98 protein-coding genes, 1 pseudogene and 1 riboswitch (2 of these 100 running past the window's edge) are annotated in these 113,854 nt (G+C 61.9%); of the genes and pseudogenes, 52 read left to right on the forward strand and 47 right to left on the reverse strand.

Annotated elements, in window-relative coordinates:
* Positions 1-632, reverse strand: partial view of an ABC transporter permease gene (locus ACUXAC_RS06770; protein WP_387441196.1) — the beginning only. The gene continues 1,108 nt to the left of window position 1, outside the view; the window shows 632 of its 1,740 coding nt (coding positions 1-632); its start codon is at positions 630-632; its stop codon lies off the left edge, out of view.
* 240 nt (positions 633-872) lie between these two features.
* On the opposite strand from ACUXAC_RS06770, the gene ACUXAC_RS06775 reads away from it, so the two are divergent.
* Positions 873-2,753, forward strand: a complete 1,881-nt coding sequence (locus ACUXAC_RS06775) for a potassium transporter Kup (RefSeq protein ID WP_169318449.1) — start codon at positions 873-875, stop codon at positions 2,751-2,753.
* Positions 2,754-2,847: 94 nt separating this feature from the next.
* The gene (locus ACUXAC_RS06780; protein WP_047730662.1) at positions 2,848-3,150 is read left to right on the forward strand and encodes a cupin domain-containing protein; all 303 of its coding nucleotides are present in this window, start codon (positions 2,848-2,850) and stop codon (positions 3,148-3,150) included.
* On the opposite strand, the gene ACUXAC_RS06785 is transcribed toward ACUXAC_RS06780, so the two are convergent.
* Positions 3,147-3,737, reverse strand: a complete 591-nt coding sequence (locus ACUXAC_RS06785; RefSeq protein ID WP_060439882.1) for a TetR/AcrR family transcriptional regulator — start codon at positions 3,735-3,737, stop codon at positions 3,147-3,149. The two genes, ACUXAC_RS06780 and ACUXAC_RS06785, sit on opposite strands and share 4 nt — an antisense overlap.
* A gap of 140 nt (positions 3,738-3,877) precedes the next feature.
* Here ACUXAC_RS06785 and ACUXAC_RS06790 point away from each other — a divergent pair, with 140 nt between their 5' ends.
* Genes ACUXAC_RS06790 through ACUXAC_RS06800 form a run of 3 tightly spaced genes read left to right on the forward strand, consistent with a single transcriptional unit; the run spans position 3,878 to position 6,744 of the window.
* Positions 3,878-4,933, forward strand: a complete 1,056-nt coding sequence (locus ACUXAC_RS06790) for a sugar phosphate isomerase/epimerase family protein (RefSeq protein WP_387441193.1) — start codon at positions 3,878-3,880, stop codon at positions 4,931-4,933.
* Between the two features lie 25 nt (positions 4,934-4,958).
* A complete protein-coding gene (locus tag ACUXAC_RS06795) occupies positions 4,959-5,855 on the forward strand; it encodes an alpha/beta fold hydrolase (protein ID WP_387441191.1) in 897 nt (298 codons plus the stop codon).
* Entirely contained in the window at positions 5,842-6,744 is a 903-nt protein-coding gene (locus ACUXAC_RS06800; RefSeq protein WP_159318058.1) for an alpha/beta hydrolase, read from the forward strand. Before ACUXAC_RS06795 ends, ACUXAC_RS06800 begins: the two co-directional genes overlap by 14 nt.
* 49 nt (positions 6,745-6,793) lie before the next feature.
* On the opposite strand, the gene ACUXAC_RS06805 is transcribed toward ACUXAC_RS06800, so the two are convergent.
* Positions 6,794-8,227 carry an NAD-dependent succinate-semialdehyde dehydrogenase gene (locus ACUXAC_RS06805; protein WP_060439886.1) on the reverse strand — a complete coding sequence of 478 codons (1,434 nt, stop codon included), beginning with the start codon at positions 8,225-8,227 and terminating at the stop codon, positions 6,794-6,796.
* Positions 8,228-8,423: 196 nt separating this feature from the next.
* Here ACUXAC_RS06805 and ACUXAC_RS06810 point away from each other — a divergent pair, with 196 nt between their 5' ends.
* Together ACUXAC_RS06810 and ACUXAC_RS06815 are read left to right on the forward strand one after the other, a co-directional pair.
* Positions 8,424-9,251 carry an AraC family transcriptional regulator gene (locus ACUXAC_RS06810; RefSeq protein WP_060387784.1) on the forward strand — a complete coding sequence of 276 codons (828 nt, stop codon included), beginning with the start codon at positions 8,424-8,426 and terminating at the stop codon, positions 9,249-9,251.
* A 98-nt stretch (positions 9,252-9,349) separates the two neighbouring features.
* Entirely contained in the window at positions 9,350-10,321 is a 972-nt protein-coding gene (locus tag ACUXAC_RS06815; RefSeq protein WP_187322439.1) for a DMT family transporter, read from the forward strand.
* A 27-nt stretch (positions 10,322-10,348) separates the two neighbouring features.
* Here ACUXAC_RS06815 and fusA read toward each other — a convergent pair.
* A pseudogene (gene fusA / locus ACUXAC_RS06820) lies at positions 10,349-12,453 on the reverse strand (elongation factor G).
* Positions 12,454-12,692: 239 nt separating this feature from the next.
* On the reverse strand, positions 12,693-12,941 hold the full coding sequence (locus ACUXAC_RS06825) for a glycine zipper domain-containing protein (protein WP_004938127.1): 249 nt from the start codon (positions 12,939-12,941) through the stop codon (positions 12,693-12,695).
* Positions 12,942-13,162: 221 nt separating this feature from the next.
* On the opposite strand from ACUXAC_RS06825, the gene ACUXAC_RS06830 reads away from it, so the two are divergent.
* The gene (locus ACUXAC_RS06830; protein WP_421115017.1) at positions 13,163-14,659 is read left to right on the forward strand and encodes an alpha/beta hydrolase; all 1,497 of its coding nucleotides are present in this window, start codon (positions 13,163-13,165) and stop codon (positions 14,657-14,659) included.
* A gap of 45 nt (positions 14,660-14,704) precedes the next feature.
* Here the strand turns inward: ACUXAC_RS06830 and ACUXAC_RS06835 are convergent, their stop codons facing one another.
* From ACUXAC_RS06835 to ACUXAC_RS06850, 4 genes are all read right to left on the reverse strand, one after another.
* Positions 14,705-15,250, reverse strand: coding sequence for a cysteine hydrolase family protein (locus ACUXAC_RS06835; protein ID WP_454266569.1), 546 nt, complete (start codon positions 15,248-15,250; stop codon positions 14,705-14,707).
* A 213-nt stretch (positions 15,251-15,463) separates the two neighbouring features.
* The gene (locus ACUXAC_RS06840) at positions 15,464-16,501 is read right to left on the reverse strand and encodes an ABC transporter ATP-binding protein (protein WP_060418771.1); all 1,038 of its coding nucleotides are present in this window, start codon (positions 16,499-16,501) and stop codon (positions 15,464-15,466) included.
* Positions 16,498-18,081 (reverse strand): ABC transporter permease, encoded by a 1,584-nt coding sequence (locus tag ACUXAC_RS06845; RefSeq protein ID WP_421115018.1) that lies wholly within the window; start codon positions 18,079-18,081, stop codon positions 16,498-16,500. Before ACUXAC_RS06845 ends, ACUXAC_RS06840 begins: the two co-directional genes overlap by 4 nt.
* Before the next feature lie 33 nt (positions 18,082-18,114).
* Positions 18,115-19,131: an iron ABC transporter substrate-binding protein gene (locus ACUXAC_RS06850; protein WP_159318054.1), complete on the reverse strand. Its 1,017-nt coding sequence runs from the start codon at positions 19,129-19,131 to the stop codon at positions 18,115-18,117.
* 409 nt (positions 19,132-19,540) lie between these two features.
* Here ACUXAC_RS06850 and ACUXAC_RS06855 point away from each other — a divergent pair, with 409 nt between their 5' ends.
* From ACUXAC_RS06855 to ACUXAC_RS06875, 5 genes are all read left to right on the forward strand, one after another.
* A complete protein-coding gene (locus ACUXAC_RS06855; RefSeq protein WP_421115019.1) occupies positions 19,541-21,160 on the forward strand; it encodes an ABC transporter substrate-binding protein in 1,620 nt (539 codons plus the stop codon).
* A 141-nt stretch (positions 21,161-21,301) separates the two neighbouring features.
* A riboswitch (M-box (ykoK) riboswitch) is annotated at positions 21,302-21,475 on the forward strand.
* Between the two features lie 73 nt (positions 21,476-21,548).
* Positions 21,549-22,571 carry a magnesium transporter gene (locus ACUXAC_RS06860; RefSeq protein ID WP_049199101.1) on the forward strand — a complete coding sequence of 341 codons (1,023 nt, stop codon included), beginning with the start codon at positions 21,549-21,551 and terminating at the stop codon, positions 22,569-22,571.
* 144 nt (positions 22,572-22,715) lie between these two features.
* Positions 22,716-22,799 (forward strand): protein MgtS, encoded by an 84-nt coding sequence (mgtS, locus tag ACUXAC_RS06865; protein WP_369803928.1) that lies wholly within the window; start codon positions 22,716-22,718, stop codon positions 22,797-22,799.
* Positions 22,800-22,908: 109 nt separating this feature from the next.
* Positions 22,909-23,088, forward strand: a complete 180-nt coding sequence (locus ACUXAC_RS06870) for a hypothetical protein (RefSeq protein WP_004938106.1) — start codon at positions 22,909-22,911, stop codon at positions 23,086-23,088.
* A 26-nt stretch (positions 23,089-23,114) separates the two neighbouring features.
* A complete protein-coding gene (locus tag ACUXAC_RS06875) occupies positions 23,115-24,491 on the forward strand; it encodes a cation diffusion facilitator family transporter (RefSeq protein WP_197783150.1) in 1,377 nt (458 codons plus the stop codon).
* On the opposite strand, the gene ACUXAC_RS06880 is transcribed toward ACUXAC_RS06875, so the two are convergent.
* The 3 genes from ACUXAC_RS06880 to ACUXAC_RS06890 form a co-directional block, all read right to left on the reverse strand.
* The gene (locus ACUXAC_RS06880) at positions 24,434-25,279 is read right to left on the reverse strand and encodes an inositol monophosphatase family protein (RefSeq protein ID WP_060418778.1); all 846 of its coding nucleotides are present in this window, start codon (positions 25,277-25,279) and stop codon (positions 24,434-24,436) included. The genes ACUXAC_RS06875 and ACUXAC_RS06880 overlap by 58 nt on opposite strands.
* A 66-nt stretch (positions 25,280-25,345) precedes the next feature.
* Positions 25,346-25,786, reverse strand: coding sequence for a GNAT family N-acetyltransferase (locus ACUXAC_RS06885; RefSeq protein WP_421115020.1), 441 nt, complete (start codon positions 25,784-25,786; stop codon positions 25,346-25,348).
* A gap of 47 nt (positions 25,787-25,833) precedes the next feature.
* Complete coding sequence (locus tag ACUXAC_RS06890; protein ID WP_421115021.1) at positions 25,834-27,564, reverse strand: ABC-F family ATP-binding cassette domain-containing protein; 1,731 nt, start codon at positions 27,562-27,564, stop codon at positions 25,834-25,836.
* Between the two features lie 450 nt (positions 27,565-28,014).
* Between ACUXAC_RS06890 and ACUXAC_RS06895 the strand changes: the two genes are divergently transcribed.
* Positions 28,015-30,444 (forward strand): DUF3772 domain-containing protein, encoded by a 2,430-nt coding sequence (locus ACUXAC_RS06895; RefSeq protein ID WP_060440688.1) that lies wholly within the window; start codon positions 28,015-28,017, stop codon positions 30,442-30,444.
* A gap of 46 nt (positions 30,445-30,490) precedes the next feature.
* Here ACUXAC_RS06895 and ACUXAC_RS06900 read toward each other — a convergent pair whose 3' ends face one another.
* Complete coding sequence (locus ACUXAC_RS06900; protein WP_164550866.1) at positions 30,491-30,658, reverse strand: hypothetical protein; 168 nt, start codon at positions 30,656-30,658, stop codon at positions 30,491-30,493.
* Positions 30,659-30,787: 129 nt separating this feature from the next.
* Here ACUXAC_RS06900 and ACUXAC_RS06905 point away from each other — a divergent pair, with 129 nt between their 5' ends.
* The 7 genes from ACUXAC_RS06905 to ACUXAC_RS06935 all read left to right on the forward strand — a co-directional run bounded on the left by ACUXAC_RS06905 (position 30,788) and on the right by ACUXAC_RS06935 (position 36,986).
* Positions 30,788-31,603, forward strand: coding sequence for an alpha/beta fold hydrolase (locus ACUXAC_RS06905; protein ID WP_454266570.1), 816 nt, complete (start codon positions 30,788-30,790; stop codon positions 31,601-31,603).
* A gap of 55 nt (positions 31,604-31,658) precedes the next feature.
* On the forward strand, positions 31,659-32,120 hold the full coding sequence (locus ACUXAC_RS06910; RefSeq protein ID WP_060419689.1) for a GNAT family N-acetyltransferase: 462 nt from the start codon (positions 31,659-31,661) through the stop codon (positions 32,118-32,120).
* A 321-nt stretch (positions 32,121-32,441) separates the two neighbouring features.
* Positions 32,442-33,884 (forward strand): GGDEF domain-containing protein, encoded by a 1,443-nt coding sequence (locus ACUXAC_RS06915; RefSeq protein WP_342121353.1) that lies wholly within the window; start codon positions 32,442-32,444, stop codon positions 33,882-33,884.
* Between the two features lie 104 nt (positions 33,885-33,988).
* Positions 33,989-34,339, forward strand: a complete 351-nt coding sequence (locus tag ACUXAC_RS06920; RefSeq protein WP_038871540.1) for a DUF1428 domain-containing protein — start codon at positions 33,989-33,991, stop codon at positions 34,337-34,339.
* Positions 34,340-34,350: 11 nt separating this feature from the next.
* Positions 34,351-34,824 carry a VOC family protein gene (locus ACUXAC_RS06925; protein ID WP_454266571.1) on the forward strand — a complete coding sequence of 158 codons (474 nt, stop codon included), beginning with the start codon at positions 34,351-34,353 and terminating at the stop codon, positions 34,822-34,824.
* Positions 34,825-34,850: 26 nt separating this feature from the next.
* Positions 34,851-35,540: a VIT1/CCC1 transporter family protein gene (locus tag ACUXAC_RS06930; RefSeq protein ID WP_387441173.1), complete on the forward strand. Its 690-nt coding sequence runs from the start codon at positions 34,851-34,853 to the stop codon at positions 35,538-35,540.
* Positions 35,541-35,648: 108 nt separating this feature from the next.
* Positions 35,649-36,986, forward strand: coding sequence for a D-serine ammonia-lyase (locus ACUXAC_RS06935; RefSeq protein ID WP_387441172.1), 1,338 nt, complete (start codon positions 35,649-35,651; stop codon positions 36,984-36,986).
* 48 nt (positions 36,987-37,034) lie between these two features.
* On the opposite strand, the gene ACUXAC_RS06940 is transcribed toward ACUXAC_RS06935, so the two are convergent.
* The 3 genes from ACUXAC_RS06940 to tet(41) form a co-directional block, all read right to left on the reverse strand.
* The gene (locus ACUXAC_RS06940) at positions 37,035-38,471 is read right to left on the reverse strand and encodes a 6-phospho-beta-glucosidase (protein WP_342121350.1); all 1,437 of its coding nucleotides are present in this window, start codon (positions 38,469-38,471) and stop codon (positions 37,035-37,037) included.
* Positions 38,472-38,601: 130 nt separating this feature from the next.
* Positions 38,602-39,336 (reverse strand): MurR/RpiR family transcriptional regulator, encoded by a 735-nt coding sequence (locus ACUXAC_RS06945; protein WP_047730675.1) that lies wholly within the window; start codon positions 39,334-39,336, stop codon positions 38,602-38,604.
* Positions 39,337-39,592: 256 nt separating this feature from the next.
* On the reverse strand, positions 39,593-40,774 hold the full coding sequence (gene tet(41), locus ACUXAC_RS06950; RefSeq protein ID WP_387441170.1) for a tetracycline efflux MFS transporter Tet(41): 1,182 nt from the start codon (positions 40,772-40,774) through the stop codon (positions 39,593-39,595).
* 64 nt (positions 40,775-40,838) lie between these two features.
* Between tet(41) and tetR the strand changes: the two genes are divergently transcribed.
* From tetR to ACUXAC_RS06975, 5 genes are all read left to right on the forward strand, one after another.
* Positions 40,839-41,480, forward strand: a complete 642-nt coding sequence (tetR, locus tag ACUXAC_RS06955) for a tetracycline resistance transcriptional repressor TetR (RefSeq protein WP_308342598.1) — start codon at positions 40,839-40,841, stop codon at positions 41,478-41,480.
* A gap of 175 nt (positions 41,481-41,655) precedes the next feature.
* The gene (locus ACUXAC_RS06960) at positions 41,656-42,129 is read left to right on the forward strand and encodes a (2Fe-2S)-binding protein (protein WP_060418803.1); all 474 of its coding nucleotides are present in this window, start codon (positions 41,656-41,658) and stop codon (positions 42,127-42,129) included.
* Positions 42,126-44,384: a xanthine dehydrogenase family protein molybdopterin-binding subunit gene (locus ACUXAC_RS06965; protein WP_387441167.1), complete on the forward strand. Its 2,259-nt coding sequence runs from the start codon at positions 42,126-42,128 to the stop codon at positions 44,382-44,384. The genes ACUXAC_RS06960 and ACUXAC_RS06965 overlap by 4 nt, the downstream gene beginning before the upstream one ends.
* A 28-nt stretch (positions 44,385-44,412) precedes the next feature.
* Positions 44,413-45,711, forward strand: coding sequence for a c-type cytochrome (locus ACUXAC_RS06970; protein ID WP_087762791.1), 1,299 nt, complete (start codon positions 44,413-44,415; stop codon positions 45,709-45,711).
* A gap of 69 nt (positions 45,712-45,780) precedes the next feature.
* Positions 45,781-46,386, forward strand: a complete 606-nt coding sequence (locus ACUXAC_RS06975; RefSeq protein ID WP_038871554.1) for a nitroreductase family protein — start codon at positions 45,781-45,783, stop codon at positions 46,384-46,386.
* A gap of 209 nt (positions 46,387-46,595) precedes the next feature.
* Here the strand turns inward: ACUXAC_RS06975 and ACUXAC_RS06980 are convergent, their stop codons facing one another.
* Entirely contained in the window at positions 46,596-47,168 is a 573-nt protein-coding gene (locus ACUXAC_RS06980) for a hypothetical protein (protein ID WP_330112780.1), read from the reverse strand.
* 133 nt (positions 47,169-47,301) lie between these two features.
* Positions 47,302-48,213, reverse strand: coding sequence for a DMT family transporter (locus tag ACUXAC_RS06985; RefSeq protein ID WP_060418811.1), 912 nt, complete (start codon positions 48,211-48,213; stop codon positions 47,302-47,304).
* Positions 48,214-48,336: 123 nt separating this feature from the next.
* Between ACUXAC_RS06985 and ACUXAC_RS06990 the strand changes: the two genes are divergently transcribed.
* Together ACUXAC_RS06990 and ACUXAC_RS06995 are read left to right on the forward strand one after the other, a co-directional pair.
* Entirely contained in the window at positions 48,337-48,906 is a 570-nt protein-coding gene (locus ACUXAC_RS06990) for a helix-turn-helix domain-containing protein (RefSeq protein ID WP_047730677.1), read from the forward strand.
* A gap of 123 nt (positions 48,907-49,029) precedes the next feature.
* Complete coding sequence (locus ACUXAC_RS06995; protein ID WP_421115023.1) at positions 49,030-50,955, forward strand: DUF3857 domain-containing protein; 1,926 nt, start codon at positions 49,030-49,032, stop codon at positions 50,953-50,955.
* A 38-nt stretch (positions 50,956-50,993) separates the two neighbouring features.
* On the opposite strand, the gene ACUXAC_RS07000 is transcribed toward ACUXAC_RS06995, so the two are convergent.
* The 3 genes from ACUXAC_RS07000 to ACUXAC_RS07010 form a co-directional block, all read right to left on the reverse strand.
* On the reverse strand, positions 50,994-51,350 hold the full coding sequence (locus ACUXAC_RS07000) for a DUF1937 family protein (protein WP_421115024.1): 357 nt from the start codon (positions 51,348-51,350) through the stop codon (positions 50,994-50,996).
* A gap of 99 nt (positions 51,351-51,449) precedes the next feature.
* Positions 51,450-52,682: an ethanolamine utilization protein EutH gene (gene eutH, locus ACUXAC_RS07005; RefSeq protein ID WP_421115025.1), complete on the reverse strand. Its 1,233-nt coding sequence runs from the start codon at positions 52,680-52,682 to the stop codon at positions 51,450-51,452.
* On the reverse strand, positions 52,675-54,135 hold the full coding sequence (locus ACUXAC_RS07010) for an FGGY-family carbohydrate kinase (protein ID WP_064291344.1): 1,461 nt from the start codon (positions 54,133-54,135) through the stop codon (positions 52,675-52,677). The genes eutH and ACUXAC_RS07010 overlap by 8 nt, the downstream gene beginning before the upstream one ends.
* A gap of 256 nt (positions 54,136-54,391) precedes the next feature.
* On the opposite strand from ACUXAC_RS07010, the gene ACUXAC_RS07015 reads away from it, so the two are divergent.
* From ACUXAC_RS07015 to ACUXAC_RS07025, 3 genes are all read left to right on the forward strand, one after another.
* Positions 54,392-55,795, forward strand: coding sequence for an NAD(P)/FAD-dependent oxidoreductase (locus ACUXAC_RS07015; RefSeq protein ID WP_421115026.1), 1,404 nt, complete (start codon positions 54,392-54,394; stop codon positions 55,793-55,795).
* Positions 55,785-57,008, forward strand: coding sequence for an FAD-dependent oxidoreductase (locus ACUXAC_RS07020; protein ID WP_087762794.1), 1,224 nt, complete (start codon positions 55,785-55,787; stop codon positions 57,006-57,008). The genes ACUXAC_RS07015 and ACUXAC_RS07020 overlap by 11 nt, the downstream gene beginning before the upstream one ends.
* A 113-nt stretch (positions 57,009-57,121) precedes the next feature.
* The gene (locus ACUXAC_RS07025; RefSeq protein ID WP_039566063.1) at positions 57,122-57,892 is read left to right on the forward strand and encodes a DeoR/GlpR family DNA-binding transcription regulator; all 771 of its coding nucleotides are present in this window, start codon (positions 57,122-57,124) and stop codon (positions 57,890-57,892) included.
* 38 nt (positions 57,893-57,930) lie between these two features.
* Here ACUXAC_RS07025 and ggt read toward each other — a convergent pair whose 3' ends face one another.
* Entirely contained in the window at positions 57,931-59,604 is a 1,674-nt protein-coding gene (ggt, locus tag ACUXAC_RS07030) for a gamma-glutamyltransferase (RefSeq protein WP_308342603.1), read from the reverse strand.
* 161 nt (positions 59,605-59,765) lie between these two features.
* On the reverse strand, positions 59,766-60,629 hold the full coding sequence (locus tag ACUXAC_RS07035; RefSeq protein WP_169318440.1) for a LysR substrate-binding domain-containing protein: 864 nt from the start codon (positions 60,627-60,629) through the stop codon (positions 59,766-59,768).
* A 143-nt stretch (positions 60,630-60,772) separates the two neighbouring features.
* On the opposite strand from ACUXAC_RS07035, the gene ACUXAC_RS07040 reads away from it, so the two are divergent.
* A complete protein-coding gene (locus tag ACUXAC_RS07040) occupies positions 60,773-61,909 on the forward strand; it encodes an agmatine deiminase family protein (RefSeq protein WP_308342604.1) in 1,137 nt (378 codons plus the stop codon).
* 23 nt (positions 61,910-61,932) lie between these two features.
* Here ACUXAC_RS07040 and ACUXAC_RS07045 read toward each other — a convergent pair whose 3' ends face one another.
* The gene (locus tag ACUXAC_RS07045; RefSeq protein WP_230201666.1) at positions 61,933-62,601 is read right to left on the reverse strand and encodes a TetR/AcrR family transcriptional regulator; all 669 of its coding nucleotides are present in this window, start codon (positions 62,599-62,601) and stop codon (positions 61,933-61,935) included.
* Between the two features lie 82 nt (positions 62,602-62,683).
* Between ACUXAC_RS07045 and ACUXAC_RS07050 the strand changes: the two genes are divergently transcribed.
* The 5 genes from ACUXAC_RS07050 to ACUXAC_RS07070 all read left to right on the forward strand — a co-directional run bounded on the left by ACUXAC_RS07050 (position 62,684) and on the right by ACUXAC_RS07070 (position 70,564).
* Entirely contained in the window at positions 62,684-64,198 is a 1,515-nt protein-coding gene (locus ACUXAC_RS07050) for an MDR family MFS transporter (protein ID WP_319856999.1), read from the forward strand.
* A gap of 129 nt (positions 64,199-64,327) precedes the next feature.
* The gene (locus tag ACUXAC_RS07055) at positions 64,328-65,470 is read left to right on the forward strand and encodes an efflux RND transporter periplasmic adaptor subunit (RefSeq protein ID WP_319856998.1); all 1,143 of its coding nucleotides are present in this window, start codon (positions 64,328-64,330) and stop codon (positions 65,468-65,470) included.
* Between the two features lies 1 nt (position 65,471).
* Positions 65,472-68,609 carry an efflux RND transporter permease subunit gene (locus ACUXAC_RS07060; RefSeq protein WP_421115027.1) on the forward strand — a complete coding sequence of 1,046 codons (3,138 nt, stop codon included), beginning with the start codon at positions 65,472-65,474 and terminating at the stop codon, positions 68,607-68,609.
* 1 nt (position 68,610) lies between these two features.
* A complete protein-coding gene (locus ACUXAC_RS07065) occupies positions 68,611-70,053 on the forward strand; it encodes an efflux transporter outer membrane subunit (RefSeq protein WP_421115028.1) in 1,443 nt (480 codons plus the stop codon).
* 157 nt (positions 70,054-70,210) lie between these two features.
* Positions 70,211-70,564 (forward strand): DUF1493 family protein, encoded by a 354-nt coding sequence (locus tag ACUXAC_RS07070; RefSeq protein ID WP_049200624.1) that lies wholly within the window; start codon positions 70,211-70,213, stop codon positions 70,562-70,564.
* Positions 70,565-70,571: 7 nt separating this feature from the next.
* Here the strand turns inward: ACUXAC_RS07070 and ACUXAC_RS07075 are convergent, their stop codons facing one another.
* Positions 70,572-71,141, reverse strand: a complete 570-nt coding sequence (locus tag ACUXAC_RS07075; RefSeq protein WP_087762802.1) for a DJ-1/PfpI family protein — start codon at positions 71,139-71,141, stop codon at positions 70,572-70,574.
* Positions 71,142-71,276: 135 nt separating this feature from the next.
* Here ACUXAC_RS07075 and ACUXAC_RS07080 point away from each other — a divergent pair, with 135 nt between their 5' ends.
* A complete protein-coding gene (locus ACUXAC_RS07080) occupies positions 71,277-72,815 on the forward strand; it encodes a long-chain-fatty-acid--CoA ligase (RefSeq protein WP_197847670.1) in 1,539 nt (512 codons plus the stop codon).
* A gap of 39 nt (positions 72,816-72,854) precedes the next feature.
* On the opposite strand, the gene ACUXAC_RS07085 is transcribed toward ACUXAC_RS07080, so the two are convergent.
* Both ACUXAC_RS07085 and ACUXAC_RS07090 read right to left on the reverse strand, forming a co-directional pair.
* A complete protein-coding gene (locus ACUXAC_RS07085; RefSeq protein ID WP_060418845.1) occupies positions 72,855-74,129 on the reverse strand; it encodes a Glu/Leu/Phe/Val family dehydrogenase in 1,275 nt (424 codons plus the stop codon).
* Positions 74,130-74,669: 540 nt separating this feature from the next.
* Positions 74,670-75,017, reverse strand: a complete 348-nt coding sequence (locus ACUXAC_RS07090) for an antibiotic biosynthesis monooxygenase family protein (RefSeq protein ID WP_060418847.1) — start codon at positions 75,015-75,017, stop codon at positions 74,670-74,672.
* A 514-nt stretch (positions 75,018-75,531) separates the two neighbouring features.
* Between ACUXAC_RS07090 and ACUXAC_RS07095 the strand changes: the two genes are divergently transcribed.
* Complete coding sequence (locus ACUXAC_RS07095; RefSeq protein ID WP_060418849.1) at positions 75,532-76,152, forward strand: helix-turn-helix transcriptional regulator; 621 nt, start codon at positions 75,532-75,534, stop codon at positions 76,150-76,152.
* A gap of 50 nt (positions 76,153-76,202) precedes the next feature.
* On the opposite strand, the gene ACUXAC_RS07100 is transcribed toward ACUXAC_RS07095, so the two are convergent.
* Entirely contained in the window at positions 76,203-78,392 is a 2,190-nt protein-coding gene (locus ACUXAC_RS07100; protein ID WP_421115029.1) for a TonB-dependent siderophore receptor, read from the reverse strand.
* 201 nt (positions 78,393-78,593) lie between these two features.
* Here ACUXAC_RS07100 and fes point away from each other — a divergent pair, with 201 nt between their 5' ends.
* Genes fes through entS form a run of 4 tightly spaced genes read left to right on the forward strand, consistent with a single transcriptional unit; the run spans position 78,594 to position 90,062 of the window.
* Positions 78,594-79,901: an enterochelin esterase gene (gene fes, locus ACUXAC_RS07105; protein WP_454266572.1), complete on the forward strand. Its 1,308-nt coding sequence runs from the start codon at positions 78,594-78,596 to the stop codon at positions 79,899-79,901.
* 30 nt (positions 79,902-79,931) lie between these two features.
* Positions 79,932-80,156: an MbtH family protein gene (locus ACUXAC_RS07110; RefSeq protein WP_060419694.1), complete on the forward strand. Its 225-nt coding sequence runs from the start codon at positions 79,932-79,934 to the stop codon at positions 80,154-80,156.
* Positions 80,157-80,207: 51 nt separating this feature from the next.
* Positions 80,208-88,718: an amino acid adenylation domain-containing protein gene (locus ACUXAC_RS07115; RefSeq protein ID WP_454266573.1), complete on the forward strand. Its 8,511-nt coding sequence runs from the start codon at positions 80,208-80,210 to the stop codon at positions 88,716-88,718.
* A gap of 60 nt (positions 88,719-88,778) precedes the next feature.
* Complete coding sequence (gene entS / locus ACUXAC_RS07120; protein ID WP_060418855.1) at positions 88,779-90,062, forward strand: enterobactin transporter EntS; 1,284 nt, start codon at positions 88,779-88,781, stop codon at positions 90,060-90,062.
* 4 nt (positions 90,063-90,066) lie between these two features.
* Here the strand turns inward: entS and ACUXAC_RS07125 are convergent, their stop codons facing one another.
* Positions 90,067-90,426 carry a winged helix-turn-helix transcriptional regulator gene (locus ACUXAC_RS07125; protein ID WP_342121336.1) on the reverse strand — a complete coding sequence of 120 codons (360 nt, stop codon included), beginning with the start codon at positions 90,424-90,426 and terminating at the stop codon, positions 90,067-90,069.
* Between the two features lie 104 nt (positions 90,427-90,530).
* Between ACUXAC_RS07125 and ACUXAC_RS07130 the strand changes: the two genes are divergently transcribed.
* Positions 90,531-91,085 (forward strand): NAD(P)H-dependent oxidoreductase, encoded by a 555-nt coding sequence (locus ACUXAC_RS07130; RefSeq protein WP_342121335.1) that lies wholly within the window; start codon positions 90,531-90,533, stop codon positions 91,083-91,085.
* Positions 91,086-91,122: 37 nt separating this feature from the next.
* Here the strand turns inward: ACUXAC_RS07130 and ACUXAC_RS07135 are convergent, their stop codons facing one another.
* Complete coding sequence (locus tag ACUXAC_RS07135) at positions 91,123-91,899, reverse strand: NAD(P)H-dependent oxidoreductase (RefSeq protein ID WP_342121334.1); 777 nt, start codon at positions 91,897-91,899, stop codon at positions 91,123-91,125.
* A gap of 84 nt (positions 91,900-91,983) precedes the next feature.
* Between ACUXAC_RS07135 and ACUXAC_RS07140 the strand changes: the two genes are divergently transcribed.
* Positions 91,984-92,877, forward strand: a complete 894-nt coding sequence (locus ACUXAC_RS07140) for a LysR family transcriptional regulator (RefSeq protein WP_141959241.1) — start codon at positions 91,984-91,986, stop codon at positions 92,875-92,877.
* A 13-nt stretch (positions 92,878-92,890) separates the two neighbouring features.
* On the opposite strand, the gene ACUXAC_RS07145 is transcribed toward ACUXAC_RS07140, so the two are convergent.
* The 5 genes from ACUXAC_RS07145 to ACUXAC_RS07165 form a co-directional block, all read right to left on the reverse strand.
* The gene (locus ACUXAC_RS07145) at positions 92,891-93,082 is read right to left on the reverse strand and encodes an N-acetyltransferase family protein (protein WP_454266574.1); all 192 of its coding nucleotides are present in this window, start codon (positions 93,080-93,082) and stop codon (positions 92,891-92,893) included.
* Positions 93,064-93,261: a GNAT family N-acetyltransferase gene (locus ACUXAC_RS07150; RefSeq protein WP_342121331.1), complete on the reverse strand. Its 198-nt coding sequence runs from the start codon at positions 93,259-93,261 to the stop codon at positions 93,064-93,066. Before ACUXAC_RS07150 ends, ACUXAC_RS07145 begins: the two co-directional genes overlap by 19 nt.
* Before the next feature lie 110 nt (positions 93,262-93,371).
* Positions 93,372-93,533 (reverse strand): hypothetical protein, encoded by a 162-nt coding sequence (locus ACUXAC_RS07155; RefSeq protein WP_162997437.1) that lies wholly within the window; start codon positions 93,531-93,533, stop codon positions 93,372-93,374.
* A gap of 141 nt (positions 93,534-93,674) precedes the next feature.
* Positions 93,675-95,687, reverse strand: coding sequence for a TonB-dependent copper receptor (locus tag ACUXAC_RS07160; protein ID WP_342121376.1), 2,013 nt, complete (start codon positions 95,685-95,687; stop codon positions 93,675-93,677).
* Between the two features lie 279 nt (positions 95,688-95,966).
* Positions 95,967-96,368, reverse strand: a complete 402-nt coding sequence (locus tag ACUXAC_RS07165) for a DUF2946 domain-containing protein (protein WP_174134854.1) — start codon at positions 96,366-96,368, stop codon at positions 95,967-95,969.
* Positions 96,369-96,598: 230 nt separating this feature from the next.
* Between ACUXAC_RS07165 and ACUXAC_RS07170 the strand changes: the two genes are divergently transcribed.
* The gene (locus ACUXAC_RS07170; protein WP_421115034.1) at positions 96,599-97,207 is read left to right on the forward strand and encodes a class I SAM-dependent DNA methyltransferase; all 609 of its coding nucleotides are present in this window, start codon (positions 96,599-96,601) and stop codon (positions 97,205-97,207) included.
* 40 nt (positions 97,208-97,247) lie between these two features.
* Here the strand turns inward: ACUXAC_RS07170 and ACUXAC_RS07175 are convergent, their stop codons facing one another.
* Positions 97,248-98,549 carry a PQQ-dependent sugar dehydrogenase gene (locus ACUXAC_RS07175; RefSeq protein ID WP_454266575.1) on the reverse strand — a complete coding sequence of 434 codons (1,302 nt, stop codon included), beginning with the start codon at positions 98,547-98,549 and terminating at the stop codon, positions 97,248-97,250.
* A gap of 10 nt (positions 98,550-98,559) precedes the next feature.
* The gene (locus tag ACUXAC_RS07180; RefSeq protein WP_421115036.1) at positions 98,560-98,985 is read right to left on the reverse strand and encodes a DUF2231 domain-containing protein; all 426 of its coding nucleotides are present in this window, start codon (positions 98,983-98,985) and stop codon (positions 98,560-98,562) included.
* 168 nt (positions 98,986-99,153) lie between these two features.
* Between ACUXAC_RS07180 and ACUXAC_RS07185 the strand changes: the two genes are divergently transcribed.
* Complete coding sequence (locus tag ACUXAC_RS07185) at positions 99,154-99,612, forward strand: YbaK/EbsC family protein (RefSeq protein ID WP_060433082.1); 459 nt, start codon at positions 99,154-99,156, stop codon at positions 99,610-99,612.
* Positions 99,613-99,694: 82 nt separating this feature from the next.
* On the opposite strand, the gene ACUXAC_RS07190 is transcribed toward ACUXAC_RS07185, so the two are convergent.
* Positions 99,695-100,075 (reverse strand): VOC family protein, encoded by a 381-nt coding sequence (locus ACUXAC_RS07190; protein WP_141968814.1) that lies wholly within the window; start codon positions 100,073-100,075, stop codon positions 99,695-99,697.
* A gap of 269 nt (positions 100,076-100,344) precedes the next feature.
* Between ACUXAC_RS07190 and ACUXAC_RS07195 the strand changes: the two genes are divergently transcribed.
* Positions 100,345-100,875 (forward strand): GrpB family protein, encoded by a 531-nt coding sequence (locus ACUXAC_RS07195; protein ID WP_060433080.1) that lies wholly within the window; start codon positions 100,345-100,347, stop codon positions 100,873-100,875.
* Between the two features lie 195 nt (positions 100,876-101,070).
* Here ACUXAC_RS07195 and ACUXAC_RS07200 read toward each other — a convergent pair whose 3' ends face one another.
* The 3 genes from ACUXAC_RS07200 to ACUXAC_RS07210 all read right to left on the reverse strand — a co-directional run bounded on the left by ACUXAC_RS07200 (position 101,071) and on the right by ACUXAC_RS07210 (position 103,100).
* A complete protein-coding gene (locus ACUXAC_RS07200; RefSeq protein ID WP_421115037.1) occupies positions 101,071-101,451 on the reverse strand; it encodes a nuclear transport factor 2 family protein in 381 nt (126 codons plus the stop codon).
* A gap of 86 nt (positions 101,452-101,537) precedes the next feature.
* The gene (locus ACUXAC_RS07205) at positions 101,538-102,050 is read right to left on the reverse strand and encodes a hypothetical protein (RefSeq protein ID WP_421115038.1); all 513 of its coding nucleotides are present in this window, start codon (positions 102,048-102,050) and stop codon (positions 101,538-101,540) included.
* A gap of 39 nt (positions 102,051-102,089) precedes the next feature.
* Positions 102,090-103,100, reverse strand: a complete 1,011-nt coding sequence (locus tag ACUXAC_RS07210) for a LacI family DNA-binding transcriptional regulator (RefSeq protein ID WP_421115039.1) — start codon at positions 103,098-103,100, stop codon at positions 102,090-102,092.
* Between the two features lie 317 nt (positions 103,101-103,417).
* Between ACUXAC_RS07210 and ACUXAC_RS07215 the strand changes: the two genes are divergently transcribed.
* The 3 genes from ACUXAC_RS07215 to ACUXAC_RS07225 all read left to right on the forward strand — a co-directional run bounded on the left by ACUXAC_RS07215 (position 103,418) and on the right by ACUXAC_RS07225 (position 106,536).
* Positions 103,418-104,341 carry a substrate-binding domain-containing protein gene (locus ACUXAC_RS07215; RefSeq protein WP_387441130.1) on the forward strand — a complete coding sequence of 308 codons (924 nt, stop codon included), beginning with the start codon at positions 103,418-103,420 and terminating at the stop codon, positions 104,339-104,341.
* A gap of 67 nt (positions 104,342-104,408) precedes the next feature.
* A complete protein-coding gene (locus ACUXAC_RS07220) occupies positions 104,409-105,584 on the forward strand; it encodes a Gfo/Idh/MocA family protein (protein ID WP_387441128.1) in 1,176 nt (391 codons plus the stop codon).
* 10 nt (positions 105,585-105,594) lie between these two features.
* A complete protein-coding gene (locus ACUXAC_RS07225; protein ID WP_387441127.1) occupies positions 105,595-106,536 on the forward strand; it encodes a sugar phosphate isomerase/epimerase family protein in 942 nt (313 codons plus the stop codon).
* A gap of 43 nt (positions 106,537-106,579) precedes the next feature.
* On the opposite strand, the gene ACUXAC_RS07230 is transcribed toward ACUXAC_RS07225, so the two are convergent.
* The gene (locus tag ACUXAC_RS07230; protein WP_454266576.1) at positions 106,580-107,665 is read right to left on the reverse strand and encodes an NAD(P)-dependent alcohol dehydrogenase; all 1,086 of its coding nucleotides are present in this window, start codon (positions 107,663-107,665) and stop codon (positions 106,580-106,582) included.
* Between the two features lie 293 nt (positions 107,666-107,958).
* On the opposite strand from ACUXAC_RS07230, the gene ACUXAC_RS07235 reads away from it, so the two are divergent.
* Positions 107,959-108,372 (forward strand): energy transducer TonB, encoded by a 414-nt coding sequence (locus ACUXAC_RS07235; RefSeq protein ID WP_342121324.1) that lies wholly within the window; start codon positions 107,959-107,961, stop codon positions 108,370-108,372.
* A gap of 60 nt (positions 108,373-108,432) precedes the next feature.
* On the opposite strand, the gene ACUXAC_RS07240 is transcribed toward ACUXAC_RS07235, so the two are convergent.
* The 5 genes from ACUXAC_RS07240 to ACUXAC_RS07260 form a co-directional block, all read right to left on the reverse strand.
* Positions 108,433-109,968 carry a phospholipase D family protein gene (locus tag ACUXAC_RS07240; protein ID WP_197769614.1) on the reverse strand — a complete coding sequence of 512 codons (1,536 nt, stop codon included), beginning with the start codon at positions 109,966-109,968 and terminating at the stop codon, positions 108,433-108,435.
* Between the two features lie 86 nt (positions 109,969-110,054).
* Positions 110,055-110,846 (reverse strand): AraC family transcriptional regulator, encoded by a 792-nt coding sequence (locus ACUXAC_RS07245; RefSeq protein WP_142109895.1) that lies wholly within the window; start codon positions 110,844-110,846, stop codon positions 110,055-110,057.
* A gap of 366 nt (positions 110,847-111,212) precedes the next feature.
* The gene (locus ACUXAC_RS07250; protein ID WP_038871643.1) at positions 111,213-111,530 is read right to left on the reverse strand and encodes a cupin domain-containing protein; all 318 of its coding nucleotides are present in this window, start codon (positions 111,528-111,530) and stop codon (positions 111,213-111,215) included.
* Positions 111,531-111,767: 237 nt separating this feature from the next.
* Positions 111,768-112,811, reverse strand: a complete 1,044-nt coding sequence (locus ACUXAC_RS07255) for an NAD(P)/FAD-dependent oxidoreductase (protein WP_100395793.1) — start codon at positions 112,809-112,811, stop codon at positions 111,768-111,770.
* Positions 112,812-112,828: 17 nt separating this feature from the next.
* On the reverse strand, positions 112,829-113,854 hold the 3' portion of the coding sequence (locus tag ACUXAC_RS07260; protein ID WP_236553317.1) for an MFS transporter. Its footprint extends 147 nt past the window's final position; only the last 1,026 of its 1,173 coding nucleotides appear in the window; its start codon lies off the right edge, out of view — the gene reads right to left on this strand; its stop codon occupies positions 112,829-112,831.

Here is a 113,854-nt window from a genome sequence, read left to right on the forward strand (position 1 = left end):
GCTTCCGACGCCACGATAAAGAACCAGCCGCCGGACATCGACATCATCATGTTCCAGATCAGCCCCGGCATGGCGAACGGCGCGTCCAGCTTCCAGAAACGTTGCCACGGACTCAGATGGAAGTCGCGCGCCACTTCTTGCAGATCGCGCGGCACGGTGCGCAGCGACTGGTAGAAGCTGAAGGTCATATTCCACGCCTGGCTGGTGAAGATGGCGAACATCGCCGCCAGCTCGACCCCCAGCACCCGGCCGGGGAACAGCGCGATGAAAAAGGTGACGGTGAAAGAGATGTAGCCGAGTACCGGCACCGACTGCAGGATATCGAGGATCGGCACCAGCACCTTTTCGGCGCGCCGGCTCTTGGCCGCCAGGGTGCCGTAGACCAGCGAGAACGCCAGCGCGGCCACCATCGCCACCAGCATGCGCAGCGTGGTGCGCAGGGCGTATTCCGGCAGATTGGCGGGATCGAGCGATATCGCCTGCGTTTTCAGCGTGACGATCGGTTGCAGGGTTTGATGCAGGCCGATGGCCATCATGGCGATCAGGCCGATGATCAGCGGAAAGGCGATGACGTCCCAGCCATTGGGCAGCAGGCGCCGGGCGGAAACATGGGTGTTGAGCCGGACGTTCATTTCACTTCTCCCACGGCGGGCGCAAACAAGAAAGTGACAATCGCATAAGGACTATAGACCATCCGGCGCGGGCGATTCTAAACCGTTGCTCACCGGCGGCGGTTTCTGTGCCGCAAACGGGCGATACTGTAACCCGTGAAGATGACGGTTAAGTTATGCTTATCGCTGCTGAGCGAGTGGCGCGGCGGCAATAAAGTGACAATAATTCCAACTCACTGTGCAAGGCTAAGGAGCGAGCAGATGTCTGTCGGCAATGATACGGAAACCTCGAACAAAACCGGCCTGGCGCCGTTGGCGTTGGGTGCATTGGGCGTGGTATTCGGCGATATCGGCACCAGCCCGTTGTACACCCTGAAAACCGTGCTGTTTCTCTCCGGCGATGCGCCGTCGGCGCCGGTGATCCTTGGCCTGCTGTCGCTGATTTTCTGGACGCTGGTGATCGTCACCTCGCTCAAATACGCCATGTTCGCCATGCGCATCGGCAACCGCGGCGAGGGCGGTATCATGGCGCTGATGTCGCTGCTGGTCAGCAGGCGGAAATCCCGGCCGCTGGTGCTGTTCGCCGGCCTGTTCGGCGCGGCGTTGATCTACGGCGACGGCGCCATCACGCCGGCCATCTCGGTGCTCTCCGCCCTCGAGGGGCTGAATATCGTGCTGCCGGCGTCGCAGCCCTACATTCTGCCGGCGGCGGTGGTGATTTTGCTCAGCCTGTTCGCCATTCAGCCGCTGGGCACCGCACGTATCGGCCGCGTGTTCGGGCCGATCATGGCGTTGTGGTTCCTGTCGATCGCCGCGCTGGGCGTGTGGGGCATCATCCAGCACCCGGCGGTGCTGCTGGCGCTGAACCCGATGTACGGCATTCATTTCCTGTTCTCGAATGGGCTGACCAGCTTCCTGGTGCTGGGCGGCGTGTTTCTGTGCGTCACCGGCGCCGAAGCGCTGTACGCCGACATGGGGCACTTCGGCAAACGGCCGATTTGGCTGGCCTGGTTCGGCATCGTTTTTCCCAGCCTGTTGCTCAACTACGCCGGCCAGGCCGCGCTGATTTTGGCCGGCGCCGACGTCACGCAGAACATCTTCTTCCGCCTGTGCCCGCCGGCGCTGCTGATCCCGCTGGTGATCCTGGCCACGCTGGCGACGATCATCGCCAGCCAGGCGATCATCAGCGGCGCGTTTTCGATGACCCGCCAGGCAATCCAGCTGGGTTGGCTGCCGCGGCTGCGGGTTAAACAAACCACCGAGGAAAGCTACGGGCAGATCTACATCGGCGCCATCAACTGGCTGCTGATGGTGGTGACGCTGTTCCTGACGGTGTTCTTCAAATCCTCGGACAATCTGGCCGCCGCCTACGGCATCGCCGTTTCGTTGACCATGATCATGACCACCGGCTTGCTGTTCGTGGCGATGCGCGAGGTGTGGCGCTGGGGGCTGGCCGCCAGCCTGTTGGTGGCGGGGTGTTTCTTCGTGGTCGATCTGAGCTTCCTGACGGCCAACCTGACCAAGGTGTTGCAAGGCGGTTACATCCCGCTGCTGCTGGCCGCCGCGGTCTATACCGTGATGCTGATCTGGCATCGCGGGGTGCTGGCGGCCGTGCGCACCCTCGGCGAGACGACGGTGCCGATCGCGGATTTCCTGGCGAAAATCCAGCGTGAATCCGTGCCGCGGGTGCCGGGCACCGCGGTCTTTCTCACCCGCAGCCTGCAGGGCACGCCGCCGGTAATGAAATGGCACGTCAAACGCAACGGCTCGCTGCACGCCAACGTGCTGGCGCTGACCATTGCCATCGTCAATGAACCGCGGGTATCGAATGCCGAACGCCTGGTGATGCGCGAACTGGTGCCGGGGTTTTGGTGCGGCGTGGCCAGCTACGGCTTTATGGAGCGGCCGAACATCCCGCAGTTGCTGCAGCACGTCGAAGCGCAAAAATGCGGCCTGAACTTCGACGAGGCGACTTACTATCTCGGCCATGAAACCGTGGTGCGCCGCGAGGCGAGCGACCGGATGCCGTCCTGGCAGCGCAACCTGTTCGCGCTGATGGTGCGCAACGGCATGCACGTCACGGATTATTATTACCTGCCCAGCGATCAGGTGGTGGAGATCAGCCGCCGGGTGCCGGTATAGGCCTGGCGGGCATAAGCTACAACCCGGGATTCTTTCCACGCCGGCCGCAGTCGGCGTAGAGTGCCGCTACGTTCGATAACCACAGGGGGTACCGATGCTGTTCGATTTAAACCTGCAGGCGGCCGAACTGCCTGAGGCCTGGCGTTCTACCGTGCTGGGCCGCGTCGGTGCGGCCAATATCAAAGTGCTGCGCATGGATGAGCGCAGCATAGCGGATGAAGTGCATGATTACAGCGAAGGGCTGCTGGTGATCCGCGGGCAGCTGCGGCTGCAGGTGGCGGGGGAAACGATTGTGGTGCAGGCCGGCCAGCTGTATCAGGCCGCGGCCGGCGTGCCGCACCGCGTGTTGCCGGGCAGCGAAGGCACGCTGGTGATTTTCGATCTGCCCGAAGATTAAGCGTCGCCCAGGGCGGTGAGCGCCACCTTGACCGCCGCCAACAGTCGCGCTTCAGTGACGCCGTCACGCGCCTGAATCGACAGGCCGTGCAGGAAGACGGCGAAAAAGTCCCCCAGGCTGTCGGCGTCGGTACCGGCCGGCAGTTCGCCGGCTTGCACCGCCTGCCGCAGCCGTTCGACGATCTGCTGGGTGCGCTGCAACCGATGCTCAGCCAGCCAGGTTTTGAGCCCGTCGTTCTCCGCACTGACGCTGGCGGCGGAGGAGACCACCATGCAACCCTGCGGCAGATCCGGCCGGCTGTAGAGCCGCACGGCATCTTCCAACATACGTTGGATCGCCGGGCGAATGCCGCTTTCCTGCGCGAAGGCGCGATCGGCGAAGCCGCCTTCCTCGGTTTCATAACTGGCGATCGCCTCTCGGAACAGCTGCTCTTTGGAGCCGAACGCCTTGTAGATGCGCGCGGAAGCAATGCCCAATTCCGCCACCAGATCCGACATCGAGGTGCCTTCGTAGCCCTGTCGCCAGAATAAGTTTCGCGCCTTCAAGAGCGCCTGTTCGCGGTCGAACTCGCGCGGTCTGCCAGCCATTCTCTGCTCCAATTTACCTGCCATTCAGCGACATAGGATCGCTTAAATCGGCGGGAATACCAATGTCTTTATAAATTTCGCTTGCGGTCATCGCGCTTTGCTCCTATTGTTTGTCAATCGACAACCAATGGGGGTTTACGATGAAAACCCTCAAAGGTCCAAGCCTGCATCTCGCGCAGTTCAGCGATGAGACAGCGCCGTTCAATAGCCTGCCCGCCATCGCCGAATGGGCGGCGCAGACCGGCTTTAGTGCGCTGCAGATCCCGGCCTGGGATCGGCGTTTATTCGACGTGGCCACCGCCGCGGAAAGCCAAACCTACTGCGATGATTTGACCGGCATGTTGGCGGAACAGGGGTTGGTGGTCAGCGAATTGACCAGCCATATCTTCGGCCAGCTGATGGCGGTACACCCGGCTTACGATGCGCTGTTTGACAGCTTCGTGCCGCCGGCGCTACAGGGCAATCCGCAGGCGCGTGGCGAGTGGGCGCGGCAGCAAATGCTGTTGGCGGTGAAGGCGTCGGCGCGGCTCGGGCTCAGCGAACTGGGCACCTTTTCCGGTTCGCTGGCTTGGCCCTATCTGTTTCCGTTCCCACAGCGTCCGGAAGGACTGATCGATACCGCGTTCGACGAACTCGCCAGGCGCTGGCTGCCGGTGCTTAACGCCTGCGACGAGCAGGGGATCAACCTGTGTTACGAAATTCACCCGAGCGAGGATCTGCACGACGGCGTGACGTTCGAAATGTTTCATGAGCGCGTCGGCCATCATCCGCGCTGCCGGGTGCTGTTCGATCCGAGCCATATGGTGCTGCAGCAGCTCAACTATCTGGAGTTTATCGATATCTATAAAGAGGTTATCGGCATGTTCCACGTCAAGGACGCCGAGTTCAATCCGACCGGTCGGCAGGGTATTTACGGCGGCTATCAATCCTGGATCGATCGCGCCGGCCGCTTCCGCTCGCTGGGCGACGGCCAGGTCGATTTCAACGGCATCTTTTCACGCCTGACGCAGTACGGTTATTCGGGCTGGGCGGCGCTGGAGTGGGAATGTTGCCTGAAAAACCCGCAGGACGGCGCACGCGAAGGCGCAGCCTTCATTCGCGATCGCATTATCCACGTCACCGACAAAGTGTTCGACGATTTCGCCGGCGCGCCGGTCAACCCACAGCAGATCAATGCCTTGCTCGGCATTCGCTGAGCCTAATCCTTCAGGGAGTTACCCCATGCAATACCGACAGAACGAGGTCACGTTGGCGGATCTCGCGGCGGAACACGTCTATCTCCAGGTCAACGGCCGGCGCCTTCACTGCGTGGTGGCCGGTGAAGGGCGGCCGGTGCTGCTGATCCCCGGCTGGCCGCAAACCTGGTTCACCTGGCGCCATGTGATGCAAGCGCTGGCGGCGGCCGGTTTTCAGGCGATCGCCGTCGATCCGCCGGGCATCGGCGATTCTGACAAGCCCGCTGGCGGCTACGACACCGGCAACGTCGGTGCGACGTTGCACGCGATGATGGCGCAGCTGGGCCATGAACGTTACCAACTGGTTGGCCACGACATCGGCATGTGGATCGGTTACGCCATGGCGAGCGATTTCCCGCAGGCGGTGGAACGCCTGGTGCTGACGGAGGCGGTGATCCCCGGGCTGGCGCCGCCGCCGCCGATTTTCGTCGCGCCGGAGGAGAACATCTTCCTGTGGCACTTCATGTTCAACCAACTGGCGGATTTGCCGGAGACCCTGACCCAGGGGCGTGAGCAGGAGTATCTTGGCTATATCTTCAATCGCTGGTCCTATCGGCGCGATCGGGTGGCGGCGCAGGTGTATATCACCGCCTATTCGGCGCCGGGCGGCCTGCGCACCGGATTCGACTATTACCGGGCGATCCCGGAGACTGTGCGGCAGAACCGGCTGCGCGCCGCCACGCCCCTGATGATGCCGGTGTTGACGGTAGGGGCGGAGCACGCCACCGGTGATGCGCCGCTGACGACGCTGCGGGGCAATGCGCACGATCTGCGGGGCGAAACGGTCGCCGGCTGCGGGCATTTCATTACCGAGGAGTGCCATGAGGAATTTATTGCCCTGATTACGCCGTTCCTGGCAGGAGAACCCCATGCCGCTCGATGAACGCATCGCCGCCTTTTTGACGGCGTCGGCCGATGCGCCGCCCCCCGCGTCGCTGGCGGAAATGCGCGCGGCCACGGAAACCGGTTTACGCCGGCTGCAGGGCGAGGCGGAACCGAGCGGCGGCGTCAGGGACTATACGGTGGTCGCCGCCGATGGACACAGGATTGCGCTGCGTACTTATTTACCGGCAGGGGAAAACCGCGCAAACGCGCAGCCGGCGATGCTGTTCGCCCACGGCGGCGGCTGGTGCCTCGGTTCGCTGGCGCTGTACGATCGGCCTTGTCAGGCGCTGGCCAACGCCACCGGCCGGGTGATCCTGTCGGTCGACTACCGCCTAGCGCCGGAATACCCGTTTCCGCAGCCGCTGGAAGATGTGTACCAGGCGCTCTGCTGGGTGGCGCAACAGGCGCCGCAGTTGGGGATCGACGCGCAGCGCCTGGCGGTGGGCGGCGACAGCGCCGGGGGCAACCTGGCGGCCGCCGTCGCGCTGCTGGCGCGGGATCGCGGCGGCCCGCACATCGAGCGCCAGCTGCTGCTGTACCCGGCGCTCAGCCGCGAGATGACGACGACGAGCTATCGCGAGTTTGCCGAGGGGCACTTTCTGACGCGCGACGCGATGGTATTTTGTTGGCAGCAGTATCTGGCCCAGCGGCGCGATCCCGGCGCCGAGCCGCTGCACGCTGCCACGCTGCGCGGGTTACCGCCGGCCACCATCCTGAGCTGCGAATATGATCCGCTGCGCGATGAGGCCGAGCAGTATGCGCAGCGACTGCGCGAGGCGGGTGTGCCGGTGCACTGTGAACGGTTGCCGGGCATGGTGCATGCCTGCATTCACATGCTGGGGCTGACCCCGGCGGCGCGGCGGCTGTTCGAACTGGCTCGCGAGTAAAAAAAAAGCCCCGCGCTGCGGGGCTTTTGGCTATTCATCCGACGCGCGATTAACGGCCGGCGACGGTGACGAAGCGGGTTTCCAGGTAGGACTCGATCGCTTCGCTGCCGCCTTCGGTGCCGTGACCGGAGTCTTTCACGCCGCCAAACGGCGTTTCCGGCAGGCCGAAACCGATGTGGTTGATGCTCAGCATGCCGCTCTCCACGTCGCGCCCCAGCGCATTGACGGTGGCGATGTTGCGGCTGTAAGCGTAGGCGGCCAGCCCGTACGGCAGGCGGTTGGCTTCGGCGATCGCCTCGTCATAGGTGGCGAACGGGCGCAGCAGGGCGACCGGGCCAAACGGCTCTTCCGACATGGCGCGCGCGCTCAGCGGCACGTCGCGCAGCACCGTCGGCTCGAAGAAGTTGCCTTTGCCTGCCACGCGCTTGCCGCCGGTGCTGGCTTTTGCCCCGTGGGCGACGGCATCCTGCACCAGCGCCTCGATATTGTCGACGCTGCGGCCCAGCACCATCGGCCCCATGGTCACGCCGTCTTCCAGCCCGTTGCCGAGCTTGAGCTCACGCACGGCGGCGGTGAATTTTTCCACGAAGGCTTCATAAACGCCTTGTTGGATCAGGAAGCGGGTCGGGGCGATACAGACCTGGCCGGCGTTGCGGAACTTGGACTGCGCCAGCTCTTTGGCCGCCGCGTCGAGATCGGCGTCGTCGAAGATCAACACCGGCGCGTGGCCGCCCAGCTCCATGGTGGCCTTTTTCATATGCTGGCCGGCCAGCGCCGCCAGATGCTTGCCCACGCGGGTGGAGCCGGTGAAGGAGATCTTGCGAATGGTCGGATGCGGGATCAGGTATTCCGAGATTTCCGCCGGGGTGCCGTACACCAGCGCGATCACCCCGGCCGGGATCCCGGCGTCGGCGAAGGCTTTGATCAGCTCAGCCGGCGAGGCCGGCGTTTCTTCCGGGCCTTTGACGATGATGGAACACCCCGCCGCCAGCGCGGCGGACAGCTTGCGCACGATCTGGTTGATCGGGAAGTTCCACGGCGTGAAGGCGGCCACCGGGCCGACCGGCAGCTTGAGGGTTTGCTGCTGCACGTCGCGGGCGCGGGACGGAATGATCTGCCCGTAGGTGCGGGTGGCTTCGCCGGCGAACCAGTCGATGACGTCGGCGGCGTTGAGAATTTCGACTTTGGCCTGCGCCACCGGTTTGCCCTGTTCCTGGGTCATGACGGCGGCGATGGCGTTAGCGCGTTCGCGCAGCAGCGCCGCCGCTTTGCGCATCAGGTTGGCGCGCTGGTGCGCGGCGGTGTCGCGCCAGACGTTAAATCCGCGCTCGGTGGCGGCCAGCGCCAGATCGAGATCCTCTGTGGCAGCGTGCGCCACTTGACCGATTATCTCGTCGGTGGCGGGGTTGGTGACCGGCAGGGTTTTCCCGGCCAGCGCGTTGCGCCATTGTCCATCGATATACAGTTGAGTATCCGGATACATTGTTGCCTCTTGTTTGCGGAGTGTCAGGGGCCGATGAGCTTCGCGATGCGGCGCTCCTGAAAGGGACAGGGACCTTAACCCTACGCCGAATGGCGGCGATCGTCCAGGCGAGGGGCACGAAAGCGCCAGGGCGGCTACTCAACCGGCGATGTTTTGGCTATGCTGAGCAGATTGTCAGCACGGACGAGGAGGTCGGGTGCAAGGGGTACCACAACAGTTTCCGTTCGAGAAGGATTGCGCGCAGTTCCGGCATTTGTCGCATCTGCCGGGCGTCGAACTTTATCAGGCGCATATCGAACGCTATGCCTTCGAGCCGCATACCCACGACGCCTTCGCTATCGGCACCGTAGACACCGGGGCGGAGCGTTTCCGCTATCGCGGCGCGCAGCATCTGGCGGCGCCGGGCGCGCTGGTGCTGATGAACCCCGATGAGCTGCATACCGGCGAAGCCGAAACGCCGGGCGGCTGGTGTTACCGCATGCTCTATCTGGCGCCCGAGGCGCTGGAGCAGCTGTCCGGCGATAGGAGCCAGTGGTTCACCGATGCGGTGCGCCACGATCCGCGGGCGGCGCAGCGCCTGTCCGCCATTCTCGCCACGCTGTGGCAAACCGACGATCCGCTCACGCTGGACGGCCTGCTGTTGGAGGCGGTCGAGCTGTTGCACCCGCACATTCGCACCGGGCAGCGGGAAAAAGCCGAGGCGGCGCACCGTTTCGAGGTGGTGAAAAGCTACCTGCACGACAACTTCGCCGAGGCGGTGACCCTCAATCAGCTGGCCGAGCTGGTGTCGCTCAGCCCGTACCATTTTCTGCGCAAGTTCAAGGCCGAATACCACGTTTCGCCGCAGCAGATGCTGATGGCGATCCGGCTGTCGCAGGCCAAACGCATGCTGGAGCGCGGCATGCCCGCCGCACAGGTGGCGGCGGCGGCGGGGCTGACCGATCAGGCACACCTGACGCGCGCCTTCGCCAATCGTTACGGCGTCACGCCAGTGCGTTTCCAGAAACAGGTGAAATTGGGCTAAAACAGCAACCTGCTACAATAATTCCTTCCCGCGTTTTCGCTACTCTGCCGCTGTCTTGTCGGGCGGGTTGGCCGCACCGGCCGTTTGTCGGAGTCGTTATGTTCATTGGCGTTGTGTTTGCCCTGGCCGCCGGGCTGATGTGGGGATTGATCTTCGTCGGCCCGCTGCTGGTGCCGGATTATCCCGCCGCGCTGCAGTCCACCGGGCGCTATCTGGCCTTCGGGCTGATCACCTTGCCGCTGGCGTGGTTCGATCGCCGCCGCCTGCGCAAGCTGCGGCGCCAGGATTGGCTGGAGGCGCTCAAGCTGACGGCCATCGGTAACCTGCTGTACTACCTGTGCCTGGCCAGCGCCATTCAGCGTACCGGCGCACCGGTATCGACCATGATCATCGGCACCTTGCCGGTGGTGATCGCCATCTGCGCCAATCTGTTTTACGGCCGCCACGACGGGCGGCTGGCCTGGGGCAAGCTGGCGCCGGCACTGCTGCTGATCGTCTGCGGGTTAGCGTGCGTGAACGTCGCCGAGCTGCGCGGCAACGCGCTGCCAATCGACGGCTGGCGCTATCTCAGCGGTCTGGGGCTGGCCGTGTTGGCGGTGGCGTGCTGGACCTGGTTCCCGCTGCGCAACTCGCGCTGGCTGCGGGAGAACCCGACGCAGCGGCCAGCTACCTGGGCCACGGCGCAAGGGCTGGTGACGCTGCCGCTGGCGCTGCTGGGCTATCTGGCGGTCTGCGGCCAATTGGCGCTGAGCGAACCGGCGTTCGCCTTGCCGTTCGGCCCGCGCCCTGAGGTGTTTATCCCGCTGATGCTGGTCATCGGCGTGTTCTGCTCCTGGCTGGGGGCGCTATGCTGGAACGAAGCCAGCCAGCGCCTGCCGACGGTATTGGTGGGGCCGCTCATCGTGTTCGAAATTCTGGCGGGGTTGGCCTATACCTTTCTGCTGCGCCAGGCCTGGCCGCCGCTGCTGACGCTGGCCGGCATCGTCTGCCTGATCGCCGGCGTGGTGTACGCCATGCGCATCAAGCCGCAGCCGGTGGTGGTGGTGGCGCTGGAGGACAAGCAGGGGTGACGCCCGCCGCGAAGGCGGGCGCGAGGGTTAACGTTTGCTGTGGTGAATGATCTCTTCGGCCACGTTGCGCGGCGCTTCGGCGTAGTGGCTGAATTCCATGGTGTAGGTGGCGCGTCCCTGCGACATCGAACGCAGGGTCGTCGAGTAGCCGAACATCTCGGACAGCGGCACCTTGGCACGAATTTCCTTGCCGCCGCCGCCCGGTATCTCTTCCATGCCCTGCACCAGGCCGCGGCGTGAGGAGAGGTCGCCCATCACGTTGCCGGCGTAATCTTCCGGTGTTTCCACCTCCACCGACATGATCGGCTCAAGGATCACCGGATCCGCCAGGCGGCAGCCTTCCTTGAAGCCGAAAATCGCCGCCATGCGGAACGCCTGTTCCGACGAGTCGACGTCATGGTAAGAACCGAAGGTCAGGTGCACCTTGACGTCCACCACCTGATAACCGGCCAGCACGCCGTTGTTCAGCGCCTCGAGCACGCCTTTTTTCACCGCCGGGATAAATTCGCCCGGAATGACGCCGCCCTTGATCTCATCGAAGAATTCGAAGCCTTTGCCGGGTTCGTTGGGTTCGACGGTCAGCACCACGTGGCCGTATTGCCCTTTACCGCCGGACTGGCGCACGAACTTGCCTTCCACGTCGGCCACCCGCTTGCGGATGGTTTCGCGGTACGACACCTGCGGCTTGCCGGTGGTGGTCTCCACCCCGAATTCGCGGCGCATGCGATCGACGATGATCTCCAGGTGCAGCTCGCCCATGCCGTAGATGATGGTTTGGCCGGATTCTTCATCGGTGCGCACGCGGAACGACGGATCTTCCGAAGAGAGGCGCTGCAGCGCGATGCCCATTTTCTCCTGGTCGCCCTTGGTCTTCGGCTCGATCGCCTGGGCGATCACCGGCTCGGGGAAGGTCATGCGTTCCAGCGTGATGATGGCGCCGGGGTCGCACAGCGTATCGCCCGTGGTGACGTCCTTCAGGCCGACGCAGGCGGCGATGTCGCCGGCGTGCAGCTCGTCGATGTCCTTACGATCGTTGGCGTGCATCTGCACGATGCGGCCGATGCGCTCCTTTTTGCCCTTGATCGGATTGTAAACGCTGCTGCCTTTGGCCAGCACCCCGGAGTAGACGCGCACGAAGGTCAGCTGGCCGACGAACGGGTCGGTCATCAGCTTGAACGCCAGCGCCGAGAATTTTTCGTTGTCGTCGGCTTTGCGGGTGATGATTTCATCGTGTTCGCCGTGGCCCTCCATCGGCGGCACGTCGAGCGGCGAGGGCATCAGCTCGATCACCGCATCGAGCATGCGCTGCACCCCTTTGTTGCGGAACGCCGATCCGCACAGCATCGGCTGGATTTCGCCGGCGACGGTGCGCACCCGCAGCCCGTGGACGATCTCCTCTTCGCTCAGCGGTACCTGGTTGAGGTATTTCTCCATCAGCTCTTCCGAGGCTTCGGCGGCGGCCTCAATCATGTTTTCGCGCCACTCCTGCGCCGAATCGCGCAGCTCGGCCGGGATCTCTTCGAAGCTGAAGTTCATGCCCTGCGAGGCTTCGTCCCACAGGATGGCCTTCATCCGCACCAGATCCACCACGCCGCTGAAGTGGTCTTCGGCGCCGATCGGAATGACGATCGGCACCGGGTTGGCTTTCAGGCGCTCGATCATCATTTTGCGCACGCGGAAAAAGTCCGCGCCGATGCGGTCCATCTTGTTGACGAACGCCAGCCGCGGCACCTTGTATTTGTTGGCCTGGCGCCAAACGGTTTCCGACTGCGGCTGCACGCCGCCCACCGAGTCATAGACCATCACGGCGCCGTCCAGCACGCGCATCGAGCGCTCCACTTCAATGGTGAAATCGACGTGCCCGGGGGTGTCGATGATATTGATGCGGTGCTGCGGATAATTATGCTGCATGCCGTTCCAAAAGCAGGTGGTGGCCGCCGAGGTGATGGTGATGCCGCGCTCCTGTTCCTGCGCCATCCAGTCCATGGTCGCCGCGCCGTCATGCACTCACCCAGCTTGTGGCTGACCCCGGTGTAAAACAGAATCCGCTCGGTGGTGGTGGTCTTGCCGGCATCGATATGCGCGGAGATGCCGATGTTGCGGTAACGTTCGATAGGGGTGGTGCGAGCCATAATCAACCTTTCTTAGCCGCGTGAAGGAGAGCGGCTTAAACAGCATGGATAATGGTGATAATCCTCATAGGGTTATCTGCCGGATCGCAGAGCCTCGCTCTGGTCACAAACTAATCGTAGTTGAAGGCGTTGGTTTTTATAAGCGATGGCTGTGATAGATGAAAGTTTGCGCGCAGGGGGAGAAAAGGGCGAAAAAAAAGGCCCGTAACGGGCCTGTTGTCGAGCGGCGCATTCGCCGCTTATTTGCGTCCCAGCAAGAAGCCGAAAACGATGCCGACCGCCGCCGCAACGGCCACGCCGGCCAGCGGGTTGGCTTCCACCTGGGTTCTTACGCTGTCCGCTGCGTCTCGGGCGGCATAGCTGGCCTGGGAGGCGTATTTGCGCGCCGCGCCGCGCACCTGATGCTCCGGCGAATCCACGGCTTTGCCGAACGCTTCTTCTACCGCGCCTGCGGCTTCATTGGCTTTGTCTTCCGCTTTACCAAACATGCTGCTCTCCTGATCCTTATGGGTTAACGAATCCTAAGCCTAGCAGGTAGACGCCGTTTTTTGCAGCATTCTGTGCGTTATAAGAGCAATCCGAGCAGAGAAAAATCTTGCCGGGCGCGCGGTGACGGCTTCACCCGCGCGGCTTTTTGTGTTCTATTGGCTAGCTGTTTAACCGGGTATCGTTAACCTTTGACCGATTCGTTGAGTTGAAAGGACTCCCCATGTCAGTACTGCGTATTCTGGCGCTGCTCGCCGCGACCGCCGCCGCGTTGCCCGCTCAGGCCAAGCCTGTGCTCCACGGCGCGGCGGCCGAGAACGGCATTCGTTGGCAATCATGTCTCAACAGCGGTTTTCAGCGCTGGTTCGATGAGCCGCCACCGCCGGGGCTGCGCTGCGGTTACCTTGAGGTGCCGTTAGCCTACGCCACGCCGCCCGCTCATGCGGCGCAGGCGGGCGAACAGACCGTGCGTTTGGCGCTGACCCTGCTGCCCGCCACCGGGCCGAAAAAGGGCAGCGTGGTGATGATCAGCGGCGGGCCGGGCCTGCCGGGCATCAATCCTTATTTGGGCAATGATGGTCACGTCGCCAGGCTGCGTAAATCCTACGATATCATCGGTTACGATCCGCGCGGCGTCGGCCAATCGACGCCGAAAATCTCCTGTCAGGTGGCCGAAGGCGACGAAACCCCGTCACCGGACGACAATGACGTGGCCGGTGCGGAGAACCAGACGCGCACCCTGATTGCCGCCTGCATCAAACAGACCGGCGCGGACGTGCTGCAACATATCGGCACCGACGAAGCGGTCAACGATCTGAACGCGATCCGCCACGCGCTGGGCGAACCGGGGCTGACGGCGGTGGCGTACTCTTACGGCACCAAGGTGGCGGCGCTGTATGCCGAACGTTTTCCGAAGAAAACGCGCGCGCTGGTGCTCGACGGGGTGGTGGATCTGGCGGAAGACGATTTCACCCAGCGGCTGAACCAGGAGCGGGGCTTCCAGCAAAGCTTCCTGCGCTTCGCCGCCTACTGCGGCAAAACCGACAGCTGCCAGCTGGGCGGCGGCGCCAATCAGGCGCTGCAGCGTTATCATGCCTTGCTGCGCAAGCTGCATGAGCAGCCGTTCGTCACCGCGGCGGGGTATGAAATCTCCGCCGACGACGTGCTGACGGTCACGCGTTCGCTGCTGCTGTGGCCGGAGCGCTGGCACGAGCTGGCGACCGTGCTGCGCCAGCTCGATGCCGGGATCGCCGGGCAGCAGGTTTCCGATCTGATCGACGAAAGCTATTCGCCGGATGCCGATGACGCGCTGAACGTCATCACCTGCGCCGACGTCGCCAACCCGACGGCCGATCCGCAGCTGTTGCGCCGGCAGCGGCAGGAGATCAATACCGCCGCTATGTATGCCCACTATCTGCCGCTGCACGAATACCCGCTGGAAATGTGCGATCTGTGGCCGTACCGCGGCAAAGATCGGCCGCACACGCCGGTGGAATCTGCCGCGTTGCCGCCGCTGCTGTTCGTCGCGCAGCGCTACGATCCGACCACGCCGTACCGCAACGCGCAGGTGATGGCCGCCGCCTTTAAAAGCCCGCTGATCACCCGCGAACGCGACGGGCATACGCTGGTGCTGAACGGCATCGACAGCTGCGTTGACGAAAGCGTGGTGGATTATCTGCTGGCGCCGAAAAAGCCGCGCCACGACAAGACTTGCCGTTGAGGAGGCCGGGCGGAAGCCCGGCCTGACAGCCAAGTCGCCTGCGTTTTAGAATTTCACCTCTTCCGCCAATGCCAGCGTCACGAATGGCCCCGACAGGGTCTGGTTATGGTGACGGATAATGGCTTCGGCACCGAGTTCCGCCGTGTCTGAACAGCTATGGGCGTCGGCGGCCAACACCATGTCAAATCCCAACTCTGCACCGCGCCGACACGCGGTGTCTACGCAGTATTGCGTTTTCATTCCCGAAATCACCAACCGACCGATGCCGGCTTGCTTAAGCCGCTCAGCCAGGCCAGTCTGGTAAAAACAGCTGGGATGGGTTTTATCGATGAACCAGTCGGTTTCCGCATCGGTGTCGAGATCGGGGTGAACTTGCCACCGCGGACTGTTTGCGGCGATAGGCGAACCTGTCGGGCCGGTGTGGCGAATAAACACTACGAGCGCATTCGCCACGCGTGCGGCGCGAATCAACGCATTGGTCTTCGCCAGAAGGGTTTCGGCGGCGAACGGCGTATCGTCCGGCGAGGCGAACAGGCCGACTTGCATGTCGATAATCAGCAGGGCGCTGCGCGGTGCGGGGATAGTTGGCATAGGTCTTCTCCGTAATGAAATTGCCGGCGGGCACGGAGAAATAAAAAACCCCGGCCATGGCTGGCGGGGCTTGGATACGTCGTTAGCTGATGCGCACCCGTGCAGCCCGCCATTGCGTGGCGGTTGCGGTGGTGGTGAGGACGTGCGCGAAGCGTTTCATAGCGTTGATAATGCGCGGTGGTGAGGGGGACGTCAAGAGGCTCCCCCGAAATGTCAACCGGCGAAAATATGCGCCTGGCCCATCACGTTGAGAGTGACCTGAGAACCGGGCTGCAGGCCTTCGCGGCTGACGGTTTTGATCTCGATTTGCGCGCCGCCGGCGGCCATTTGCAGGTTGAGCGTAGAGACGAAGCCGGCGAAATCGATGCCGGTGATCACCGCCTGGCCGTGCTGCGCCGGATCTGACAAACCGATTTGAATCTGCTCCGGGCGCAGCATGATGCGCGCCGGGCCGCTGCGTTGCCGATCGTCGACGGCGATGCGCCCCAATGCGCAGTCGGCCCAGCCGTGCGCCAGTTCGGCGGTCAACACCAGCGTTTCGCCAAGGAAGCTGGCGGTCGGCTCATCGACCGGCCGCAGATAGAGATCTTGCGGTGCGCCCACCTGCGCCAGCCGGCCGTTGCGCATCACCGCTACCTGATCGGCGAACGACAGCGCTTCGCTCTGATCGTGAGTGACCAGAATCGACGCCACCTTGGCCTCCGTCAGCAGTTCGGCGACCGCTTTGCGGGTGGCGGCGCGCAGGCCGGTATCCAGCGCCGAGAACGGTTCGTCCAGCAGCATCAGCCGGGGTTGCTGCGACAGGGCACGCGCCAGCGCGACCCGTTGCTGCTGCCCGCCGGACAACTCGTGCGGCCACAGCGCGGCCAGACGGCGATCCAACGCCACCATCTCCATCAGCGCCTCGATGCGCCGCTGTTTCTCACGCTTGCTGCCTTTAAGGCCAAAACCGATGTTGCCGGCGACGGTGAAGTGCGGGAACAGCGCGCCATCCTGCGGGACGAAGCCGATGCCGCGCAGATGCGCCGGCACCCAGCCGCCGCCGTTGCCCATGGCTTGCCCCTGCAGCAGGATCTGGCCGCCGTCGGGAATTTCAAAGCCGGCGATGATGCGCAGCAGGGTGGTTTTGCCGGAGCCGGAAGGGCCGACGATCGCCGTGCGGCTGCCGGCGGCAACCTGCAGATCGATGTGTTCCAGCACCCTGATGGCGTTATAAGATTTTTCGATACCGTGCAGTTCGAGCGTGCTCATAGTCCCGCCGTGCGTTTAGATTGAGAATAAAGAAGCCAGGTGAGCGGCAATGACAGCGCCACCATAATCAGCGCATAAGGCGCGGCGGCGACGTAGTCTATCTCGCTGGTCAGCGCCCAAAATCCGGTGGCCAGCGTGCGGGTGCCGTTCGGCGCCAGCAACAGCGTGGCGGTCAGTTCATTGGCGATCGCCAGGAACACCAGCGCCGCGCCCGCCGCGGCACCCGGCGCCGCCAACCGCAGCGTAGTGCTCCACAGCGCCTGCGCCGGCGATTTGCCGAGGCTACGCGCCACGTTTTCCAATTCCACCGGCGCCTGTGCGATGCCGGCGCGCAGGTTGATCAGCGCCCGCGGCATAAACATCAGCAAATACGCCAGCAACAGGGAGATTTCGGTTTGGTAAATCGGCCGGAAGCTGTGAATGGTGATGGTCACCAGGGCCAGCGCCACCACGATGCCGGGCAGCGAGCTGGTCACGTAGTTACAGCCTTCCAGCACGCGGTACAGCCGGGCCGGATAGCGTACCGACAGCCAGGCCATCGGAATGGCGCACAGCGTGATCAGCAACGCGCCGACGGCGGACAGCGACAGCGTTTGCCACAGCGCAGGCCACAGCTCGGCGTTGCGCCACACCTCGAATCCCCCCAGCCACAGCCAGCGGGCCAGGGTAATGAAAGGCACGCCCAGCGCCAGCGCGGTCAGCGAAATCGGCAGCAGCAGCGCCAGCGCGGCGAGCGGCAGCGAAAGGCGACGCGGCGTTTGGCTGCGGGCGCTGCCGGAACCGACGCGGGCATAGCGCGCGCGGCCGCGGCTGAGAGCCTCAAGCAGCAGTAACCCGAGGCAGCACAATACCAATACGCCGGCCAGCATGTTGGCCGCCGGGCCGTTGAAGGTCGATTGGAACTGATCGAAGATCGCGGTGGTGAAGGTATCGAAGCGGATCATGGCATACAGGCCATACTCCGCCAGCAGGTGCAATGCGATCAGCAGGGAACCGCCCCAGACCGCCAGCTTCAGCTGCGGCAGCACCACGCGGAAAAAGACCGCCAGCGGCCGGGAACCGAGCGAGGTGGCGACGTCTTCGATACCGGGATCCAGACGGCGCAGCACGGCGGCGGCCGGTAGGTAAATGAACGGGAAATAGGCGAGCACCGAGATGAAGACCCCGGCGCCCAGGCCGTGCATCGACGGCACCAGGCTGATCCAGGCATAGCTTTGCACAAAGGCCGGCACCGCCAGCGGCGCGGTGGCCAGTACCGCCCAGAGACGGCGGCCCGGCAGCGTGGTGCGCTCGGTCAACCAGGCCAGGGCTACGCCCAGCACGGCGCAGATCGGCAGCGTCAGCACCACCAACAGCAGGGTGTTCAACAGCAGTTCCGCCACGCGCGGGCGGAAAACCAGAGCGTTGACCGTTTGCCAGCCGGTTTCAAACGCCACGCCGATAACGAATCCCAGCGGCAACAGCGCCAGCAGCGACAGCAGCACGGCGCTGGCCACTACGATCGCCCCCGGCCGCTGATGACGGGGGACAACAGAATAACGCCGCGCGGTCTGCGCGGCGTGGGTACTCAGGTTTGACATAACGATCAAAAACTCTCGGTTTGCCGGCGGGCCTTACAGCAGGCCGGCTTCGGTCATCAGTTCGACCACTTTTTTACTGTTCAGCTGCGCGGCGTCTACTTTCGGTGCGTCCAGATCTTTCAGCGGCACCAGTTTCGGGTTGGAGGCCGCGCCGACGCCGACGGCGTATTCGAAGGCGTTGTTGGTGCGCAGGATCTCCTGGCCCTGTTTGCCGGTGATCCACTTGATGAACGCCTGCGCCTGCTGCGGATGCTTGCTGGAAGCCAGCACGCCGCCGCCGGAGATGCTGACGAACGCGCCCGGATCCTGATGTTTGAAGTAGTACAGCTTGATGTTGTTGCTGTTTTCGCCGGTTTTAGCGCCATCCACGAACGGGTAGTAGTGATAGATCACGCCGCTGTCGACCTGGCCGGCATTGACCGCTTTCATTACCGTGCTGTTGCCCTTATAGGCGGTGAAGTTGGTTTTCATCGCTTTCAGCCATTCCAGCGTCGCTTTCTCGCCTTTCAACGCCAGCAGCGCGCTGACGATCGCCTGGAAATCGGCGCCCGACGGCGAGGCGGCCCAGCGGCCTTTCCATTCCGGCTTGGCCAAGTCCAGCAGCGACTTCGGCAGTTGCGCTTCGGTCAGCTTGGCCGGGTTGTAGACGAACACGGTAGAGCGGGCGGCGATGCCGGTCCAGCGGCCGTGGCTTGGGCGATACTGCGGTTCCACCTGGGCCAGCGTCGCGGCGTCCAGCGGGGCGAACAGCTTGGCGTTATCCACCAACACCATCGCCGGGGAGTTTTCCGTCAGGAATACGTCGGCAGGCGAGGCGCTGCCTTCCTGCACCAGCTGATTGCCCAGCTCGCTGTCGCCGCCATTGCGCAGCGTGACCTTGATGCCGGTGTCTTTGGTAAACCCGTCGACCCAGGATTTGACCAGGTTTTCATGTTGGGCGTTGTAAATGACGATGCCCTGATCGGCCGAGGCCGCCTGAGCGCCGAAGGCCAGCATCATCGAGGAGGCGAGCAGGGCGACGGGGCCGAGAGATGAAATACGCAGCTTCATGCAGTTATCCTTTTAGCGTTCGAATGAGGAAAACGAATATCGCCTGGCAAGCGCAAGCAGGCCGATTTTAGCCAAGAACATCAATAATGATAGTGAAAACGATTCGTATTAAATTATTTTTGACGATCGCTCACAAAATGAATTGCCCTAAGGATAAGTTAAGTTTCGGCTGGAATAATCTGTTTTGATTGTCTGAATTTATTTCACCGCCGGTTCGCGACGTTCCTGTTCGGCGATGCCGGCCGCCACGTCCTCCCGCTTGTTTTCGTCAGTATTCGCCACTATTCCGTTGATAATGAAAGAAATTCAACACCGCTTTTGGTTATGACTCATAGCGATTAATGATTTAATTTATTCCACTGCCACATTGCATATTGAACGCGATAAAACACTAATCAGGGATATCGACGTGAAATATTCATTTAATGGCAAGAAATTGGCTGGTTTAATCCTCCTGGCTTTTAACGCGACGGCAGCTCAGGCTGCCGACGTACCGGCGGGCGCTAAACTGGCGCCGGTACAGGAATTGGTGCGCGCCAACGGCTATGAACCGGCGACGCTGGATCCGAACCTGGCCGAGAGCAATGTGGAGTTCTATATATTCAACGATTTGTTCGAAGGTTTGCTGCGCGTCGGGAAAGACGGCGAAGCGATCCCGGCGCTGGCGCAGAAATGGGAGCATCAGGGCAACGTCTGGACCTTCCATCTGCGGCCGCAGGCCAAATGGTCGAACGGCGATCCGGTGACCGCCGACGATTTCGTCTACAGCTGGCGGCGCCTCACCGATCCGAAAACCGCGTCGCCTTACGGCAGCTATCTGGCTTCGGCCTACGTGCTGAATGCGGCGGCGATCAACGCCGGCAGCAAACCGCCGAGCGAGCTGGGCGTCAAGGCGCTGGACGCGCATACCCTGCAGGTGACGCTGTCGGAGCCCAACTCCTACCTGCTCAAGCAGCTGGTACATTTTCCGGTCTTGCCGGTTAACCGCAAGGTGGTGGAACAGTACGGCAAGAACTGGACTCAACCGGCGCATTTTGTCGGCAACGGCGCATTCCGTCTTACCCAGTGGGTGGTGAACGAAAAGGTGGTGGTGGAACGTAACCCGCAGTATTGGGACAACGCCAACACCGTGCTCAACAAGGTGACGTTCTTGCCGATACAGGGCTTCCCGGAAGTGGCGCGTTTTCGCGCCGGCGAGGTTGAGTTGGGGTATACCACGCCGCCGGAGTTGTATCAGCAGCTGAAAAAAACGCTCGGCGAGCAACAGCTGGTGACCTATCCGCTGCTCTCCACCAGTTATTTTGCCTTCAATAACCGCCAGGCGCCGTTTAACGACCTGCGGGTGCGCCAGGCGCTGAATCTGGCGCTGGACAAAGAGATTATCGCCGGCAAGGTGCTGGGATACGGCCAACAGCCGGCCTGGACCTTTACCCCAACGGGGGCGGGCGGCTATAGCCTGCAGCCCGGCGCGGCGGCCGGCTGGACGCCGGAACAACGGCACGCCCAGGCGAAGCAACTGCTGGCGCAGGCCGGTTTCAACGCCGAGAACCCGCTGCGGTTTACCGTGCTGTACAGCAATGACGCCACCATCAAGAAGATCGTCATCGCCGCCGCCGCCATGTGGAAAAAGAACCTAGGGGTAGAGGCCAGCTTGCAAAGCCAGGAGCGTAAAGTGACGCTGGATAATATCAACCGCGGGCAGTACGGCGTGGCCTTTACCCGCTGGCTGGCGGATTACAACGATCCATCCACCTTCCTGAACGTGTTCCGTTCCGACAGCAGGGAGAACAGCCCCAAATACCATAACCCGGACTATGACCGCATTCTGCATCAGGCGACGGCGGCGCAGACGCCGCAGCAGGTGCAGCAATATTTCCAGCAGGCCGAGGCGGTGCTGGCCGCCGATACGCCGGTGGCACCGGTGTACTACGAAGCCAATGCCACGCTCATTAAACCCTACGTGAAGGGGATCGATTTTACCCCTCAAGGTGCCTTGTACGATAAAAACGTCTATCTTCTCGAGCACTGAGAAATAAAAAACGGCTGATTTATATCAGCCGTTTTTATAGATTCGTGTTTAATAACATTATCCTAAATACTCCATAAACGACGGGCAATCTTTTCTTCCCGCTGAAGAAAACACCGCCTATACTGCGCCGGTAGTTTATATGCAGTATCTCGTTTGGCGAGGCTCCTATACAAACACAGGTTACTGATCTGACGACATCGAGAGATGCCCAAGGTTAAGACAGGCTTTATCGGATTAAGGTTCAGCCCAAAGTAACTTCCGAATAACAGTTCGGATACGTTGTATAGTGCTAAAACCTGGACGCGGAGATAGGCAGTCTGCACTCCCTCTGTGGTTACGCCCCTATGCGATTCGCTGTTGAAGTTCAAAACAGAAATAGGGACTGACAATGATCAAGTCACATCAACATTATTCTTCTCCGGCGCTGAGCGCGACTGAAACTCTCGACGAGACCTCGGTCGCCGGCTATATGAACGCCGATTTTATTACTGTTCCCGCGACGATGACGGTCAATCATGCCCGGGAATATTTACTTTCACAGCTAAAAACGGACGAAATTCCCACCCGGGTATTTATTACCGCGGACGATTATCATCTGCGCGGCACGCTGTCGGTGAAAAAACTGCTGCAGTGCGACGAGCAGGATAAAGCGGTCGGCGTGATGATGGACCACAGCTATTTTCAGGTTTCGCCCGACGACGATCGCAACGACGTGGCGCATCTGCTCGGCAAGGGCGGCCTGGACGTGGTGCCGGTCGTGGCGAACAACACGCTGGTCGGCGTGCTGGGGGAGCGAGAGATCGCCCGCCTGGTCGAGGATGAAAACACCGAAGACGCGCAGCGCCAGGGCGCGAGCCTGCCGCTGGACAAGCCTTACCTGGAGACCAGCCCGTGGGCGCTGTGGCGTAAACGATCGGTGTGGCTGCTGATGCTGTTCGTCGCCGAAGCTTACACCGGCAACGTGCTGAAGGCGTTTGAAGATCAGCTCGAAGCGGCGATCGCGTTGGCGTTCTTCATCCCGCTGCTGATCGGCACCGGCGGCAACAGCGGCACCCAGATCACCTCGACGCTGGTGCGCGCCATGGCGCTGGGTGAGGTCAGCCTGCGCAACCTGGGCGCGGTGATCCGCAAGGAAGTGACGACCTCGCTGCTGATCGCCGTCACCATTGGCCTGGCGGCCTGGGTACGCGCCTGGATCATGGGCGTCGGCATGGAGGTGACGTTGGTGGTCAGCCTGTCGCTGGTGGCGATCACCGTGTGGAGCGCGATTGTCTCGTCGATCATTCCGATGCTGTTGAAACGTCTCGGCATCGATCCGGCGGTGGTATCGGCGCCGTTTATCGCTACCTTTATCGACGGCACCGGCCTGATTATTTATTTCAAAATTGCCCAGCAGGTATTGGGTATTTAACCGCGCTCCGCCCGATGTTGCGGGCGGAGATGTAAAGCCTTAATGAGGAGGACGTTAAAAAACATGGATACCGACCAACCCCGATATTTAACGCAAGGGGCTTTTATCGATAACATTTAACCTGAGGACAAAATAATGGGAAACATGACTATTTTTATGGGATTCCTGGCAATGATCAGCTCACTGGGCCTGTTAGCGGCCTATATGAGCACCAAATGGGATGATTGATGAACGCAAAAGATCCGCCTAGATGCATCCTCCCCGTAACCGCTATTTATTATGGGGAGGATTTTTAGCGGCGCGCCGAACGCGCGGCCTGATACGGGAGTTGATAATAATGACGATTCTTATTCTGGGATTGCTCTACGCCATTTTAATGATCTCGGTGGGCGTTAATGAGATTTATTTTTATTCCACCGGAAAATCCAATTTTCTTACTAGCCTCATGCTGACATTTTCTGGCAGTATGCTGCTGATCGCCTTTGTCTGGCAATTATCCTCTAAAGTAAAAAAATAAATCACCGTCCGAATGTGAGCAGCATAATGCAGAATGAAAAACAGGCCGTGGCCAGAAACTCGATGATTGCCAGCGGGTTACTGGCTACGGGCAAGTTCGTCGCCGGTATTTTTACCGGCAGTATTGGCCTGATATCCGAAGGGATCCACTCTTTTACCGATTTTATCGCCACCAGCATCACCTGGCTGGCGGTGCGCATCAGCGATAAGCCCGCCGATGACGATCATCACTTCGGCCACGGTAAGGTGGAAAACCTGGCGGCGCTGTTCGAGGTGCTGCTGTTGCTGGGCGCCGCCGGCTGGATCGTTTATGAGGCCGGCAGCAGCCTGCTCGGGCAACCGCATGAGATCGTCGCCGCGCCGGTGGTGATTGCGGTGCTGCTCATTTCCATCTGCGTCGATTTCTTCCGCGTGCGGGCGCTCAACCGCGTCGCCAAAGCGACCGACAGCGCGGCGCTGGAAGCGGATGCGCTGCATTTCTTCTCCGATATGCTTTCGTCCGGCGTGGTGCTGCTGGGCATGGTGTTTGTGCTGCTGGGCTTTGGCCGCGCGGACGCCATCGCCGCGCTGATCGTCGCCGGCTTTATCTTTGCCGCCGCGATCAAACTGGGCAAACGCTCCTTCGACTCGTTGATGGATGCCGCGCCGGCCGGGGCTACCGAGGCGATCCGCGCCACGCTGGCAAGTTTTCCGGCGGTGCTGGCCTGCGACAGCGTGCGCATTCGCAACGCCGGCGCGGTGCTGTTTGTCGAAATCACGGTGGCGGTGTGCCGCACCTTGCCGCTGGAACGCATTGACGCGCTGAAGCGAGAGATCGTCGAGCGGCTGCGGGAGCTGTACGCCAGCGCGGAATTTACCGTCATCGCGGTGCCGCAAACCCGCAGCGATGAAGACATGGCGACGCGCATTCGGGCGATCGCCGCCAACCACGGCGCGCAGGTGCAGAATGTGACCTTGCAGCAGCTGCCGACGCGCATGGCGATCGGCATGGATTTGGCGGTGCCGGCCAACGCCAGCGTGGCGCAGGCGCATGACATTGCCACGGAGATAGAGGGGATCCTGCGCCAGGCGATCGGTGAAGACACCGAGATAGAGACGCACCTGGAGCCGCAGACGCCGCATTGGCTGACCAGCGAGGATGTCGATGCGACGGAGCTGGCGGATATTCGCCGCATCCTGCAGTCGGCGCTGGAGCAGGGAGAGAGCGTGCAAGACGTACACAACGTCCGCGCGCGCAAGACCGACGGGGGCATCATCGTCAACTTCCACTGCCGGGTGTCGCCGGCGGTCACCATCGCCGCAGCGCACGATGCGGTCGATCGGGTCGAGCGCCGGCTGCGCTCGCTTTATCCTGCCATCACGCGCGCGATAGGGCACGTCGAGCCGATCAAGCCCGGCATTTGAATCAGTTCGACCAACTGCGGGTAGAGCGCCGCGTTGGCCAGCAGCAGCGGGTTGCCGCGCCGCAACCCGTCGTTGTGCATAAAGTCATTCGCCACGCCGCCGGCTTCGCGCGTCAGCACCCAGCCAGGCAGGCTGTCCCAGGCATTCATGTGCGGTTCGTAATAGCCCAGCAGCCGACCGGCGGCCACCTGGGCGGTCATCAACGCGCCGGAGCCGCTGCGCACAAACATCCCTCCCGCCTGCAGCAGGCGACAGAGAAAGCCGCTGAATTCCGCCGCTGAAGCGCGCGGTGAAATCCCGACGCCCATCACGCCATCCGCGACGCTGCGCCCGGCATGCACGCCGATCGGTTCCCCGTTGAGAAAGGCGCCGTGGCCGCGACAGGCGCGGAACATCTCGCGGTGGTTGGGATCGTAGACCACGCCTATCGTCGGCTCGCCGTCGATCACCACGCCTATCGCGATACACCAGGTATGCAATCCGTTCAGGAAGCAGGCGGTGCCGTCAATCGGATCGACGACCCAAACGCAGGCGGCGTTTTCGCCGGTGCTGCCGCTTTCCTCGCCGAGAAACCCGTCCTGAGGAAAGCGGCGGCTGATCATGCGGCGGATCAGCGCTTCGACGCGGCGATCGGCCTCGCTGACCACGTCCTGCAGCCCCTGTTTGAAGTCGACAGCCAGAGTTTGCCGCCGTTGATAAAAGCTGAAAGCGAGATCGGCGGCGGCGCGGGCGATCTCACGCGCAAAGCGGTAGCGCGCCTCGATGTCCCGTGGGGAAAGTGAAGTCATGGCAGGCTCGATAGCAAAGAACGAATCGGGTTACCCTGCCATAAAAGGATGAAGGTAATGTGTCGCTCAGCGCGGCGGGGATGAAAAACGCAGCTGCATTATGGCATCGGGGGCCGATAGCGGTTCGGTCGTGGCCCCGGCCGGTATTACCGCGCACCAAAACGCCAGCCCGCGCGGATTATCCGGGCTGACCAACAGCGACCAGCCGCCGGGATGTTGCGCGAACAAGGCGTGGGCGGCCCGTTGCCCCAGCCCGGTGCGCCGCCACTCGGGCTTGACGTAGAACTCCGCCATTTCGACGGTGGCGCTGTCCAGGCGCCGGACTAACGCGAAACCGGCCGTTTGCCGATCGCTCAAAATCAAATAGGGGTAGCGGCCGACCTCGCGCCAGTAGAGCGGCAGATAGGGGTAATCGCCATCGGCGCCCAGCTCGCGAAGGCAGTCGGACAGCATGACCGCCAGCAGCGGCCGCTGCGCGTGCGTAGCCTGTTCAAGGGAAAATGCCATGTCGCGCTCCGTCAAAAAACAGGCCGCCGGAGGGCGGCCTGTCAGGGTTAGCCCAAATTCAGCCGGGCGGTGATGTCGGCAATCTCGCGGCGCCAGCGCGCCTGAAGCGCCGGTTTCTGGTGCTTCGGCTTGCGCGCCAGGTCATCCTCCAGTTTGCTTTCGAGGGCAAACAGGGCGGTCAACAGCGCTTCTTCGCCTTCCAAGCGCTCATCTGGCATCGGGGCGTCTGCATCGGCCTTGCCCGCTGTCGGCAGTGCCGGCGCTTCGCCCGCCAGGCGCTGATACACCGGCGCCAGATCGTGCCACTCCTCCAGTTTTTGCTGGTCGATCAGCCAAAAGCGGTTGCAGCTCTGTTCGATCAGCATCCGGTCATGGGTGACCAATATGACGGCGCCGGCGAACTGGCGCAGCGTTTCCGCCAGCTCTTCTTTGCCCGCCATGTCCAGGTGGTTGGTGGGCTCGTCCAGCAGCAGCAGCGAATGGTTGGCCAGCGTCAGGCCGACGAACAGCAGCCGCGAACGCTCGCCGCCGCTCAGCGAACGGATCTGCTGATGGTGGCGCAGGTAAGGGAAACCGGCGCCGATCAGCGCCATTTTCCGCTGTTCCTCGGTCAGCGGCGCAAACTGCGCCAGCGCTTCGCTCAACGTGTCTTCATCGCGCAGCTGTTGCAGGCTCTGATCGTAATAGCCGATGCGCACGCGCGGGTGGAAGATCGCCGGGCGTTCCGCGGGGTGCTGATACGCCTGCCACAGCAAGCGCAGCAGCGACGATTTTCCGCAGCCGTTGCGCCCGACGATGGCGATGCGATCGCCGCTTTTGACGCGCAGATGCCCCAGGCTGAACAGCACCGGCGCATCCGGCGCCGGGCGCACGGTCCATTGCGGCAGCGCCAGCAGGCGATCGGCGTCCAGCGCCTCTCCCTGTAATCGCAGCCGCCACGGGCTGCCGGCGGTCAGGGTGGTCTGTTCTTCCTTCAACCGATCGACGCGCTTTTCCATTTGCTTGGCTTTGCGCGCCAGATCTTCGTTGTCGTAGACCTTGCCCCAGGTCGCCAGGCGTTTGGCGCTTTTTTCCACCCGGTCTATCTCTTTTTGCTCGGCCTGGCGCCGATGCTCGTCCGCAGCGTCCTGTTCCGCCAGTGCGGCGCGCGCAGCGGAGCAGGGCAAACGGAAGAACTGCAGCGTTTTGTCGCGCAGGATCCAGGTACAGTTGGTCACCTGATCGAGCAGATAGCGATCGTGCGATACCAGCACGAAGCTGCCGCTCCAGCTGCGCAAGAACTGCTCCAGCCACAGCAGCGTGGGCAGATCCAGGTGGTTGCTGGGTTCGTCGAGCAGCAGCAGATCGGGCTGGCGGATCAGCGCGCGCGCCAGCAGCAGGCGGGTGTGCTGGCCGCCGCTGAGGGTGCCGGCGGTCAACGTCCAGCTCGTCGGTTCAAACCCCAGCTCGGCAAGCAGCGCTTCACAGCGCCAGCGTTCGCTGAGGTGTTGGCCCGCGGGCAATTGCGCCAGTACCGCATCCAGCAGGGTGCTGGCGTGCAGCTCAGGCGGCAGGTGTTGTTCGATGCGCGCCATCAGGCATTGGTGTGACAATGTCACCGTTCCGCTGTGGATGGGCAGGGCACCGCTGAGCAGTTGTAGCAGGGTGCTTTTGCCGCAGCCGTTGTCGCCGATCAAACCGATGCGATCGCCTTTTTTCAGGCTGAAGGAAATCTCGCTCAGCAGGACGCCGAACGCGTTGTCGTAACCGACAGATTGTGCAGACAGTAGTGTGCTCATTGCTTACTCAAGAGTTACAGGCATGACAATGCCTATCGTCAAACATCGCTGACGACAACCCGGTAAGCCGGAGGGAAGATCCTGGATTTTAGTAAGCTTCGCTCAAGCTGGGTTATCGCAGCACGATACCGGTAATGCTTGAGCGGCGACGATTACCAAAGAAGTGTGAGTGAAAAAACAATTCACACGTCAGCATAGTAAGTCTCCTTTTATTGGTTGCAGGTTAATCGGTGGCAGGAGTATAGAGCGCTTTACGCCGCGCCGCCAGTGTAAAAGCGCCTGAATAATCAGCAGGCTAAGTCCGGTGGGCGCGCGTGGCACACAATGGGAATAATTACTGTATTTCGGCCGACATTAAGCAGCTATTATAATTAGCGTTTATGGTTAAGCGACGGTTCATCCGCCGCCTGTTCGTCTGTCTATCAGATAATGATGCTGAGCACTGAATTTATGTTAAAGCCTCGCCCGTTCCTGCTGTTGTTGTTATTGCTGTTGGGTTTGCAGCTGACGCCGCTCGCCGCCGTCGCCGCTACCCAGGATGATCCCGCCGCCGAAAGCGCGCCCGATCCCGCCACGCAGCTGAAAGCCGCGCAAAAGCAGTTGGACAGCATGAAGCAGCTGGTTTCCAAAGCGACCACCGATACCCAGCTCAGCAAACTGCGGCTGGCGACTGACGATCTGGTCGCCGGCATGGAAAAACTTGCCACCGATCTGCAGCCCGAGCAGGACAAACTGAAAGCGCAGCTGGACGTCCTGGGGCCGGCCCCGGCGGCCGGCGCGCTGCCGGAAACCCCGGCGGTGGCCCAGCAGCGCAACGCGCTGAACAACAGCAAAAAGCAGCTGGATGACGCGGTGAAACGCGCGCAGGCCATCAAGAGCAGCGCCTTCGATCTGGGGCAGCAGATTGGCGATCTGCGCCGGGTGGCGTTTAAAACCCAGCTGGCGCTGAATACCGGCAGCATTTTGGGCATCAAATTCTGGGCGCCGGTGCTGCAGCCGTCAGAGGATGACGTACAGCGGCTGGATCAGTTCAACGCCGAGATGAAAGCGGCCTGGGACGCCAGTTGGCAGGACGAATGGCGGTACGGCACGCTGGCGTTGCTGGCGCTGGCGGTGATTGTCTGGTCCTGGGGGCGCTATTTCTCCGAGCGTTTCCTCGCCTGGGTCAGCATCCGTTTTCTGCCGGACGGGCGACTGCGCCGCAGCTTTATGGCGATCGTTACCGTGGCGGTGACGGTGATCACCACCTCCATCGCGCTGAACCTGCTGTATTACGTCTTTGTCCGCGTGCAGCCGCTGCCGGTGACGCTGGAGGATTTCGCGGAAGGTTTCAACCGTCTGGGGATTTTCTGCGCGCTGATCGCCGGGCTGGGGCGTGCGGCGTTGTCTCTGAATCGCCCGTCGTGGCGTCTGGCGTCCATGGATAACGACGTGGCCGCCGGGCTGCGTTACTTCTCGCCGCTGCTGGCCGGCCTGGCGCTGGCGTTCGGCACCGTGGAGCTGATCAACAACGTCGTCAGCGCTTCATTGGCCACCACCATTTTCGGCAACGGCCTGGTGGCGGGGTTGATCGGCATGGTGCTGCTGGCGGCGCCGCTGCGTGGCCAGCGCATTCGTCGCCGTCTGGAACAGCAGGGCGCGCACCTGGAAAAACGCACGCTGATCGGCGGGCTGGTGCACCTCGTCACCCTGGTCTGTTCGATGGTGATTCTGTTTTCCCTGCTCATCGGCTACATCGCCTTCGCCCGCTTCCTGACCTACCAGCTGATCTGGGTGGTGCTGGTGCTGATGGCGTTCTATTTTATGGTGCTGTTCGCCACCGATTTGTGCGCCGCGCTGTTTTCGCCGCAGACCGTCAGCGGCAAGATGCTGAAGAAAACGCTCAGCTTCAAGGATCGCCATCTGGAACAGATGTCGATCATCACCACCGCGCTGGCCAAATGCTCCCTGTTGCTGTTGATGATCGTCGCGCTGTTCAACGGCTCATTCGGCAGCACCACGCCGGGCTCGCTGATGGAGAAAATCGTCTCCATCCTGACCGGTGAAGGGCTGCAGCGTTTCAACATCGTGCCCGGCAACCTGCTCAACGCCGTGATCTGCCTAGCGATCGGCATCTATATTTTGCGTGCGGTGCGGCGCTGGCTGGGTTCTGAACTGCTGCCGAAAACCATCTCGGACGTCGGCATTCGCGCCTCGCTGGTGACGCTGTTCAGCAATATCGGCTATGTGCTGGTGATTCTGATCACCCTGGCGGCGCTGGGCATCCAGTGGAGCAACCTGGCGTGGATCGTCAGCGCCCTGTCGGTTGGTATTGGTTTCGGTTTGCAGGAGATCGTGAAGAACTTTATTTCCGGCCTGATCCTGCTGACCGAACGCCCGGTGAAGGTGGGGGATATGATCGGCATCGGCGGCGTGGAAGGCGACGTGCGGCGCATCAACGTGCGCGCCACCGAAATTCAGCTCAGCGACCGTTCCACCATGATCGTACCGAACTCGCAGCTGATCTCGCAGAACGTGCGCAACGCCACCATGGGCAACGCGCAAGGGGTGGTGACTATCGCGCTGACGTTCCCGACCTCCATCGATCCGGAGCAGGTGCGCAATATCTTGCTCAGCGCCTATAACGAGTACGAAACCATTCTGGAAACGCCGGCGCCTTACGTGCGCTTCAGCCAGCTGGGGCCGGACGGCATTATCCTGAGCGTGACCGGCTACGTGCCGAGCCCGCGCATGGTCGGCGCCACCAAGAGCGAACTGCTGTTCAATATCCTCAAGCTGCTGCGCGCGCAGGAAGTGAGCCTGTCCAGCCCGCAGGAAGTGGTGTTTATGAAGCAGCAGGCGACGCGATATCAGGCCAACGAAGAGGAGCACTCCTCCTAGTCCCCCTAAGGCGGCGGGCCTCTACGCGACGGCCCGCCGAACGCGGCTAGTACATCGACGGCTCCACCGATTGCGAGCAGTCGCTGTTGGCGCTGGATTTGGTGCAGGTATAAGGCTCATTCGGCGATGCCGACGGCGCATTCGACGGGCCGCCGCCGCCGCCGATACACCCGCTCAGCATCAGCATCAAAAACACGAGAATTATTTTCTTCATCTCACCGTCCTCCATTGCGATTCCTCCCTTAAGTATATGTCGGGAAAGCGAACGGCACCGCTCACCGGGGCGATCTATACTCCTTTGATGCCTTGTTGGCGCACAACGTCGGCGAATGAGGAGGAAAAGATGCAAACCGACGACGAGTTGACCCGCTTTGCCGCGCAGGGCGCGCCGCCGTTGCCGCCCACGTCCAGGCAGGGGTTTGTCGAACATGACGGGGCGCGCATCTGGTATGCCGCCTATGGCGTGGCGCCGACGGTGATCCTGCTGCACGGCGGCCTGGGCCACAGCGGCAACTGGGGGTATCAGCTGCCGGCGCTGCTGGCCGCCGGGTATGGCGTGCTGGTCATCGACAGCCGCGGGCACGGGCGCAGCACGCACGACGCCCGGCCTTACCGTTACGATCGCATGGCCGATGATCTGTTGGCGGTGATGGACGCGTTGCGGATCCCACACGTCGCGCTGGCGGGCTGGAGCGACGGCGCCTGCGTCGCGCTTATCGCCGCCCATCGGGCGCCGCAGCGGGTGGACGGCGTCTTTTTCTTCGGCTGCAATATGGATCCCAGCGGCGTTAAACCACCGGCACCCAGTCCCCTCGTCGAACGCTGCTTTGCACGCCATGCGCAGGACTATGCCGCCTTGTCGCCGACGCCGGAGGGGTTCGATGAATTCGTCGCCGCCGTCAGTCTGATGATGAGCAGCCAGCCGAACTACAGCGCGCAGGAATTGGCGGCCATACGCGCGCCGGTGACGGTCGTTCGCAGCGAGCACGATGAGTTTATCCGCGCCGAGCATGCCGCCTACTTGAGCCGCAGCATCCCCGGCGCCCGTCTGGTGACGCTGCCGGGCGTCAGCCACTTCGCGCCGCTGCAGCGGCCGGCGGTGTTCAACCGCGCGCTGTTGGATTTTCTCGCCGATGTGATGCCGCCGCCTGCGCGTTGACGTGCGTTGTTCTATGCTGGAGGCGGGGTATTTTGACATCATCGAAGAGGACATCATGAGCGAAAGCATCGTGGTCAGGCCGCTGGAAGCGCGGGATTACGCCGCCTGGCTGGCGCTGTGGCAAGGGTATAACGCATTTTACGGCCGTGAGGGGGCAACGGCGCTGCCGGACGAGGTGACGCAGACCACCTGGCGGCGTTTTTTCGACGCCTACGAACCGATGTTTGCGCTGGTCGCGGAGCATCAGGGCCAGGTGGTCGGGTTGACGCACTACCTCCTGCACCGCAGCACCACCCAGCTGCAGCCTAACTGTTATCTGCAGGATCTGTTCACTGCGGAGACGGTGCGCGGCAAAGGCGTAGCGAGAGCGCTGATCGCGGCGGTCTACGAGCGTGCGCAGCAGCTGGGGTTGCCGCGGGTTTATTGGAATACCCACGAAACCAACCAGACCGCCATGCGGCTGTATGACAAGGTGGCGGAGCGCCCCGGTTTCGTGATGTACCGCAAGGCGCTTTGACGCCGGGCGAAAAAATCTCCGCACATTGCCCAATCTTATTTTACTTTTTATGAAAAAGACGGCGGTTTTTGCCGGTAACAGACCGGCTGGGGCGCGGAATGCTCAGAGTGGCGTGGCCGCTTCAGCAGTTTCTGCGCCAGATAGGCGAGTGTCGTCAATATATTGATACACAAATATATTTTTCCTTGATGAATAAACAGGTGTCCGGACCGGCAAAACTGGCAATAATAGGCGGGTCGGCCGTTTATCTTCTCCTCATCGTCGACGGTTGTGACACGCAAAGACTGTCACCTTACGCTAGCGGAAGTCTCTGGATCCAAGATGCAAACCACCTCGTTGTCCGATACCCGGAAAATCTGGCCCGCGCTCAGCATTTTTTTGCTGGTGTTCGCGCTGTGTCTGCTGGGCATCGTGAGCCGGCCCGGCAGTTTTCTGGCGATATTCTGGCCGGCTAACGCCGTGCTGCTGGCCGTTTTGGTGCGCCGCCCGCAGTGGGCGACGCGCGCCGGCTGGGGGATGGCTGTGCTGGGCTACCTGGCGGCGGATCTGTTGACCGGCAGTGCGTTGGAGAAAGCGCTGCTGCTGAACGCCGCCAATCTGGCCGGCGTGGTGGTGGGCTATCTGCTGTTCATGCGGCTGTCGCCGCCGGCGCGCATGTTGCAACGCGGCGCGTCCAGCATGTATCTGTTCGGTATCTGCCTGGCCGCCGCCGCCGCTACCGGCTTGGTGGGGGCCGCTGCCTCGCAGTGGTTGTTCGGCAGGCCCTATTTGACCTCCCTGGCGCTGTGGTTCTCATCTGAATTCACCAACTACGTCACGCTGATGCCGTTCATTCTGGTGTTTCCCGCCGATTGGCGACATCGCCTGCGCGCGGCCTGCGCCATGTTGATACAGCGCAGCCAATGGCCGCAGGCGGGGGGGAAACTGGCGGTGTTGGCGCTGCTGGCGCTGGCGGCGGTCTGCAGCGTGCTGATCGGCGGCCCCGGCGCGGTGATCTTCCCGATGCCGGTGCTGCTGTGGCTGGCGATGTCCTTTTCGTTGTTCAGCACCATGATCGCGGTGCTGGTTTACGTGCTGTGGTGCCATCTGGCGATCGATTTCGGGTTGCTTAGCACCACGCTCGACATGAAGGTGCTGCAGAACGCGGTATCCATGCGCCTGGGCATCGCGCTGCTGGCGTTGGGGCCGATCGCCGTCGCCAGCATGAACTATGCGCGCAACGCGTTGTTACGCACGCTGGAGCACGTGGCGAATCACGATGCGTTGACCCACGTGCTGACGCGCAATGCGTTTATGCAGCGCGGCGAGCGGGTGATCGATCAGAAAGGCGAGCTGGTGTGCGTCATGATGCTCGACATCGACTATTTCAAATCGATCAATGACCGTTTCGGCCACGCCGGTGGCGATCAGGCGCTGATGGCGTTTACCCGTGCGATCGCCGCCGATCTGAACGTCAACGATCTGTTCGGCCGCATGGGCGGCGAAGAGTTCGCCATCGTCTCGACGCTCGGCCAGCCGCAGCAGGGGTTGCAGCTGGCCGAACGGCTGCGGCAACGCATTGAGGCGGAATCGATCACCATGCCGGCCGGCCATCCGCTGCAGATCACCGTCAGCATCGGCATGGTGACCTGCCCGGGCGGTTCCGGCCATAGCCTGGCCGACCTGCTCAAACTGGCGGATCTGGCGGTATACAAAGCGAAAAATGCCGGCCGTAATCGGGTCGCCACGCCGGAATCTTACCCGCCGAACGATCCTGGCCGCTGAACTTCCGATCCGGGCCGCGCGCCCGCCGTCTAAACTGGTAGGGGGCACGGGCAACGTCGCCCGTGCTGAACCGACTGTCCTTAATCAGACAAGAGGATACCAGGATGAAATACGTAGACGGGTTTGTGGTGGCGGTGCCGGCCGCCAACAAGGAGGCTTATCACCGGCTGGCGGCCGCTGCGGCGCCGCTGTTCAAAGAGTTTGGCGCCACGCGCATCGTGGAGTGTTGGGGCGATGACGTGCCCGACGGCAAACTCACCGACTTTCGCGGCGCGGTAAAGGCGCAGGAGGGCGAAGTGGTGGTGTTCAGCTGGATAGAGTACCCCTCCAAGGCGGTGCGCGACGCCGCCAACCAGAAAATGATGAACGATCCGCGCATGAAGGCGCTGGGCGAGATGCCATTTGACGGCAAACGCATGATCTTTGGCGGGTTCGCGCCGATCCTCGATGCCTGAAGGAGGCGCCGATGGCCAGAATTACGCAACATCTGTGGTTTGAAAAAGACATGGAGGCGGCGCTGAATTGCTACGTCGCGCTGATCCCCGGTTCGTCCGTGAACTGGTTTTCCGATCTGCCGGCGGATACGCCGAGCGGCCCGGCCGGCAGCGTGAAGCTGGCCTCCTTCACCCTGGGCGACCAGCGCTATGCGGCGATCGAGGCCGGGCCGTTGGATCCGTTCAATCACAGCTTTTCCGTGATGGTGGAATGCGACGATCAGGCGGAGGTTGACCGGCTGTGGGATGCGTTGAGCGAGGACGGCGAGGCTGAGCAGTGCGGCTGGCTGCGCGATCGCTGGGGGCTGTGCTGGCAGATCGTGCCGCGGCGCCTGACCGAGTTGATGAACGACCCCGACGCCGCGCGCGTGCGGCGGGTCACGGAAGCGATGCTGCTGATGGGCAAAATCGACATCGCCGGCCTGGAAGCGGCAGCGCGGGACTAGCGGAAAGAGAACGTGGGAGAGAAAGGATGCATCGAGAGCGGCACAGTATTGAACGCATCGGCTGGCTGCGGGCGGCGGTGCTCGGCGCCAACGACGGCATCGTCTCAACGGTCAGCCTGCTGCTGGGCGTAGCGGCGGCCAGCGCCTCGCATTCCGCACTGATGATCGCCGGCGTCGCCGGGTGGGTGGCGGGCGCGATGTCGATGGCCACCGGCGAGTACGTGTCGGTGTCGTCGCAGGCGGACACCGAGAAGGCCGCGCTGGCCGAGGAACAGGCGGAGCTGCTCGAAGACTATCCGGGGGAGTTCCGCGAACTGACGTCTATCTACGTGCATCGCGGGCTGGACCCGGCGCTGGCCCGGCAGGTGGCGGAAAAGCTGATGGCGCATGATGCGCTGGAGGCCCACGCGCGCGACGAACTGGGCATTTCCGCCGCCACGCGTGCCCGGCCGCTGCAAGCCGCGTTGGCATCGGCCCTCAGTTTCTCTCTCGGCGCGCTGTTGCCGCTGCTGGTGGCGCTGTGGGTGCCGGTTGCCTGGACGCGGCCGGCGCTGGTGGCATCGGCGCTGATTTCCCTTGGCATTCTCGGCGGTATCGCCGCGAAAACCGGCGGTGCGCCGATCTTGCCGGGCGTGGCGCGTATCCTGATCTGGAGCGCCCTGGCGATGGCGGTTTCCTCCGGCGTCGGCATGCTGTTTGGCGTCGCGGCCGGCTAGCGCCGCGCTTGCATCAATCTGTTGCACCTCAAGTTCAGTATTTATCATTTGTCAGCCGCCGGCGTTCGCGGCATGGTGACGGCAACGCCAAATCAGTCAGGGACATTTATGCAAAAATCACAGATTCAACCGTGGGTTGCGCAGCATCCGCTGTTGCAACGACTGGTCGCCCTCGAGCCTATCACCTGGTTCAATCCGCGTGCGACAACGCTGGCCGCAGGCTTGCCCCATGTCGGCCTGACCGCCGCCGACGTCGCCGCAGCGGAGCAGCGCCTGGCGCGCTTCGCGCCTTATCTCGCCGCGGCCTTTCCCGAAACCCAGCCCACTGGGGGGATCATCGAATCCGAGCTGGTGGCGATCCCCGCCATGCAGCAGGCGTTGGATCGGCGCTATGGGCTGCGGCTTGGCGGGAAGCTGCTGCTGAAAAAGGACAGCCATCTGCCGATCTCCGGCTCAATCAAGGCGCGCGGCGGCATCTACGAGGTGCTGACGCACGCGGAGACGCTGGCGCTGGAGGCGGGGCTGCTGCAGACCGGCGACGACTACGCCCGGCTGTTTTCCGACGAGTTTCGTCAGTTCTTCAGCCAGTACCGCATCGCCGTCGGATCGACCGGCAATCTGGGATTATCCATCGGCATCATCAGCGCCCGGCTGGGGTTTGACGTCAGCGTGCACATGTCGGCGGATGCGCGGGCGTGGAAGAAGCAAAAGCTGCGCGATAACGGCGTCACGGTGGTGGAGTACGCCGAAGATTACGGCGTGGCGGTCGAGCAGGGGCGCAAGCAGGCGGCGAACGATCCGCGTTGTTTCTTTATCGACGATGAAAACTCGCAAACTCTGTTCCTCGGCTACGCGGTGGCCGGCGGCCGCCTGAAGCGGCAGTTCGCCGAACAGGGCATCGTGGTGGACGCGCAGCACCCGCTGTTCGTGTATCTGCCGTGCGGCGTCGGCGGCGGGCCGGGCGGCGTGGCGTTTGGCCTCAAGCTGGCGTTCGGCGATCACGTTCACTGTTTTTTCGCCGAACCGACCCATTCGCCCTGCATGCTGCTCGGCGTCTACAGCGGGCTGCATGACGGCATTGCGGTGCAAGATCTCGGCATCGACAACCGCACCGCGGCGGACGGGCTGGCGGTGGGGCGCGCCTCCGGTTTTGTCGGCAGGGCGATGGAGCGCCTGCTGAGCGCGTTTTACACCCTGAGCGACGAAGAGATGTTTGCGCTGCTCGGGCTGTTGGACAAGCACGAGCATCTTCAGCTGGAGCCGTCCGCGCTGGCCGGCATGGCCGGGCCGTGGCGCGTTGCAGCCCATGCGAAGGCGCTCAGCGAGCAAGGCATCAGCGCCGAGAGTCTGGCGCAGGCGACGCACCTGGTATGGGCGACCGGTGGCGGCATGGTGCCGCCGGCGGAAATGGCGAAGTATCTCGCCGCCGGGCAGGCGGCGGAATAAGGCGCAGTAAAAAGGGGCGAAAATCGCCCCTGATTGCCTGCCGTGCGGTTACAGCTGTTCGCCGTTGCTGGCGATCACCCGGCGGTACCAGTCGAAGCTCTTCTTGCGCGAACGCTCGAGCGTGCCGGTGCCGTCGTCATGCTTGTCGACGTAGATGAAGCCGTAGCGTTTGCTGTACTCGCCGGTGGTGAACGACACGCAGTCGATGCAGCCCCACGGCGTATAGCCGATCAGGTCTACGCCGTCTTCAATCACCGCTTTCTTCATCTCTTCGATATGGGCGCGCAGATAGTCGATGCGATAGTCATCGTTGATCCGGCCGTCCGCTTCCACCTTGTCGAAGGCACCGAAGCCGTTCTCCACGATAAACAGCGGCTTCTGGTAGCGTTCATACAGCACGTTCAGCGAATAGCGCAGCCCGACCGGATCGATCTGCCAGCCCCAGTCGGAGGCTTTGACGTGCGGGTTGGGCACGTTGCCCGGGAAGCCGAACATGCCGTCGCTGCCGTCCACCGCGTTAGCCTGTAGGGCGTTGCTCATGTAATAGCTGAAGCCGATGTAGTCGGTGCAGCCCTCGCGCAGGATCTGTGCGTCCTGCGGCTGCATCTCGATTTTCAGCCCTTTGCGTTCCCAGTCGCGCAGCAGGTAGCTTGGGTAGTAGCCGCGCATCTGCACGTCGGTATACAGATAGCGTTGGTGCATCGCCTCGACGGCGTACATCACGTCGTCCGGCTTGCAGGAATACGGGTAGAACGGCACGCAGGCCAGCATGCAGCCGATCTTGAATTCCGGGTTGATCTGATGGCCGAGTTTGACCACCTGCGCGCTGGCGACGAACTGGTGGTGCAGCACCTGATACAGCGCCTGTTCCGGGTTGTCTTCCTGGGTGTAGTCCACGCCGGAACAGCAGTAGCCGAACAGCGGGTAGCGGTAGTTGCTCTGGTTGTTGATCTCGTTGAAAGTCATCCAGTACTTCACTTTTTCGCGGTAGCGACGCATCACCACCTCGCTAAAGCGCACGAAGAACTCCACAACCCGGCGATTTTTCCAGCCGCCGTAGGCCTTCACCAGATGGTAAGGCATTTCGAAGTGGGACAGGGTGATCACCGGCTGGATGCCGTATTTCAGCAGTTCGTCGAAGAGGTCGTCGTAAAACTGCAGGCCGGCCTCGTTTGGCGTCGCTTCGTCGCCGTTCGGGAAGATGCGCGTCCAGGCGATCGAGGTGCGGAAGCATTTGAAGCCCATCTCGGCGAACAGCGCCACGTCCTGCTTATAGCGGCCGTAGAAATCTACCGCTTCGTGGTTGGGGTAGCGATAGCCGTCAAGCACGCCGTCGGTCATCACGCGATCCACGCCGTGCGAGCCGCCGGACAGCACGTCGGCAATGCTTGGCCCTTTGCCGCCCCGATTCCAACCGCCTTCAACCTGGTGCGCGGCGACCGCGCCCCCCCACAGAAAATCCTTCGGCAACTGTTTCATCGTCAATGTCTCATCGGTTTATTTAATGAAGGGTAATAACGCTGCGTTGAGAATAGAGTAGCAAGACCGAAAGAAATGTCACGATATAACAAATCACCGTGGAAAGTGATTTGTCACAATAAAAAAACAGCCTGTTTTATTTTGCCGAATTAATATGCCCGAGCCGTTTACCGATGGTTTCAATAATGTAAAGTACGGGGATCTGCGTGGTGATATTGTGATGCCCACCGATCAAATGCTGCGGAACGTGGTAGGAGAGGTTGAAGTCCGCCAGCCGCGCCAGCGAAGACGTTTCGTTGTTGGTAATGCTGATGATCTTGCAGTGGTGCAGGCTGAACTGGCTGGCCAGCCGCAGGATCTCTTCGGTTTCGCCGGTGACCGACAGCATGATCGCCACCGCATTTTTATACATGTCGCTGTTGACGGGATAATAAGGATCGTCGATATGGGTGCTGAATTTCCCGACATTGGAAAAGAAACGGGCGCCATATTTCCCCAGCGCGCCTGAGGTGCTGATACCGACGAAAATAATCCGCTCGGCGGCGGCGATATGGTGCACCGCCTGATCGATCAGCTGATTAAACTCTTCGTTGCTGACGCTTTTAAAAAAGCTGAGGATTTCGCCGATGCCGGAATCGGCCGGCGGCGCATCGGTTTGTTCCAGGTACAGCTTGAAACGGATGCGAAATTCCGAATAGCCGTCACAGCCCATTTTCTTGCAAAACCGCAGCACGGTGGTGGTGGACACGCCGGCGGCCTCGGCCAGCTCGCGGATGGTCATGTACATCACTTGATTCTTGTGTTTGCTGACGTAGGTATAAACCATCAGCTCCAGGGCGTTGAGCTCGGCGATTGCTTTATGGGTAAACATGAGTCGGTCCGGCGGCTGAAAACGGGAAGCTTATCTGCGGGTTAACATAGCAAAATTCACCGCCGCTGGCACTGCCGGGCAAAAAGAAAAGCCGCACCAGTCAGGCGCGGCCCAGGGTTCACGACGAACAAATAAAGCAAAACGTTCCGGAAGACATGCCATGAAAACGCGTTTCATCACACCGGGTTAGCATAGGTCAGCGGATCCCGGCGGCAAAATGCCGGTTTCTGCTTTCTAAAGTTAAAGAACGGCAAAGTTATGGCGCCGCATCCCTGGCGCGTGAGCGTGCCAGCAGCGGCGGCACCACCAGGTACAGGGCGGCGGCCAACGCCCACACCAGCCCAGGCCAGACATCGCGCGTGGCGGCATACAGCGCCGTCGCCACCAGCGGCCCCGCGACGCCGATCAGGCTGCCCATGCTGGCCAGCGTTCCTTGCAGCTCGCCCTGATGATCGTCGTCCACCTTGTGCGCCATCAGCGCCTGCAGTGCGGGCAACGCCATGCCGCCCGCGGCGAAGAACGGCAGCAGGGCGAACGGCGCCCAGCCGCGCGTGGCGACAGACAACAGCGCCAGGCCCACGGCGTCGGCGGCCAGGCCGATCAGCAGCGCCTTGCGCTCGCCGAGCCGCGCGACCAGCGGGCCGATGGCAAAGGCCTGCGACAGCGCGTGGCAGGCGCCGTAGCCGGCCAGCGACAGGCCCGCCACCATCATGCTCCAGCCGAAACGATCCTGACCGTATAAAATCCACAGCGTGGCCGGCGCCTGCGAAACCAGCGCCATAACCAGATAAATGCCGGCCAGCGGCAGCAGGCCAGGCTTGCCGTGCAGCCGGCGCAATGACGAGAAGGGATTAAGGCGAATTTTCTCGGCGGCGCGGGGGCGGGATTTACGCGATTCGGGCAGCAGGAAAAACGCCATCACCAGGTTGAGGGCATTCATCATCGCCGCCGCCAGGAAGGGCGCATGCAGATGCCATTCGCCCAGCGATCCGCCGAGCAGCGGGCCGACGATAAAGCCGACGCCGAACACCGCGCCCACCAGGCCGAAACGCCGAGCGCGCTGGCCGGCGGGGGTAATATCGGTGACGTAAGCGGTGGCGACCGCCATGTTGGCGCCGGTGATGCCCGCCAGCAACCGCCCCAGATAGAGCCAGGCCAGCGTCGGCGCGAACGCCATCAGCAGGTAGTCGGCCGCCGCGCCGGCAAGCGAAATCAACAGCACCGTCCGCCGCCCGAAACGATCGCTCAGCGCGCCGAGGATCGGCGAAAACAGGAATTGCATCAACGCATAGGCCGCCAGCAGGGCGCCGTAATGCACGCTGCCGGCATCGAGACCGCCCAGCGAGCGCAACAGCGCCGGTAGAATAGGCATGATCAGACCGATGCCCACCGCATCCAGCAACACCGTCAACAAAATAACCAGCATGGGTTTTTTCAAAATTGTGACTCTAACAGTGATAGAGTATGGAGTATTCCACAGTTACCCTATCAGTGATAGAGAGATGAGCGAAAAAAATACTGCGGCGCGTTTAACGCGTGAAACCGTCCTGCGCGGGGCGCTGGCGTTACTGGATGACATCGGCATCGATGCCCTGAGCACCCGCCGCCTGGCGCAGCATCTGGGCGTGCAATCCCCCACGCTCTATTGGCACTTCAAAAACAAGGCCGAGCTGCTGAAGGCGATGGCGGAAACCATCATGTTGGATCACCGCGAAGAGGTGCCCGCCAAAATGCCCTGGCAGGCCTGGGTGACCGCCAATGCGATCAATTTCCGCCGTGCGTTGCTGGCTTACCGCGACGGGGCGCGCCTGCACGCCGGCACCCGGCCGCAGGAACCGCAGTTCGCCATCATCGAGGCCAAGGTGGCGCTGCTGTGCCGGGCGGGCTTTACGCCGGAACACGCCGTTAATCTGCTGTTCGCCGTCGGGCGTTTCGTGGTGGGTTGGGTGCTGGAAGAGCAGCAAATGCAGCCCGATGATGCGCTGAACGAAGCCGATCGCCGGCGCTACCCGCTGCTGTGTGGAGGCTGGGAAAAGCTGCAGGACAAGGGGGCAGACGCGCTGTTCGAAGCCGGCCTCCGGCTGTTGGTTGACGGCGCCGAGGCCGCGTTGACGAACGCCAATAATCACGGCGCGCAATCATAAAACCAGGCTTATCTATAGGAAATTTATAGAAAATACCCACTTTTCGTTAAAGCCATGGCGGCTACATTCCCTTAACATTATCAAGTCTTTTGATGATAATTATTAGCACGCTGCACAATTATTCATCGCAGTGATGTTACGGATTAAATCCGTTTGCTTAAGGGATAGTTTCACCATGGAAATCAACGTTAACGGCCGGGTGGTTCCACTCGGCGACATCTCGCCCGACACCCCGCTGCTGTACGTTTTACGCAACGATCTGCAATTGAACGGCCCCAAATACGGCTGCGGCTTGGGGGAGTGCGGCGCCTGCACGGTGCTGATCGACGGCGTCGCCGCACGCTCCTGCTCAATGCCGCTGTCCGCCGTAGGAAAAAAATCCGTCACCACGCTCGAAGGCCTGAGTACACCGGAGGCGCTGCATCCGGTGCAGCAGGGGTTTATCGATGAGCAGGCGGCGCAGTGCGGTTACTGCACCAACGGCATGATCATGACGCTGGTCGCGCTGTTCGAGCGCGAGCCGGAGGCGGACGAACAAACCATCAAGAAAGAGCTGGCCTACAACCTGTGCCGCTGCGGCACGCATATCGAGATCCTGCATGCCGCCGAGCGCGCCCGCGATCTGCTGGCCGCGCGGAGGCAAGCATGAGCCGCCTCGAACTGACCCGCCGCCAGCTGCTGCAGGCCGGCGGTGTGGTAATGGTCAGCAGCCTGCTGCCCGCGTCGTTTAACGCCTTCGCCGCCGAGGCGGTTGCATCGCCCGCCGAGCTGCCGCTGGATCGGGTGGACAGCTTTATCAGCCTCACCGCCGACGGCCGGGTGACGGCGTTCAATGGCCACGTCGATCTGGGCACCGGCATTCGCACCGCGCTGGCGCAGATCGTCGCCGATGAAATTTGCGTGCCGTTCGAGCAAGTCACGATGATCCTTGGCGATACGCAACGCACGCCGGATCAGGGGCCGACCATCGCCAGCGCCACCCTTCAGGTGACGTCGGTGCCGCTGCGACAGGCGGCGGCGCAGGTGCGGGACCTGCTGACGGCGCTGGCGGCCAAAGCCTTCGAACTGCCGGCCGAACAGCTGACGGCGGCGGCGGGGCAGGTATTTGTGACCGGGAACCCAGGGCGATCGCTGAGCTATGCGCAGCTGGCGAGTGGGCAAAATCTGCACGTGATGCTGGATAAAAACGTGCAGCTGAACAGTGAACGGCAGAACCAGTATGTGGGCCGCGCCGTGCCCCGGGTCGATATTCCGGCCAAGGTCAGCGGTGGGCTGACCTACGTACACGACCTGCGCTTGCCCGGCATGCTGCATGGCCGCGTGGTGCGCCCGCCATACGCAGGCGCCGACAGCAGCGCGCCGTTGGGCAGTGGCCTGCTGTCGGTGGATAAAAGCTCGATCGCGCACCTGCCGGGCATCGTGAAACTGGTGGTGATCAACGATTTCATCGGCATCGTGGCCGAGCGCGAGGAGCAGGCAATCGCCGCCATGCGCCAACTGAAAACCACCTGGCAACCCTGGGCCGGATTGCCGGATCTGTCGCCGGAAGCGCTGCCCGCCGCGCTGGAGGCCAATCCGAAAACCGACCGCGTGCTGCGCGACGACGCGGGCACGGACGCCGCGTTGGCATTGCTGCATACCGAAGTGCAGGCCGACTATGTCTGGCCTTACCATCAGCACGCCTCGATCGGCCCTTCCTGCGCGGTGGCGGAGGTCAAAGACGGGCGGGCGCAGGTGTGGTCCGGCACGCAAAACCCACACGATCTGCGCAAAGATATCGCCAGGCTGCTCGAGCTGCCGCCTGGGCAGGTGCACATCACCCGCATGGAGGCTTCCGGCTGCTATGGCCGCAACTGCGCCGACGACGTCTCGGCGGACGCGGCGCTGCTGGCACGGGCCACCGGCCGACCGGTGCGCGTGCAGCTGATGCGCGAACAGGAATCCGGTTGGGAGCCGAAGGGCACCGGCCAGCTGATTCGGGTGCGCGGCGGCCTCGATGCGCAAAACCGGGTGGCGGCCTACGAATTGAAAACCAGCTATCCCTCCAACAATGCCGTGACCTTGCCGCTGGTGTTGACCGGCAAAGTGGCCAACCGGGCCGACGTGCAGCAGATGGGCGATCGCACCGCCATTCCGCAATACGAGTATCCGCACATGCGGGTGGTCTGCCAGGACGCCGCGCCGATCGTGCGGGCTTCGTGGATGCGCGGCGTTTCGGCGCTGCCCAACGTGTTCGCCCATGAGTCCTGGATCGACGAGCTGGCCTGGCGCGCCGGTGAGGATCCGATCGCGTTTCGTTTGCGCTATCTGAACGATCCGCGTGCGGTGGCCTTGATTGAAGCCCTGAAACGGCAGGCGAACTGGCAAGACGGCCCGGCGCACCGGGCGCGCGCCGCCGGCGCCGAAGTGGTGAGCGGCCGGGGCTTCGCCTACGCGCGCTATTTCCACAGCAAGTTCCCCGGCTTCGGCGCCGCCTGGGCGGCCTGGGTGTGCGATCTCAGCGTCAACCGCCGCTCCGGGCAGATCACGCTCGATAAAATCTTCGTGGCGCATGACTGCGGCCGCATGATCAACCCGGCCGGGGTGCGCCATCAGGTGCACGGCAACATTATCCAGTCCGCCAGCCGCGTGCTGAAAGAGTTTGTGACCTTCAACGAGACGGGGGTGACGTCATTGGACTGGGGCGGCTACCCGATCCTGCGCTTCGACGAACTGCCGCAGATCGATATCCAGCTGATCGACCGTCCGGAGGAAGCGCCGATGGGCGCCGGAGAATCCGCCTCGGTGCCGAGTGCCGCGGCGATCGGCAACGCGCTGTTTGACGCGCTCGGCGTGCGCCTGCGCGAGGTGCCGTTTACGCCGGCGCGGGTGCTCGCCGCGCTGCGCGCTCAGGCCGGCCATTAACCCCCCGTAACGAACAAGGACAGCAAAGATGAGTAAGATGAAAAAAATCGTCGGGTGGGGTGGCTTCACGGCGATCGCCGTTGTGGTGGCCGGCGTTGTCGCCAGCTGGCAACCGGAAATCGCGCCGCTCGCCGCCGATGCGACGCACAGTTTCAGCGAGGCGCAGATCGCGCGCGGCAAAACGCTGGCCGATCTCGGCGATTGCGCGGTGTGCCACACCCGTTCGGGCGGTGAGCGCAACGCCGGCGGGTTAGCGATGGAGATCCCCTTCGGCACCATTTACACCACCAACATCACGCCGGACGTGGAAACCGGCATCGGCAGCTGGAGCTACGCGGCGTTTGAACGTGCCATGCGCCACGGCGTCGATCGCCAGGGCCGCTACCTTTACCCGGCGTTTCCCTATACCGCTTTTACCCGCACCCGCGACGACGATCTGCAGGCGCTGTACGCCTACCTGATGTCGCAACCGCCGGTCAACTCCCGGCCGCCGGCCACCGAGCTGCACTTTCCGTTCAATATCCGCCAGGGCATCTTCGCCTGGAACCTGCTGTTCCTGACGCCGGGCGCGATGCAGGAAGACCCGGCCCAAAGCGCCGCCTGGAACCGCGGCGCTTATCTGGCCGAAGGGCTGGGGCACTGTAGCGCCTGCCACTCGCCGCGCAACGTGCTGTTCGGCGAGAAAACCGGTAGCGACCACCTGGCCGGCGGCGTGGCGGAAGGCTGGACGGCGCCGGCGTTGACCGGCCGCTCGCCTGCGCCGCTCGATTGGACGCAGCAGGATCTGGTCGATTTTATGCGTACCGGCTACTCGGCCAACCACGGCGTGGCCGCCGGCCCGATGGCGCCGGTGATCGAAGAAGGGTTGTCCCGCTTGCCGCAGGCCGATCTGCAGGCGATCGCCGTCTATCTGCGCAGCTATCATCCTGAAACGGCGGCGAGCGCGACGGCGGCCGCGTTGAATGCTCAGGCGGAACGGCAGGTGGAGCCCCTGAGCTCGCAAGGCGCGCGGCTGTTTTCCGGCGCCTGCATGGCTTGCCATGCGCAGGAAAAAGGCGCGCAGATGGCAGGAGTGCGGCCGTCTCTGGCGCTGAACACCAACCTGTTTGCCGAGGCGCCGGACAACGCCATTCGCGTGGTGCTGGATGGCATACAGCGGCCGGCGAACGCCGAACTGGGCTATATGCCGGGCTTCCGCCATAACCTGGATGACGTGCAGATCGCCATCCTGCTCAACTACCTGCGGCAGCACTACGCCGGTCAGGCGCCGTGGCCCGATCTGGCGGCGCAGGTCGGCCGCCTGCGCGCCGAAACCGCGCAGAAATAGCCGCCGAGGGCTGGACAGGCGCGCCGCGTTGGCGACAATAGGGCCTTTCACATGGACAGAGGCAGTAAAATGAATACGTTAGACGCAATCCGCCAGCGCCGCGCCACCAAGCAGTTCGATACGCAGCACGTGATGACGCTCGAAGAGAAAAAAGCGTTGCTGACTATCGCGCTGCAGGGCGCACCCAGCGCTTTTAACCTGCAGCACTGGCGCCCGCTGCTGATCGAAGATCGCGCTCAGCGCGAGAAAATTCGCGAGGCGGCGTGGGGGCAGGCGCAGGTGACCGACGCATCGATGCTGGTCGTGCTGTGCGGCGATCTGTCGAGCTGGGAGTCACAGGTAAAAAACGTTTGGGCCGAGGCGGCGGAACCGGTACAGCAGTTCATGATCCCGGCCGTCGATCAGTATTATCGCGGTAAGCCACAGGTGCAGCGCGACGAAGTGATGCGCAGCAGCGGGATCTTCGCCCAGACGCTGATGCTGGCGGCCAAGGCGCAGGGCTACGACTCTTGCCCGATGGACGGGTTTGATTTCGACGCCGTGGGCGAAATCATCAACAAACCGGCGCACTATCAGATCGCGCTGATGGTCGCCATCGGTAAGGCGGCGGGGCAACCTTATCCGCGCATCGGCAAACTGCCGTTCGACGACGTGGTAAAAACCGACCGTTTCTGATCTGAACGGTGAATGACAAAAGGGAAGGCTTGCGCCTTCCCTTATTTTTTTGCGACGCACAGTTCGTTCCAGTAGCTGAAACGGATGCGCCGTTGCAGGCGGTGATGCCACATAGAACACTCCTTCTACCCTACACGGTTTAAATAAATAGCACCGCGCCGGGCGCAAGACGAATGCCTTATTGTGCATAGCTTGCCCGCCGGATGGGATTAGCGGTATTTATTGACGTTGGCCACGGCGGAATCTAAAGACGTTACCTTATATTTCCAATAGGTTATTCTATTGGCCTGCGCTGCGCCCACCGCACCGAAATAGGTTTGCCACGCCGTGGCGCTGGTCAACAAATCGCTAAACATCTGCCCCAGGTCGGTCACGCTCCAGACGGTACGGTAGCCTTTCACCGCAGAAGGCGCCGGCGGCGTATGCTGAACATAGCCGCCAACCGAATACCGGTTCTCGTAGGCCATAAATACGGTGTAGACCCGTCCGTGCGGCGCCGTATGCTGGTACCAGGGGATCACCACAAAATGGTGGACGGGCGGGCCAATCATGAAATGCCAAACGGCGGTTTCCGAGTTCGCCCCAGAGAACCCCAGCGCGATATTGATATTCTTTTGCATGTCACGGTTATTTTCGATCGTGGTTCCGGCCCCGCTATCGTCCTGCGTTTTGCCATAAACGGCCCGGCTCATTTGGGCGGGAACGCCAGGGCAATTATTTATTGCCATCAGAGAATTATTGCTGACGATGGCATTGATTAATGTCTCACCGGTATTGCTCATATTGATATTTCTCCACACGCAAGGTAAATATTCTAATTATTTTCATGCTTAATAATTAGAATGGATTAAATAGGCTGAGTGGCGGCATCGATAATAAGGTTAGACATAAAACGCCTTCGACATTCGTTTATGCTCATTTATTTTTCTGTCTCACGACGGCAGGCTCGGCTGCTGTTGAGATTGAATGGCGTTTATAAAACATCATGCCCGCCGCGGCGCCCAGGATCGCCAGCGTGCCCAGCAGCTGCAGCAGGCTGAGGCGGTGGCCGAACACCGCCCAGTCCACCACGATCGCCACCGCCGGGTAGATGAACGACAGGGCGCCGACCAGGGCCGTGGGGATCTTCTGAATGGCGCCATATAGCAACGTGGACATCAAACCGGTATGCACCAGGCCGAGGGTCGCCAGCAGCAGCCAGTCGAGGGGGGCCGCAGGCGGCGTAGCCAGGCCGGCGAACGGCGCCAGCGCCAACGCGCCGACGGTCAGCTGAATCAACACGATCAGCTGCGGCGGCAGCGCGGCCAGCTGTTTGACGATCGCCGCCGCAATGGCGTACATCAGGGCTGCGCCCAGCGCCAGCGCCACGCCGAGCAGGTAGCCATCGCCGCTGCCGCCGTTTTGCCGGCCGGCGACGATCAACACCATCCCCGCGAACGCCAGCAGAAGCCAGCCCAGCCGATCGGCCGTCAGTTTTTCGCCGAACAGCAGCGCCCCCAGCGCCACCAACATGAACGGCTGAACGTGGTAGGTGACGGTGGCGACAGCGATCGAAGCATGCTGATAGGCGGCAAACAGCAGCGTCCAGTTGAGCACCAGGGCGATCCCCCCCAGAATGGCGAAGGCCAGCTGGCGGCGGTTGATCGCGCCTTGTTTCAACTGACCGAGTGCGGCGCAGGTCGCCAGCATGGCCAGCGCGCCGAACGCGCAGCGCCAAAACACCACCGTCGCAGGCGGCTGCCCCAAAACGAGCACCGGCCACCCCACGGTGCCGGAGATGGTCATGGCGAGGATCATTTGCACTGCACCGCGCGTTTTCGTTTTCATGTTGTTTCCTTCGTTGCCTGGCCGTACTTGTGGTGAAGCGGCTTAATCATTAAAATGAACAATCGAACATTATGATGAACACGAGTGTTCGTCAAGCCGAACAAATGGATGGCATAGCGAACAATGAGTGACGATCGGATGCAGAACATCACGCCTATCGGCCTGCTGTCGGCGGCAATCCGCCGCGAGCGGGAGCGGTTGAACCTGTCGGTGACCGAACTGGCGAAGCGAGCGGGCATCGCCAAATCCACGCTGTCGCAGCTGGAAGCCGGCAGCGGCAATCCCAGCCTGGAAACGCTGTGGGCGCTGGCGATGGCGCTGGACGTGCCGGTCAGCCGGCTGATTTCACAGCCGAGCAGGCAGGTGCAAGTGATCCGCGCCCATGAAGGTACGCCGGCGCTGTCGGAGCAGGGCAACTACGCCGCCACGCTGCTGGCCACCTGCCCGCCGGGGGCGCAGCGCGACATTTACCGGCTGCGGGTGCAGCCCGGCGAAGCCAAACTTTCCCGGCCGCATCCCCCCGGCACCGTCGAGCATGTGATCATCAGCAGCGGGCGGGCGCGCCTCGGGCCGGCGGACCAGCCGCTGGAGCTGAGCGCCGGCGATTACATCAGCTACTCCGCCGATCGCGAGCACGTTTTCGAGGCGCTGGAGCCGGAGACCACCGCCGTGATGCTGATCGAACAGGGGTAGCTCCGGCGTTGAAGGTCCGTTTATTGAAAATGATTCTCAATTATATTAGTGTGCCCGCCTGTTTTGACGCCGGGACGGGCGCGTAGCCCGGCGTCGCCGTTTATTGCCCTTCAAGGACCGAAGATGAAAATCGCTATTCCTTCCCTGCTGTTATTCGCCGGTTTGACGGCAACGCACCCGGCCACCGTGTTGGCCGTTGCACCGCCCGCCGCGGCGGATCAGGGCCAGAACGACACGGCCAACAACGATTTCAGCTTCGTACGCTATCGCGCGGATTACCGCGTCAACGCCAACGCCACCAACGTGAAAACGGAAAGCTACGAAATACTGCTGAAGACCAAGGCGGCGGTCGAGAAATTCAGCCAGATCCGCCTGAGCTACAGCGAAAAAATGGAAACGCTGGAGGTGGTCGCCGCCTACACGCTGACCGCCGACGGCCAGCGCCACGACGTGGCGCCCGATCGCATCTATACCCAGGAAAGCTACTCCAGCGCCACGGCGCCGCTGTATGCCGACCGCAAAGTGCGCGTCATCGTGTTCTCCAACCTGGCGCCGGGATCGCGCGTGGTGTATGAGCTGCGCCGCACGCAAAACACCCCGTATTTCCCCGACTATTTCGGCCTGTGGGAGACGTTCAGCGTTTTCGATCAGTTCGACGACGCCGAAGTGACCCTGCAGGCGCCGGCCAGGCTGCCGATGCATATCTTCACGCGCGGCGTGGAAGGCGGGGACCAGCCGCAGATCCGCGACGGGCAGGCGCACTGGCGCTGGCATTATTCGCGCAGCACGCCGATGAAATCACAAAACTGGGCGGCGGACAGCTGGACCTTCAGCCCGACCATCATGGCCAGCACCTACCGCGAGTGGCCGCAGCTGGCCAAGGCCTACCAGCTGAAGGCCGGCGCGGCGGCGCAGGTGACGCCGGGCATTCAGGCGCTGGCGGACAACATCACCGCCGGCATCAGCGATCGGCGCGAGCAGGCGGAGGCCCTCTATCGCTGGGTGGCGCAAAACATTCGCTACGTGGCGGTGTACCTGGGCAACGGCGGGCTGGAGCCGAATTCGGCGCAGAGCATTCTCGACAACCACTACGGCGACTGTAAGGACCACGTGGTGATCCTGGAGGCGCTGCTCGCCGCCAAGGGCATTGCAAGCTCGCCGGTGCTGATCGGCATGGACGAAGGCCCGATACTGCCTAAGGTGCCGCTGCTCAGCCGCTTTAACCACGCCATCACCTACGTGCCGGAATTCAAACTGTACCTGGACTCCACCAATCCGTGGGCGCGGTTCGGGCAACTGCCGGAAGGCGACCTGGGGGCACCGGTGCTGCTGACGCGCGACGCCAAACTGGCGCGCACGCCGGGCAGCGACGAGCAGCCGGTCAAGAGCGCGCTGAGCGTCGATTTCGTGTTCGACAAAGCGGGCAATCTGCACGGGCAAACCGAGCGTCGGCTGAGCGAAGTGGAAGAGATTGACCTGCGGGGCTACTTCTCGCAGATCAACCGGCAGAACCGGGCGCAGGCCGAAGCGTCGATCATGTCCGCCTCCGGCATCGACGGCAGCGGCGAGGTGGCGATGAACAGCGATCCGCTGGATCTCAAAAAACAGTTCGGTTACCGCTTCCGCTTCAAGGCGGACGACTACGTCGATTTCGGCGTGGTGGGCGGCATGACCCTGCCGAATCCGCCCGGCGGCAAATCGTTTCGCACGCTGTATACCACCACGCCGGCGCCGGACAACGAAACGCCGTTCTACTGCAGCGCGCAGCGCTACGACGAAACCTACCGTCTGCAGCTGCCGGCCAACGTGCCGATCATCGCCATTCCGCAAGACAGGCAGTTCCGCAATGCGGCGGGCGACTATCGCGTGGCGTGGCGACGCGACGGGCAGCAGGTGATCGTCAATCATCAGCTGCAAGTGAACGCCATTCGCGGCAAGGAAGCGCTGTGCCAGGCGCAGGATTACCCGGCGTTCCGCGAGCTGTTCCAGCAGGTGCGGCGCGGTTTCCGAGGCCAGGTGGTGTACGGCGAATTGGCCAACGGAAAATAAGCTGCTGCCCCGTCGCGCTAAGCGGCGGGGCGCACGCCTCAGTTGAACTCGCCCGCGACCTCGGACCACAGGCTGACGCGGCAGCCGCGCGCGGCGAAAGCGTCCATCTCGCGCTTGATGCCGCTGCTCTCTTGCCAACCCGGCAAATCGAGCACGATCAACTCATCCATCGCCGCCATGAACAGGGCGTCGATCGGCGCCCACAACTTGCCGATGGCGGTTTTGTCGAGCTCTTGCAAACACAGATTGATCGGATGCGACATGCTGACCTGGCTAAAAACGGCGCTGCCGGCGCGCACGATAGCGGCGGCGACGTCGTTGCACGCCATAAAGCGCTGTTGCACGACGTTGGCGTCGGCGTGGCTGTAGGGGCAGGCCAAAAATATCTTTCTCATTACCGTTTTCTCTCTCAATAACTAGAACGTGGGGGAAAAAAGGGCGCAGCTTCCCCGTGAGGCGGCGCCCCGTTTATTTTTTATGGTGCAGGGATAAATTCAGCGAGCGGCGGCGGCGATGGCCGTCGACTGCCTTTGCGTCTGTTCTTTTTCCAGCAATTCGGCTTCCGGCACCGAGATCTTGATGGCGATCAGCACGGCAATCATGCCGCCGAGAAATTTACCCATCATGATCGGCAGCACCAGCGAAGGTTGGAAGTTAGCGGTAAACGCCAGGTGATCGCCCAACGTCGCCTGCGCACAAATACCGAAGGCGACGCACAGCACCTTATCGCGTGCCCGCATACCTTTGAACAGGTGATAAACCGCGATGATATTGGCCAGCACCATAATAAAGCCCAGCGCACCGGTATCCGACAGGCCGAGTTTTCTGCCGATGAAATGCATCGGCTTACGGCAATAGCGCTGGAACAAATAACAGATGGGGAATGTGCCCGCCAACATAATGCCGATGTAACCGGCAATCTCGATAGCGCGGAATAATTCGTCTTTGTCGGCGAATAACGGATCGAATACCCAGCCGCCGAAGACCTTTTTAAACACGCCGGTAAAATGCTCGATGATGCACAGCGCCAACACCAGTTTGATAAAGGCGTCCGCCGCCTTGCCGAAGATCAGGAACCCTTTCACCATGGCCGCCGGCCGCAGCTTCAGGCCCAGCGACAGCAGGAAACACAGGGCAAACAGCGGCGACAGCAGCCGCAGCGCCTGCAGGAAATCCAGCTGCAGATAGTGCGCGGCGGGCGAGGTGGTGGAAATGATCTCCCTGACCGGCAGGTTGTTGAAGGTGATGGTCACCAGGGCGATCAGCACGGCGAACGGAATGCTGATCAGGCCCGCCATCGCGCCCAGCGCCAGATATTTATGGTCGTCGCGGTTCAGCATGATAAGCCCGACGGGGATCAGGTACACGATGCTGGCGCCGGAGGTGTAACCCACCAGCATGGCGACGATCCACATGTCGCGGTTGGCGGCGATGGCGTCGGCCAGCTGATAGCCGCCCATGTCCACGGCGATCACCGCCAGCGCGGCGATCGAGGCGTCGGAGCCCAGCGCCGAGAAGAAGGGGCCGATGCTGTACATGATCAGGTAAGAAATGATCGGGATCGCCGCCATGATGCCCGCCTGGGCGAGAAACACCGGGCCGATGGCGTGAATGCCGTTGACGAACTCGCGCCCCAGTTCACCTTCCGGTTTAACGATCGACGCCAGTGCACCGATCAGGGTGCCGGCCATGATGATATAGATGATGAAATTACCGAACTCAGCCATGGTGTTCCTCCTGCGATGAACGTAAGCCGCGCGAGCGGGCGATGATTTCCTGATAGCGGGCGAACCAGACCGCCATATCGACCTCGGCGGGCTCCGTCACTTCATAGCGGTTGAGCACCTTAAGCGGCTGTTCCACGCCCAGCCCTTTGCGCGCCAACTGCGCCACGCCCTGAGCGGTGATCTCTTTGTTGGCGGGCGTAACGATGCGCTTTTGGATCAGGTTGGCGAGGAACTGCGTGAAATAGCGGTTGGCGGACAGGCCGCCGTCCACCGAAATGCTGTCGCCGATCGGTTTCAACTTATCCATGGCGTTGATCACCTCGGCGGAACGCATGGCGATGCCTTCGAGGATCGACTGCAGCAGATCCTTGCGTTCGGTTTCCAGCGACAGGCCGGCCCACATCCCGGCGGCGGAGCGATCCCAATACGGGCAGGCCAGCCCGGAAAGCGCGGGCACAAAGGCCAGGCCGCGTGCGATGGCAGGCTGGGCCGGGAAATCGCCGAATTCATCGAAGTCGTTGAACAGGCCTATCTTTCTCGCCCAGTTAATGGCGGAGGCCGCGTTATAAACGCCGCCGTCCAGGCCATACACCGGCTCGCTGCCGGGCAGCTTCCAGCACAGCGTGGGTAACAGGCCGGACTCGCCGGCGTCGATCGGGCGCGGCCCGGTGATCGCCTGTAAAAAGGCGCCGGTACCGAAGGTGATCTTCATCTGCCCCGGTTGATGGCAGCCGTGGCCGTATGTGCCGGCAAACTGGTCGACGATGCAGGCCGTCAGCGGCACCGGTTTGCCGTTGAGCGCGACGTCGCCGAAGTGGCCGATGTTGTCTCTGACCTCGGGCAGGCTGTCGATCGGCACGCCGAACAAACGGCACAGCTCTTCATCCCACTGCAGGGTATGAATGTTGAACAACGAGGTGCGCGAGGCGGAGTTATAGTCGGTGAGATGCCGGCCGCACAGGTGGAACAGGAAGAAGGCGTCCATGGTGCCGAGCCGCAGGCGGCCGCGTTGCGCCAGCTGCCTGGCCCCCGGCGCGTTGTTCATCAGCCAGCCCATCTTGCTGGCGGAGAAGTAGGTATCGAGCGGCAGACCGGTTTTCGCCATCACCAGCGGCTCGACGCCTTCGCGTTTCAGGCGCTGGATCTCCGGCTCGGTGCGCTGATCTTGCCAAACGATGGCGTTGTACAGCGGCAGGCCGCTGTCGGCGTCCCAGGCCAGCAGGCTTTCGCCCTGATGCCCTAAACCGATGGCGTCCACCATGTCGCACTGGCTGAGACAGCGGCGGATATTCGCCAAAATCTCCAGGGCGTCGTGTTCCACCCAGCCCGGATTGGGGGTGATCTGCTTGTGCGGCATGCTGGCCGGCGAATGGTGCCTGCCGTCTTCGCCGAACACCACGACCCGGGTGCCGGTGGTTCCCTGATCAATCGCGGCATAACGTTGATTCATCATTGCTTCGCTCTCTTATAGGTTTTGTTTTTTATTGTGCCTGGTGTTGTTTGTGTGACTGTTTTAATAATCTATCTTCAATTTCACACATTAAAGCAACATAAATCACAAGATAAAATAACCCCGCGTGATCGACTTCATACTTTTTGCTTATCACCCCATTCTGCGGCTTTTTTTGGGAGTTATGTTGTTTTTGTCATTTCAAATGCGGTTATTGTGTGGTTTTATTGTGGTTATCACATCAAAACGGGACATCAGCATGATGGAAGAACAAACGGGTTGGGACATTGTCGTGATTGGCGGCGGTGTGGTCGGGTGTGCGGTATTCCGCAAATTCTGCCTGATGGGCGCCCGTACGCTGCTGTTGGAAAAGGGGGGCGATATCCTGTCCGGCGCCAGCAAAGCCAACAGCGCGCTGCTGCATACCGGCTTCGATGCGCCCAGCGGCAGCCTGGAGCTGCGCTGCATGCAGGCCGGCTACCGAGAATTTATCGCCATTCGCGAACGAATGAATCTGCCGCTGCTGCCCACCGGCGCGCTGGTCGTGGCCTGGGACGAGCAGCAGTTGGCGGCGCTGCCCGCGATCGTGCAGCAGGCACATGACAACGGCGTGCCGGACGTGGCGCAGATCGACGCCGCCGAGCTGTATCGCCGTGAACCGCAGCTGGCGCCCGGCGCATTGGCGGCGGTAGAGGTGCCGGGCGAGAGCGTGATCGATCCCTGGAGCACGCCGCTGGCTTACCTGACGCAGGGCGTCAAACACGGCGGCGACTATCGCTTCAATACCGAGGTGACCGGCGCCGAACGCTTGCCGACCGGCTGGCGGCTAACCAGCAACCGGGGCGAGTTTCACGGCAAAATCGTCATCAACTGCGCCGGCAATCAGGGCGACCGGGTAGAAAGTTTCTGCCATCAGCCCGAGTTTGAAATCCGCCCGCGCAAAGGGCAGTTCCTGGTGTTCGACAAGGCCGCCGCCGGGCAGGTCAACGCCATCATCTTGCCGGTGCCGACCGCGATCACCAAAGGGGTGCTGCTGTCGAAAACCATCTTCGGCAATCTGTTGCTGGGGCCGACCGCCGAAGAACAGCAGGATCGCGAGACGGCGACGGTGGACGAAACCAAAATGCGCGAGCTGATCGAACAGGGCACCCGGCTGCTGCCCACGCTGGCAAATTACAGCGTGACCGCCAGCTATGCCGGATTGCGCCCGGCGACCGAACAGAAACACTACCGCATTCAGCCCTATCCCGAGCGGCAGTGGATCTGCGTGGCGGGCATTCGCTCCACCGGCCTGACGGCGGCGCTCGGCATCGCGCAATACGTGGAGCAGCTTTACCGCGACCATTTTACGCCGTGCTTCACGCCGACGGCGCCGCAGACCGTGCATTGGCCGCAGATGCCGATGCTCGCCGACTACGGGCTGCGCGATTACGCGCGCCCGGACAACGGCGGCATCGTTTGCCATTGCGAGCTGGTGACCCAGCGGGAAATCGAGGTGGCGTTCGATTCCGCTGTGCCGCCGGAGTGCATCGGCGGGCTGCGGCGCCGCACGCGCGTGATGATGGGGCGCTGCAACGGTTTTTATTGCAGCAGCCGGGTGGCGGAAATGGTAGGCGATCGTTTTGGCCAGACGCTGGCCGTAGGGAGCATTGATGAAAACTGAGTATCAGGTGGCGATTGTCGGCGCCGGGCCGGCCGGGATCGCGGCGGCGACCGCGCTGCGGCAGGCGGGGATCGAGGATGTGGTGCTTCTGGAACGGGAGCGGGAAGCGGGCGGCGTGCCGAGACACTGTCGGCACCCCACCTTCGGGTTGCAAACGTTTTACCGGCCGATGCTCGGCTCCACCTATGTCGATAAGATACTGGCGCGCGCCGGGCAGGTGGAAATCCGCACCGGCGTGACGGTGCTCGCCATCAAGCCGGGCGGCGAGCTGAGCATCACGGATCGCCGCGGCGTCAGCACCTTGAAAGCGCAGCGGGTGATCCTGGCGACCGGCGTGCGAGAAACGCCGCGCCATCCGCGCCTGGTGAGCGGCCTGCGGCCGCAGGGCGTGCTGACCGCCGGCGCGCTGCAGCAGTTCGTCTATCTGCGCGGGCTGCAGCCGGGCAAGGCGCCGGTGGTGGTCGGCACCGAGTTGGTCAGTTTCTCCGCGCTGTGGACGCTGCGCAACGCCGGCGTGCGCGCCGTCGCCATGATTGAAAACGGCGACAGGCCCGTCGCCTGGCGTCTGAGCGCGCTCTATGCGCGCCTGATGGGAGTGCCGATCCATTACTCTTCGCGGGTGACCGATATTGCCGGCCGCGATCGGGTCGAATCCATTGAGGTGGAAAACCGCCGCGGGGAGAAACAGCGCATCGCCTGCGACAGCCTGATCTTCACCGGCCGTTTCACCGGGGAGTATACGCTGATCCGCCAGAGCCACCTGGCGCAGCGGCCGGGCAGCGGCTGCCCGCTGACCGATCAGTTCGGCCGCTGTTCCGACACCGCCTATTTCGCCGTCGGCAACATGCTGCATCCGGCGGACATGGGCGACCAGTGTTATCAGGAAGGGCTGCGCGTTGGCGAAGCCGTTGCCCGTTCGCTGCAACGCACGCTGCCGCCGGCGCGGCAAATTCTCCCGGTGCGACACGACGAGCGGATCCGCCTGACCGCGCCTGCCAACGTGGCGCTGATCGGCAAACCCACCCGGGTCACGATCAATATGCGGGTGGAAATGGCGGTGTCCGGTTCGGTAGTGGTGCGGCTGGGCGAGGAAGTGCTGTATCGCAAAACGCATCGCTGCCTGCCGGAACGGCGGATCCTGCTGCGCAACATCGCTTTGCCGGCCGACGGCGAGCGTGACGCGCTGCACATCAGCATCGAATCCGCCGGGTGAACGGCGGCAACGGCTTGCGTCTAACGCCCTGAAACCCGTAGTATTCCGTCAGTTGACGCCGCGAGTCTCGGCGCAAGCGGTCACTCTTACTTAAGGCAGCGAGTGTAATGTGAATGGATATCTCTAATTCCGTGGATAGGCGCAATGAAATACTGGCGCTGATCCAGGCCAACGGCCGGGTTTACGTGAATGAGCTGGCGGATAAATTCCAGGTTTCGCAGGAAACCATTCGGCGCGATCTCAACAAGCTGGAAGATTATCGGCTGATTAAGAAGATCCACGGCGGAGCGGTCAGCAGCCAGTTCAAATTCGAGCATGAATTCAACGAACGGGCCAAAATCGCCGAGGCCGAGAAGCGCGCCATCGCGGAGAAAGCGGTGACGCTGATCCAGCCGGGCGATACGGTGTTCGTGGATTTCGGCTCCACCACGCTGGAGTTCGCCCGCCAGTTGGCGACCGTCGATCAGCTGACGGTCATCACCAATTCGCCGCTGATCGCCAACGTCTGTCTGGAAAATGACTCCATCGACGTGGTGCTGATCGGCGGGCAGTTCATCGGCTCCAAAATGGAGTGCCTGGGGGCGATCGCGCTGAATAACATCGAGGCGTTTTTCGCCGATTACGCCATCATCGGCGCCGGCGCGGTCAATGTGCAGACTGGGGTGATGGATCAAAACGTCAATGAGGCGGCCATCGCGCGCAAAATGATTGCGCAAAGCCGCAAATGCATCGTATTGGCGGACGAAAACAAGCTGCGTGGGCATGCGATGACGTTGGTGGCCAAATGGCCAGAGATCGATTATCTGGTGACCTCCGACAGCGGCAACGCGTTGGAGGGGTTGGTTTTCCCGGCCAACGTCAATGTGTTGGTCGCACAGGTATAAGCGGCGGCCCGTTTAACCGGAGGCGGGCCGCCGGGGCGTTACTTTTTCACCACCAGGCCCACGCCGCGGCCGCGCGGATCGGACGCGGTTTCCGGCGTGCGGCCATCGATGCGGATAGCCTGAATGTCCCCCATGTTCCAGCCCTGATCTTCGAGGGTGTAGCCCATGGCTTTCAGCTCTTCCGCCGGTTTGCCGGTCAGCGGCGCAAAGCTGTCATAGTACAGGGTGTCCTTCGGCAACAGCTGATGGTGCACGCGCTGGGCGGCCACCGCCTGCGCCAGCGGCAGATGGTAATCGTAGAGGTTGTTGATCACCTGGAAGATCGACGTGAAGATGCGCGATCCGCCCGGCGTGCCGATCACCAGGCTGACCTCGCCGTCGCGGGTGATGATGGTCGGGCTCATCGAGGAGAGCATGCGCTTTCCCGGCTCGATGGCGTTGGCGTCGCTACCCACCACGCCGAAGGCATTGGCGACGCCGGGTTTGGCGCTGAAGTCGTCCATCTCGTCGTTGAGCAGGAAGCCGGCGCCTTTGACCACCACGCCGCTGCCGAAGTCCCAGTTGAGCGTATAGGTGTTGCTGACCGCATTGCCGGCGGCATCAACGATCGAGAAGTGGGTGGTTTGGTGGGCTTCCAGCCCTGGCCGCACCTGTTCGGTCGGCGAGATCGCCGTCGGGTTGATTTCGGCGGCGCGTTTTTGCAGGTAGTCGGGGGCGATCAGCTGTGCTTCCGGCACCTTAGTGAAATCCGGGTCGCCGAGGTAGTCGGCGCGATCGGCGAACACGCGCTTTTCGATTTCCGCCAGCAGGTGGATATAGCGCGCCGAGTTCAGCGGCACGCCCTTGAAGTCGGCGGCGCGATCTTCTTTTATCCCCAGCAGCTGCGCCAGCGCAATGCCGCCGGAGCTGGGCAGCGGGGCGGTATATACGGTGTTGCCGCGCCAGCTGATGCGCATCGGCTCACGCCATTTCACCCGATAGTCGGCCAAATCCGCCGCGCCGATCAGCCCGTTGTCGCGCTGCATTTGCGCCACCAGCAGGCGCGCGGTTTCGCCGTGATAAAAATCGTCGGCGCCCGACTTGGCGATGCGCTCGAGGGTGGCGGCCAGCTCCGGCTGTTTGAACACCGTGCCGGGCTTCATGGCGCCGAAATAGTCGCCAAAGTTGGTTTTACCGGCGAACAGCTTGTTGGCGTCTTCACGGTACTGATACTGCTGATCCGCCACGGTGAAACCTTGCCGGGCGTAGCCGATCGCCGGCGTCAGCAGTTCGGCCCACGGCAGCTTGCCGAAGCGCTTGTGGGCTTCCCACAGCCCCAGCACGGTGCCCGGCACGCCGGCGGCGCGGCTGCCCACCAGGCTGAGATTTTCGATCACTTCACCTTTCTCGTTCAGGTATAGGGTTTTGCTGGCGGCCTTGGGGGCCACTTCGCGGTAGTCGAGGAAATAGGGTTTGCCGTCGATATACAGCGTCATAAAGCCGCCGCCGCCGATATTGCCGGCTTCAGGGTAGGTGACCGCCAGGGTAAAGGCGGTGGCGACCGCCGCGTCGACCGCGTTGCCGCCGGCCTGCAGAATGTGCGCGGCGACTTTTGCGCCATACTGATCCGGGGCGGCGACCGCGCCGGCGGCCAGATCGGCGGCAAAGGCGGTGGGAACGGTGCAGGCCAGGGCCACGCTCAGAGCTATCGTTTTCAATAAACCGGCAGACATAGAAGATCCTTTTAGCGATTTTCAGTTATCAGGTGAATTCAACTAATTATTTTGAAACAGCAGGTTAGCGCGTTTTTTTCGGGCTGTTGCGGCGCTTTATTGAAGGTAGCAGTGGTCAGGCGGGGACGCCTGACCAGAGTAGCGAATCGTGACGTGGCGCGTTATGCGCCGGCGGGCAACGCCGACTGCAGCCATTGGCAGAAGTGCCGGGCGAGCGGGTTGTGTTCGCTGTCGCGGTGCAGCAGCCACGCCCAGTTGGCACCGCGCACGCGTTGCTCGGTTAACGGTTGCAGCAGCCCGGCGTCGCGCGCGTGCTGCGCCAGCAGTTGGCTGACCAACGCGATGCCGAGGCCATTGCAGGCGGCGTCCAGCAGCAGACCGGGATCGGAGAAGTTCAGCCCGCTATCGCGCTGGCCGACGTGCGCACCGCCCGCCACCGTCCAGTGGCTCCAGTCCATCTCCCGTTCGCCGTGCAGGGTCACGCGCTGCTCCGCCGCCAGCGCCAGCAGGCTGGGGTGGCAGGCGGGATAGAGCCGGTCGCTGCAGAGCACGTTAAAGCTGCAGTCCGCCTGCGCGCTGAGATCGTCGCGGATCGCCAGATCGATACTGTCCGTCGCCATATTCGGCGGTTCAAAGCTGGTGAACAACCACAGGTCGATCTGCGGATGCTGCCGATTGAAGTCGCCCAGCCGCGGCATCAGCCAGTGCCGGGCGAAAGCCGGAGTGGTGTTGACGATCAGCTGATTGGGTTTGCGGTACTGATCCAAACGGCGAATGCCGACCGCCAGCTGTTGCAGCATCACCTGCGCGGTGCTGAACAGATCGTGGCCGGCGTCGGTCAGCGCCACGCTGCGACCGGTGCGGAAGAACAGCGGCTGCTCCAGAAACGCTTCGAGGCTGCGGATCTGCTGGCTGATGGCCGATTGGGTAAGGTGCAGCTCTTCGGCAGCCTGATGAAAACTGCCCAGGCGCGCTGCCGCTTCGAAGCCGCGTAGCGCGCTCAAGGGGGGCCAGTGTTTTAACATTATCGATAAGCCTGTCTAATCAGATATCCACTAAATATATCGTTTGTCGCGGTGGCAGGGGAAGACTAGCATAAGATTCAACCGCATAACCATGATTTATTCGGTTAACTTTTTGAATTATAAATGATTAAAAGAGGTCTTTAATGTCAACTCGCCGCGTGTTTATTAAACAGCTTTCCGCCGTCGCCGGAGTCGGTCTGACGGCCTCGCTGGGTGTTTCGTTACACGGTCACGCAGAAGCTGCGCTTAATCCGGCCTGGCGGATGCCTGAAGAAGGGGAACCGCAGCAGCGGGCATTTCTCGCTTTCGGCGCGCAGCGGGCCATCTGGGGCGAATTCACGGCGGATGTGCAGGCGGCGCAGGGCCGTATCGCCCGCGCCATCGCCGAGTTTCAGCCGGTGACGGTATTTTGCCGCGAGCATGAACGGCAATTGGCCGAGGCCACCTGCGGCAGTCACAACGTCAGCTATGTCGTCACCGAGCTGGATGACATCTGGGTGCGCGATTTCGGCGCCAATTTCGTCGTCAACGGCGCCGGCGAACTCGGAGCTGTGGATTTCAACTTCAACGGCTGGGGCAATAAGCAGCGGCATGCCAAGGATGCGCGCCTGGCGGCGTTTGCCGCCAACCGCTACGGTGCCGCCCAACTGCGCCGCAGCGCACTGATAGGCGAAGGCGGCGGTATCGAAGTGGACGGGCACGGCACCGGCATCATGACCGAAAGCAGCTGGGTGAATGCGAACCGTAATCCGGGCTGGAGCCGGGACCGGGTGGAGCAGGAGCTGAAAGCGATGCTCGGCCTGCGCAAAATTATCTGGCTGCCGGGTATTAAAGGCCGGGACATCACCGACGCCCACGTCGATTTTTACGCCCGCTTCGTGCGGCCGGGCGTGGTGGTGGCCAATTTGGACACCGATCCGGCCTCTTATGACCATGCGGTTACCCAGCAACATCTGGCGATCCTCAAGGCGGCGACCGACGCTGACGGCCGCCGGCTGCAGGTGCATACGCTTTCGCCGCCGCTGGCGTCGCGCGACAGCCGATTCAGCCGCAACAATCCGGATTTTGCGGCGGGCTACATCAACTATTTCGTCATCAACGGGGCGGTGATCGCCCCGGAGTTTGGCGACCCGCAGGCGGACCGGGCGGCGCTTGAGCTGCTGACGGCGCTCTATCCGCAGCGCAAGGTGGTGCAGCTGGAGATCGACGCCATCGCGGCCGGCGGCGGCGGCATTCACTGCGCAACCAACCAACTGCCGGTGCATGGCAGGTCACGCTGAATAGGGCGCTTCGCGCTCGGTGGCTAACGCGCCGGGCCGATGCCGTAACGCAGCAGGGCGACGGCGTGGCGGGCGATATCTTCGGCGTTCAGCTGGCCTTTATCCCGTTCGCGCCGCCATTTCGGCGCGGTGGCCAGCGGCAGCAACGTGATGCCGAACAGCGTGAAGAACAGCAGGGAAGGCTCGAGATCGGGGTTGAGTTTACCCTGCGCCTGCCAGCGCGTGATGGATTGTAGCGCGATTTGGCGGCGCTCATCGCCGAACCGTTCATCCATGCGCTGTTTCAGCACGCCGCTTTCACTCATGACCTCCCGCAGCCACAGCGGGGCGAACCAGGGGTGTTCCAACGCGATGTCGATAAAACGTTGCGCCAGCAGGGTGAAGGCGGTGACGGGATCGTCCGCGTTGGCGTCGAACACCTCGCCGGCCATTTTGCGCACCGGCAGAAAGCGCTCCTCGATCAGTACGTCCAGCAGCTGATCGCGGTTATGAAAGTAGTAGTGCAGCATGGCCGGGGTGACGTTTGCCTCGCGCGCAATGGCGTTCAACGAGGTGTCTACGATCCCCTGGCGGGCAAACAGGTTCAGCGCGGTATCAAGCAAATGCTCGCGTTTGTCCGCCCCTTTGGCGCCGCCGCTCGGCCGGCCGGGGCGGCGAGGCTTGGCGGGAGTTTGAACGTTTCGTGCTGTCATCGCGGTGAGATCCATTGACCGGAGAAAAGGATGACTCATATATTAATTATGTGATTAATTAATTACAAGTGAACTGACTCCGATGGAGATTGAAAACCCGACAACCCGGCCCGATCACGGCGGGGCGCCAGCCAAGGCGCCTTCGCTCACGTTGCTGTTTTCCGCGTTGCTGCTGGTGATGCTGCTGGCGGCGCTGGATCAAACCATTGTCTCCACCGCGCTGCCGACCATCGTCGGCGAGTTTGGTGGGCTTGAGAAACTGTCGTGGGTGGTGACGGCCTATCTGCTGTCTTCCACTATCGTAGCGCCGCTGTACGGCAAATTCGGCGATCTCTTCGGCCGCAAGATTGTGCTGCAAATCGCTATTGTACTGTTTTTGCTTGGGTCGGTACTGTGTGGGCTGGCGCAAAACATGACGCAGCTGATTCTGATGCGCGCGCTGCAAGGGTTGGGCGGCGGCGGGCTGTTGGTGGTCACCCTGGCGGTGGTCGGCGACGTGATCCCGCCGGCGGAACGCGGCCGTTATCAGGGGCTGTTCGGCGGGGTATTCGGCTTGGCCACGGTGGTGGGGCCGCTGATCGGCGGCCTGCTGGTGCAGCATTTTTCCTGGCGCTGGATTTTCTACATCAATCTGCCGCTGGGCCTGTTCGCCCTGCTGGTGATTGGCGCGGTGTTTCAGTCGCAGGTCAATCGAGTGCGGCATGAAATCGACTTCCTCGGCGCCGGTTATCTGGCGATGGCGCTCACCTGCATCATCCTGTTCACCAGCCAGGGCGGCACGGTCATGGCCTGGTCGGACGGCCAGCTGTGGTGCATTCTGGCCTTTGGCCTGGTGTCGCTGGGCGGCTTTATCTATGAGGAACGGCTGGCCGGTGAACCGATCATTCCCCTTGGGCTGTTTCGCAACCGCACCTTTGTGCTGTGCGGCCTGATCGGCTTTATCGTCGGCATGTCGCTGTTCGGCTCCGTGACTTTCCTGCCGCTGTATCTGCAGGTGGTGAAAGGCTCGACGCCATCGCAGGCCGGGATGCAGCTGCTGCCGTTGATGGGCGGCATTATGGTCAGCTCGATCATCAGCGGCCGGATCATCAGCAAACGCGGTAAATACCGGCTGTTTCCGATCGTCGGCACCCTGTGCGCATTAGGGGCGATGACGTTGCTCGGCACCCTGACCAATAACACGCCGGTGCAGCATCTGTACCTGTACATTTGCCTGCTGGGGTTGGGGCTGGGCATGGTGATGCAAGTGATGATCCTGGCGGCGCAGAACAGCGTGGAGCCCCGGCATATGGGGGTCGCGACCTCGAGCGCCACGCTGTTCCGCTCTATCGGCGGTTCGATAGGCGTAGCGGTGTTCGGGGCGATTTTCACGCAGGTGCTGCACACCCGTTTGGCGGCGCTGTTGCCGGAAGGCGCGCAGCTGCCGCGCGCGCTCGGTGCAGAAGCGGTGCACCATCTGCCGGCGGCGCTGCAGCAGGATTACCTGCAGGCCTTCGGCGGGGCGATCCATTCGGTGTATCAAATTGCCGCTGGGGTGATGGCGTTGGCTTTTGCGCTGACCTGGCTCTTGAAAGACGTGCCGCTGCGGCACAAATAATCCCGACGCCGGCCGCTCCGGCCGGTTCTTCCCGACGAACTTTTACCGAATCCTTACGCAACCCTTTCAGAAGCGCATTCCGGCATTCGATATATTGAGAATAGTCATTCTCAACAGGATCGTATTGCAATGCAGAGGAAAACGCTTTTGGTGCTTGGGCTGTCGCTGTTGCTGGCCGCCTGCGATGGGCAAAACGCCGGTGCGCCAGCCGGCGCGGGCGCAGAACAGGAGGTCGGCGTGGTCACGCTGCGCGGCCAGTCAGTGACCCTGAGCAGCGAGCTGACCGGCCGGGTCAACGCCACCATGACCTCCGACGTGCGGCCGCAGGTCGACGGGATTATCAAGCAGCGGCTGTTTACCGAAGGGGCCGAGGTCAAGGCCGGGCAGGTATTGTATCAAATCGACCCTGCCAGCTATCAGGCCAGCTACGATCAGGCCGCCGCCCAGCTGAAAAACGCCCAGGCCACGGTGCAATCCACCCGGCTCAAATCGCAGCGCTATGCGGCGCTGGTGAAAGAGAACGGCGTTTCTCAACAGGATGCGGACGATGCCAAAGCCGCCTATCTGGCGGCCGTGGCGTCGGTGGCCCAGTATCAGGCGGCGCTGGAGACGGCGCGCATTAACCTCGCTTATACCCAGGTGCGGGCGCCGATCGCCGGGCGTATCGGCATCTCGTCGGTGACGCCGGGCGCGCTGGTCACCGCCAGCCAGAGCGATGCGTTAGCCACCATCCGCGCGCTCGACCCGATCTATGTCGATCTGACCCAGTCCAGCGCCCAGCTGCTTAAACTGCGGCGCCAGCAGGCGGCGTTACAGCGCGGCGCGGTCACGCCGGTCGCCATCAAGCTGGAGGACGGTACGCCTTATGCCCATGCCGGCAAGCTCGAGCTGACCGAAGTCGCGGTGGACGAAGCCACCGGTTCGGTCACGCTGCGCGCGGTGTTCCCCAACCCCGAACATGAGCTGCTGCCCGGCATGTATGTCCACGCCACGGTGGATAACGGCGTCGATCCCAAAGCGATTCTGGCGCCGCAGCAGGGCATAACCCGCAACGCCAAAGGGGAAGCCACCGCGTTGGTGGTGGACGAAAAGAACAAAGTGGCGCAGCGCACCGTCAGCGCCGAACGGGTGGTGGGCAGCAATTGGCTGATCGGCAGCGGGCTGAACGAAGGCGATCGCCTGATCGTCGAAGGCACCAGCAAGGTCACGATCGGCGCCGCGGTGAAGCCGGTTGAGGTTTCGGTCGACAAAAACCAACGCGGGGAGCAGTGATATGGCGCAGTTCTTTATCCGGCGGCCGGTATTCGCCTGGGTGATCGCCATCATCATCATGCTGTGCGGCCTGATGTCGATCAACTCGTTGCCCGTTTCGCAGTACCCGGACGTCTCACCGCCGCAGATTTCCATCTCCGCCACCTACCCGGGCGCAGACGCGGAAACGCTGGAAAACAGCGTCACGCAGGTGATTGAGCAGCAGCTCACCGGCCTGGACGGCCTGCTGTATTTTTCTTCGACCAGCAGCTCCAGCGGCTCGGTCAGTATCAACGTCACCTTTGATCAGGGCACCGATCCGGATATCGCTCAGGTGCAGGTGCAAAACAAGGTGCAGCAGGCGGAAAGCCGTTTGCCGAGCGCGGTTACCGCGCAGGGCGTGACGGTCAAGAAATCCCAGAGCAGCTTCCTGCTGATCGTCGGGCTGTATGACGAAAGCGACAAGGCGACGATGGCCGATATCTCCGACTATCTGGTCAGCAACCTGCAGGATCCGCTGTCGCGCATCGAGGGCGTGGGGGACGTGCAGGTGTTCGGCTCGGAATATGCGATGCGTATCTGGCTGGATCCGACCAAGCTGGCGAGCTATGCGTTGATGCCTTCCGACGTGCAGACGGCGATCGAAGCGCAAAACACCCAGGTGTCCGCCGGCAAGGTAGGCGATCTGCCGGCCGCCGCCGATCAGCAGCTGACCGCCACGGTAAAGGCGCAGTCGCGGCTGCAAACGCCGGAACAGTTTCGCAATATCATCCTGAAAAGCGACAGCAGCGGCGCGCTGGTGCGGCTGGGCGACGTGGCGCGAATTGAGCTGGGCAACGAGGACTACTCCGCCAGCGCACACCTCAACGGCCACCCGGCGGCGGGGATCGCGGTCAAGCTGGCGGCGGGCGCCAACGCCCTCAACACCGCCAAGCTGGTGAAGGCCAAGGTGGCGGAATACCAAAGTGCGATGCCGCAGGGCTACAAGGTGGCCTACCCGAAAGACAGCACCGACTTTATCAATATCTCGATCGAGGAGGTGGTGAAAACGCTGTTCGAAGCGGTGGCGTTAGTGGTGGTGGTGATGTTCGTGTTCCTGCAAAACCTGCGCACCACGCTGATCCCGACCATCACCGTGCCGGTAGTGTTGCTGGGCACCTTCGGCGTGCTGGCGGCGTTCGGCTATTCAATCAATACCCTGACGCTGTTCGGCATGGTGTTGGCGATCGGGTTGTTGGTGGACGACGCCATCGTGGTGGTGGAAAACGTCGAACGCGTGATGCGGGAGGATAAGCTGCCGCCGCGCGAGGCGACGGAGAAATCGATGCGCGAAATCACCGGCGCATTGGTCGGCATCGCGCTGGTGCTGTCGGCGGTATTTCTGCCGATGGCGTTCTTCGGCGGCTCCACCGGGGTGATCTATCGCCAATTTTCGATCACCGTCGTCTCCTCGATGGTGCTGTCGGTGGTGCTGGCGTTGACGCTGGCGCCGGCATTGTGCGCCACGTTGCTGAAGCCCGCGCACGACGCGCAGACCGACAAGGGCTTGCTGGGCAAATTCAACCGCGGCTATGACCGGCTGCAGGAGAAGTACGCCGACAAGGTCGGTGGGGTAATCCACCGGCCGACGCGCTATCTGCTGCTGTACGGCCTGCTGTTGATCGCCGCGGCCGTGATGTACCTGCGCTTGCCGACCGGCTTTCTGCCCAACGAGGATCAGGGCACGGTGATGGTGCAGTACACCTTGCCGGCAGGCGCCACCAACGCGCGCACCTCGGCGGTGAGCGAGGCGGTGACCGCCTATTTCCTCGACCAGGAAAAGGCCAACGTCAGCACCATTTTCACCATCAACGGTTTCGGCTTCAGCGGCAGCGGGCAAAACGCCGGCATGGCGTTCGTCAGCCTCAAAGACTGGAGCCAGCGCAGCGGCAGCGCGAACACCGCCGACGCCATCGCCAAACGCGCCATGGCGCACTTCGCCTCGCTGCGCGACGCCCAGGTCTTCTCCATGAGCCCACCGGCGATCGACGGTTTCGGCCAGTCCGACGGCTTCACCTTCGAGCTACAGGCCAAAGGGGCGACCACCCGCGCCGAGCTGCAGGCGATGCGCGACCAGATCGTTGCCGCCGCCGGCAACAACCCGGCACTGCTGGCGGTGCGCGCCAACACCTTACCGGACACCCCGCAGCTGCAGGTGGAGATCGACAACGGCAAGCTGCAGGCGCTCGGCCTGAGCGCCGCCGACGTCAACAGCACCCTCAGCAGCGCGTTCGGCAGCACCTATATCAACGACTTTATCGATCGCAACCGGGTGAAAAAAGTCTATATGCAGGGCGATGTGCAGTACCGCGCCAAGCCGGAAGATCTCGACCGCTGGTTTGTGCGCGGCACCAACGCGTCGGGCGCCAGCAGCATGACGCCGTTCTCCGCCTTTGCGTCTTCGCACTGGATCTACGGGCCGGAAAATCTGTCGCGCTATAACGGGCTGTCGTCGTTCGAGATCACCGGGCAGGGCGCCGCTGGCGTCAGCTCCGGTACGGCGATGAGCGAGATGGAGAAACTGGCGGCAACATTCTCCGCCGGCAGCAGCTATTCCTGGAGCGGGCTGTCCTATCAGGAGCGGCTGACCAGCGGCCAGGCGTCGTCGCTGTACGCCATTTCGCTCATCGTGGTGTTCCTGTGCCTGGCGGCGCTGTATGAGAGCTGGTCGATTCCGTTCGCGGTGATGTTGGTGGTGCCGATGGGCGTGGTGGGATCGCTGCTGGCGATCACGCTACGCGGGCTGGAAAACGACATCTACTTCCAGGTGGCGCTGCTCACCATCATCGGCCTGTCGGCGAAGAACGCCATTCTGATCGTCGAGTTCGCCGAGGAGATGCATCAGCGGGGTGAAACGCTGATTGCCGCGGCGGTCCACGCGGCGCGCATGCGCCTGCGGCCGATCCTGATGACCTCGCTGGCGTTTACCGCCGGGGTGCTGCCGCTGGCGGTATCCAGCGGCGCCGGCGCCAACAGCCGCATCGCCATCGGTACCGGCATCATCGGCGGCACCATCACCGCCACCGCATTGGCCATCTTTTTCGTCCCGCTGTTTTATGTGTTGGTGCGCCGCATGTTTACCCGTCGGCCCGCCAACCCGCCGTCACAGGCAGGAGAATAACGTGTTGCAACGAGTCATGATGTTAACTTTACCGCTGCTGCTGACCGGCTGTCTGTCGCTGGATCCGCACTACCAGCGCCCGGCGGCGCCGGTGCCCGCCAACCTGCCGCAGGGCGAGGCCGGCGGCAACCAGGCGCTGAGCTACCCGGACGTCGCCTGGCGTGACTATGTCCAGGACGCCCGGCTGCGCCAGGTGGTGGCGCTGGGGCTGAACAGCAGCCGCGATCTGCACGAGGCGATCGCCAATATCGCGTCGGCGCGCGCCCTGTACGGCGAGCAGCGCTCGGCGCTGTTCCCGACAATCAATGCCACCGCCGACGGCAGCCGCGGGCGGGCGCTGACCGGCAGCGGCAACGCCACCGCGCTGAGCCAAAGCTACGAAGCCGCGGCCGGCGTCAGCGCATTCGAGTGGGATCTGTTCGGCAAGAACGCCAGCCTGTCGCGCGCGGCGTTCGAAACCTATCTGGCGAACTCGGAGGCGGCGAAAAGCACCCGTCTGACGCTGATCGCCGATATCGTCACCGACTGGGTGGCGGTGGCGGCCGAGCGCAGCAATCTGGCGGTGGCGCAGCAGACGATGGCGAGCGCCAAACGGTCGCTGGACGTCACGCGCAACAATCAGCAGCACGGGATTGCGTCGCTGGTTGACGTGGCGTCGGCGGAAACCGTCTATCAGCAGGCGCGATCGGACGCCGCCAGCTACGCCACCAGCGCCGCGCAGGCGAAAAACGCGCTGGATTTGGCGGTAGGGCAAAGCGTGCCGGAAAACCTGCTGCCGAGCGGTATCGAGGCGCTGGGCGGGATCATGCGCGATCTGCCGGCCGGCGTCTCTTCGCAAGTGTTGCTGAAGCGGCCGGACGTGCTGCAGGCCGAGCATAACCTGAAATCCGCCAACGCCAATATCGGCTCGGCGCGGGCGGCGTTCTTCCCGTCGATCAGCCTGACCGCCAGCGGCGGCGTGGGCAGCGGTGAACTCTCCTCGTTGTTCAGCCACGGCGCCGGCGTCTGGTCGTTCGCACCGAGCATCAGCCTGCCGATCTTCAGCGGCGGCTATAACACGGCTCAGCTCAACTACACCCAGGCGCAGAAAGACCTGTATGTCGCCACCTATGAGAAAGCGGTGCAGACGGCATTTCAGGAAACCGCCGACGCGCTGGCGCGCAAAGCCACGCTGAAGGAACAGCTGGCGGCGCAAACCGGCTATGTGGCGGCGGCGCAACAATATTATCGCCTGGCCGAGCTGCGTTACCGCCAGGGCGTGGACAGCTACCTGACGCTGCTGGACGCGCAGCGCACGCTGTACACGGCGCAACAGGCGCTGATCGCCGCGCAGCAGACCGCGTACGACAATCAGGCCACCCTGTATAAAGTGTTGGGCGGCGGCGTTACCGCCGAGCGGCAGGGGGATGGCGTCATCGCCGACCAGACGACGCTCAGCCGCTAACCGTCGACCGCGCGCGCCAGGCATTTGGCTGCGCGCGGTTTTTTTATGGAAAGTGTAAAGAAACAGAAAACCCGGCCGGCGGCCAGAACTCGCCGCGGTGAGCAGAGTCAGACAGAGAACCGCATTCATCTTTTATTCATACCGGCTCGAGGTTGTCATGGCAGAAGACATTCAGCAACAGGTCATCGCGCTTATCGCCGCCTTCAACGCATCAGGGCGGCTGAAGAAGGGCGTGGCCATCACCCCGGAAACCGAGATCAACACCGCGCTCAACCTGTCGTTCAGCGATTCCAATACGCTGATGCGCCGCTACTTCGATACCTTCGGCGTCGACAGCGGCAACTACAACCACGAACTGTATTTCCAGCCGCCGACCAACACCGGGCGCTGGTTTTCCCCCTCCGCGTGCAAAGAGCATCCCCGGCCGCTGTGCGTGTCGATGCTGGTGCGTTCCGCGCGCGCCAAGCGCTGGCTGTACGACATCCACTTCCTGATCGAACAGCTCCGCTAGCGCTGCGTTACTGCTCCAACACCTCGGCGAACTTCGCCAGCCACTGCGGATGCGCCGGCCAGGCCGGGGCGGTGACCAGATTGCCGTCGACGTGCGCCTGATCGATGCCGATCTCCGCATAATGCCCGCCGCCCAGCCGCACTTCCGGCGCGCAGGCCGGGTAGGCGCTGCAGGTGCGGCCTTTCAACACCCCGGCCGCCGCCAGCAGCTGCGGGCCGTGGCAAACGGCGGCGATCGGTTTTTTCGCGGCGTCAAACGCCTGCACCAGCGCGATCACGTCGGGGTTCAGACGCAGGTATTCCGGCGCCCGGCCGCCGGGGATCAAGAGCGCATCGTAGTGCTCTTCCTTGGCGGTGGCGAAGTCGGCATTTAAGGTAAAACGGTGGCCGGGTTTCTCGCTGTAGGTCTGCGCCCCGTCAAAGTCGTGAATTGCGGTCTGGATATAATCGCCGACGGCTTTGCCGGGGCACACGGCGTCCACCCAATGGCCGATCATCTGCAATGCCTGAAACGGCACCATGGTTTCGTAATCTTCGGCGTAGTCGCCGACCAGCATCAGGATCTTTTTCTTGCTCATGATCACAACTCCTGCGGGATAGGGATTGCCTAAGGTATAGCCCAGCGCCCCTGGGAATGCGAACCGCAAAGCGCCTATCTATACTCGTGATACTGCGGCGCTTTTCTCGCCGCTCAACCCCAGGGAGGATCCCCGATGCTGAATCTGGCTACCTTGCTTGAAGAGAGTGCGCGCACCTGGCCGGAGCGGCCGGCGGTGATACAGGACGACAACCCGCTCAGCTATCGGGCGCTTAACGACATGGCCAATCGGGTGGCGAATTTGTTGGCCGCGCGCGGCGTGCGGCCCGGTGAACGGGTGGCGCTGGCCTGCCCGAACCGGCCAGAGTTTCCGGCTATCTATTACGGCATTCTCAAAAGCGGCGCGGTGGTGGTGCCGCTGAATATTCTGCTTAAAAGCGCAGAGTTCGACTATTACCTGGCGGATTCGGCGGCGGTGGCGCTGTTTTGTTTCGAGGGCAGCAGCGGCCTGCCGCTGGGGGAGGAAGCGCTGCGGGCGGCGGCGAAGGCGGAGCAGTGCCGTGAGGTGTTTATCATCGGCGATCGGTTGCCGCTCGAGGGGGAGCGTTTCAGCGCGGCAATAGCCGAACAGGCTACCGAATTCGCTTCGGCGACGACGCTCGAAAGCGACACCGCGGTGGTGCTGTATACCAGCGGCACCACCGGCCGCGCCAAAGGGGCGGAGTTGACTCACGCCAATCTGGTGCTCAACGCCTTGGGATCGGTACGGCTGTTCGACGGTTCGGAGACGGCCCCCGATCGTCACCTGGTGACCTTGCCGCTGTTTCATACTTTTGGTTCGACGGTGCAGATGAACGCCGGGTTCGCTTCCGCCGCCACTCTGGTGCTGGTCGAGCGCTTCGACGCCGCGCAGGCCATCGCGCTGATGCAACGGCACGGCATCACCTTCTTCGCCGGGGTGCCGACCATGTATTGGGCGCTGTTGAATGCGCTGGATGAGCACACGGATATCGAAAGCTTGCGTAGCACGCTGCGTATGGCGGTGTCCGGCGGCGCCAGCCTGCCGGTGCAGATCCTGGAGGATTTCTCGCGCCGCTTCGGCGTCAACATTCTCGAAGGGTATGGGCTGTCGGAGACCAGCCCGGTCGCCACCTTTAACCATCCCCATCGGGTAACCAAACCCGGCTCCATCGGCCAACCGATCTGGGGCGTGGAGGTGCGCCTGCTCGACGCCACCGGGCAGCCGGTCGACGGCATCGACCAGGTCGGGGAGATCGCGGTGCGCGGTTACAACATCATGAAAGGCTATCTGAACCGCCCTGAGGCGACGGCGGAGGTGCTGGAAAACGGCTGGTTCCGCACCGGTGACCTGGCGCGCCGCGACGCCGACGGCTTCTATTTCATCGTCGATCGGGCCAAGGACATGATCATCCGCGGCGGATTCAACGTCTATCCGCGCGAGATTGAAGAGGCGCTGATTCGCCATCCGGCGGTGTCGTTGGTGGCGGTGATCGGCGTCGAGCATCCGTCGCTGGGCGAAGAGATCAAAGCGGTGGTGGTGTTGAAAGAGACGGAAGAGCCGATCGAGGAGGAAACGCTGATTGCCTGGAGCCGGGAGCGGCTGGCGGCGTACAAGTATCCGCGTATCGTCGAGTTCGTCGAGCGTTTGCCGATGACCAGTACCGGTAAGGTGTTGAAGCGCTGTTTGCGCTGAGGAAAATCCGGCCTGCCGGGGCAGGCCGGGATACGGGCATCAACCTGGGTAGATGCCGCGCTCTTTACGTGCGGTCAGGATGCGCTCACAGGCCACGATGTAAGCCGCGGTGCGCAGGCTGCACTCTTTCTCGGCCGCCTTGTTCCAGACGTGGACCATGGCGTCGGTCATGATCTTGTCCATACGCTCGTTGATCTCGGACTCGCTCCAGAAGTAGCTCGCCATGTCCTGCACCCACTCGAAGTAACTGACCGTTACGCCGCCGGCGTTACAGATAACGTCCGGGACCACGGTGATGTTACGGGAACGCAGAATGTCGTCCGCTTCTGGGAAGGTTGGGCCGTTAGCGCCTTCCAGCACCAGCTTGGCGCTGAGGATTTCGGCGCGCTGACGGGTGATTTGGCCTTCCAGCGCCGCAGGGATCAGGATGTCCATGTCGACCGACCAGAACGCTTCGCTTTCGATCTCGCTGGCGCCAGGGAAGCCGGCGATCTGCTTGTGCTTGGCCTGGTATTCGGTCAGCGCGGTCAGGTCGATGCCGTTGGCGTTGAACAGGGTGGCGGAGTGGTCCTGGATGGTGACGACGCGCGCGCCGACGCCAACGAACAGGCGAGCCGCTTCGCTGCCCACGTTACCGAAGCCTTGTACCGCCACTTTGGCGCCTTCGATCTGCACGCCCAGACGCTTGGCCACTTCGCTGCCGGTGACGAACACGCCGCGGCCGGTCGCTTTCTCACGGCCCAGGGAGCCGCCGAGGTGGATTGGTTTGCCGGTGACCACGCCGGTGATGGTGGTGCCGTGGTTCATGGAGTAGGTGTCCATCATCCAGGCCATTACTTTGGCGTTGGTGCCGACGTCCGGCGCAGGAATGTCTTTCTGTGGCCCGATGATGAAGCCGATTTCGCTGGTGTAGCGGCGGGTCAGTCGCTCCAGTTCACCTTCAGACAGTTTGAACGGGTCGACGCGGATGCCGCCCTTGGCGCCGCCGTACGGCAGGTTGACCGCGGCACACTTGATGGTCATCCAGGCGGACAGGGCCATCACTTCGTTCAGATCGACGTCAGGGTGGAAGCGGATACCGCCTTTGCCCGGCCCACGCGACAGGTTGTGCTGTACGCGGAAACCTTCGAAGTGACGGATGGTGCCATCGTCCATCTGCAGCGGGATATCGACAATCAAAGCGCGCTTAGGGTGACGCAGCGTATCAACCCAGCGTGACAGCTCGCCGAGGTAAGGGGCGACGCGATCGATTTGTTGCAGATATGTAGCCCAAGCGGTGGTGCTGCTGTCTGAAGCGTAGGATAGCTTTTCCATAACCAACCTTTATATATTAGAGGTATTTATTTCGTTTAACCGTGGATTAGCAAGCGCATAACACTTTGCGACGCTAAATTTACCACTAATTATGCCGGTTGTTAGCCCCCCTCTCATCGGGCCAGCGGACGGTTTTTCGCCGCCTGCAGGGCGGCAAATGAATAGTTAATTACTTTTCATCGACGCTGAGCATGTGCACGTATACTTTATGCATATAAAGCGCATAAAAACCCTTTTTATCTATTTTTCAGAAGCTTGAATGTGATCAAAAAGTTTCATTTTATTTAACTGCTATGTTGACAATGGCGTTTCCCCTCGGCAGCGTTAAAATCCTGTTAAAACGCCGTCTGCGGCCGTGTTTTTATCGTGCAAAGAGAAGCCTAATCCGAGGCTGTTTTAATGTGTTGCGGCCGTCGAGGCAGGGTCTGATAAATGTGCTCACCTGAAACGGACGGGTGACCGCGAGCGGCCACCCGTTCAGGTTTTGCCAATCAGCGCTAAAGAAGACCGCGCCGCCGTGGCGTGGTCATCCGGCACGCATTACGCGCCGGTATGCTGATAGCGTTTTAATTCCACCGGCTCAGCGCCGATACTCGCCAGATATTCTTTGACGGACGCCGGCGCGGAAGCCCGCGTAAATTGGTAGATGTTTTCATCCGCATCCAACAGCGTCTCCCATTTTACAATGTTCACCCAGCGAGGTTCATTGTCTACGCTGATGCCTGAGTCACGCGAAATGAACCCGTTCTGGTTTGAGATAAATTCCTCTTCTACACGCTTGTCCAATACGGCAAACGCTTCAGGGCTGAGTGAGGCCGGCAGTTTAAAACTTGAAACTTCAATAATGTAGCCGTTGGCGGAACAGTCCGCCCTGGATTCATGGTTCATAGTAAAAGTCCTTTAAATTAAATTGCTTATACAACTCAAATTAAGCTGCATCCTTATTGCAGTACTGCAAGTTAAATTTATTCTCGATGCCAGAAGGAAATAGTTAGGAATAGTCCGAATTAGCTTTTTTATTTATGCAAAAGCTGATGATTTTAATGGGATTTTTCTTGGATAAAGGAGTCCGCTAATCAATTCGCGATCGGCATGAAGTGAATAATTCAATAAAGGGGGTGTGGATTAATGTCATTGGAAAAGGTGCGGCTTTTAAATAACAAAACGGCATGTGAATAAAGTGACTTTAAATATTTCCCTTTCCTCTTTCGCCTGGCGGGAGGTATTTTTCCGACGACCGGCAATGGCCAATTCTGATCCCGGGTGTGAACACTAAGGGCGTTTGCAGCGCCGCCGTCGGCGCAGGGGGCGCAAACGCCATCCGCTCGGCAAGCGGCGGCAACTGCGGTATGCTAAGCGGCTGAACAGCAAACCAAACCGGGCTATACGGAGACACCCCAGCGTGCCGAACTCTTCTTCTCAACTCGAACTTTTGCGCTCGGTCGCCGACGGCATCGCGGCGCTGTTTTTCCCGAATGCGGAAGTGGTGATCCACGATCTGGCCACCAACAAGATTGCTTATCTGGCGAACAACCTGTCGAAGCGCAAACCGGGTGACGACGCCGGGCTGGACGACTTCGAGCTCGCCGGCGGCGCCGGCGTGACCGGCCCCTATGAGAAGCTGAACTGGGACGGCAAAAAGATGCGCTCGGTGAGCATCGCCGCGCGCGACGAGCAGGGCAAGCCCAGCTATCTGCTGTGCATCAACCTGAGCACCGCGATGTTCGAGGACGCCCGCAACGCGCTGGACATGTTCCTGTCGGTCACCCGGCTGCAGCCGCAGCCGCAAGCGCTGTTCAAAGATGACTGGCAGGAGAAGATCAACACCTTCCTGCACGACTGGCTGCGGCGCGAAAACGCCGCGCTCGGTGCGCTGAGCCGCGAACAGAAACGGCGGCTGGTCAGCGATCTCTATCATCAGGGGGCGTTCAAGGCCAAAAGCGCCGCCGACTACATCGCCAACGTGCTGTCGATGGGGCGCGCCACGGTGTACAAGCATTTGCGGGAACTGAAGCAGGAGTAAAGGCGGCGGGAAAGGCGGAAGAAATGGGCGGCGCTGGCCGCCCATTTTTGTTACCAGCGGTAGTTGACCGAAGCGATGATGCTGCGGCCGCTGCCGTAGAAGCAGGCGTACTCGCCGCTGCAGGATGAAACGTATTTCTTGTCCGTCAGGTTCTGTACGTTGAGCTGAAGCGCTGCACCGCGCAGCGCCGACGAGGCCTGGCCGAGGTCATATTTCACCATTGCGTCGTACAGCGTGTAGTGCGGCACATCGTACTGGCCGATGGCGTCGGCCGGCGCATCGCCGATGTAACGCACGCCGCTGCCGACGGTCAGGCCGTTCAGCGCGCCGCTCAGGAAGCTGTAGCTGCCCCAGGCGGACGCCGCGTGGCGCGGGATGCCCGCCGGGCTGTGGCCGATTTCGTCCGCCGAGTTGGAGTCTTTGGTCACCACGTCGGTGTAGGTATAGGCGGCGGTCAGCTTGATCTCTGGCGTTGGCTGAGCGTGCACTTCCGCCTCAATCCCTTTGGATTTCACCTCGCCGATCTGCTCGTAGGCGGAGGTGAGGCGGTTATAGGACGCCACATTGCGCTGGGTAATGTCGAACCAGGAGAGGGTCAGCAGGGTGTTGCCGCCCGGGATCTGGTACTTCACGCCCACCTCGGTTTGTTTGCCGGTGGTCGGCTTGAGCGGATCGGCGCCCGGCGCGCTCGGGTACAGGTTAGGATCGAACGAGGTGCTGTAGCTGACATACGGTGAAATGCCGTTGTCGAAGGCGTAAAGCAGGCCCGCGCGGCCGGTAAACTGGGCATCGTTGTAGGTCTGCTCTTTACCGCCGCTGGTGCGATCGCGGGTGTTGACCTGCGACCAGTCCTGACGGCCGGACAGCAGCAGGTTCCAGTTATTCCACTCCAGCTGGTCCTGCAGATACACCCCGACCTGATTCAGCGTCTTCAAGTCGCTGGAAGCCAGCGCCAGCGTGCTGCCATCGATGCTGGGGCGAACCGGGTTGGCCCAGTCGATCGGATAGTCGTTGCCGCGATCGCGATACATCTTCGAATCGATATGGCTGTAGCGGTAATCCAGCCCGCCCAGCACCGTGTGCTTCACCTCGCCGGTGTCGAACAACCCCTTCAGCTGGTTATCCACGCCAAACTCGTTGGTCATCTGCGTTTCATGCTGCGCCATGCGGGTGACGGTGTGGTCGTTGACCTTCGAGTTTACGTTATAAACCAGATATTTATAGTCTTCATCGCGGTGGGTGAAGCGCAGGTTCTGGGTGAACGACAGCGCATCGCTGAAGTTATGCTCGAGGCTGTAGCCGATCGACGCCTGCTCGCGCCGCGACTTGTTGAAGCTGGGTTCGCTGATGTTGAAGTCGTAGGGCACATAGCCCGCGCTGGTCGGGAACAGCGTGCCGGCGCGCGGCAGGAAGTTGCGCGATCCGGCTTTCGGATCGTTCTGGTAGCTGGTCAGCAGCGTAAAGCTGGTGTCTTCGTTCGGCAGCCAGGTGAAGGCCGGCGCGATGGCCACCCGTTGCTGCTTGCTGTCTTTGACAAACTCATGTTCGGTTCTGGCGATGCCGTTCAGGCGGTAGAACAGGGTATTGTCGTCGTTGAGCTTGCCGCCGAAATCGAACGCCGTTTCCGCCAGATGGCGGTTGCCGGTGCTGAATTTGACTTCGTGAATGCTTTGGGCGGTGGGGCGCTTGCTGGTCATCACCACCACGCCGCCGGGGCTGACCTGGCCGTACAACACGCCGGCCGGGCCGTGCACCATCTCCACGCGCTCCAGCAGCCAGGGATCGATCTGCCCGGCGCCGCCGTTTTGGCTCGAAAGGCCAAAGTGCAGGCCGTCGAGCAGCTTGGGCGCATAGCGGAAGCCGCGGCTGATCACTTCGTCATTGCGGTTGGAGTTGCCGCGGTAGGTGGTGATTACCCCGCTGGTGTAGTTCAGCGCGTCGGCGACCGACGCCGGCTCCTGGTCGTTCATCTGCTCGCGCGTGACCACCGAGATGGACTGCGGCGTTTTACGCAGAGAGGCGGCGGTCTTGGTGCCGGCGGCGCTCTCTTTGGCGACGATCCCTTTGACCGGGGCGGTCACGCTGTTTTGCGCGTCGGCGGTCACCAGAATCGTCTCGTCCGCGGCGGCGGACACGTGTGGCGCGAAGGGCAGTAAGGCCAGCGCCGATCCTAGCAACAGACGCTTGGCGGACATCGCCTCCGCGTTCGCGTTTTCTATCCCTTTGTTTTTAATCTTCATTATCTCTCCTGCATACCTGCTTTCGTGTGTCATGCCACCCTGATAAACCCCGAAATGCCGACAAGCGCTCTTCACCCGTCGACGCGGAAACGCCGTGTGTGCACGACGGTAAAAATCCGACAAATAGTATTGAAAATGATAATGAGTATCAATACGATTGTCAGGTTTTGTAAAAATCACTCATGTTATGTAAGGGGCGCTATGGAGTTTTTGCCGGAAAAGAGGCCAGAAAACGGTCATGAGGGATTGGCGGCGCAATGGCTGCGTGAAGAGGCGGCAGGGCAGCCCGCGTGGTGGCAGAAAGTCGCCTCACAAGGCTCGCCCATCGTCGAGCCGCACGATGACAGCCACGTCAAAATGACCTGGCTGTGGCGCGATCCCGCCGGCGATGAACGGCACTCGCCGATATGCCGCGTTTACGCCGATATCAACGGCATTACCGATCATCACAGCACGTCCCCCAGCAGCCTGACCAGGCTCCCCGGCACCGACGTTTGGTACGGCGCCGCCGTTATCGATCGCCGCTGGCGCGGCAGCTACAGCCTGATCCCCATCACAAAGCGAGATCTTCCCCCCGTCTTCAGCGGCGACGACACGTTGCGCGATCGCCAGCAGCGCGCCTGGTGGGTATCGCTGTTCCCGCTGGCGATCGCCGATCCGCTGAATCGCCTTTCGCTGGGGCCTTCGCATCGCCCGCGCCCGGTTTCCCTGGCGCAAGGGCCGGATGCCGACGACCAAAGCGCCTGGCAGGCCGCCGATCGGCGATTGGACGAGGCGCGGCTACAGCTTTTTCAGTGGCGCAGCGAACGTCTGGATAACCAGCGGCGCGTTTGGCTGTATGCCAGCGGCGACGCGGCGGTGAAAGCGAACCGCCCGTTGGTGCTATTGCTCGATGGCCAAAACTGGATCGAAAGGCACGCGCTGTTGCCGGTGATCGAGCACGAAACTGCAAAAGGGTGGCTGCCGCCCGCGTGCTGGCTGCTGATCGATGCGATCGACGGTGAACACCGGGAAAACGAGCTGCCCTGCAACGCCGCCTTCTGGCAGGCAATCATCGAAGAGCTGCTGCCGCAGGCGCAGAAGCGCGAAGCGTTCAGTGAGGAAGGGGCGCGCACCGTCGTCGCCGGCCAAAGCTACGGCGGGCTGGCGGCGTTATATGCCGGTGTGCACTGGCCGGAACGCTTCGGCCGCGTGCTGAGCCAGTCCGGCTCCTTCTGGTGGCCCACGGTGCAATTCGTTACCCAGTTCGAAAAACGCCACGAACTGGAGGAAGGCTGGCTGATACGCCAGGTTCGGCAACGCGACGCGGCGGCGCCCACGCTCACCGTGATTCAGCAAGCCGGCGATCGGGAGGCGGACATCGAATTCGTTAATCGCCAGATGCACCAGGCGCTGACGGCGGCGGGGCACCGCGCCGAATACCGCGTGTTTTCCGGCGGGCACGATGCGCTCTGCTGGCGCGGCGGCCTGGTGGACGGCGTGCGCCAGCTGCTTTCCGCGATGGAATAACCCACACATTTTGACAGACAGGTAATGCAAATGACTCAGGAACAACAAAACCCGTTCGATGACGAAAGCCTCCGTTTCACCGTTTTGGTCAACGCGCAGCAGCAGTATTCGCTGTGGCCGCAGTTTGCCGAGACGCCGCAGGGGTGGCGCGTGCTGATGGGGCCAGCGTCGCGCGGCGAATGCATCGACTACATCGAAACGCACTGGCAGGACATGCGGCCGGCGGCGCTGAAAGCGGCGGATGCGGCGCGTTAAGCGCCAGGCAGCCACATCGATACATTCCGTTTGAGGAAAAGGACAGACACCATGTCAGAAACGCTTTCTTTGCCGGATACTCAGGTCGAGTATCGGGAGTATCCGCTGGTTGCAGCGCAACCGGGGATCTGGATCGCCGACCAAATCGCGCTGCGCCGCAACGGCTTCGCCGTGGCGCACTACACCGAACTGCACGGCGCTATCGATCGTTCGGCGCTGGAGCGCGCCATCCGTCAAGGGCTGGCCGAAGCGGATACGGTTCAGGCGCGATTCTTTGAGGCGCAGGACGGCCAGCCGGTGCAGCGTTTGCCGCTGATAGCCGACCCCGCACGCGTGCAGGCGCCGGAGTGGCTCGATTTCAGCGCACGGCCGGACGCCGAACAGGCGGCGCTGGCGCTGATGAACGACGATCTGGCGCAGGAACTGCCGGCAGACGGCGAGCGGCCGCTTTATCGCCATGTGGTGATCCGCGTCAGCGCCGATCGCTGGTTCTGGTACCAGCGCTTTCATCATCTGACCCTGGACGGCTTCAGCTTCGAAGCCATCACCCGCCGGATCGCCGATCTCTATCGCGCGCTGCGCCACGGGCTGGCGCCGGCGGCCTCGCCGTTTACCCCGTTCGGCAAGGTGGTGGAAGAGTTTCAGCAATGGCAAACGTCGCCCGCACGTGAGCGGGCGGCCGAATTCTGGCGCCAGCATCTGCGCGATTTGCCGTCGCCGCTGTCGTTATCGACGGAAAACCGGGAGGTTGAACCGGGCGCCCGGCCGCTCAAACAGGCGCTGGTACTGCCTGAATCGCTGTTTGACGAAGCGCGGCGCGATGATGCGCTGCAGTCGCTGCAACCGGCCGATATCGTCACGGCGGCGCTGGCGATGTATCTGGCGCGCATGAGCGGCGAAACCCGCTTCTCAATCGGTTTTCCTTTCATGCGCCGGATGGGGTCGCAGGCGCTGGCGGCGGTCGGCCCGGTGGTCAACGTGCTGCCGCTGCTGCTGAACGTGACGCCGGATCTGTCGCTGGCGGACGTCTGCCAGGCCACCGTGGCGGAGATCAAGCAGGCGCGTCGCCATCAACGCTATGAGGCGGAGCAGATCAAACGCGATCTCGGCCTGGTCGGCGGCCATCAGGAACTGTATGGCCCGGTGGTCAACGTCAAGGTTTACCACGGCGCCTTGTCGTTCGACGGTCAGGCGGCCGTCACCCATACGCTGGCGATGGGGCCGGTCGACGATCTGGAGTTTGAGATCGGTTTTCGAAGCGGCGTGCTGACGCTGTCTTTGGTCGCCAACCCGGCCAAATACTCGCCGTGCACCTTGCATCATCACGCGGAGCGCATCGGCCATTGGCTGCAGCAGCTGGCGCGGCAGCCGCATCAACCGCACGGTCAACTGGCGTTGATCGGCGAAGGGGAGCTGCGTCAACTCGCGGCCTGGGGGCGTGGCGCAGAGCTGGCGCCGCCGGCGGGCATGGTCTCGATCATGGATGCGTTCCAGCGCCAGGTTGAGCGCCAGCCCGAGGCGTTGGCGGTGGCCTGCGGCGACGTGCGCCTCAGCTACCGGCAGCTTTCCGAACGGGTGATGCAGCTGGGGCGAGTGCTGATCGAAAGCGGCATCGGCGCCGAAGACGTGGTCGCCATCGGCATTCCGCGCTCGGTGGACACGCTGGTCGCGCTGTTCGGCGTGCTGGCCAGCGGCGCAGCCTATATGCCACTCGATCTGGACTATCCGCGTGAACGTTTGGTGCTGATGTGCGACGACGCGCGGCCGGTGATGTTGCTGACCCATCGCGCCACGCGGGCCAACATGCCGGATCTGCCGCAGGTATTGTGCCTGGACGACGCCCCGTGCCTGGCGCGCTGCGCGGCCGCCGAGGGCACGCCGATAACGGATGCCGAGCGGCGCGTGCCGCTGAGCGAGGCGCATCTCGCCTACATGATTTACACCTCCGGCTCGACCGGCAAACCCAAGGGCGTCATGTCCACCCACCGCGGGCTGCTGAACCTGTTCCTGTCGCACCAGGCCTCTCTGTTCGGCCCGGCGATCGAAAAATTCCAGGCTCGCCACGCGCGCCGCTTGCGCGCCGGCCATACCGCCTCGTTTTCTTTCGACTCCTCCTGGGAACCGCTGTTCTGCATGATGATGGGCAGCGAACTGGTTATCTTCGATGAGGAGCTGCGCCGCGACCCCTGGGCGCTGCTGGAACAAACCCAACAGACGCCGATCGATCTGCTGGACATCACGCCGTCGTTCTTCTCGCAACTGGTGGACTGCGGCCTGCTGAAGGGGCAGTTTCCGCTGCCGTCGTTCGTGATGATCGGCGGCGAGGCGGCGACGCCGACGCTGTGGAACCTGATGCAGCAGCATCCGGAGGTGGAGATCCACAACTATTACGGCCCATCCGAATACACCGTCGATACCCTCGGCGCGCCGGTGACGGCCGCAGACCAGCCGGTGATCGGCCGTCCCCTCGCCAATACCTCAGTTTGGCTGCTCGACAGCCGCCTGCAGCCGGTGCCGATCGGCGCGGCGGGCGAGCTGTACATTTCCGGCAAAGGCATTGCACGCGGTTACCTGCGGCGCCCGGATCTGACGGCGGCGCGCTTTGTCGCCAACCCGTTCGCCGAAGGCGAGGTGATGTACCGCAGCGGCGATCTGATGCGCTGGAGCGCGGAGGGCCAGTTGGTGTTCATTGGCCGGACCGATCACCAAATCAAGGTGCGCGGCTTCCGCGTCGAGCTGGGTGAGGTGGAAAGCGCCTTGGCCGCCTTGCCGGACGTGGGGCGTGCGGTGGTGATCGCCGAGCCGATCGGCGCCACCTATCGCCTGATCGGCTACTGCTCGGTACAGGATGACGCGCGCCGCGCCTCGCCGGCGCTGCAAAACGAGCTGCTGGGCCAGCTGGCGCAGCGTCTGCCGGATTATATGGTGCCGGCGATCCTGGTGGTGATGCCGGAGCTGCCGCTCAACGTCAACGGCAAGATTGACCGCCAGGCGCTGCCCAAACCGCAGGAGACGCTGGCGCAAAGCATTCGCGAACCGGCCACCGAGCAGGAAAGGCTGATTTGCCGCGCGATGGCCAACTTATTGGGGATGGAGCGCGTCGGCGCCGACGACGATTTCTTTGCGCTCGGCGGCGACAGCATCTCGGCGATGGGGCTGGGCACCGCCCTGCGGCGCAACGGTTATCTGCTGCGGCCGCGCGAGATCTTCGCGCTGCACACCCCCGCGCGCATGGCGCAGGCGATGCAGCCGCTGGCCGTAGACTCTCAGGCCTCACGCAGCGTGCAGCAAGGCCCGATCGACGGGCTGCCGATCCTGCACTGGTTCGCCGAAACGGGCGATATGCATCGCCGCTTTGCGCACGGCGTTTTCCTGCGCGTGCCTGCCGAGCTGCAGCCGGAACAGCTGCGTGATGCGTTGGACCAGCTGCGCGCGGCGCACCCGGCGCTGGGCGCCAGGATCCGTGATGGCCGGTTGGTGGTTGAAGAAGCCGCTAGCGCTGAGTTCATGCAGGTTCAGGCCGTATCCGGCGAACTGGAGCCGGCGGCGGAACAGGCTTTCGACGCCGCACTCGAGCATCTCGATCCGGCGGCCGGCGCCATGATGCAGGCGATCCTGTTGCAGCGCGACGGGCAGAGCCTGGGGCTGGTGCTGGCGATCCACCACCTGGTGGTCGACGGCGTTTCCTGGCGCATCCTGCTCGAGGAGCTGCGGCAAGTGGCCGACAGCGCCATGCAGGGGCGGCCGATCACGCTGCCGCCGGAAGAAACCTCGCTCTATGAGTGGTCCGCGCGTTTACGCGCCGACGTGGAACGCCGGGAAGCCGAGCTGCCGTTCTGGCGGCAAATGCTGGCGGACGGCGTGCCGCGTTTGGGCCGGCGCGCGCTGGAACCGCAGACCGATCGCATCGCCTCGGTGAGCGAGCGGCGCACGCTGCTCGACAGCCGGTTGACCGCCGCGCTGCTCGGCACATTGCCGCAGAGCTATCGCGCCCAGGTTGAAGAGATCATGCTGTGCGCGCTGGCTCAGGCCTGCCGCCGCCGTTTCCAGGCCGCTTCGCTGCGTTTCTCTCTGGAGTCGCACGGCCGCGCCGAACTGGACGACGGCCTCGATCTGGCCCGCACCGTCGGCTGGCTGACGGCGGAGTATCCGCTGCGCATCGAACTGCATGACGCCGAGCACAATGAGGCCGTGCGCGCGGTGAAACGGGCGACGCGAGTGGTGGCCGATCGCGGCGTCGGTTACGGCCAACTGCGTTATCTGCATCCGCAGCGTGACGATCTGGCGGCGCTGGCGCAGCGCAACGCCCCGGAGATTTTATTCAACTACCTCGGGCGCTTCAGCCAGGATGAGGGGCACTGGACGCCGCAGCGCAGCCAAACCCGCTTCCGCGACGCCTTCGCCGTGGCGCAGGATGCGCAGCAGGCGCCGTCTTACGGGCTGGAAGTGAACATCTTTGTCGAAGAGCGGCGCGACGGCCCCTGCCTGGCGATCAACTGGAGCTGGCTGGAGGGAATTTTCAGCGAGAGCGACATTGCGCAGCTGCACAGCGGCATCGAGCAAGCGGTGCGTTCACTGTGCGAATTTGCCGAACGCCATCCCGAACGCGCGGCGGCGACGTTGGTGGCGGCCGAGATCGCCCAGCCGGGCGCCGACGATGAGGCGGTGCGCGCCTGGGAGCGGGAGTGCGGGCCGTTAGCCGCGGCGCTGCCGCTGTTGCCGCTGCAACACGGCCTGCTGTTCCATGCGCAGACGGCGCAGCAGGGCGGCAGCTATAACTCGCTGACGCGCCTGAGCCTCTGCGGCAAACTGGACGCGCATCAACTCCAGCAGGCGCTGGATGCGGTGATCCGCCGCCATCCGCAATTGGCCGCCCGATTTAACCGCGAGGGCGAGCCGCTGCAGCTGATACCGCAGCAAAGCCATTGGCCGCTGGACAGCCACGCGCTGCCGCCGCTGACGGAAGAACAAGAAGCGCAGGCACTGCACCGGCTGGAGCAGCAGGAACTGCAGCGCGATCTGTTCAACCAGCCCGGCGCGATGCTGCACGCGCTGTGGGTCAAACACGGCGATAGCGAACGCTACACGCTGTTCCTTAACGCGCACCACCTGATCGTCGACGGCTGGTCGACGCCGGTGGTGCTCAACGATCTGATGCTGGCCCTGCGTGAAGGCGAGCAGGCGTTACCGCCGCTGCGTTCGAACTATGCCGATATCGTACGCCGCCTGACCGCGCGGGATGCCGAAGCCTCGCGCCGCCTGTGGCGCGAGACGCTGCAGGACGTGCGCCCGACGTTGCTGTTCGGTGAAACGCAGGACGAACGCGTGCATGAGCTGGAAATGACGCTGCCGCCGGCCGAGGAAAGGCGCTTGCTGACCCTGTGCCGCGAACGCGGGTTGACGCTCAATACCGTAATGCAGGGCATTTGGGCATTGCAGCTGGCCAGCTGTTGCGGCCAGCAGGACGTGGTGTTCGGCTCGCCGGTTTCCGGCCGTTTTGGCCAGATAGAAGGGATCGAGGAACACGTCGGCCTGTTCAGCAACACGCTGCCGGTGCGGGTTCGTCTGCAGCACGATCGTCCGTTGACGGAGCAGTTGACCGACCTGCAGCACCGGCAGATTGAACTGCTGGAGCACGATGATTTGGGGTTGGGGGAAATTCAGCACCTGGCCGGGGCGGGCACGCTGTTCGATACGCTGTTGGTGGTGGAGAACTACCCGGACAACGACGCTCTGCTGGGCGGCACAGGATCGCTGCGCTGCGACGCCATCCGCAACAAAGGCTATACCCACTATCCGCTGACGCTGCTGGTGCTACCGGGCGAACGTCTGCGCCTGCTGATGGAGTACCGCGCCTCGGTGCCGCAGCCTGAGCGCTTCGCCGCGCGGCTGATGGCGCTGCTGCAACAGTGGATCGCCCAGCCGGATCTGCCGCTGCCGCGCTGGCAGTTGCAAACCCCGCCGGAGCAGGCGCTGATCGCGGCGGTCAACCGCACCGGGCAGGCGGTGGCGGACACCACCTTGCATCAGGCGATCGCCGATCAAGCGCGGCGCACGCCGGAACGCATCGCGCTGCAGGATGCCGGGCACAGCCTCAGCTACCGTGACATGCAGCGCCAGGCCGCGCTGCTGGCCGAGCGGCTGACGGCGGCCGGCATTCAGCCGGGGGATATCGTCGCGGTGGCGTTGCCGCGCTCCGTGCGCCTCAGCCTGGCGCTGACGGCGATTGTGCAGACCGGCGCCGCCTGGTTGCCGCTGGACACCGGCTACCCGGACGAGCGGCTGGCCTACATGGTGGAGGACGCCAAGCCGCGGCTGATTATCACCGAAAGCGCGTTGGATACCCGCTTCGCCGCGCTGGCGCCGACGCTGCTGTTCGATGCGCTGGACGAGAGCGGGCGCGAACCGGCGCCGCGCCAACCGGCGGGGAACGGCGATTATCCCGCCTACGTGCTGTATACCTCCGGCTCTACCGGGCGGCCGAAAGGCGTGGTGGTGAACCACCGGGCGATCGTCAACCGCCTGTTCTGGATGCAGCACGAGTATGCGCTCGATGCGCAGGACGTGGTATTACAGAAAACGCCGTGCAGCTTCGACGTTTCCGTCTGGGAATTCTTCTGGCCGCTGATGGTCGGCGCGCGCCTGGTGATGGCGCCGCCGGAGGCGCACCGCGATCCGCAGGCGCTGACGACGTTGATCGACGACTATGGCGTGACCACGCTGCATTTCGTTCCGTCCATGTTGGCTATCTGGGTGGAGGCGCTGAACGAACGGGCGCCACAGCGCGCCGCCGCCAGCCTGAAACGCGTGTTCTGCAGCGGTGAGGCGCTGTCGTGTGAACTGGCTTCCCGTTATCAGGCGTTGGTTACCGCGCCGCTGCACAACCTGTACGGCCCGACGGAGGCGGCGGTCGATGTCACCTACCAACCGGCGTCCGGCGCGGCATTGGCGGCGGTAAACGGCGCCGGCGTGCCGATCGGCAAACCGGTCTGGAACACCCAGCTGAGCATTCTTGACGCCATGCTGCGGCCGGTGCCCGTCGGCTGCGCCGGCGATCTTTACCTGCGCGGCATTCAGCTGGCCGATGGCTATCTGCATCGGCCGGGGCTGACGGCGCAGCGGTTTGTCGCCGATCCCGCCGGCAACGGCGCGCGCATGTATCGCACCGGCGATATCGCCCGCTGGCTGGAAGACGGCAGCGTCGAGTATTTGGGGCGCAGCGACGATCAGCTGAAGATCCGCGGCCAGCGCATCGAGCTGGGCGAAATCGAGCAGGCGCTGCTGGCGCAGCCGGGGGTAGCGCAAGCGGCGGTGCACGCCATCGAGCTGGGCGAGGGCGCGACGGGGCTTGGCGGCGCCGATATGCGCCAGCTGGTCGCCTGGCTGATCGCCCAACCGGGCGTGACGCTGAACACCGCCGTGCTGCATCAGGCGCTGGAGCAGCGTTTGCCGGCGCACATGATGCCGGTCAGCTATGTCATGACCGACCGCTTCCCGCTCAGCGCCAGCGGCAAGCTGGATCGCAAGGCGTTGCCACGGCCGCAGCTGGCCCTGCAAGCCGGGCGTGCGCCGCAGGGCGACAGCGAACGCCTGCTGGCGGCGCTGTTCGGGGAACTGCTGGGGCGCGAGACGGTGTATGCCGACGACGACTTCTTCGCGCTGGGCGGCCATTCGCTGCTGGCGATGCGTCTGGCGGCAGAGCTGCGTCGGCGCGTGCCTCGGCCATTGAGCGTCGGGCAGATCATGTTCGCCCGCAGCCTGGAGAAGATGGCGCACCTGCTCGATGACGCGCAGGCGGCTAACTCGGCCGAGAGCCGCGGCGTCGGCGAATGCCTGCAGCTGCGGGCCGGCCAAGGCCCGGCGCTGTTCTGCCTGCATCCCGCTTCCGGTTTCGCCTGGCAGTACTCGGGGCTGAGCCGTTATCTGCCGGGGAACTATCCCATCATCGGGCTGCAGTCGCCAAGACCGGACGGCGCCATCGCCACCTGCGAGGATATCGAGCAGATGGTCGATCGTCATCTCGCTCATCTGCGCCGCCTGCAGCCACAGGGGCCTTACTACCTGCTGGGCTATTCGCTCGGCGGCACGCTGGCGCATTCGATGGCCGCGCGCCTGCAGCAGCAGGGCGAAGAGGTGGCGTTCCTTGGGATGCTGGATACCTATCCGCCGGAAGGCCAGGATTGGACCGGCCCCAGCGAGGAGGAGGCGCAGAAAGAGGTGGCGCAGGAGCAGGCCGAGTTTATGGCGGAAGATCATGGCGATCCGGCGCTGATGGCGGAGAAGGCGGTGATGTTCGACAGCATCGTCGCCAACTACCGCGACGCGGTGCGCATTCTGTCCCAGGCGCGCAGCCGGCGTTTCCACGGCACGGCAACGCTGTTTGTCGCCGACCAGACGCTGCCGCCGGAGATGGATATCGACGCCGTGTGGGCGCCGTATCTGGATGGGCTGATCTGCCATCACCAGCGCTGCGAACACGCGGACATTCTGTCGCCGGCTTCGCTGGAGACGCTCGGCCCACTATTGCACCAGCTGCTGACGCGGCAATACGGGTTGGTATAACGCAACCGGGCCGGGGGGCGTGCGTCCCGGCCCGTACTAACACATGATATGCAGGACACTATGGCCAGACCTTCTTTTTTTCTTGATTTCAGCTTGCTGAGAAGCAATGCGCATTTCCGCGCGATTTTCTGCGCCCGCATGCTGTCGGTGTTTTCCCTCGGCATGTTGGCGGTGGGGGTGCCGATCCAGATCCAGGCGATGACCGGCTCCACCTTGCAGGTGGGCGTGGCGGTGGCGCTGGACGGGGTGGGCATGTTTATCGGCCTGATGCTGGGCGGCGTGCTCGCCGATCGCTACGATCGCCGCAAGCTGATCCTGTTTGCGCGCGGCACCTGCGGGCTGGGCTTTGTCGCCCTGAGTCTGAACGCCTTCGCCCCGGCGCCGTCGCTGTGGGCGCTTTACCTGCTGGCGGCCTGGGACGGGTTCTTCGGCGCGCTGGGCATGACGGCGCTGATGGCGGTGATCCCGCTGCTGGTCGGGCGCGAAAACCTGGCGGCGGCGGGGGCCTTGAGTATGGTGACGGTGCGCATCGGCGCGATCCTGGCGCCGGCGCTGGGCGGGATCATCATCGTGTTCGGCGGCGTGGGGCTGGCGTTCGCCGTGGCCGCCGCCGGGACGCTGGGCACCCTGATCCCGCTTGTACGCCTGCCGACGCTGTTGCCGCAGCAGCAGGAGCCGGAACACCCGCTGCGCGCGCTCGCCAGCGGCTTCCAGTTTGTCTGGCGCAATAAGGTGGTGGGGTCAGTGGTGCTGCTGGGAATGCTGATGAGCATCGTCGGCGCCGTCAGGGTGCTGTTCCCGGCGTTGGCGCAGGGCGCTTACCACGTCGGCGCTTCCTCTATTGGCCTGATGTATTCCGCGGTGCCGCTCGGCGCGATGCTGGGCGCGCTGACCAGCGGCTGGGTGGGGCGATACGCTCGTCCCGGCGTGCTGATCCTGGTCGCCGCCATCGTCGCATTTACCGCTATCGCTTCGCTGGGGCTGTTCAACCACCTGGCGCCGGCGCTGCTGGCGCTGGTGTGCTACGGCTACGCCAACGCCATCGCCTCGCTCCTGCAATTCATGCTGATCCAGAGCAACACGCCGGATCATCTGCTGGGGCGGGTGAACAGCCTCGGCACCGCGCAGGACGTAACCGGCGATTCGATCGGCGCGCTGGGACTCGGCGTACTGGGCAGGGTGTTTACTCCATTGATGAGCGTGCTGTCGTTTGGCGCATTCGCCGCCGTGCTCGGCGTGCTGGTGGCCTTCAGCGTGCGCACGCTGCGCCAGTGCCGGCCGGCGGACGCGTTGGTCGAGCACGATGAGCCCGCTGCGGCAACCTCAGCGGCGGCGGACAACTAACCCCTCACGGCACCGGCTGTTCCGGCCGGTGCTGCTCCCCCCAGTTGCACATCATGTCGATCACCGGGATCAGCGAACGCCCGCGCTCGGACAGGCTGTACTCCACCTTGGGCGGGATTTGCGGGTACTCCTTTCTCACCACCAGACAATCTTTTTCCAGCTCTTTGAGCGTCGAACTCAGCGTTTTGTACGAAATAGTGCCGATGCAGCGCTGCAGCTCGTTGAACCGCAATACCGGCTTATACAACGCCAGCCAGTAGAGAATAATCATTTTATATTTGCCGTTGATCACCGACAGCGTATAGCCATAGCCGGTGTCTTCGAGGCTGATGCCCGTTGGGCTGCAGTGGGATTCGGCGGTCATTGGGTACTTTCTCCAGGGTAAGTATGTGTCGCGAGTGTGCGTATTTTACATTGTTCCAGCATAACCTATGATGCGCCGGTAGACACCTGACTGGAGAAATCGATATGAAAACCTTGGTGGTGGTGACCCATCCCGATATGGCGAACTCGGTGGTCAATAAACGCTGGCTGGAGGAGCTGCGGCGCTATCCGGAGCGGTATACCGTGCACGAACTGCATCAGGCCTATCCGGACTGGCAGATCGACGTCGCCAAAGAGCAACAGCTGATTGAAGCCCATGACAACATCGTGCTGCAGTTCCCGATTTTCTGGTTCAGCAGCCCACCGCTGCTGAAAAAATGGCTGGACGACGTGCTCACCTACGGCTGGGCCTACGGTTCCCGCAGTGGCTACAAGATGCAAAACAAGAAGCTGGCGTTGGCGGTCACGGCGGGGGTGCGTGCAGAGGATTATGCGCGCGACGGGCGCTATCGTTATTCGCTGGAGGAAATCTTCCGGCCGTTTGAAGTCACCGCCGGTTACGTGCGGGCCGACTATGCCTCGTTCTTCGCCTTTTATGGCAAGGAGGCCGCTTCGGACGGGGTGGCAGAGCAGGTTCAGCAGCATGAGCTGGACAGCAGCGCGCAAGGCTACCAGGCATTTCTCGCCGCCCTGAATTAACGCCGCGCCCCGGATGCGCCAGGGCGTGCGCATCCGGCTACTCGATGTGAACGCCGAAACCGTCTTGCCCCGGCGCGAGATGCGCTTTCAGCGTCAGCTGCGGGATCAGATAGTCACCGGCGTTCTGTCGCCGAAACGGAATGCGCTCGGTGTGCCACAGGGTATCGAGCCGCTGCCCGAGCTGCTCGCACAGGGCGGCAAAGCGTACTTCATCGGTTTTGCCGGCGCGGTAGGTGACGAACGGCGGCAGCACCTCGAAGCCTGGGTAGTGCAGCATGCCGTGCTGGATCGGGAACAGGATATCGTCGATCGGCCCGTTGATGCCGCGCGGGGCGTAATGAGACTCCCAGCCGCCGGCGGTGACGATCAGCATCGCCCGTTTGCCCGCCAGCGTCCCCTCGCCGTAACGGTTACCCCAATGGGTGTCGGAATGCTCACCCACGCCGTAGGCAAAACCATAGGCATAGACACGCTCTACCCAGCCTTTGAGGATCGCCGGCATCGAGAACCACCACAGCGGAAACTGCAGCAGCACCGCGTCCGCCCAGCGCAATTTTTGCTGCTCCCGTTCGATATCGGCGCTCTGCATGCCGTTGGCGAACGCGCGCTGCGAATCCAGCGAAGGATCGAAACGAGCCGTTGCCGGGCCTTCCAGACTGTCGTCAGCGTCGAGCGCCGCTTTCCACTTCATGGCGTACAGGTCGGACACCTGTACCTGATGGCCGGCCTGCGTCAGGCGTTCAACGGCGAAGTTTTTCAGTGAGCCGGTCAGCGACAGCGGCTCCGGGTGGGCGTAAACAATCAGCACATTCATAACAGCTCTCCTTGGTGTGAGAGCTGCAGGTTAGGGCGTTAGTCGGTATATTAGAAATGAATTGCCGTTATCCCAGGTATAACTATGAATAATTTAAGGCGGCTGGATCTCAACCTGCTGGTGACGCTCGACGCGCTGCTGGCGGAGCACAACGTCACGCGCGCGGCACAGCGGCTCAATTTCTCCCAGCCGGCGGTCAGCATGCATCTCGCCAAACTGCGGGCGATCTTTGACGATCCGCTGCTGTTGCCCGGCCCGCGCGGCATGCGTCCGACCGCCAGAGCGGAACAGCTGCGGGAACCGTTACGTCAGGCATTGGCGGCGCTCGAGTTGGCGGTGACGCCGGCGACGCCGTTCGATCCCGCCGTGGCGACCGATACCTGGCGCGTGGCTGCCTTTGACTACGGCGAATCCACCATCGTGCTGCCGGCGCTGAACGGTTTACGCACGGCGGCGCCCGGCACCCGGCTGGCGGTGTTGGAGATCGCCCCGGCGCGCCTCGCCAAACGGGCGGAGCAAGGGGAAATCGACCTGGCGTTTCATACCCGAGAAGGTGCGCCATCCGGCCTGCGGCAGCGCACGCTGTTTAGCGAACGCTATGTGCTGGTGGGCCGGGTCGGCCACCCCAAGCTGCATGCCAGGCTGACGCCGGCGCAATTTTGCCAATTGGAGCAGGTGATGGTCTCGCCGGACGGCGGCGGGTTCTATGGCATGACCGACAGGGCGTTGGCGGACGTGGGGCTGACGCGGCGGGTGGTGCTTTCCGTGCCACATTTTCTGTTCGTTATCTCGGTGCTGACGCAGTCCGATTTGGTGGCGATGCTGCCGGAGCGGCTGGTGCGCAACCAGCCTTTATTACAACGGCTCGAGCCGCCGCTGGCGGTGCCGGGCTTTGAAATGACCATGCTGTGGCACGAACGATCGCACCGGGATCCCGCTCACCGGTGGCTGCGCGAACATATCGTGCGTTCAGTGTGAGCGGGTTGGCGGGTTAAAGGGAGAAGCGTTTTTTGACTCTGTCGATCGGCGTGCCATCGCTGAGCGGCACCTGCGGTAAACGGTCGTAATCGCGAGAACCCATTTTGTGATAGTAGGCGAGGCCACCGACGTTATCCGCCCGAATGGTGGCGTTGATGTGCTTGAAACCGTGCGACTTCGCCGCCGCTAATGTGGCAGGGAACAACGCACTGCCGACGCCGCGACCTGGCAGCTCAGCGCATTGCTGCCGCTGATGAACCATTCGCTGAATTCGGCGGGGGTGAGGGGCGTTTCTATCGCCGTCGTGCCGCCGGCGCCGATCACGTCATTCAATAACTGCGTCAGGGCTTCAGCGTCTTGCGGGGTTACCGTTCTGATCTTCATTGCGTTGCTATCTCCTATGATGAATCGGCTGGAACCATCGAAAGAAGATAGACGCAGGCGTCCGATAATGAAATATCGGAACGTGCCGGACCAAAAGACAGTGAGAAGAATTACATGAACAGGAAGCGGTCGGCCAGCGGAACCCCACGTTCGAGGCGCGGCGGCAACGCGTCGTCGCGATCGTCAGGCCGAGCAGCCTGCGGCGCGGCGTCTTCGGCTTTTTCAATCATCAGCTCGCCGAGCAGGGCCAGAAAACGAGTGAGCTTTTGCATATTCCCTCCGGATCCTTGATTACATTGAGAGTGATACTAATCGCCGCTCAACCGAATGGGAAAAACTTAAAACTCATATCCTAAGAACCGGATCGCATATCGCCTGACCGGGCGACGGTTGCCCATCGCCCGGTGTACGGTTTAGAAGGTGACGTTAACCTTGGCCCACAGGGTGCGGCCCGGTTCATTCACCGCGCTGTTGGCCGAATACCCGAAGGCGCTGTTGCCCGCCAGGTTGAGGTGTTCGCTGTAGGTCTTGTTCAGGATGTTATCCAGACCGGCGCTCAGCTTGACGTTTTTATTCACCTTGTAGGCGGCGTTGGCGGAAAGCACGCCGAAGCCGGCGCTTTCGGCAAAGTCTTTGCCTACCACGTTGCCTTCGTTGATCGCCACGCGGTGTTGGCTGCTGACCAAACGCCACAGGCCGGTGCCGCTCCAGTCGCCGTACTCATAGGTGAGCCCCAGACGCGCCTCCAGCGGCGGGATCTGCGGCAGCGGCCGGCCATCGCTGGTGTTTTTGCCCCAGGAGTAGGCCAGGCTGGCGTCGGTTTTCCAGTGCTCGCTCAGTTGGTAACCCATGCCCATTTCACCGCCCATGATGTTGGCGTTGACGTTATCGGCCTGGCTGAGACGCGCGTTGTGCGGATCGTATTTGAACAGGATGAAATCATCGACGCGGCCCACGTAAGCGGAGACCCAGCCGTTGAAGCGTTTGCCGTTGTACTGCGCGCCGATGTCGAGCTGCGTGGTTTTTTCGCTCTTGACGCTGGAGAACGGATCCTTGCTGCCGTTCGGGCCGAGCTTCGGCGAGAACAGCTCCCAATAATCCGGGAAGCGCTCGGTATAACCGACGCCGGCATACAGCATCAGCGGCAGGTCGGCCAACGTATGCTCAAGACGCATAAAGCCGCTCGGCAGGGTATCCGAACGCTCCCCGTTGCTGCCGCTGCGGAAATTCTCCACCAGGGTGCGGTCAAGACGCGCGCCGCCGATCAGTTTATCCTGTTCGCTGGTGGACCAGGTCAGTTCACTGAAGGCGCCGTAGCTGTTGAACTGGGCGTCTTTTTCCCAGCTGCTGCGGCTCATGCTGCGGTGGGTGTTGGTTTGGGTGTCCAGGCCGCTTTCAAGCTTCACGTCCTGCCACTGCCAGGTGCCCATCACGCGGCCGCCGACGGTGCGGCGATCGAGCTGCATCGTCATGCCGGAGGACATCATGTGCCCGCCGTGGCCGCCCATGCTCATAGCGCCATGGCCCCCGTGGCCACCCATGCCGCCGCTGCCCGGCGAGCGCAGGGTGACGTTGTCCATCACGTGGTTGGCGTAGTTGTAGTAGACCTGCGCTTCCAGCTTATCCAGCACCTCGCCGATGTTGGATTTTTCCACCCGCATGCCCAGGCTTTCACGCTTGAACTGCGAACCGTCCATGCTGCGGCCGGCATAGCGCGCTTCGCCGTTGCCGCGGCCCATGGTCACTTCCAGCAGCGTGTCGTTGTCCGGCGTCCAGCCGAGCGCCAGGTCACCATTCCACTTGTCCCAGCGTGACGGCACGCGCGTATTCGTTCCGTCCTGATAGTCGTTGGAGCGGGATTTGTTGGCCATCACCCGCAGGTAGCCTTGTTCGGCACCGAGGCTGGCGTCGATATTCTCGTCCCAGCGGCCGTTGGAGCCGGTCAGTACGCTGGCGCTGCCCTTGATGCCCGGCTTGTCGAAGCGCGGGCGCTCGCGCTCGAAACGCACCGTGCCCGCCGACGATCCCGGCCCCCACAGCACCGTCTGCGGCCCCTTGGTGATGGTCAACAGATCGAAGCTTTCCGGCGAGATGTAAGAGGTCGGCGCATCCATCCGCGCTGGGCAGGCGCCCAGCATTTCCGAACCGTCGGTGAGGATCTTTAACCTCGAACCGAACATGCCGCGGAACACCGGATCGCCGTTGGTGCCGCCGTTGCGGATTTGCGAAAAGCCGGGGATGGTTTTCAGGTAGTCCGAACCGTCGCTGGCCGGCACCGGCTGGCGCGGGGTTTTCGGCGAGGTGACGATGGTGAGCGGGGAGTAGAGCGGCGCGGTGACGGTGATCACGTCGCCATCATTAACCTGTGCGTCGGTAGGGTGCTGATGCGCCTGCGCCGCGTGGCCGGCCAGCAGGAACAGCGGCATGGCGGTGGTGATGGCGCGGGTAACGGCGTTCTTTTTATAAGTCGGTTTAAACATCATCTTTCCTTAAGCTAACTCTTTTCCGTTCTTGGCCGTGGGATTATTCAGGCGTGGGGCGGCCTGGCGAAAATCACCATCGGAAAATACGGGGGTTAATTCCATCAACGTGGAAATAACCGGATTAATAATGTCGTCTCGATGATTAACCGTTGGGCGAATTAATTCCGCCGGGTTGAAGCGATCAACGGCAATACAGAGAGCGGCAATGGGCTTATTGTTAAATCAGAGGAAAGAGACGGGGGGCGCGCGCGGCTGTAATTCGGTGTGAACGACGTGGGCAAACAGGGGAACGAGATAGTGAATCGGCGGCGGGCGCGAAGCCAGCAACTGGGACCAGAACAGCGGGGCGTGGCTCACGTCCAGCAGCGGCGCGTGCAGCAACAGCACGCAGTAGCCGCAGGCGCTGTCGTCCATCATCATCGCCATGTTGTGATGGCCGCCGCCATGCTGCATCAGCGGCTGTGCGGCTTTTTCAGGCTCAGGCGGCGGCGAGTGCATCCCGTGATGCATCGGCATCTCCATGCCGCAATCCGCCATGACGGTCGTTCCAGCACTTCCGGCGCGTACATGCTCCAGGGATCGCGAGACCACCGGCGCAATGAACAACATCAGAATGGCAAACATCCCTAACCAGGCGGCGGCCCGATGTCGCGATGCAGAGCACTGAATTAACGACACAATCAACCTAAAAAAAGGGTTAACACAGGGTAGGGAATTGTACTGGTTTATGTCGAAATGTTAAAACCTTTTATTTCTGGTCAACGGTCTGTTGATGAATATATTATCGAATAAGCGCTTTAATTCTGACCAAAGACTATTTTTTTGGCACCAATAACGTGATGGGGACAATATTAATGACGGAAAAACTGGCGAGCACCATTATCCCGCTTTATGACGAACATGCCGCCGCCTGGAAACGCCTCAGACCCACCACGCTGTTTGAACGGCCGTGGCTCGATCGCTTTTTGCAGCTCACCCCGGCCAATGCGCGGCTGCTGGATCTCGGCTGCGGCAATGGCGCGCCGATCGCCGCCTATTTTATCGAACAGGGGTATCGGGTCACCGGCGTCGATGGTGCTCAGGCGATGATCGCGCACTGCCGGCAGCGTTTTCCTCAGCAGGAGTGGCGACAAATGGATATGCGCCAGCTGGATTTGGCGACGAAGTTCGACGGCCTGCTGGCCTGGGACAGCTTCTTTCATCTGGCGCGCGACGATCAGCGCCGCATGTTTCCGCTGTTCAGACGGCATGCCGGGCCGCACGCCGCACTGATGTTCACCAGCGGCCCAGCCGACGGCGTGGCGATCGGCAGCTTCGAAGGCCAGCCGCTGTTTCACGCCAGCCTGGCGCCGGAGGAGTACAGACGTTTATTGCAGGAGAACGGCTTCCGCGTGGTCGACCATGTGGTGGAAGATCCCGCCTGCGGGGGAAGAACGGTCTGGTTGGCGCAGGGTGTTGAGTGACAATGTCACGGGCAGATTCCCCAGAACCTGCCCGTTAACGTTATTTAGCGCTGACGCGCCAAACGGTGTTGCCCACGTCATCCGCAATCAGCAGGGCGCCGGCCTTGTCGATCGTTAATCCTACCGGTGCGCCATAGAGTTCCTTCTCGTCGTCGGAGACAAAGCCGGTGACTACCGCTTTGAGTTTGCCGACCGGCTTGCCTTGCTCAAACGCCACGTAACTGACCCGGTAGCCGTTCAGCGGCGAGCGATCCCAGCTGCCGTGCTCACTGACAAAGGCGCCGCCGCGATACTCGGCCGGCAGTGCGTTCGCGGTATAGAACAGCAGCCCCAGCGGCGCGACGTGCGAGCTGAGGGCGTAGTCCGGCTTGATGGCTTTCGCCACCCGATCCGGCCGCGCCGGCTGCACCCGCCGATCGACGTGCTGGCCGAAATAGCTGTAAGGCCAGCCGTAGAAGCCGCCGTCCTGCACCGAGGTCAGGTAGTCCGGCACCAGATCGGCGCCGATTTCGTCACGCTCGTTGACGATGGCCCACAGCTTGCCGCTGTGCGGTTCCCACTGCAGCCCGGTTGGGTTGCGCAGGCCGCTGGCGAAGACGCGGCTGGCGCCAGAGGCGGTGTCCACTTCCAGCACGGCGGCGCGCCGGTACTCTACGGCCAGGCCGTTTTCGGTGATGTTGCTGTTGGAACCGACGCCGACATACAGCTTTTTACCGTCCGGGCTGGCCAGCAGGGCCTTGGTCCAGTGGTGGTTGATGGTGTCCGGCAGATCGGCCAGCTCTTTACCCGCATCGCTGATGCGCGTTTCGCCCGGCTGATAGGTGTACTGCATGATGTTGCCGGTGTTGGCCACGTACAGGGTGTTGCCAATCAGCTGGACGCCGAACGGGGAATCGAGCCCCTCGAGGAAAACATGCTTTTCCCAGCTACCGTCGACGGTTGGACGCAGCAGGGTGATGCGGTTACCGCCTTTGCCCCCTTTACCGGACTGGCCTTTCACCAGCCCGGCGATCAGCTGCTTGGGCGTGCTCACCGCCTCCGTACCCGGCCCGTTGGCTTCCACCACCAGGACATCGCCATTCGGCAGGGTAAGCAGCTGGCGCGGATGCAGCAAACCGTCCGCCACCTTATCGATTTTCAAACCCTCGGCCACTTTCGGCATCTGGTTCTGTTGCCAGCCGACGCCCTTTGGCACCTGCATCGGCGGCATCAGGAAGTCTTGCGCCGCCGGCAACACCGGATCCGGCCCCATTTGTTGTTCCGGCGAAATGACGGCGCTGTTATCGCAGCCGGCCAGCGCCAGCACGGCGGAAAGCGCAATCGCGGTGGATGATAGCTTCATGAAAACCTCCTTATTTTGCGCGGGCGCCCACGGCCAGCAGAATGTTGGCGAGGCTCAGCAGCGCGACCACGATCGCAGACAGCACCAGGCCTTGCGGCACCACGGCATACGCATCCCGGCTATGCACGAAAGCGTTAATGATGGCGAGAATGATGGCGATCAGATTCAGCCAGAAATGGAGCTTGACCGGTGAGCCCTGCAGCCGGCCGCTGCCGAACCACACCTGAACCAGGTTAATCAGCCGGGGAATAATGGCAAAAACCAGGCCAATGGCGATCAGCCAGCCGGCACCATTGACCCACTGAATGTTCGCCGTGCAGGCATAGATGATGTCGAAGATCAGCGCCGCGGTGAAAAATCCATAGGGTATCGGGTTGAGCCATTCATAGACGGCCACTGCGGCCGCCGAGGGCCTTGCTGTCGTTTGCGTGGTCATGCAGGTATCTCCATGAAAAATGATAGGTAAAAAGGGCATTGGCCCCTTAAAGCTTTGTTCAGATTTACCGATTTGAACAATTTTGATTCTCATTTTTAGCATGCGGTGTTAAAACCGAAGCCATCACTGCGGCATTATCAATGGCTTAGCAACATCAGGAGGAAGGGCATGAGTATAGAGCGCGTTCAGCGATTTCTGGCCGAGCACGCACCGGAAACGGCGGTGACGGTGCTGGCAAAGAATACCGCTACGGTGGCGCTGGCGGCGGAAGCCTTTGGGGTGGAGAGCGGGCAGATCGCCAAGACGCTGTCGTTTCGCGTGAACGACGGCGTGGTGCTGTTGGTGATGGCGGGAACCGCCAGAATCGACAACAAGAAGTACAAACAATTCTTCGGCGTAAAGGCGCGTATGCTGCCGGCAGAGGAGGTGGAGGCGCTGACCGGCTATCCACCCGGCGGCGTTTGCCCCTTTGCCGCACCGGAAACGGTGAGAATTTACTGCGACCGCAGCCTGTGCAGCTACGGTGAAGTGCTCCCGGCAGGCGGCAGCGATAACTCAGGCGTGAGAATTGCGCCACTGCGGCTGGCCAGCATCACCGGAGCAGAGTGGATTGACGTGACAGGGTAACGACAAGTGACCGCGTAACAATTGCGTTATGTTAAATAGAGTACATCAATTCGTGATTAATACGCTGTTTTAACTGGTAAAATCACAAGCTCATCGATTTATGGCAAACCGCCTCGATATTGTGCCCATCCGGGGCGATCACAAATGCCGCATAGTAATGGGCATGGTAATTGGGCCGCAAGCCGGGCGTGCCATTGTCTTTGCCGCCGGCGTTTAACGCGGCGTGATAGAACGCATCGACCTGTTCACGGCTGCTTGCGGCAAATGCCAGGTGCAGATGCGCCGGTTTTTCATCGGTCTGAAACAGGCATAATGACACGTTATCTCGATCGCGGCACAGCTCAACGCCATAGTCGGGTTCGCCTTCGGCAACGATCTTTACGCCCAGTGGCGCCAGCGCATTGAGGAAAAACGCTTTGCTGAGGGCAAAGTCGCTGACGCCAAATTTCACATGATCAAACATGGGGAGGCTCCTTGAGCGTGAAAGAATGTTCCCATTCAGTATAGCCAACGCCGTGTTGGACGTAGAAAGCGATGCAAACGCACGCCAATGCGCATTTAACAGGCAAATACTGCCCGTTTAAGTGACGCGTTTGGATGAAATCTGCAGTATCGTAGCCGCCAGGTTTTATCAGATTTCACGTAGCGCGATCAAAAAAGCAGGGGATTTCTGGCCAATATCGGCAGGTCGCCATTGGAAACCATGCCTGGTCATCATTATTGGAGTGGAAAATGTCAGCACGCATTATCACGATCGAAGCTTATGATCCGCAGTGGGTGGAACGTTATAAAGATGAAGCGCTGAAACTACGCGAGATATTGGCTGGCGTTTTAACGGCCATTCATCATATCGGCAGCACAGCAGTACCGGAACTGGCAGCCAAACCAACGATTGATATCTTGCTGGAGGTTGAAAGTCTGGCGGCGTTGGATGGCTTGAATGACGGGATGCGTAACATGGGATATACGCCGCGTGGCGAGAACGGCATTGCTGGCAGACGTTACTACATCAAGGGAAACGGCGATCGCACGCATCACGTACATGCATTTACTACAGGAAGTGAACAGGCGATCAGACATTTGGCGTTCAGAGATTATCTGCGCAAGCATCAGGGTGTTGCTCAGCAATATGCGGCAATCAAACGCCAGGCAGCAGAAGACAGCCGGCAAAACCCGGCGGCTTATGGCCGGTTGAAAAACGAATTTGTTCAGCGGCATGAGCAGCTGGCGCTGGCATGGCTGGCCGCAGGAGAAAGCCCATGATCAGGCCTGGACGGCAGAATCCACATATCACCACCCAGGTGCGCATAATGTATATTATGTTAAATTGAATTACTGAGTACGCACCTGGGTTATCCTACCCGTCCTTTCTCACCTCACCTTCAAGGCTTATCAGGCTGACATCCTTTTTTATGTTTAAGCCCATCTATCAACCCATCTCAGTTTCATCATCTCAGTTTAACCCTTAGTCGGCGTACCTTGATGAAAGCGCATCTGCCAACCCGCCTTTTCCGTCAGGAGCCAAATCGATGAGCGTTCAGTGCAACGAACGGCGCAGCCCTGCACATCACGCTGAAAACTTTTGTACGTCAGCAACACGGCGCCTTCACTGATTTTCGCCAGCTTAAAACTTTCGGCGAAAATCGGCGGATAATCCGTTTCCATCTCCAGCGCCGCAACGGTTTGGCATTTGTCATAACGTAGGCCTGAACGACCAATCTCTTCAAAGTCTTCATGCAACAATGCCGCGACATGTTTCGGATCGCAGCGCGTTGTTGGCTGGTGCAGTTCAACCTCAAGCGCCTGAATTTGGCTAAGCCACTGTGCAAAATGGGTCAAAATGCCCTCCTTTTTTGATCGCGCTACGTGAAATCTGGCAAACTTCGGCAGTCAATCTACATCAGAATGACACTCGTGAAACCTGACTATTCCCAGGATTCCTTCTCATAGGGTTTTTGCCAGTTCTTTTCCGTGACGGGTACGAGTTCCCCGTTGAACGTATAGGTACAACAGCGGCATCTCACCGGCACATCTTCTGCGGTGAATGCCGGGTTCACTTTCTGCAGTATCCCGTGATCATCTATGCATAGTCCGCTGTAATAGCTCGACTCACCACAGCAGACATAGCTCTGCCAGTTTTTACGGTGCAGCGCCACCAGGTAAAAAATAGGCGCTTCTTTATCCAACCGACTTACCGCTTCGCTATGTACTTCATTCCAGGGTTGGCCCACTTTACTGAGCAAAAATTGAAATAGCGGCGTGTAATCCATGCCATGTTGTATCCGCCCATGCATGCTTTCACGCAGCGGCAACTGCTCATCGTCTGCCTGTTTGCCATGGCGTCCCCAGCGGTACTCACCACCGCTGGCGATGGGCCCTCTGGATGTAACGCTTTCTCTTCTATAGAGTTTCTTCTTTACATCTCGATGTGCTCTCATCAAGCCTCAATAGTGACATTGTCACACAAAAAGAAATCCTTACGCCGGTTTCCCAGCCAAATGCGACCGCCGAACCCGCAACTCTCCATGCCGCCAGGCGCCGTCTGCCGTGGTACGATTGTCGATCAGGCGATTCAAGGCCTCCTCGACTAACCGGTCAATGCGTTGGCTGTAGCTGGTCAGCGCCCAATTGGCTGAGCCGGCTTCGTCGATATCGTCGAAACCTACCACGGCCATTGCAGACGACGGCGCCGTTTGTCTGAGCGCCTCGAGCGCCCCCAGCGCCAACACGTCGTTCTCGCAGAACAATGCCTCAACCCGCTCACTTTCCGGCGTTGCCTGCAGGTATTCACTCATCAGTTGGAAACCGCGCTGGCGATCGTAGTGGCCAGCGGTGAGCACCCGATCCAACTGAAAGCTGGCGGCCATCAATTTGTCACGGTAGCCTTCCATGCGCAGCAAATGGCTGCTTTGCGTGTCTGGCCCCTTCATGTAGCCAAAGCGCCGATGCCCTTGTTCTATCAGCAACCCAGCGATCTCTTCGCCGGCGCGGTAGCCGTCGATATTGACCACATCAATGTGTTCACTTTCCGTATTGCGGCACACCTGCACCAGCGGGATCTGATGCAGGTCTTGCGCGATCGCCGCCCACTCTTGGGTTAACACCGTCGCCAGGAACAAAATGCCATCGACCTGCAGCTGATCGGCCATCGCCATCACCGCCCGGTAGTTTTCCCCCGCGGTGATGTTCAGCAGCAGCGCCATATAGCCGCGGGTTTGCAGCTGTTTGGTGACCATATCGAGCATCATCATCGAATGCGGGTTCTTCATCTCGTCGATGGCCACGCCGATGATGTGCGTGCGTTTTTGCGACAGGCTGCGCGCCAGCAGATTGGGTCGATAACCCAGCTCGGCCGCCGCCGCCAGTACGCTTTCACGCGCGTTGTCTGAGATCGATGCGCCGGGCGTAAAGGCGCGCGATACCGTCCATTTAGAGACGCCGGCCTTTTCGGCGACGTCGCTGGCGGTGGCTTTGTGGTGTTTCGTCATGGTTGCGTCGATCTCTGCTTCGGTGAAGTCACACTATACCCTGCTCGCTCAGATCCCCTAAGCGCCCGTCGGCATTCCTGCTGCAATTATGTCCCGTTTTTGCACCCGATTGCAATTTGTTGTGCAACCGGGTGCAAAAGGTAAAGAGTTTGTGATCGTCCACGCTGTTTTCACTTTTCCCCAGTTGACCAAATTTTATCCATGGCCGACATTCACGGTGGCATTCAGAGACTCATCGCCGTCTTGTCTCCTGCTTTGCACCCGGTTGCAAATACACTGCTTTAACACAACACCTCTCATCTCAACAGGATACCGTAATGAAAAAAACCAGACTGCTGTTGATGTTAGCCTGCTCGCTGTTTGTCGTGACCGCCCAGGCCAAGAGCTACCAGGTCGGCGTGGCGCTGGCCAACTTCGATCTCAACTTCGTCTCCATCCTACGCAGCCAAATGGCGCGTGAACTGGCGGCTCAGCAGCTGCAGGGCCAGTTCGTCGACGCCAAAGGCGATGTCGCCCTGCAGGTGCAGCAGGTGGACGATCTGATTAATCAGGGTGTGGACGCCATTATCCTCAACCCGGTTGATACGCAAGGCGTCCAGCCGATGATAGCGGCTGCCCAACGCGCCGCGATCCCCCTTATATTCGTCAACCGCAAGCCCGAAGTGCCGCTTAGCGGCGCGACGGCCTACGTCGGCTCCGATTCGGCGCTCAGCGGCCGCCTGCAGATGGAGGCTCTGGCGAAAAAAATGAATTACCGCGGCAACGTGGCGATCCTGATGGGTGCCCTATCCAACGAAGAAACCCGCGAACGCACCCGTGCGGTAGAAGCGGTGATCGCCAAACACAAAGACCTGAAAGTGGTAGAGAAACAGACCGCCAAATGGCAGCGCAACGAAGCGGTCGACGTGGTTTCCGGCTGGTTGTTGAACGGCACGCCGATCGATGCGATCGCGGCCAACAACGATGAGATGGCCATCGGCGCGATCATGGCGCTGAAGCAGGCCAAAAAGAATGGCGTGCTGGTTGCCGGTATCGATGGCACGCCCGACGGCCTGCAATTTATCAAAAACGGCGACCTGGCGGTGACCATTTTCCAGGATGCCAAAGCCCAGGCGATCGGCGCGGTGCAGGTGACCCGAGCGATGTTGGATCACGCCAAAACCGAGCCCTATAACTGGATACCCTACGCCACCGTGACGCGAGAAAACTACCCGCAATTCGCGCAGATGAACCAGAAATAAGCCGTTGCCACTCTCTTTTTCAACCCATTTTGCACCCGAGTGCAAAGCCACAGTATCAGGAGTCAACATGTTAAATGGTGAAAGAAGCATCCCTCGCCCGCTGCGTTGGGCGATGATTGGCGGCGGCCGCCTCAGCCAGGTGGGCTACAAGCACCGTTCCGGCGCACTGCGCGACAACACCGCCTATCGGCTGGTTGCCGGCGCCTTTGATATCGACGCGGCGCGCGGACGTGAGTTTGGCGTCAATCTCGGCGTGCCCGCCGAACGCTGCTATGACGGCTATCAACAGCTGCTGGAGCAAGAAGCTAACCGCGAAGATGGTGTTGAGGTGGTGACCATCGCCACCCCCAACGGCACCCACTATGAAATCACGCGCGCCGCGCTGAGTGCCGGCCTGCATGTCATCTGCGAAAAGCCGCTGTTCTTCACCACGGCGGAGGCGAGAGAAATCAAGGCGCTGGCGGCGGAGAAAGGCCTTATCGTCGGCGTAACCTACGGCTTCTCCGGCCATCCGCTGCTGATGCAGATGCGCGCCATGATCGCGAACGGCGACATCGGCGAAATACGCATGGTCGAATTGCAGTACACCCACGGCTTCAATGCCAACGAAAGCGCGGACACGTTCGAAGCGCAAAAGTGGCGTGTCGATCCGAAAATCGCCGGCCCCTCTTTTGTGCTGGGCGACATCTCCACCCACACCTTCTACATCTCGCAGCTGGTGATGCCCGACATGAAGATTGCTTCCCTGCTGTGCGATCGCCAGAGCTTTATTCCTTCCCGCGCCCCGCTGGAAGACAACGCCATGGTGCTCATGCACTACGAAAACGGCGCCGTCGGCCGCATGTGGGCCTCCGCCGTCAATGCGGGCGCAATGGACAGCCAAAGCATCCGCGTGGTGGGTTCGCTCGCCAGCTTGCAGTGGAGCGATTCCACGCCCGGCGAATTGCGCTATGAGATCCAGGGGCGGCCCAACCAAACGCTGCACCACGGTATGCCCTATCTGGACGACAGCGCGCTGGCCGAAGAGCGGCTCGGCGCGCTGCATACCGAAGGCCTGGCCGAATCCTGGGCCAATATTTACCTCAAGTTCGCCATCGCCATCAGCACCAGCCAGCGCGGCGATCGGCAAGCGCTGGCCACGCTGATCTACCCGGATATCGACGCCGGATTGGAAGGCGTGCGCTGGATTGAAAACTGCGTTCGCTCCGCCGACAACGGCGCCACCTGGGTCAATTACCTATAAGGAAAACACCATGAAACTTTCATTCTGTACCGACAGCCTGGGCCATTTGTCCTTCGAGCCGATGCTGGATCGGTTGCTGGAGCTGGGGGTGCGCGGCGTGGAAATGACCACCGGCGGCTGGTCTCCGGCGCCCCATCTGGATACCGACGATCTGCTGGCTAACCCCGCCAAACGCCGGCAGCTGCAGCAGGCGCTGGCCAGCCGCGGCATGGAGATCGCCGCGTTCAACGTCTCCGGCAATCCGCTCGATCCCGGCGAACTGGGGCAACGCCATCAGCGCCAAACCGACAATACGCTGGAGCTGGCCGGGCTGCTGGGAGTGAAAAAGATCGTTATGATGAGCGGCCTGCCCCCGGCCAGCCCGCATGACACCATCCCCAACTGGATCACCTATACCGTCAGCTGGCCACCGACGGTGAAAAACTGTCTGGACTATCAATGGAATGAAGTGGCAATCCCCTATTGGCAGGCGCTGGTCACCCGGGCCAAAGCGTGCGGCGTCGAGCGCTTTGCGCTGGAAAACTTCAGCGCCATGCTGGTGTGGAATCCGGAAACACTGTTCCGGCTGCGCGCGGCCGTTGGCCCGATGGTCGGCCTGAACCTCGATCCCAGCCACCTGATCTGGATGGGCGCAGATCCCATCGCGGTGGCCCGCGCCCTTGGGCCCGCCATTCACCATGTGCACGGCAAAGACGTGCGCCTTGAGCGCGGCGTCGTTGAGGTTAACGGGCTGCTGGAGACCAAACCGATCGACGACGTGGCCGGCCGCGCCTGGAACTATGTCGCCGTCGGCTGCGGCCGGGATCTGCAGTGGTGGAAGGAGTTCTTCTCGGTGGTGCGCATGATGGGCTACAACGACTGGGTGTCGCTGGAAATGGAAGACCTGACCATGTCGGTCGATGCCGGCATCGCCTCTTCCGTTCAGGCGCTGCAGCAGACGATCAGCCAATAACCCCCTGCGCGGCGGCCACGGCCGCTGCGCAGAGTTCATCACGTTACGGGGTTATCGCCAACTTAATCACGCCATCGCGCTTTTCAGAGAACAGGCGGTAAGCCTCGGCAATATTCTCCAGCCGAAAACGATGCGTCACGAACGGCGTGAGATCCAAACCGCCATGCTGAATCACGTTCATCATTCTGCGCATCCGTTCCTTGCCGCCGGGGCACAGAGCCGACCGAATCGTATGATCGCCAAGCCCATAGGCAAACGCCTCTACGGGCACGTGAATATCGTCGCTATAGACGCCAAGGCTCGACAGGGTCCCGCCAGGTTTTAAGACACGCAGCGCCTGATTAAAGGTGGCTTGCGTCCCCAAACACTCGATGCTGGCATCCACGCCGCGCCCTGCCGTAATCTTGAATATTTCATCAATCACATCGGTTTCCTTGTAATTCAACAAGACGTTTGCCCCCATCTTTCCCGCCATCATCAGCTTTTCGGGAGAGCTGCTGATGGCAATAATCAGGCTGGCGCCCCGCAGGCGAGCCCCCGCGGTGGCACATAACCCGATCGGGCCCTGGGCGAAAATGGCTACCATATCGCCAATGTTAATGTTGGCATTTTCTGCCCCTTTGAAACCGGTGGACATCACATCCGGACACATCAGCACCTGTTCATCCGTCAGACCGTCGGGGATGAGCGCCAGATTAGCTTCCGCATCAGGCACCAAGACATATTCAGCCTGAGTGCCGTCGATAACGTTGCCGAAGCGCCAACCCGCCGTGGCTTTATAGCCATGGCAGCGGCATTCGGGTAAATAGGAACCGTCCTGCGCGGGAAAGCCGTCCTGACATGAATAGGAGGTAAAAGAGGGGCAAATAGCCCCAGCCAATGCCCGCTGCCCCTCTTGAAAGCCTCTAACATTGCTTCCCAACTTTTCAATAATGCCGACCGGCTCATGGCCAATGGTCAACCTACGCGGCACCGCATACTCTCCCTTGAGGATATGAATATCCGTGCCGCAGATTGTCGTCGTGGTTATTTTGAGCAAGGCATCGTTGGGGCCAGGGGAAGGAATAGGTTTTTCAATGAGTTCTATTCGGCCCTTTTCGATAAAGGCGGCGGCTTTCATCATGCGCATGGCGGAATATCCTTTGGTTTCTGCCGAAGTGGCTACAGAAAAGAATAATCCAATTGGTCATTTTTTCCGATTTTACCGCCTTGGGAAATAATTAAAAACGCCAGTAATCTTTATCGGTAAATAATATAAAAAATATAATTCTATAAAATAAAATTCAATAAGTTCTGCTTTATCACGCTGCCGAAAAACACGGCCGATTTATATCGACAGACGCTACATCATTTCTCTTTCCAAATACGCTACGCTCAGCGAAAATAGACGTTATCTGATTGATAAGTCATGCAGGGAATGCCATGTCACGACTCACCCTCCTTCCACTGAGCCTGGCACTTGCCGGCTGCGTGCCAATGCAGCCTGATGGCTGTGAAAAAGCCAGTGCGGTGAATGATTGCGTTTATGCCTGGCGTGCAGGCAGCGATGTTCCAACGGCAAAGCAACCGCCTAACCTGGGATGCGACGGACAAGTTTTTTATGAGCGGCCGCACTATTCCGCCTCTGCGAAGGCAGAAAAACGCGAAGGCGAAGTGAGCGCAACGTTTGATGTTGATGATAAGGGTAAAGCCAGAAATATCGTGCTGACGGGCACTCCAGAGTTCTATCGCGACACCAAAAGCGCCATTGCACGCAGCTGCTGGATACCGGGCCGCATTCATGAAACGGCGTTGTTTACTTTTAAACTCTCTGGCGATGCGGACGCCAACCGATAAGCCCAGGAGAGGTTCCCTTGCAGCGATTGACTCAACGGGTGGCGGCGGCATTCTCCGGCGTTACAGCATCCACTCGATAGGCAGCCAACCGGCCACGGTGAGAATAATGCGTTTTACCCAGCCGGCGCCGGGCTCTTGCTGATGCACCTCGGTGTGGCCGTCTTCGAAGGCTTCTTTCCACACCATTTTGCCCTCGGGCGTCAATACCGGGCGGTAGGCGGCGTACTCGAGCGGGCCATCAAACAGTTGGCGAGTGTCGGCCGCCAGCGTCGGGCTGTCGATCAAGAAGCCCATTTCGCAGTTCAGGTGCGCCGAGCGCGGATCGAAATTGAACGAACCGATAAACACCCGCTTATCATCGATGGCGAAGGTTTTCGCGTGCAGCGCCGCGCCGGACAGCCCCAGCGGCTTGAGTTCCTTGCGCCCGGTCGGTTGACCGGCGCGCAGCTTCAGCTCGAACAGTTCGACGCCCGCCTGCAGCAGCTCACGCCGGTATTTGGCGTAGCCGGCATGCACCACCAGCACGTCGGTGGTGTTCATCGCGTTGGTCAGCACGCGTATGGACTTCCCCTGTTTGGCAAGCGATTCAAAGAAGCTCGCCCCTTCCCGCCCAGGCACGAAATAGGCGGAAACCAGATCCAGCTGCCGGCCGACGCCGCCGATGATCTTGCCGAGCTGCGTCACCATCAACCGATCGCGCGACGCCTTGCCCAGCCCTTTCGCCGGATCGTCGGCCACCAGCTCTACCTGGGTGAATTCCGGCTGGACGGCGCCATCGCGAAAGCGCACCGCGCTGGTTTCCAGCTGCACCGCCAATTTGCGGGCCCGTTCGCTGCTTTCGGTCGCGGTGGCCTGCGTCAGGAAGGCAGAAAGATTACCTTTGCCCCGGATAATTTGCTCAACGCCGAACACCGACGCGCTGTTCCAGTAGCGATCGAACACCTCGGCCGTTTCTGCCACTACGCTGCCGACGCTCAGCACGTCGAGATCGAGGAAATAGTTTTCGTCGCCGACCTGGAAATACTCGTCGCCAATGTTGCGGCCGCCGATGATCGCCACGGCGCCGTCGACGATGTAAGACTTGTTATGCATGCGCCGATTCATACGCATAAAGTCAAAGGCGTAGCCGGCCAACTTCGGCGTGCGCACGGTTGATGGGTTGAACAGGCGGATCTCGACGTTTTCCTGGGCGTTCAGCGCCGCCAGGGTCTCGTCCATGGCGACGCCGTTATCGTCCAGCAGCAGCCGCACGCGCACGCCGCGTTGGGCGGCGTCATACAGGGTTTTCAGCAGGATCTGCCCGGAGGTGTCGTTATGCCAGATGTAGTACTGGGCGTCGATCGACCTTTCCGCCATCCGCGCCAACGCCAGGCGGCTGGCGAACGCATCGTGCCCGCTGGCCAGCGGCACCACGCCGCTCAGGCCAGGATTCGCCGCCATCAGTTCGGCGGCCCGCGCCGATAACTGGGCGGCAGGATCCGCCGGCAACGCCGCCTGCGGCAGACGCTGGGAAATATCCGGCAAACGAAAGAGGACTCTTGCCGCAATAATGGCGATCGTCACGGCGAGAATCAGATACACGACAATTTTTATCACGGGAAGCGGCCTCGGAGGTTGACTGCTTTGCTTTATACGTCATTAGGTTGCTTCAATCTATAGGAGAAGCGCGCTATGCCATAAGGCTATAGCGTAAAGCGCGAAGGCGAAACGCCAAACAGTTTTTTGAACGCCACCGAATAGGCGCTGTGGCTCTCGTAACCGCTTTCGAAGGCGGCATGGATGATCGAGTTGCCGGCCAACAGCAGCGGAATGGACGACAGCAGCCGCAGGCGCTGTTTCCACTGGCCGAAGGTGATGCCGGTTTGTTGAGTGAAATGACGCTGGAAGGTTTTCGCGCTGATCGACAGTGAATCGGCCCAGGCCTCAATGCCGCGATCGTCGGCCGGCGTGATGACCAACAGCCGGCAAATCTCGGCCATTCTCGCCTCTGCCGGCCAAGGCAAATGCAGCGCCAGCTGCGGCTGCAGGCTCAGCTCCTCAAGGAACAACGCTCTGAGCAGCATATTGCGTTTGGTCTCCGCCCCTTCGGGCGCCAGCGTCGCCAGCTGAGCGATCAGTTCTCGCAGCAGCGGTGAGACCTGCAATACGCCGTCGCGCAGCGGCAAACGCGCGGCGGTGACTTCATCAACCAAAATCCCGTAAACGCAAATGTTGCTCTGCATGACCAGCTGATGTTCTACCCCCGGCCGCAGCCAGACTGCGGTGGTGGGCGGCACGATCCAGCGCCCGCTGCTCGCCTCGACCGCCATAACGCCCTGCTGCGAATAGAGCAAATGGCTGCGTTTATGCGAGTGGTAAGGAATGACAAAGCCCGCCGGATAGTGTTTCACCAGCCCTGTCACCTCGAACGAGGAGTTTTCGTGGCTGCTGAGGTCGATGCGTTTGGTTTCGGCGTTGTCGACTTCGAATCCCATGGTCGTTTGTCCCTTTTGATAACGCGAATGTCTTTTATTTGATAGAGGCGCCGCATGATCCTCCATATAGTGACGTTCTCGCAAGCCACACCAGGGGCCTTATGCGAAGAAACTCACTATTTACACCAAAATTTCATCGTTCTGCGTAAAACCAAGGCGATGACGTTGCGCATGCGCTGCGCGATGGCGGCTCGTTGCGGGGGCGACGTGGCCGAAAGTGATGGAAAGGGAAAGCGCGGTGGCTTAAATCAGGAGGTAGACGCATCAATCAGCAGGTAGCTCAGCCTGGGGGGCGGCTTAATGCTGCAGGGATAGGGAGAGCGCCTAGGCTCTCCTCTATCCATTCGTGCCATTCGTGTTATCACCTCAACGGGCCAACTCGGCGCCGTCCAGCTCGGAAATCGCCAGACAAATCACTTCAGTAATGGCCTGTACCGTATAGGCAGTATTGGCAGGGATGATTAACATCTCATGGGGTTGCAACGTCTGATCGTCAACCTTCAGTTCACCGCTCAGCACCATCAGTTTCACCCACCCCGGATGAAAACGCGCCGGTTGTCGGCTGCCCGCATCCAACTTCAGCAACGCCGTATGGCCAGGCGTCTCCCGTTTCAAAATATGAAAACGCACCCCATCGTAAGGCATGTTTTCGTAATGCAGTGACGCCAGTGTTCTCTTATGCATGGTAAGTGTCCTCGTGACCTGTGAGTAGCTGCTCCGCCTTCGGTCGCCATAAAAACGATTGGCGGCTGTCCCTACCGAAAGCACAGGCTCGCAGCCTCTTGGCGAACGGATTTAACTGTCGTACTTGCAGCGGCCCGACCGACCGCCGTTTCATGCCCAACCTGCCTCAGGCATGCTACTAAATATATAAGAGCCTCGCCGACGGCGCAAAAAACCGCTGCCAGGTTGAGCGTATATTCATTTCCCGTCGTCAAATCGCTCGGGGCGATAAGCGTGCGGAATGGCAGGATTGACGCCATACAGCAGCTCGTCGCTGACCAGCCGGCCAAGCGTTGGCGCGCACATCACTGCCGGGTGCATCACCGCCACATAGAGCCGGGTAGCGCCCAGTGGCCCGATGATGGGATAACCGTCGCGCGGCCGGGGCCGCATCCCCACCGAACACGCCTGCAGTTGCAAGGGTGCCGTATCCGGCAGGCGGTTTTTAATCGCCGATTGCGCGTCGTTTTCCACCCGTTTAACGTCCCCCTCCGGCGGGTAATCCTCCGCCGCCAGCAGATCGCCGTTTTGCGTATGGCGCACTTCAACGTCATCGCCCGCAATCAGCGTGTTCACTGCCAGCGCCGCCGCACGATAGCGTAACAGAATCGCCGGCGACGCCTCGATCGGCAGCGAGAACCCGCTGCCATCCAGCAGCGCGGAGATTCCCGTGCCGCAGGCGAGCACCACCCGATCGGCGGCAATCGCGCCTTCCTCGGTAACGATGCCGATTATCTGCCCCTCTTCACGCAAAAATCCGGTGACGGTTCGCCCCAGGAGCAACTCCCCGCCCCACGCGCTAACGCACTCGAGCAACCGCTGTGTCACTTCTTGCGGATCGACGGCGCCGTCACGCGCCGCAAAATAGGCTTGGCTATCGGGCTGCCTGAGCCCCGGTTCCAGCGCGTTCACCTCGGCGGAGGGCAAAAGCCGATTGTCGGGGTTTTGCGTCGCCGGCGCCTGGCCATAGCTGAGCGCGCCGGACCAATTCACCCAGAGATCCGGGATCTCCTGCGCCAGGCGCATCCAGTCAGCGACGATCTCGCGCCGCAGAAACGCGTCGGGAGCGCCCTCAGGCACGCCTTCGCTGATCCAGCCAAACGAGCTGCCTGTGGCCCCCGCCGAGGGATGCGCCTGCTCAACGACGACAACGTGCTGCCCCTGGCGCGCGAGATGATAGGCGACCGATGCCCCGACAATCCCGGCGCCCACGATAACCATGCGTGATGATGTTCCATTCATTTAATGATGTCCGTACCTCATTTCAAGTGCTGCCGCCAAAGCAGGCAGGCCGCCAAACAGGCTACTCCACCGCCGCAGGCCAATACGGCATAAGACGTGCCCCAGCTCTGGGTGGTATCCATCACGACGCCAAAGGATAAAGGGGCGAACGAACCGATGCCGAACCCCAGCAGCGATCGCCAGCCCATCACGCTACCGAGCTGTTGCGGCGGCACGTTGTCCGCCATCGCGGCCGACAGCACGCCGGAGTCGCCGAGGATGAAGAAACTGCCGATGCTGACGGCCAGCAGCGTCCAGCCCGGCCCCCAGTTCGCCGACCACCCCATCAGCAGCGATCCCAACGCGCCGGCGGCGCCCATAAACATCAGCACCGATGCACGGTTAAAATAGTCGGAAACGGTGCCGACAATCAGCGTGGCAACCATGCCGGCCAGGTGGATCACCGCCGCGACGATCAATCCGGCGCTGAGCGGATCCAGAGAGAAACCGCTCAACGCCTCGCTGACCAGGCTGGGCGCCCATGCCCAGTTACCGAGCAGTTCCCAGCTGTGGGCGATATACCCGACCAGCAACAGCAGGGTCGCATAGGTGATAGCATAGCTTTCACGTTTCGTCTGCCTCCCCAGCGTACGCGGCTGCGGTTCCCGATAACCGACCAGGGCCAACGAACCCGCCAGCGCCCCCAGCAACGCGCCGGCGGCACACAGGAAAAACGCCACGCCGGCGTCCCAACGCATGGCGCTCCAACCGGCGATGAAAACCGACAGAAAATACCCCAACGAACTGGCCGCTAGCATCATGCCAATGGCGTAACCGCGCCGGGCCGGGCCGTTCATCCCCATCGCCAGCAGCAGCGCCGGCGTATAGGCGCCGCCCTGCGTCAGGCCGACGAAGGCCATCAACACCAGCGCGCCGGCATAAGAATGGGCAAACACGGCGAACAGCATCAGCGCAGCGGCGCCCAGCCAGGAAAACAGCAGGTAAACCCGGCGCGCCCCCAGTGAATCACACCACCAGGAGGCCACCAGCAGCGCCAAGGCGTT

Source organism: Serratia sp. 121840015-1 (assembly GCF_053627655.1).

What these genes read in the sequence shown, in the direction of transcription:
- ACUXAC_RS06815 (WP_187322439.1), top strand. Translation starts at nt 9,350, where the DNA reads ATGTTCATTGGCGTTGTGTTTGCCCTGGCCGCCGGGCTGATGTGGGGA.
- ACUXAC_RS07210 (WP_421115039.1), bottom strand. Translation starts at nt 103,100, where the DNA reads ATGACGAAACACCACAAAGCCACCGCCAGCGACGTCGCCGAAAAGGCC.
- ACUXAC_RS07135 (WP_342121334.1), bottom strand. Translation starts at nt 91,899, where the DNA reads ATGAATGTGCTGATTGTTTACGCCCACCCGGAGCCGCTGTCGCTGACC.
- ACUXAC_RS06840 (WP_060418771.1), bottom strand. Translation starts at nt 16,501, where the DNA reads ATGAGCACGCTCGAACTGCACGGTATCGAAAAATCTTATAACGCCATC.
- ACUXAC_RS07230 (WP_454266576.1), bottom strand. Translation starts at nt 107,665, where the DNA reads ATGCGCATGATGAAAGCCGCCGCCTTTATCGAAAAGGGCCGAATAGAA.
- ACUXAC_RS07140 (WP_141959241.1), top strand. Translation starts at nt 91,984, where the DNA reads ATGAATAATTTAAGGCGGCTGGATCTCAACCTGCTGGTGACGCTCGAC.
- ACUXAC_RS06795 (WP_387441191.1), top strand. Translation starts at nt 4,959, where the DNA reads ATGCAATACCGACAGAACGAGGTCACGTTGGCGGATCTCGCGGCGGAA.
- ACUXAC_RS06975 (WP_038871554.1), top strand. Translation starts at nt 45,781, where the DNA reads ATGAATACGTTAGACGCAATCCGCCAGCGCCGCGCCACCAAGCAGTTC.
- ACUXAC_RS07170 (WP_421115034.1), top strand. Translation starts at nt 96,599, where the DNA reads ATGACGGAAAAACTGGCGAGCACCATTATCCCGCTTTATGACGAACAT.
- ACUXAC_RS06775 (WP_169318449.1), top strand. Translation starts at nt 873, where the DNA reads ATGTCTGTCGGCAATGATACGGAAACCTCGAACAAAACCGGCCTGGCG.
- ACUXAC_RS07055 (WP_319856998.1), top strand. Translation starts at nt 64,328, where the DNA reads ATGCAGAGGAAAACGCTTTTGGTGCTTGGGCTGTCGCTGTTGCTGGCC.
- ACUXAC_RS06965 (WP_387441167.1), top strand. Translation starts at nt 42,126, where the DNA reads ATGAGCCGCCTCGAACTGACCCGCCGCCAGCTGCTGCAGGCCGGCGGT.
- ACUXAC_RS07130 (WP_342121335.1), top strand. Translation starts at nt 90,531, where the DNA reads ATGAAAACCTTGGTGGTGGTGACCCATCCCGATATGGCGAACTCGGTG.
- ACUXAC_RS06930 (WP_387441173.1), top strand. Translation starts at nt 34,851, where the DNA reads ATGCATCGAGAGCGGCACAGTATTGAACGCATCGGCTGGCTGCGGGCG.
- fes (WP_454266572.1), top strand. Translation starts at nt 78,594, where the DNA reads ATGGAGTTTTTGCCGGAAAAGAGGCCAGAAAACGGTCATGAGGGATTG.
- ACUXAC_RS06800 (WP_159318058.1), top strand. Translation starts at nt 5,842, where the DNA reads ATGCCGCTCGATGAACGCATCGCCGCCTTTTTGACGGCGTCGGCCGAT.
- ACUXAC_RS06890 (WP_421115021.1), bottom strand. Translation starts at nt 27,564, where the DNA reads ATGAGCACACTACTGTCTGCACAATCTGTCGGTTACGACAACGCGTTC.
- ACUXAC_RS07040 (WP_308342604.1), top strand. Translation starts at nt 60,773, where the DNA reads ATGTCAACTCGCCGCGTGTTTATTAAACAGCTTTCCGCCGTCGCCGGA.
- ACUXAC_RS07215 (WP_387441130.1), top strand. Translation starts at nt 103,418, where the DNA reads ATGAAAAAAACCAGACTGCTGTTGATGTTAGCCTGCTCGCTGTTTGTC.
- ACUXAC_RS06905 (WP_454266570.1), top strand. Translation starts at nt 30,788, where the DNA reads ATGCAAACCGACGACGAGTTGACCCGCTTTGCCGCGCAGGGCGCGCCG.
- ACUXAC_RS06845 (WP_421115018.1), bottom strand. Translation starts at nt 18,081, where the DNA reads ATGTCAAACCTGAGTACCCACGCCGCGCAGACCGCGCGGCGTTATTCT.
- ACUXAC_RS06860 (WP_049199101.1), top strand. Translation starts at nt 21,549, where the DNA reads ATGATCAAGTCACATCAACATTATTCTTCTCCGGCGCTGAGCGCGACT.
- ACUXAC_RS06835 (WP_454266569.1), bottom strand. Translation starts at nt 15,250, where the DNA reads ATGCCAACTATCCCCGCACCGCGCAGCGCCCTGCTGATTATCGACATG.
- ACUXAC_RS07020 (WP_087762794.1), top strand. Translation starts at nt 55,785, where the DNA reads ATGAAAACTGAGTATCAGGTGGCGATTGTCGGCGCCGGGCCGGCCGGG.
- ACUXAC_RS06920 (WP_038871540.1), top strand. Translation starts at nt 33,989, where the DNA reads ATGAAATACGTAGACGGGTTTGTGGTGGCGGTGCCGGCCGCCAACAAG.
- ACUXAC_RS06825 (WP_004938127.1), bottom strand. Translation starts at nt 12,941, where the DNA reads ATGTTTGGTAAAGCGGAAGACAAAGCCAATGAAGCCGCAGGCGCGGTA.
- ACUXAC_RS06875 (WP_197783150.1), top strand. Translation starts at nt 23,115, where the DNA reads ATGCAGAATGAAAAACAGGCCGTGGCCAGAAACTCGATGATTGCCAGC.
- ACUXAC_RS07150 (WP_342121331.1), bottom strand. Translation starts at nt 93,261, where the DNA reads ATGAAGATCAGAACGGTAACCCCGCAAGACGCTGAAGCCCTGACGCAG.
- ACUXAC_RS06970 (WP_087762791.1), top strand. Translation starts at nt 44,413, where the DNA reads ATGAGTAAGATGAAAAAAATCGTCGGGTGGGGTGGCTTCACGGCGATC.
- mgtS (WP_369803928.1), top strand. Translation starts at nt 22,716, where the DNA reads ATGACTATTTTTATGGGATTCCTGGCAATGATCAGCTCACTGGGCCTG.
- ACUXAC_RS07225 (WP_387441127.1), top strand. Translation starts at nt 105,595, where the DNA reads ATGAAACTTTCATTCTGTACCGACAGCCTGGGCCATTTGTCCTTCGAG.
- ACUXAC_RS07125 (WP_342121336.1), bottom strand. Translation starts at nt 90,426, where the DNA reads ATGACCGCCGAATCCCACTGCAGCCCAACGGGCATCAGCCTCGAAGAC.
- ACUXAC_RS07180 (WP_421115036.1), bottom strand. Translation starts at nt 98,985, where the DNA reads ATGACCACGCAAACGACAGCAAGGCCCTCGGCGGCCGCAGTGGCCGTC.
- ACUXAC_RS06895 (WP_060440688.1), top strand. Translation starts at nt 28,015, where the DNA reads ATGTTAAAGCCTCGCCCGTTCCTGCTGTTGTTGTTATTGCTGTTGGGT.
- ACUXAC_RS06870 (WP_004938106.1), top strand. Translation starts at nt 22,909, where the DNA reads ATGACGATTCTTATTCTGGGATTGCTCTACGCCATTTTAATGATCTCG.
- ACUXAC_RS07175 (WP_454266575.1), bottom strand. Translation starts at nt 98,549, where the DNA reads ATGAAGCTATCATCCACCGCGATTGCGCTTTCCGCCGTGCTGGCGCTG.
- ACUXAC_RS06850 (WP_159318054.1), bottom strand. Translation starts at nt 19,131, where the DNA reads ATGAAGCTGCGTATTTCATCTCTCGGCCCCGTCGCCCTGCTCGCCTCC.
- ACUXAC_RS06980 (WP_330112780.1), bottom strand. Translation starts at nt 47,168, where the DNA reads ATGAGCAATACCGGTGAGACATTAATCAATGCCATCGTCAGCAATAAT.
- ACUXAC_RS07255 (WP_100395793.1), bottom strand. Translation starts at nt 112,811, where the DNA reads ATGAATGGAACATCATCACGCATGGTTATCGTGGGCGCCGGGATTGTC.
- ACUXAC_RS07185 (WP_060433082.1), top strand. Translation starts at nt 99,154, where the DNA reads ATGAGTATAGAGCGCGTTCAGCGATTTCTGGCCGAGCACGCACCGGAA.
- ACUXAC_RS06945 (WP_047730675.1), bottom strand. Translation starts at nt 39,336, where the DNA reads ATGTTTACCCATAAAGCAATCGCCGAGCTCAACGCCCTGGAGCTGATG.
- ACUXAC_RS07205 (WP_421115038.1), bottom strand. Translation starts at nt 102,050, where the DNA reads ATGAGAGCACATCGAGATGTAAAGAAGAAACTCTATAGAAGAGAAAGC.
- ACUXAC_RS07190 (WP_141968814.1), bottom strand. Translation starts at nt 100,075, where the DNA reads ATGTTTGATCATGTGAAATTTGGCGTCAGCGACTTTGCCCTCAGCAAA.
- ACUXAC_RS06915 (WP_342121353.1), top strand. Translation starts at nt 32,442, where the DNA reads ATGCAAACCACCTCGTTGTCCGATACCCGGAAAATCTGGCCCGCGCTC.
- ACUXAC_RS06900 (WP_164550866.1), bottom strand. Translation starts at nt 30,658, where the DNA reads ATGAAGAAAATAATTCTCGTGTTTTTGATGCTGATGCTGAGCGGGTGT.
- ACUXAC_RS06995 (WP_421115023.1), top strand. Translation starts at nt 49,030, where the DNA reads ATGAAAATCGCTATTCCTTCCCTGCTGTTATTCGCCGGTTTGACGGCA.
- ACUXAC_RS07100 (WP_421115029.1), bottom strand. Translation starts at nt 78,392, where the DNA reads ATGAAGATTAAAAACAAAGGGATAGAAAACGCGAACGCGGAGGCGATG.
- ACUXAC_RS07155 (WP_162997437.1), bottom strand. Translation starts at nt 93,533, where the DNA reads ATGCAAAAGCTCACTCGTTTTCTGGCCCTGCTCGGCGAGCTGATGATT.
- ACUXAC_RS07010 (WP_064291344.1), bottom strand. Translation starts at nt 54,135, where the DNA reads ATGATGAATCAACGTTATGCCGCGATTGATCAGGGAACCACCGGCACC.
- ACUXAC_RS06960 (WP_060418803.1), top strand. Translation starts at nt 41,656, where the DNA reads ATGGAAATCAACGTTAACGGCCGGGTGGTTCCACTCGGCGACATCTCG.
- ACUXAC_RS06925 (WP_454266571.1), top strand. Translation starts at nt 34,351, where the DNA reads ATGGCCAGAATTACGCAACATCTGTGGTTTGAAAAAGACATGGAGGCG.
- ACUXAC_RS06885 (WP_421115020.1), bottom strand. Translation starts at nt 25,786, where the DNA reads ATGGCATTTTCCCTTGAACAGGCTACGCACGCGCAGCGGCCGCTGCTG.
- ACUXAC_RS06790 (WP_387441193.1), top strand. Translation starts at nt 3,878, where the DNA reads ATGAAAACCCTCAAAGGTCCAAGCCTGCATCTCGCGCAGTTCAGCGAT.
- ACUXAC_RS07160 (WP_342121376.1), bottom strand. Translation starts at nt 95,687, where the DNA reads ATGCCGCTGTTCCTGCTGGCCGGCCACGCGGCGCAGGCGCATCAGCAC.
- ACUXAC_RS06935 (WP_387441172.1), top strand. Translation starts at nt 35,649, where the DNA reads ATGCAAAAATCACAGATTCAACCGTGGGTTGCGCAGCATCCGCTGTTG.
- ACUXAC_RS06985 (WP_060418811.1), bottom strand. Translation starts at nt 48,213, where the DNA reads ATGAAAACGAAAACGCGCGGTGCAGTGCAAATGATCCTCGCCATGACC.
- tetR (WP_308342598.1), top strand. Translation starts at nt 40,839, where the DNA reads ATGAGCGAAAAAAATACTGCGGCGCGTTTAACGCGTGAAACCGTCCTG.
- ACUXAC_RS06990 (WP_047730677.1), top strand. Translation starts at nt 48,337, where the DNA reads ATGAGTGACGATCGGATGCAGAACATCACGCCTATCGGCCTGCTGTCG.
- ACUXAC_RS07115 (WP_454266573.1), top strand. Translation starts at nt 80,208, where the DNA reads ATGTCAGAAACGCTTTCTTTGCCGGATACTCAGGTCGAGTATCGGGAG.
- ACUXAC_RS06830 (WP_421115017.1), top strand. Translation starts at nt 13,163, where the DNA reads ATGTCAGTACTGCGTATTCTGGCGCTGCTCGCCGCGACCGCCGCCGCG.
- entS (WP_060418855.1), top strand. Translation starts at nt 88,779, where the DNA reads ATGGCCAGACCTTCTTTTTTTCTTGATTTCAGCTTGCTGAGAAGCAAT.
- ACUXAC_RS06785 (WP_060439882.1), bottom strand. Translation starts at nt 3,737, where the DNA reads ATGGCTGGCAGACCGCGCGAGTTCGACCGCGAACAGGCGCTCTTGAAG.
- ACUXAC_RS07000 (WP_421115024.1), bottom strand. Translation starts at nt 51,350, where the DNA reads ATGAGAAAGATATTTTTGGCCTGCCCCTACAGCCACGCCGACGCCAAC.
- ACUXAC_RS07075 (WP_087762802.1), bottom strand. Translation starts at nt 71,141, where the DNA reads ATGAGCAAGAAAAAGATCCTGATGCTGGTCGGCGACTACGCCGAAGAT.
- ACUXAC_RS07235 (WP_342121324.1), top strand. Translation starts at nt 107,959, where the DNA reads ATGTCACGACTCACCCTCCTTCCACTGAGCCTGGCACTTGCCGGCTGC.
- ACUXAC_RS07025 (WP_039566063.1), top strand. Translation starts at nt 57,122, where the DNA reads ATGGATATCTCTAATTCCGTGGATAGGCGCAATGAAATACTGGCGCTG.
- ACUXAC_RS07080 (WP_197847670.1), top strand. Translation starts at nt 71,277, where the DNA reads ATGCTGAATCTGGCTACCTTGCTTGAAGAGAGTGCGCGCACCTGGCCG.
- ACUXAC_RS07070 (WP_049200624.1), top strand. Translation starts at nt 70,211, where the DNA reads ATGGCAGAAGACATTCAGCAACAGGTCATCGCGCTTATCGCCGCCTTC.
- ACUXAC_RS07015 (WP_421115026.1), top strand. Translation starts at nt 54,392, where the DNA reads ATGATGGAAGAACAAACGGGTTGGGACATTGTCGTGATTGGCGGCGGT.
- ACUXAC_RS07060 (WP_421115027.1), top strand. Translation starts at nt 65,472, where the DNA reads ATGGCGCAGTTCTTTATCCGGCGGCCGGTATTCGCCTGGGTGATCGCC.
- ACUXAC_RS07085 (WP_060418845.1), bottom strand. Translation starts at nt 74,129, where the DNA reads ATGGAAAAGCTATCCTACGCTTCAGACAGCAGCACCACCGCTTGGGCT.
- ACUXAC_RS07090 (WP_060418847.1), bottom strand. Translation starts at nt 75,017, where the DNA reads ATGAACCATGAATCCAGGGCGGACTGTTCCGCCAACGGCTACATTATT.
- ACUXAC_RS07220 (WP_387441128.1), top strand. Translation starts at nt 104,409, where the DNA reads ATGTTAAATGGTGAAAGAAGCATCCCTCGCCCGCTGCGTTGGGCGATG.
- ACUXAC_RS07050 (WP_319856999.1), top strand. Translation starts at nt 62,684, where the DNA reads ATGGAGATTGAAAACCCGACAACCCGGCCCGATCACGGCGGGGCGCCA.
- ACUXAC_RS06780 (WP_047730662.1), top strand. Translation starts at nt 2,848, where the DNA reads ATGCTGTTCGATTTAAACCTGCAGGCGGCCGAACTGCCTGAGGCCTGG.
- ACUXAC_RS07245 (WP_142109895.1), bottom strand. Translation starts at nt 110,846, where the DNA reads ATGGGATTCGAAGTCGACAACGCCGAAACCAAACGCATCGACCTCAGC.
- ACUXAC_RS06880 (WP_060418778.1), bottom strand. Translation starts at nt 25,279, where the DNA reads ATGACTTCACTTTCCCCACGGGACATCGAGGCGCGCTACCGCTTTGCG.
- ACUXAC_RS06910 (WP_060419689.1), top strand. Translation starts at nt 31,659, where the DNA reads ATGAGCGAAAGCATCGTGGTCAGGCCGCTGGAAGCGCGGGATTACGCC.
- ACUXAC_RS07250 (WP_038871643.1), bottom strand. Translation starts at nt 111,530, where the DNA reads ATGCATAAGAGAACACTGGCGTCACTGCATTACGAAAACATGCCTTAC.
- ggt (WP_308342603.1), bottom strand. Translation starts at nt 59,604, where the DNA reads ATGTCTGCCGGTTTATTGAAAACGATAGCTCTGAGCGTGGCCCTGGCC.
- ACUXAC_RS07045 (WP_230201666.1), bottom strand. Translation starts at nt 62,601, where the DNA reads ATGACAGCACGAAACGTTCAAACTCCCGCCAAGCCTCGCCGCCCCGGC.
- ACUXAC_RS07195 (WP_060433080.1), top strand. Translation starts at nt 100,345, where the DNA reads ATGTCAGCACGCATTATCACGATCGAAGCTTATGATCCGCAGTGGGTG.
- ACUXAC_RS07110 (WP_060419694.1), top strand. Translation starts at nt 79,932, where the DNA reads ATGACTCAGGAACAACAAAACCCGTTCGATGACGAAAGCCTCCGTTTC.
- ACUXAC_RS06805 (WP_060439886.1), bottom strand. Translation starts at nt 8,227, where the DNA reads ATGTATCCGGATACTCAACTGTATATCGATGGACAATGGCGCAACGCG.
- ACUXAC_RS07165 (WP_174134854.1), bottom strand. Translation starts at nt 96,368, where the DNA reads ATGTTTGCCATTCTGATGTTGTTCATTGCGCCGGTGGTCTCGCGATCC.
- eutH (WP_421115025.1), bottom strand. Translation starts at nt 52,682, where the DNA reads ATGGCTGAGTTCGGTAATTTCATCATCTATATCATCATGGCCGGCACC.
- ACUXAC_RS07035 (WP_169318440.1), bottom strand. Translation starts at nt 60,629, where the DNA reads ATGTTAAAACACTGGCCCCCCTTGAGCGCGCTACGCGGCTTCGAAGCG.